Source organism: Sphingobacterium sp. UBA6320 (assembly GCF_002440335.1).
Taxonomy (GTDB): domain Bacteria; phylum Bacteroidota; class Bacteroidia; order Sphingobacteriales; family Sphingobacteriaceae; genus Sphingobacterium.
Genome location: NZ_DJTA01000030.1, coordinates 1 through 101,700, shown reverse-complemented (window position 1 = coordinate 101,700; position 101,700 = coordinate 1). Strand labels below are relative to the sequence as shown.

Annotated in this window: 80 protein-coding genes, 2 tRNA genes and 1 pseudogene; 48 read left to right on the top strand and 35 right to left on the bottom strand. The window is 36.5% G+C overall.

Annotated features, from left to right (window positions below):
- Positions 1–14 precede the first annotated feature (14 nt).
- The 6 genes from gcvT to B3P23_RS19340 form a co-directional block, all read right to left on the bottom strand.
- Positions 15–1,094, bottom strand: coding sequence for a glycine cleavage system aminomethyltransferase GcvT (gene gcvT, locus B3P23_RS19365; protein WP_045755529.1), 1,080 nt, complete (start codon positions 1,092–1,094; stop codon positions 15–17).
- Positions 1,095–1,178: 84 nt separating this feature from the next.
- Entirely contained in the window at positions 1,179–1,997 is an 819-nt protein-coding gene (locus B3P23_RS19360) for a DUF6929 family protein (protein WP_293928862.1), read from the bottom strand.
- 2 nt (positions 1,998–1,999) lie between these two features.
- Complete coding sequence (locus tag B3P23_RS19355) at positions 2,000–2,683, bottom strand: pseudouridine synthase (protein WP_094771828.1); 684 nt, start codon at positions 2,681–2,683, stop codon at positions 2,000–2,002.
- 6 nt (positions 2,684–2,689) lie between these two features.
- Positions 2,690–3,058: a DUF4359 domain-containing protein gene (locus B3P23_RS19350; RefSeq protein ID WP_293928858.1), complete on the bottom strand. Its 369-nt coding sequence runs from the start codon at positions 3,056–3,058 to the stop codon at positions 2,690–2,692.
- 78 nt (positions 3,059–3,136) lie between these two features.
- Entirely contained in the window at positions 3,137–3,622 is a 486-nt protein-coding gene (locus B3P23_RS19345) for a DUF4112 domain-containing protein (RefSeq protein ID WP_094771830.1), read from the bottom strand.
- Entirely contained in the window at positions 3,622–4,329 is a 708-nt protein-coding gene (locus B3P23_RS19340) for an SIMPL domain-containing protein (RefSeq protein ID WP_248755101.1), read from the bottom strand. The genes B3P23_RS19345 and B3P23_RS19340 overlap by 1 nt, the downstream gene beginning before the upstream one ends.
- Positions 4,330–4,489: 160 nt before the next feature.
- On the opposite strand from B3P23_RS19340, the gene B3P23_RS19335 reads away from it, so the two are divergent.
- Positions 4,490–4,681, top strand: a complete 192-nt coding sequence (locus B3P23_RS19335; protein WP_038695072.1) for a cold-shock protein — start codon at positions 4,490–4,492, stop codon at positions 4,679–4,681.
- A gap of 165 nt (positions 4,682–4,846) precedes the next feature.
- Here the strand turns inward: B3P23_RS19335 and B3P23_RS19330 are convergent, their stop codons facing one another.
- Positions 4,847–5,026 carry a hypothetical protein gene (locus B3P23_RS19330; RefSeq protein ID WP_248755100.1) on the bottom strand — a complete coding sequence of 60 codons (180 nt, stop codon included), beginning with the start codon at positions 5,024–5,026 and terminating at the stop codon, positions 4,847–4,849.
- Positions 5,027–5,074: 48 nt separating this feature from the next.
- On the opposite strand from B3P23_RS19330, the gene B3P23_RS19325 reads away from it, so the two are divergent.
- A complete protein-coding gene (locus B3P23_RS19325) occupies positions 5,075–5,323 on the top strand; it encodes a hypothetical protein (RefSeq protein WP_045754223.1) in 249 nt (82 codons plus the stop codon).
- Positions 5,324–5,326: 3 nt separating this feature from the next.
- Here B3P23_RS19325 and recO read toward each other — a convergent pair whose 3' ends face one another.
- Both recO and B3P23_RS19315 read right to left on the bottom strand, forming a co-directional pair.
- The gene (gene recO, locus B3P23_RS19320) at positions 5,327–6,049 is read right to left on the bottom strand and encodes a DNA repair protein RecO (RefSeq protein WP_045754224.1); all 723 of its coding nucleotides are present in this window, start codon (positions 6,047–6,049) and stop codon (positions 5,327–5,329) included.
- Between the two features lie 2 nt (positions 6,050–6,051).
- Positions 6,052–6,276 (bottom strand): signal peptidase, encoded by a 225-nt coding sequence (locus B3P23_RS19315; protein ID WP_293928850.1) that lies wholly within the window; start codon positions 6,274–6,276, stop codon positions 6,052–6,054.
- Between the two features lie 216 nt (positions 6,277–6,492).
- Here B3P23_RS19315 and rpmB point away from each other — a divergent pair, with 216 nt between their 5' ends.
- The 9 genes from rpmB to B3P23_RS19270 all read left to right on the top strand — a co-directional run bounded on the left by rpmB (position 6,493) and on the right by B3P23_RS19270 (position 19,099).
- The gene (rpmB, locus tag B3P23_RS19310; protein WP_045754226.1) at positions 6,493–6,726 is read left to right on the top strand and encodes a 50S ribosomal protein L28; all 234 of its coding nucleotides are present in this window, start codon (positions 6,493–6,495) and stop codon (positions 6,724–6,726) included.
- 81 nt (positions 6,727–6,807) lie between these two features.
- Complete coding sequence (gene rpmG, locus B3P23_RS19305) at positions 6,808–6,990, top strand: 50S ribosomal protein L33 (RefSeq protein ID WP_002998409.1); 183 nt, start codon at positions 6,808–6,810, stop codon at positions 6,988–6,990.
- A 47-nt stretch (positions 6,991–7,037) separates the two neighbouring features.
- Positions 7,038–7,205 (top strand): DUF4295 domain-containing protein, encoded by a 168-nt coding sequence (locus B3P23_RS19300; RefSeq protein ID WP_084405346.1) that lies wholly within the window; start codon positions 7,038–7,040, stop codon positions 7,203–7,205.
- A gap of 167 nt (positions 7,206–7,372) precedes the next feature.
- Complete coding sequence (ftsY, locus tag B3P23_RS19295) at positions 7,373–8,335, top strand: signal recognition particle-docking protein FtsY (protein ID WP_045754227.1); 963 nt, start codon at positions 7,373–7,375, stop codon at positions 8,333–8,335.
- A gap of 14 nt (positions 8,336–8,349) precedes the next feature.
- The gene (gene rimO / locus B3P23_RS19290; RefSeq protein ID WP_094771833.1) at positions 8,350–9,684 is read left to right on the top strand and encodes a 30S ribosomal protein S12 methylthiotransferase RimO; all 1,335 of its coding nucleotides are present in this window, start codon (positions 8,350–8,352) and stop codon (positions 9,682–9,684) included.
- Between the two features lie 121 nt (positions 9,685–9,805).
- Positions 9,806–11,395, top strand: coding sequence for a bacillithiol biosynthesis cysteine-adding enzyme BshC (gene bshC / locus B3P23_RS19285; RefSeq protein ID WP_260947649.1), 1,590 nt, complete (start codon positions 9,806–9,808; stop codon positions 11,393–11,395).
- A gap of 110 nt (positions 11,396–11,505) precedes the next feature.
- On the top strand, positions 11,506–14,688 hold the full coding sequence (locus B3P23_RS19280) for a TonB-dependent receptor (RefSeq protein WP_293928845.1): 3,183 nt from the start codon (positions 11,506–11,508) through the stop codon (positions 14,686–14,688).
- A 402-nt stretch (positions 14,689–15,090) separates the two neighbouring features.
- Positions 15,091–17,964 carry an aminomethyl-transferring glycine dehydrogenase gene (gene gcvP, locus B3P23_RS19275; protein WP_045754231.1) on the top strand — a complete coding sequence of 958 codons (2,874 nt, stop codon included), beginning with the start codon at positions 15,091–15,093 and terminating at the stop codon, positions 17,962–17,964.
- 304 nt (positions 17,965–18,268) lie between these two features.
- Positions 18,269–19,099, top strand: a complete 831-nt coding sequence (locus tag B3P23_RS19270; protein WP_248755096.1) for an N-acetylmuramoyl-L-alanine amidase — start codon at positions 18,269–18,271, stop codon at positions 19,097–19,099.
- Between the two features lie 49 nt (positions 19,100–19,148).
- Here B3P23_RS19270 and B3P23_RS19265 read toward each other — a convergent pair whose 3' ends face one another.
- From B3P23_RS19265 to B3P23_RS19240, 6 genes are all read right to left on the bottom strand, one after another.
- Positions 19,149–20,462, bottom strand: coding sequence for a hypothetical protein (locus B3P23_RS19265; protein WP_045754233.1), 1,314 nt, complete (start codon positions 20,460–20,462; stop codon positions 19,149–19,151).
- 144 nt (positions 20,463–20,606) lie between these two features.
- Positions 20,607–21,149 carry an NUDIX hydrolase gene (locus B3P23_RS19260; protein WP_094771836.1) on the bottom strand — a complete coding sequence of 181 codons (543 nt, stop codon included), beginning with the start codon at positions 21,147–21,149 and terminating at the stop codon, positions 20,607–20,609.
- Positions 21,150–21,157: 8 nt separating this feature from the next.
- Positions 21,158–22,891: a phospho-sugar mutase gene (locus B3P23_RS19255; RefSeq protein WP_045754775.1), complete on the bottom strand. Its 1,734-nt coding sequence runs from the start codon at positions 22,889–22,891 to the stop codon at positions 21,158–21,160.
- A gap of 77 nt (positions 22,892–22,968) precedes the next feature.
- Positions 22,969–23,655, bottom strand: a complete 687-nt coding sequence (locus B3P23_RS19250; protein ID WP_293928841.1) for a hypothetical protein — start codon at positions 23,653–23,655, stop codon at positions 22,969–22,971.
- A 108-nt stretch (positions 23,656–23,763) separates the two neighbouring features.
- Positions 23,764–24,531, bottom strand: a complete 768-nt coding sequence (locus B3P23_RS19245) for an enoyl-CoA hydratase/isomerase family protein (RefSeq protein ID WP_293928839.1) — start codon at positions 24,529–24,531, stop codon at positions 23,764–23,766.
- Positions 24,532–24,553: 22 nt separating this feature from the next.
- Positions 24,554–27,220, bottom strand: coding sequence for a carboxypeptidase-like regulatory domain-containing protein (locus tag B3P23_RS19240; RefSeq protein WP_293928837.1), 2,667 nt, complete (start codon positions 27,218–27,220; stop codon positions 24,554–24,556).
- A 126-nt stretch (positions 27,221–27,346) separates the two neighbouring features.
- Between B3P23_RS19240 and purD the strand changes: the two genes are divergently transcribed.
- The 4 genes from purD (at position 27,347) to B3P23_RS19220 (ending at position 31,005) form a co-directional block, all read left to right on the top strand.
- Positions 27,347–28,621 carry a phosphoribosylamine--glycine ligase gene (gene purD / locus B3P23_RS19235; RefSeq protein WP_293928835.1) on the top strand — a complete coding sequence of 425 codons (1,275 nt, stop codon included), beginning with the start codon at positions 27,347–27,349 and terminating at the stop codon, positions 28,619–28,621.
- A gap of 89 nt (positions 28,622–28,710) precedes the next feature.
- Positions 28,711–28,782: transfer RNA gene (locus B3P23_RS19230), tRNA-Glu, on the top strand.
- A 569-nt stretch (positions 28,783–29,351) separates the two neighbouring features.
- Positions 29,352–30,092, top strand: a complete 741-nt coding sequence (locus tag B3P23_RS19225) for an aspartate/glutamate racemase family protein (RefSeq protein ID WP_293928833.1) — start codon at positions 29,352–29,354, stop codon at positions 30,090–30,092.
- 199 nt (positions 30,093–30,291) lie between these two features.
- A complete protein-coding gene (locus B3P23_RS19220) occupies positions 30,292–31,005 on the top strand; it encodes a pirin family protein (protein ID WP_293928831.1) in 714 nt (237 codons plus the stop codon).
- Between the two features lie 76 nt (positions 31,006–31,081).
- On the opposite strand, the gene B3P23_RS19215 is transcribed toward B3P23_RS19220, so the two are convergent.
- Genes B3P23_RS19215 through B3P23_RS19185 form a run of 7 tightly spaced genes read right to left on the bottom strand, consistent with a single transcriptional unit; the run spans position 31,082 to position 40,753 of the window.
- Positions 31,082–32,239: a sialidase family protein gene (locus B3P23_RS19215; protein WP_045754768.1), complete on the bottom strand. Its 1,158-nt coding sequence runs from the start codon at positions 32,237–32,239 to the stop codon at positions 31,082–31,084.
- A gap of 20 nt (positions 32,240–32,259) precedes the next feature.
- Positions 32,260–34,221, bottom strand: coding sequence for a family 20 glycosylhydrolase (locus tag B3P23_RS19210; RefSeq protein ID WP_293928828.1), 1,962 nt, complete (start codon positions 34,219–34,221; stop codon positions 32,260–32,262).
- Positions 34,211–35,404 carry an AGE family epimerase/isomerase gene (locus B3P23_RS19205; RefSeq protein ID WP_293928826.1) on the bottom strand — a complete coding sequence of 398 codons (1,194 nt, stop codon included), beginning with the start codon at positions 35,402–35,404 and terminating at the stop codon, positions 34,211–34,213. The genes B3P23_RS19210 and B3P23_RS19205 overlap by 11 nt, the downstream gene beginning before the upstream one ends.
- A gap of 3 nt (positions 35,405–35,407) precedes the next feature.
- Positions 35,408–37,441 (bottom strand): GDSL-type esterase/lipase family protein, encoded by a 2,034-nt coding sequence (locus B3P23_RS19200; protein ID WP_293928824.1) that lies wholly within the window; start codon positions 37,439–37,441, stop codon positions 35,408–35,410.
- 22 nt (positions 37,442–37,463) lie between these two features.
- Positions 37,464–38,693: an MFS transporter gene (locus B3P23_RS19195; RefSeq protein ID WP_293928822.1), complete on the bottom strand. Its 1,230-nt coding sequence runs from the start codon at positions 38,691–38,693 to the stop codon at positions 37,464–37,466.
- Between the two features lie 19 nt (positions 38,694–38,712).
- Entirely contained in the window at positions 38,713–39,825 is a 1,113-nt protein-coding gene (locus B3P23_RS19190) for a kelch repeat-containing protein (protein ID WP_293928820.1), read from the bottom strand.
- 4 nt (positions 39,826–39,829) lie between these two features.
- Positions 39,830–40,753: a dihydrodipicolinate synthase family protein gene (locus tag B3P23_RS19185; RefSeq protein WP_293928818.1), complete on the bottom strand. Its 924-nt coding sequence runs from the start codon at positions 40,751–40,753 to the stop codon at positions 39,830–39,832.
- 339 nt (positions 40,754–41,092) lie between these two features.
- Between B3P23_RS19185 and B3P23_RS19180 the strand changes: the two genes are divergently transcribed.
- On the top strand, positions 41,093–41,788 hold the full coding sequence (locus tag B3P23_RS19180) for a FadR/GntR family transcriptional regulator (protein ID WP_094771848.1): 696 nt from the start codon (positions 41,093–41,095) through the stop codon (positions 41,786–41,788).
- On the opposite strand, the gene xseB is transcribed toward B3P23_RS19180, so the two are convergent.
- Both xseB and xseA read right to left on the bottom strand, forming a co-directional pair.
- Complete coding sequence (gene xseB / locus B3P23_RS19175; protein ID WP_045754761.1) at positions 41,789–42,004, bottom strand: exodeoxyribonuclease VII small subunit; 216 nt, start codon at positions 42,002–42,004, stop codon at positions 41,789–41,791.
- Complete coding sequence (gene xseA / locus B3P23_RS19170) at positions 41,994–43,262, bottom strand: exodeoxyribonuclease VII large subunit (RefSeq protein ID WP_293928816.1); 1,269 nt, start codon at positions 43,260–43,262, stop codon at positions 41,994–41,996. Before xseA ends, xseB begins: the two co-directional genes overlap by 11 nt.
- Before the next feature lie 245 nt (positions 43,263–43,507).
- Here xseA and B3P23_RS19165 point away from each other — a divergent pair, with 245 nt between their 5' ends.
- Together B3P23_RS19165 and B3P23_RS19160 are read left to right on the top strand one after the other, a co-directional pair.
- A complete protein-coding gene (locus tag B3P23_RS19165) occupies positions 43,508–45,277 on the top strand; it encodes a serine hydrolase domain-containing protein (RefSeq protein ID WP_293928814.1) in 1,770 nt (589 codons plus the stop codon).
- Positions 45,278–45,282: 5 nt separating this feature from the next.
- The gene (locus B3P23_RS19160; RefSeq protein ID WP_293928812.1) at positions 45,283–46,440 is read left to right on the top strand and encodes a dipeptidase; all 1,158 of its coding nucleotides are present in this window, start codon (positions 45,283–45,285) and stop codon (positions 46,438–46,440) included.
- Here the strand turns inward: B3P23_RS19160 and B3P23_RS19155 are convergent.
- The 3 genes from B3P23_RS19155 to B3P23_RS19145 are packed head-to-tail and all read right to left on the bottom strand — an operon-like array spanning position 46,437 to position 47,870.
- Positions 46,437–46,715: a DUF1294 domain-containing protein gene (locus B3P23_RS19155; RefSeq protein ID WP_045754757.1), complete on the bottom strand. Its 279-nt coding sequence runs from the start codon at positions 46,713–46,715 to the stop codon at positions 46,437–46,439. The genes B3P23_RS19160 and B3P23_RS19155 overlap by 4 nt on opposite strands.
- Before the next feature lie 40 nt (positions 46,716–46,755).
- Positions 46,756–47,370 carry a hypothetical protein gene (locus B3P23_RS19150; protein WP_293928809.1) on the bottom strand — a complete coding sequence of 205 codons (615 nt, stop codon included), beginning with the start codon at positions 47,368–47,370 and terminating at the stop codon, positions 46,756–46,758.
- Positions 47,370–47,870 carry an RNA polymerase sigma factor gene (locus B3P23_RS19145; RefSeq protein WP_045754755.1) on the bottom strand — a complete coding sequence of 167 codons (501 nt, stop codon included), beginning with the start codon at positions 47,868–47,870 and terminating at the stop codon, positions 47,370–47,372. Before B3P23_RS19145 ends, B3P23_RS19150 begins: the two co-directional genes overlap by 1 nt.
- A gap of 97 nt (positions 47,871–47,967) precedes the next feature.
- Here B3P23_RS19145 and radA point away from each other — a divergent pair, with 97 nt between their 5' ends.
- Complete coding sequence (gene radA / locus B3P23_RS19140; protein WP_045754754.1) at positions 47,968–49,353, top strand: DNA repair protein RadA; 1,386 nt, start codon at positions 47,968–47,970, stop codon at positions 49,351–49,353.
- 71 nt (positions 49,354–49,424) lie between these two features.
- Here the strand turns inward: radA and B3P23_RS19135 are convergent, their stop codons facing one another.
- Positions 49,425–50,105: a peroxiredoxin family protein gene (locus B3P23_RS19135; protein ID WP_293928806.1), complete on the bottom strand. Its 681-nt coding sequence runs from the start codon at positions 50,103–50,105 to the stop codon at positions 49,425–49,427.
- Between the two features lie 137 nt (positions 50,106–50,242).
- Between B3P23_RS19135 and B3P23_RS19130 the strand changes: the two genes are divergently transcribed.
- Both B3P23_RS19130 and nagB read left to right on the top strand, forming a co-directional pair.
- Positions 50,243–51,391, top strand: coding sequence for a methionine aminotransferase (locus tag B3P23_RS19130; RefSeq protein WP_293928804.1), 1,149 nt, complete (start codon positions 50,243–50,245; stop codon positions 51,389–51,391).
- A gap of 141 nt (positions 51,392–51,532) precedes the next feature.
- Entirely contained in the window at positions 51,533–53,452 is a 1,920-nt protein-coding gene (gene nagB, locus B3P23_RS19125) for a glucosamine-6-phosphate deaminase (RefSeq protein WP_045754751.1), read from the top strand.
- 123 nt (positions 53,453–53,575) lie between these two features.
- On the opposite strand, the gene B3P23_RS19120 is transcribed toward nagB, so the two are convergent.
- Positions 53,576–54,421 (bottom strand): helix-turn-helix domain-containing protein, encoded by an 846-nt coding sequence (locus B3P23_RS19120; RefSeq protein WP_293928802.1) that lies wholly within the window; start codon positions 54,419–54,421, stop codon positions 53,576–53,578.
- Between the two features lie 218 nt (positions 54,422–54,639).
- On the opposite strand from B3P23_RS19120, the gene B3P23_RS19115 reads away from it, so the two are divergent.
- Positions 54,640–57,687: a SusC/RagA family TonB-linked outer membrane protein gene (locus B3P23_RS19115; protein ID WP_260947632.1), complete on the top strand. Its 3,048-nt coding sequence runs from the start codon at positions 54,640–54,642 to the stop codon at positions 57,685–57,687.
- A gap of 40 nt (positions 57,688–57,727) precedes the next feature.
- Positions 57,728–59,209: a SusD/RagB family nutrient-binding outer membrane lipoprotein gene (locus B3P23_RS19110; protein WP_260947631.1), complete on the top strand. Its 1,482-nt coding sequence runs from the start codon at positions 57,728–57,730 to the stop codon at positions 59,207–59,209.
- Between the two features lie 169 nt (positions 59,210–59,378).
- Here B3P23_RS19110 and B3P23_RS19105 read toward each other — a convergent pair whose 3' ends face one another.
- Entirely contained in the window at positions 59,379–59,729 is a 351-nt protein-coding gene (locus tag B3P23_RS19105; RefSeq protein WP_045754748.1) for a phage holin family protein, read from the bottom strand.
- A gap of 201 nt (positions 59,730–59,930) precedes the next feature.
- On the opposite strand from B3P23_RS19105, the gene B3P23_RS19100 reads away from it, so the two are divergent.
- The 11 genes from B3P23_RS19100 to B3P23_RS19050 all read left to right on the top strand — a co-directional run bounded on the left by B3P23_RS19100 (position 59,931) and on the right by B3P23_RS19050 (position 77,778).
- Complete coding sequence (locus B3P23_RS19100; RefSeq protein WP_045754747.1) at positions 59,931–60,359, top strand: DUF2147 domain-containing protein; 429 nt, start codon at positions 59,931–59,933, stop codon at positions 60,357–60,359.
- A 135-nt stretch (positions 60,360–60,494) separates the two neighbouring features.
- Entirely contained in the window at positions 60,495–61,742 is a 1,248-nt protein-coding gene (locus B3P23_RS19095) for an ABC transporter permease (protein WP_045754746.1), read from the top strand.
- A gap of 116 nt (positions 61,743–61,858) precedes the next feature.
- Positions 61,859–63,049, top strand: a complete 1,191-nt coding sequence (gene kbl / locus B3P23_RS19090) for a glycine C-acetyltransferase (RefSeq protein ID WP_293928796.1) — start codon at positions 61,859–61,861, stop codon at positions 63,047–63,049.
- 78 nt (positions 63,050–63,127) lie between these two features.
- Positions 63,128–64,927 (top strand): translational GTPase TypA, encoded by a 1,800-nt coding sequence (gene typA, locus B3P23_RS19085; RefSeq protein ID WP_045754744.1) that lies wholly within the window; start codon positions 63,128–63,130, stop codon positions 64,925–64,927.
- A gap of 297 nt (positions 64,928–65,224) precedes the next feature.
- Positions 65,225–66,829, top strand: a complete 1,605-nt coding sequence (locus B3P23_RS19080) for a M20/M25/M40 family metallo-hydrolase (RefSeq protein WP_281047700.1) — start codon at positions 65,225–65,227, stop codon at positions 66,827–66,829.
- 266 nt (positions 66,830–67,095) lie between these two features.
- Entirely contained in the window at positions 67,096–68,793 is a 1,698-nt protein-coding gene (locus tag B3P23_RS19075; protein ID WP_293928792.1) for a GMC oxidoreductase, read from the top strand.
- Between the two features lie 127 nt (positions 68,794–68,920).
- Positions 68,921–71,722, top strand: a complete 2,802-nt coding sequence (gene uvrA / locus B3P23_RS19070; RefSeq protein ID WP_293928790.1) for an excinuclease ABC subunit UvrA — start codon at positions 68,921–68,923, stop codon at positions 71,720–71,722.
- 54 nt (positions 71,723–71,776) lie between these two features.
- The gene (gene pafA, locus B3P23_RS19065) at positions 71,777–73,396 is read left to right on the top strand and encodes an alkaline phosphatase PafA (protein ID WP_293928788.1); all 1,620 of its coding nucleotides are present in this window, start codon (positions 71,777–71,779) and stop codon (positions 73,394–73,396) included.
- Between the two features lie 212 nt (positions 73,397–73,608).
- Entirely contained in the window at positions 73,609–74,058 is a 450-nt protein-coding gene (locus B3P23_RS19060) for an RrF2 family transcriptional regulator (RefSeq protein WP_045754669.1), read from the top strand.
- 143 nt (positions 74,059–74,201) lie between these two features.
- The gene (locus tag B3P23_RS19055) at positions 74,202–76,985 is read left to right on the top strand and encodes a TonB-dependent receptor (protein ID WP_293928786.1); all 2,784 of its coding nucleotides are present in this window, start codon (positions 74,202–74,204) and stop codon (positions 76,983–76,985) included.
- A 1-nt stretch (position 76,986) separates the two neighbouring features.
- On the top strand, positions 76,987–77,778 hold the full coding sequence (locus B3P23_RS19050) for a GLPGLI family protein (RefSeq protein WP_293928784.1): 792 nt from the start codon (positions 76,987–76,989) through the stop codon (positions 77,776–77,778).
- A 45-nt stretch (positions 77,779–77,823) separates the two neighbouring features.
- On the opposite strand, the gene metG is transcribed toward B3P23_RS19050, so the two are convergent.
- Positions 77,824–79,893 (bottom strand): methionine--tRNA ligase, encoded by a 2,070-nt coding sequence (gene metG, locus B3P23_RS19045; RefSeq protein ID WP_248755067.1) that lies wholly within the window; start codon positions 79,891–79,893, stop codon positions 77,824–77,826.
- Positions 79,894–79,992: 99 nt separating this feature from the next.
- On the opposite strand from metG, the gene B3P23_RS19040 reads away from it, so the two are divergent.
- Complete coding sequence (locus B3P23_RS19040) at positions 79,993–80,898, top strand: S66 peptidase family protein (RefSeq protein ID WP_248755066.1); 906 nt, start codon at positions 79,993–79,995, stop codon at positions 80,896–80,898.
- 5 nt (positions 80,899–80,903) lie between these two features.
- Positions 80,904–81,311 (top strand): DoxX family protein, encoded by a 408-nt coding sequence (locus B3P23_RS19035; RefSeq protein ID WP_248755065.1) that lies wholly within the window; start codon positions 80,904–80,906, stop codon positions 81,309–81,311.
- A 235-nt stretch (positions 81,312–81,546) separates the two neighbouring features.
- Here B3P23_RS19035 and B3P23_RS19030 read toward each other — a convergent pair whose 3' ends face one another.
- The gene (locus B3P23_RS19030; RefSeq protein WP_293928781.1) at positions 81,547–84,057 is read right to left on the bottom strand and encodes a family 20 glycosylhydrolase; all 2,511 of its coding nucleotides are present in this window, start codon (positions 84,055–84,057) and stop codon (positions 81,547–81,549) included.
- A 126-nt stretch (positions 84,058–84,183) separates the two neighbouring features.
- Here B3P23_RS19030 and B3P23_RS19025 point away from each other — a divergent pair.
- Positions 84,184–84,255 (top strand) — tRNA-Glu (locus B3P23_RS19025).
- A gap of 150 nt (positions 84,256–84,405) precedes the next feature.
- Here the strand turns inward: B3P23_RS19025 and B3P23_RS19020 are convergent.
- A complete protein-coding gene (locus tag B3P23_RS19020; protein WP_293928779.1) occupies positions 84,406–84,609 on the bottom strand; it encodes a helix-turn-helix transcriptional regulator in 204 nt (67 codons plus the stop codon).
- A 445-nt stretch (positions 84,610–85,054) separates the two neighbouring features.
- On the opposite strand from B3P23_RS19020, the gene B3P23_RS19015 reads away from it, so the two are divergent.
- The 9 genes from B3P23_RS19015 to B3P23_RS18975 all read left to right on the top strand — a co-directional run bounded on the left by B3P23_RS19015 (position 85,055) and on the right by B3P23_RS18975 (position 97,461).
- A complete protein-coding gene (locus B3P23_RS19015) occupies positions 85,055–87,025 on the top strand; it encodes a beta-N-acetylhexosaminidase family protein (protein ID WP_293928777.1) in 1,971 nt (656 codons plus the stop codon).
- Positions 87,026–88,035: 1,010 nt separating this feature from the next.
- Positions 88,036–89,580 (top strand): hypothetical protein, encoded by a 1,545-nt coding sequence (locus B3P23_RS19010; RefSeq protein WP_293928775.1) that lies wholly within the window; start codon positions 88,036–88,038, stop codon positions 89,578–89,580.
- Between the two features lie 4 nt (positions 89,581–89,584).
- Complete coding sequence (locus B3P23_RS19005) at positions 89,585–90,865, top strand: hypothetical protein (protein ID WP_293928773.1); 1,281 nt, start codon at positions 89,585–89,587, stop codon at positions 90,863–90,865.
- A 287-nt stretch (positions 90,866–91,152) separates the two neighbouring features.
- Entirely contained in the window at positions 91,153–91,869 is a 717-nt protein-coding gene (locus B3P23_RS19000; RefSeq protein ID WP_293928771.1) for a hypothetical protein, read from the top strand.
- A 139-nt stretch (positions 91,870–92,008) separates the two neighbouring features.
- Positions 92,009–93,673 (top strand): O-antigen ligase family protein, encoded by a 1,665-nt coding sequence (locus tag B3P23_RS18995; protein WP_349681572.1) that lies wholly within the window; start codon positions 92,009–92,011, stop codon positions 93,671–93,673.
- Positions 93,674–93,841: 168 nt separating this feature from the next.
- A complete protein-coding gene (locus B3P23_RS18990) occupies positions 93,842–94,105 on the top strand; it encodes a hypothetical protein (protein ID WP_293928769.1) in 264 nt (87 codons plus the stop codon).
- A 182-nt stretch (positions 94,106–94,287) separates the two neighbouring features.
- Positions 94,288–95,910 (top strand): hypothetical protein, encoded by a 1,623-nt coding sequence (locus B3P23_RS18985; RefSeq protein WP_293928767.1) that lies wholly within the window; start codon positions 94,288–94,290, stop codon positions 95,908–95,910.
- An 80-nt stretch (positions 95,911–95,990) separates the two neighbouring features.
- Positions 95,991–96,776: a PKD domain-containing protein gene (locus B3P23_RS18980; protein WP_293928765.1), complete on the top strand. Its 786-nt coding sequence runs from the start codon at positions 95,991–95,993 to the stop codon at positions 96,774–96,776.
- Positions 96,763–97,461 (top strand): hypothetical protein, encoded by a 699-nt coding sequence (locus tag B3P23_RS18975; RefSeq protein WP_293928763.1) that lies wholly within the window; start codon positions 96,763–96,765, stop codon positions 97,459–97,461. Before B3P23_RS18980 ends, B3P23_RS18975 begins: the two co-directional genes overlap by 14 nt.
- Here the strand turns inward: B3P23_RS18975 and B3P23_RS18970 are convergent.
- Positions 97,458–98,633, bottom strand: coding sequence for a S41 family peptidase (locus B3P23_RS18970; RefSeq protein WP_293928761.1), 1,176 nt, complete (start codon positions 98,631–98,633; stop codon positions 97,458–97,460). The genes B3P23_RS18975 and B3P23_RS18970 overlap by 4 nt on opposite strands.
- Positions 98,634–98,846: 213 nt before the next feature.
- Between B3P23_RS18970 and B3P23_RS18965 the strand changes: the two are divergent.
- Positions 98,847–99,617: pseudogene (locus tag B3P23_RS18965) on the top strand (beta-N-acetylglucosaminidase domain-containing protein); the annotation flags it as partial.
- A gap of 465 nt (positions 99,618–100,082) precedes the next feature.
- Here B3P23_RS18965 and B3P23_RS18960 read toward each other — a convergent pair.
- Complete coding sequence (locus B3P23_RS18960; protein WP_293928759.1) at positions 100,083–100,337, bottom strand: helix-turn-helix domain-containing protein; 255 nt, start codon at positions 100,335–100,337, stop codon at positions 100,083–100,085.
- A 625-nt stretch (positions 100,338–100,962) separates the two neighbouring features.
- On the opposite strand from B3P23_RS18960, the gene B3P23_RS18955 reads away from it, so the two are divergent.
- Positions 100,963–101,352 carry a hypothetical protein gene (locus B3P23_RS18955; protein WP_293928757.1) on the top strand — a complete coding sequence of 130 codons (390 nt, stop codon included), beginning with the start codon at positions 100,963–100,965 and terminating at the stop codon, positions 101,350–101,352.
- Positions 101,353–101,700 lie beyond the last annotated feature (348 nt).

Here is a 101,700-nt window from a genome sequence, read left to right as displayed (position 1 = left end):
CCTTTTTATTAATATTATTTTACAAATGGTGGTTTAACCACTTTTGCTTTTATACTTTGGTTGCGTATACTGACGAAGATTTCTGTACCTTCTTTAGCGAAAGCATTATCTACATAGCCTAAACCGATTGATTTTTTTAATGTAGGAGACTGTGTTCCAGAAGTAACACGGCCGATTTTATTTCCTTCGGCGTCTACGATTTCATAGTCATGACGGGCAATACCGCGATCAATCATTTCAAATCCAACTAATTTTTTCTTGATACCAGCTTCTTTTTCAGCTTTTAGATTAGCTGAGTTGACAAATTCTTTCGTGAATTTTGTTACCCATCCTAATCCACCTTCTAACGGAGAAGTTGTATCATCGATATCATTACCATATAGACAGAATCCCATTTCTAAGCGCAGGGTATCACGAGCACCTAAACCAATTGGTTTAATCCCGTAAGGAGCACCAGCTTCGAAAATCGCATCCCATACTTTTTGAGCATCTTCATTAGCAACGTAGATTTCAAAGCCACCTGCACCTGTATATCCCGTAGCAGATACCAATACATTCTCCACTCCAGCAAATTTGCCTTTAGCAAAAGAATAATACTCCATTGAAGCAAGTTCGATATCTGTTAAAGACTGTAATGCATCAGCTGCTTTTGGACCTTGTACAGCAAAAAGAGAAGTCTCATCAGAGATGTTTTTCATGTCAACACCAAAGCTGTTGTATTTTGTGATCCAATTCCAGTCTTTTTCAATATTGGAAGCGTTTACAACAAGAAAATATGTGTTTTGGTCGATGCGGTAAGTTAAAAAGTCATCTACTATACCACCAGTTTCATTAGGAAGATAGCCATATTGTACTTTACCATCATATAACTTGGAAGCATCATTAGAAGAAACTGCCTGAATGAGGTCTAGCGCTTTCTCTCCTTTTAGAATGAATTCGCCCATGTGACTCACGTCAAACACACCTACACCTGTACGAACAGTTTCGTGTTCATCATTGATGCCCGAATATTGAACGGGCATGTTGAAACCTGCAAAAGGTACCATTTTCGCTCCTAAAGCGATATGCGTATCCGTAAGGGCAGTATTTTTGATCATAATACGATAAGTTTTATTTATTTACAAATTTACAAATTAAACATTGATTTTAGCTTAAAGTTTAGTATTTGTGCAATCGATTTACTGATCTAATGTCAATGAATAAATCACAGTCTCTGCTTTATCATCATCTTTGTCCTCACAAAGTAAAAACGTCAATTTCCCATTTCCCTGTTCTTTTAAAGTTATCCCTTCAAATTTATGCTTACCTGGGATATGAATGGTATCGAGGCTCTTCAAATCGTTTCTTTTGAATTTGCCTAGTATGGTTCCTGCGATTTCTCCATCCAGATAGGTCGAATTTGAAGCCTCAGCTGCTGCGATAAAGTAAACGGTATCATCTACGAGTATGGCATCTGTAAAAGCGGTTTGAACTTGATCAATCAAGGGGAGAGACACGGCACTGAAACTGCTTTCGTGATGATTCAGCTTATTGATCTTGAAAATACCGTTTTGGGCCTTTTGACCATTTCCACGGTTAAAAAGCCAAATTTCATCATTCGTATGAATAACTCCCTCAATATTAAAATTATCTTGATCTACCTGAAATTTCTGCTGGAGATCATGGTATACTTTACTGAAGTCTTCTGTATGCACTTCTTTTTGATAAGTAAGGCGGATATTACGATTGAAAGTTGATCCTGATCCATAGATGTAAAATCGATTTTGATCGAATGCAATGGCTTCAAAATCTGGTTTTTTAGCTTTAGCAATATTTTCTAAATCGCCACAGGTTTTATCCAGTTGGATTTTGGATAATTGGCGGTTGTCTAATGAAAAATCATATAAATATTGGCTATTATCTGCAATTAAGTAAAGATGGTTATTTTGATAGATCAATCCCGAGGCAGCACTAATCCCAGTTATAGTTAAGAAAAAGTCTAAAATTAAATTTTTCATCGTCAGTTTTCAAGATTTAACAAGGTCAAAACTCGCTGAAATTCGGGTTGTAATCCTGCCTGTATAGTTATTATATTTTGCGTCTTCGGATGTTTAAATGTTATTTCCGAAGCATGTAACATCATGGTATCCATTTCAAAATTTTCCTTCCAAAATTTATTTTGTTTATTACATCCATGTGGACGGTCCCCAATAATCGGATGGAAGATGTGTGCAAAATGTTTTCTTAATTGATGCATTCTTCCTGTCGTCGGATTAGCTTCAACCAAACTATAGCGTGAGGTTGGAAATTTTCCTGACGAGAATGGCAGTTCTGCTTTAGCGATGGTTTTGAAATTGGTTTGTGCTTCCTGCATGACGCCATTATCTTTTTTTAGCGGATAGTCAATAAGCATTTCTTCGGGAGCATGACCTCTTAAGACAGCGATATATCTTTTATCTACGAGCTGGTTTTGAAAGAGTTGTTGGAGCTCTTTGTCCGTTTCTTTATTTAACGAAAATAAGAGTATGCCGGCAGTCTTTCGGTCTAGTCGATGCGCAGGGTACACGGGCTGACCAATTTGATCTCTTAGCAGTTGAAGCGCAAATTCGGATGCGTCCCGTGCAATAGAAGAACGGTGGACGAGCAGGCCATGTGGTTTATTAATCGCAATAATATCTTCGTCTTGGTATAGTATTTCTAACATATGGCATTATCTTGTTTTGATATGGGCGATTATTTCATCTGCTTTTTCATCAATTTTAGGGCTTAACCAAATATGATCAAAAGCACCGATACCGATGGTATTATCTTTGCCGTCCCATTTAATCTTTGTTAATGAGAACAGATAATAATTTGTTACGACCACATTTTTTGAAACGAAATCTTGTAAGACATCCCTCCCTAATAATTGCATTCCCAAATCAAATATTCCTTGTTCTTTTTTTCCTAATTGTTTTTTTAGTAAATATTCGGCTTTTTGTTTTACAACGATCTCATGTTGTTCTTTTTTTGGATTTGTCCAAATTGCGACAACAGCAACAATGAGGATTAACCATATAAAAATTCTTTTTTTATTCATATTTACGGAGTTGTAGGTACAAAAATAGCGTTTATACTTTCATATAAACGCTATTTTGTCATCTTAATATACAGGGTGTTAAAAAAATAAATTCCAAACCCATTCTCCGGCGATCCATAGGAAGTAAATAGTCCCTACAAAAAACACGAGTATAATTGTTAAAATTCCTAATAGTAGCCAAATGGCAGATCCTTGATGTTTGTTTTCGTAATAATGCTCTTTCATCAATTTAATGTTCTTGGTATTGGCTTTATTAAAAAAGTCAAACACATTCCCAAAAACGGGTATGGCTCCAAAAATTGCATCAACTGAAATATTGATGAGCATCTTGACGACCAGTTTTGAACTGGCACCATTTCTCCACATGACCATTACTAGAACAAATGAAGTTCCAAAGCTGGCAATTGTTCCTGCAAAAGGTACAAAGTTAAGAATCGGATCAAGACCAAAGCGGAATCCAGCTATCTGAAAGTTATTGTCCATCAGCCAAGATAGCCTTTCGACCCATCCGAAATCGTGGTCTCTTCTTTTTTCTTTGTCAGCTAAAGATAGATTTCTCTTCATTACAATATTTCAAAAGATGCATTCACTTCACTTGTAATTTTGATTGGTTTAATGTCTAAATCTAAGTTTTCAGCAGCTTGGTCAGATTCCATTGCTCCTGACTTGAATGATGCTGACATTACACGAGGTGAATTGAAATAGATCATCTGTGGACTTTCTGATAAAAGAATTGCTTTACCAACTTTTTGACCAGCAGCTTCGGCTAAGATTTTGGCATTGTCCATGGCATCTTTAACCGCTTTTACTTTTAATGTTTTCTCCAATTCTTTCTTTTTTGAATAATCAAGTTCGCTGATCACTGTACTTTGAATGCCTGCGGCATCAACTCCGTCGAATAAATCATTTAACTTATTTAATTGGGTTACTTTGATACGGTATTGGCGAGATAGCAAAATATCTGTTTCTTTTTTCTTTTTAGTCGTATAATTGGTGCTGTAAATGTTTTGGATCGTAAAATCTTTTTTCTCAACACCTATATTTGTTGCAGATTGAAATAATTGTTTTTCCAAATTTTCGATCGTTACTTTTTTCTTCATGTTGCCATCTTGATAAAATTCTTTCAAAGTGACATTTATATAAATAATATCTGGAGTAACTTCTTCTTCCGCTCTTCCGATGGTACTGACCATATCTTTATTCATCATTTGTTGTGCTTGTAAACTGTGTACAGATGCAAATAGCATTAATCCTAACAATAATTTTTTCATATCTTTTCTATTTTAATACTTGTTTTCAAAAATCGATCCATTGTTTGTTTCTATTGATGTAGACGCAGTTTGTGCGAAGTAGTTTAATGGAAAAAAAATTAAAAAGTTTAAGGATTTTGATTTTTTTTAAATATCTTTAAGAAATTTAATACAATAAACAATGCAAGAAGGAGTAGTAAAATTCTTTAATGAAACCAAAGGTTTCGGTTTCATCATTCCAAATTCAGGCGAGAGCGAAATTTTCGTTCACGTTTCTGGTTTAGTAGACAAAATTCGTGAAAATGACAACGTTTCTTACGAAGTTGAACAAGGTCGTAAAGGTCTTAATGCGGTAAATGTAAAAGTTATCTAATCAGATTTTAAGATATATTTATTGTAGAAAAGCCCGATTTCCGAACGAAATCGGGTTTTTTTATAACTCCATTTTGCCTGTTATGAAATCGAATGAGTATCGAAAAGCCCTGTATATTTCTTGGACCATCATTTCAATCTTTCTTATTCTTTTTTTAGTGCTGTTCTATCTGTTAGATAATTCGCTATTACTTGCTACTGCTCCGGTATGTCCTTCCAAGTTGAAAGGATCTACCTGTTTTCTTTGTGGTATGACTCGCGCCTTTCTGAGTATCAAGGAGGGACAGTTTGTCGTCGCACAACAATTTAATGGGGGTAGTGTGATTTTGTTTTCGTTGATTTTCATAAATTCTATTATCTTTATAATAGAAAAAATTATAAACCTAAAAAAAATATGAGAATTGCTGGATTAGTATTGGGTATCCTATCCTTAATCGGGATGTTGATTGCATTTATACCCTGTCTAGGGTGGTTAAATTGGCTTAATATACCTTTCGCCGTTGTTGGTCTTATCGTCAGTCTGATCGCTTATAATGATGTCACGATACAGCCGAATAACCAGCCAAAGACGGGTATCATTCTATGTGCGATAGCTATTGTGCTGGGTGGCTTTCGATTGCTTGTCGGTGGTGGTATTTTTTAGGGATCAATGAAATATCTCTTCTAAGATATAAAGCGATTTTATTTCTTTGAAATTGGTCAGATGCAGTCTGTAAAAATCAATTATTTTTTCTAAAAGTATTTGACGGTCTTTTGTGCTCATCTTGATTTTTTCAGAATAATTGAATTCTGTAGCCATCAATTTTCTAAACAGGGAAGTGTGCGGTTCTTGCAGTACATAAGGGTGCTCAGGTAGTTGATTGGAGAATGTGGCTGCTTCTAAATTAAAGTAAGGATAATCTTTTGTGGATTCAACAGGATAAAATCCTAAGAATCTACTCAAGTTAATTAAAAATACCAAATGAAAGTTAGCCAGATTTGTTTCGGATTCATCCAGCCATAGGATAGCTCTGAAAAGATATTCAAATAGATAAGGATCTCCTGCCTGTTCCCGTAATATTTTATAGAGCACCTCGTTGAGAAACATCGCTAGTGAGCTTTTAACGATATCATAGGGGATCGTTTTTAAAGGAGGTACTTGATGGGCTTCAGTGATGCGATGTAGGCTGTTGTTTTCTTTAAAAGTTACAACCATATCTAAGGGATGCAATGCTTGTAAAAAGCCGGATCTAATTTTTGCTTTTGGTTTGCGGGCACCATTGACCAGATACGACTGCAAACCAAAATGTTCTGTATAGATTTGTGCAACAACACTACTTTCAGAATAATTGGTCGATTTTAATACTATTCCTCTTGTTTTATGAAGCATATTTAATTGTTCTTTTTTCCTTTTCGCATTTCTAGTAGACTGGTTCTATCGATTTTTCGAATCAGTCGGTAGAAGATACGAAGGAATCCAATAGCAAATGAAATTACGCCTAGAATCATGACAGGTTTATACCAGTTGTTTTTTAACTGCATGAGGTAATAACCCAAAAGAATGAGTAAAATAGCAAGTATAATTTCTAATAGTCCTCGGCGTAGATATTTATTCATAATGTTTACAAATGTGAATTGTTGAAAACTATTTTCTTTGATTTAGCAAATATAATATAATTAAATGCATTATTTTTGCCATTACTAAGACCTGAATATTTATTTTTTTAAAAATAAATCCTTAAAATTGTTGCATTTAACAAAATAAATATAGATATTTGCACACTCTTTGCAAAAAGATATATTTAAATTAAGACAACAAAATAACATAATATCATGTCAAGAATTTGTGATTTAACAGGCAAAACAGCAATGAATGGATATAATGTATCTAATTCTAACGCTAAAACAAAACGTAAATTTTACCCAAATTTGCAAACAAAACGTTTCTTCATTCCAGAAGAAGATCGTTGGATTACATTAAAAGTTTCGACTTCGGCGATTAAAACGATTAACAAAATTGGTATCACTTCTGCTATCAGTAAGTTCATTAAAAAAGGATCAATCTAATTGATTTTTCGCCTGTTGCATAAAATATCATTCATGAATTTCAATCCTATCATTTTTTAGGATTCAAAATAAAGTAAAACAATGGCTAAAAAAGGAAATAGAGTACAAGTTATCTTAGAATGTACTGAACACAAAGAAAGTGGTCTTCCGGGAATGTCTCGTTACATCACTACTAAGAACAAGAAAAATACTACTGAGCGTTTAGAATTGAAAAAATTCAACCCAGTATTGAGAAAAGTTACTGTTCACAAAGAAATTAAGTAATTCACATCTTGGTTGCTGAGTAGGCGCTAAGTTAAAATATTAATACCATGGCAAAGAAATCTGTTGCATCGTTACAAAAAGGTGGCGGTAAAGAATATACAAAGGTTATTATTACAACTAAATCAGCTAAAACTGGAGCTTATACTTTCAAAGAGGCTATGATCCACAACGATAAAGTAAAAGATACTTTAGCACAGGCTGCAAAAAATAACTAGTAATTTTCCTTTTTTAAAGTTTTTCTTTAAAAAGAATTCAAAAATAGCCGTTTTGGTATCTACCGAAAGGGCTTTTTTTGTTGGTTTCAAATATCTATCTTTGACTCTCAGTATTTAAACTGATTCGAAGATAAATAATAACGTATTCATAAGCGGAACATATATAAATGGGATTATTCGATTTTTTCAAGAAGAAACAAGAAACTCCTGAAGCGCAAGAAGCTTTAGATAAAAGTTTGGAGAAGACTAAAGAAGGTTTCTTTTCTAAAATTACAAAAGCAGTTGTTGGTAAATCAACTATCGATGATGATGTTTTAGATAATTTGGAAGAAATATTGGTAACCTCAGACGTTGGTGTGACGACAACTTTAAAAATTGTCGATCGTATTCAATCCCGTGTCGCACGGGATAAATATGTATCTACATCAGAGCTTAATACGCTATTGAAAGAAGAGATTCAAGAATTATTAGCAGAAAATAATAGTTCAGATTTTGAAAATTTTGAATACGGAAATCATAAGCCTTACGTCATTATGGTGGTGGGAGTCAATGGTGTAGGTAAAACGACGACCATTGGAAAACTTGCTCATCAGCTAAAAGCGGCAGGAAATAAAGTTGTTTTGGGAGCTGCAGATACTTTTCGTGCTGCTGCCGTGGAGCAAATTAAACTTTGGGGTGAACGTGTAGGTGTTCGTGTTGTCGCGCAAGCTATGGGTTCAGATCCTGCTTCTGTGGCATATGATGCTGTTCAATCTGCAGTGTCTAATGGCGATGATGTATGTATCATCGATACTGCGGGTCGTCTTCATAATAAAGTAGGCTTGATGAATGAATTGGGGAAAATAAAAAATGTCATGCAGAAGGTCGTTCCTGGTGCACCGCATGAAATTCTACTGGTTTTGGATGCCTCGACGGGTCAAAATGCCATAGAACAATGTACCCAATTTACACAAGCGACAGATGTCAATGCGTTGGCATTGACGAAGCTGGATGGTACCGCAAAAGGTGGGGTAGTTATCGGCATTTCCGATCAATTTAAAATACCTGTAAAATATATTGGTGTCGGTGAGAAAATCGGCGATTTACAGTTATTCAACAAAAAAGAGTTTGTGGATTCGCTGTTCAAGTAATCCACATCCAGTGTATGAAAACAAAATATAGCAAGGCTGTAGAGCCAAAATCAAAACCTCGTGTAAATGTGGTTACATTAGGTTGTTCTAAGAATATTCACGATAGTGAAGTTTTAATGGGACAATTAAAAGGTAATCAAATTGAAGTCGTACACGAGGCGACTAATATTCAAGAAAACGATATCGTTGTCATCAATACCTGTGGTTTCATCGATAATGCCAAACAAGAGTCCATCGACACCATCTTGCAGTTCTCTGAATTGAAAGATGAAGGGAAAATAAATAAAGTGATCGTAACAGGATGCCTTTCGGAGCGTTATAAGCCTGAATTGCAGTCTGAGATCACAAATGTAGATGGATATTTTGGAACAAATGATTTGCCAGATCTGTTAAAATCTATTGGTGCAGATTATCGTCATGAATTGTTGGGTGAGCGTATGTTGACGACTCCCTCGCACTATTCGTACTTTAAAATCGCCGAAGGATGTAATCGTCCATGTTCATTCTGTGCCATTCCTTTGATGCGTGGCAAGCACGTCTCAAAATCTATTGATGACTTAGTAAAAGAGGCAAAGTTCTTAGCTTCTAATGGTACTAAAGAATTGATTTTGATCGCACAGGACTTAACCTATTATGGTTTGGATATCTATGGTAAACGTAATCTTTCTGATTTGATGCGCCATTTATCTGATGTGGATGGGATCGATTGGATTCGTTTGCAATATGCTTATCCTTCTGGTTTCCCAATGGATATACTTGATGCGATGAACGAGCGTTCTAATATCTGTAATTATTTGGATATGCCTCTTCAACATATTTCTGATCGTATGCTGACTTCGATGCGTCGTGGTACGAGTAAGCAGAAACAAATTGATCTGGTTAATAAAATCCGTGATAAAGTTCCTAATATCGCCTTACGTACGACATTGATCTGTGGTTATCCTGATGAAACGGAGCAAGATTTTCAAGAGATGTTGGAATGGGTTGAAGAAACACGTTTTGATCGCTTGGGATGTTTTACGTATTCACATGAAGAAAAAACACATGCGCACTCTTTGGAAGATAATGTTCCTGATGAAGTGAAACAAGAGCGTGTAGAAGCGATCATGGAAGTGCAACAAGGAATATCTTTTGAAATTAATCAAGAGAAAATCGGCAATACATATCAGGTATTGATTGACCGTGTTGATGGTGATTACTTTATCGGAAGAACGGAATATGACTCTCCTGAGGTCGATAACGAAGTTGTGCTTGATGCAAAAACAAATTATGCCCGTATCGGAGACTTTGTACAGGTAAAAGTTGACCGTGCAGAAGACTTTGATTTATATGGATCTATTGTCAAATAATAACGATCCAATTGTTGCTTTTATTCGTAAACAGTACATTTGTGCGCAGAGAAAATAAATTTGCTTACTTTGTATAGCAATTATGTATCTTAATCTGTGTTTAGTGCAAATGTAACTACGAATGAAAGCAACTTATATAGACTATAGTGAAACCAACAGCTTTTCTAAAACACTTCTTGCTTATTTAAATCAGGATCAGGCCTTAACTCCTTTTGTGGGAAATTGGCCTACAGTTGCTGGTTTTGAAAAGCAGATTAAAGAAAAAAAACCTTTTCTCTCGCGTACACTTTTAGTTGACCGACTAAAAGCGCAGTATGGAGATCTCTTAACAACGTCTCCTCAAGTTTCTGCTCATATTGATAAGTTACTGTTGGAAGATACGTATACTATCACGACAGGACATCAACTTAATATTTTTACTGGGCCTCTTTATTTTATATTTAAGATCATTACAGCCATTCGTCTGGCAGATGATCTAAAAGTAAAGTTTCCGGATAAGGAATTTGTTCCGGTCTATTGGATGGCTACCGAGGACCATGATTTTGCAGAAATCAATCATACAAAACTTTCAGGGAAGAAGATCGTATGGGATACCCCTGCGGTATCGGCTACAGGAAGGATGGATACGGCCTCTATCGTTGAGGCTGTTAAACAATATAATGGTGTTTTAGGACTTTCTGAGAATTCTTGTAAACTCACCCGTATTATTGAAGATGCTTATCTTAAACATGAGCATTTAGCGGATGCTACCCGATATATGGTCAATGAGCTTTTTAAGAAGTTTGGATTAGTGATCATTGATGCTGATGATGAGCAACTTAAAGCTGTTTTCAAACCAATTATTGCCGATGATATTTTAAATGAAAAAAGCTTTAAGGCCATTGAAAAGACGTCTCAGGAATTGGAGGAAGCAGGATTTGCGACACAGGTGCATGCTCGAGAAATCAATTTCTTTTATTTGACAGATGATTATCGAGAGCGTATCGTGCTGAATGACGATGGTCGATATGAGGTGCTCCATCAGGATCTATATTTTACAAGAGCTGAATTGGAGCAAGAGATCGATCTTCATCCAGAGCGCTTTAGCCCCAATGTGGTGATGCGTCCAATGTATCAAGAGATCATATTGCCCAACCTAGCTTATATTGGTGGTGGTGCCGAGATGGTCTATTGGATGCAGTTAAAAGCTAATTTCGATCAATATGGTATTGATTTTCCAATTCTGATCCCTCGCAATTCGGCGATGATCACAGAGGACAATGTCGTTTCTAAGATATTTAGACAAGATCTTACGTTTAAAAGTATCTTTCGAGATAGTGAAATCCTTAAAAAAGAATTTGTGCGTAGACAGACCAAGCATCGTTTGAATTTAAATGATGAGTGGATGGAACTGAATGCGATCTTTGGTAAAATAAAACTCCGTACACATAAGATCGACCCAAGCCTTGCTCCAAGTACCGAAGCGATTAAAGCACGCTTAAAAAAGGCCATCAATAACTTGGAAAAAAAATTAATGCGTGCTGAAAAGCGTAATCATAAAGATGCATTGTCAAATATTGACCATATTAAAGAGCGTCTATTCCCAGGAGGGGGCCTGCAAGAGAGGTCCGAAAACTTTGGTTTACTTTATGTGAAATATGGTGATTCCCTATTTGATGAGTTATATAAACATTTTAATCCTCTGGATTTTAAATTCACTATATTATATTAAAAGCCAGCATTTAGCTGGCTTTTTTCATTTATAATTTGATAACATACAGTTCAGTTCTAGTTAACAGGTGGTCGTTAGTTTTGCCGTATAACAATGTAACGAAATACTAGATGAAAGAATTTTTACTAACCACATGTTTAGCCGTAATGGGATCGGGTTTATATGCACAGACAACACAGGCTGGCTTTGCAGGAAAAATTACGGACGAAAATTCAGTGGGGGTACAGGGAGCTTCGGTCGAGGCTCGCAATGAATCGACAGGTTTTACAACCAAAACATCTACCAATGCTCATGGTGATTATAATTTTAAAGAATTGCCTTTGGGCGGTCCTTATACAATTAAGGTAACCTATATCGGTTATGGCGAACAGATCAGAAAAGGCTATAACTTAAATCAAGGGGATCTAATCCGTGTTCATATTCCCATTCAAAATGCATCGAATGTTTTAGAGACTGTTGAATTGCGAGGTGTGAGCACCTTGAAAAATCAAATTGAAAATTTGGGTGCGGCAACTTCTGTAACGGCAAAGGATATCGCAAAGCTACCTGTCAATGGAAGGAACTTTACTTCTTTAATGGACTTGTCGCCTTTGAGTAAAGGTGATAATATCGGTGGGCAGCTTGGTTCATCAACCAACTTTACCATAGATGGGATGAATGCCAAAAATCCAACATCTGCGGGTTCTACAACAAGCCGAAGTGGTGCTCCGTTTTCGATATCCATTGAAGCGGTACGTGAATTTAAGGTGGTGACCAATCAATATGATGTCACCTATGGTCGAGCGGGAGGCGGTACTGTTAGTGCGGTGACGAAGCAGGGAACCAATAAAACACAAGGAAGTGCGTGGATCTATTCAAGGGCAGACTGGTTATCTAGTCCCTATACGATTGATGGAAAAAAAAGGACCAATGATTTTTCGACTTATCAGTATGGTTTTACCTTAGGTGGTCCAATTATTAAAGATAAACTCCATTATTTTGTTGCATGGGATCATCAAAAGGATGCTAGACCGTTGATTATAGCGGATATTACTTCTACTCTGGATGAGGAACGTTTTAAAATCTCACCTGAAAATTTAAATGAATTTGTTAATATCGGTAGACAAAAATACGGTGTGAGCAACGACCCTCAGTTTGGCTCTTTTGATAAAAAAAGAAATTCTGATGCCGTGTTTGGTCGAATTGACTGGCAGATCAATAATAGTAATTTACTGACCATCCGCAATAACTTCACTAGCGATATCAATAAATTGGGGTTACAGGACAATAAACCGATTACTCTTTATGAATCGTATGGTAATGACAAGAATATTGATAATAGCTTCTTAGCGACATTGAGAACTTCTGTTTCATCAAACATCACCAATGAGCTGAAGTTACAGCATCTATATACGTATCAAAATAGTAGTCCTGGTGATCAGTTGCCAAGTCAAAATATCCCAAGAGCGATCGTAGAAAATATCGTCAGTCGAGTGGGAACTAATGATTTAAGAACAACTGCTCAGTTAGGAGGACACCGTTTTGCTCAAGAGTCTTTTAAAAACAATGTCTTCCAATTAGTTAACAATCTATACTACAATACCGACAAGATCAATTATACATTTGGTGTTGATCTGATGTATACGCATGCTAGTTCTGTATATGGTAGCGAAGTCAACGGACGCTTTCACTTTGGAGCAAGTGATTCCAGAACTGCACTTCAAAATTTTCAAGATCAAAAAGCCTATAATTTTTATAGAGAAGTCCCTTTAGTTGCCGATCCAACAGTTATTGGTAAGATCTTTAATGCTGGAGCATACGGACAATTACAATCCAAATTAGCCACTGGTCTGGATTTGGTTGCGGGCTTGCGTTTTGATTATGGACATTATCCGACTTCCCCGTTAAATGAAGAGCTATTGAAAGAAGTTGGGGTTAGAACGGATCATAAATTGAAATCTCTGGTCATACAGCCTCGTTTTCAGATGACATGGGATGTGAATGAAAATCATAAAGACTTCTTCCGTATCGGTGCAGGAATATTTGCTTCGGACATAAATAATTACATGACGATCAATAATTTGACATTTGACGGTAAGCACTTTGCAACGGTTGATGTTCGTGGTACTGATGTACCTACACCAGATTTTGTGAAATATCGTCAAGATCCTTCTTCAACTCCGACTTTGGCACAATTTCAAGTTCCAACCATTAATACCTATGGTCCAGATGCTAAAATACCGGTAGTATATAAGGCAAATATGTCTTATTCACATTTCTTTACCGAAAAATTGAAAGTAGGAGTTTCTGCTTATATGAATTTGGGAAGAAACAATTACATGTATGTCGATCGCAACATGGTGAAGGATCCATTCTTTAGATTGCAGAATGAGGATAACCGTGGGGTCTTTGTACCCTTATCGGCTATCGTAAATGGAGAGTCTGATTGGAAACAAGGTCGTATATCTAATAAATTTGGTCGTGTACTGGAGTTAAATTCTGAAGGTAAGGTCAATCAATTTGCCGTTGTATTAGACGCCAGTTACCAATACTATAAGGATGGTTCAATTTCGGTGAGCTATACCTGGAATGATGCTAAAGATAATACTTCGTACAACGGAAATGTGGCCAATACCGCAACGTTATCTTTAGCTGTAAAAGATGATCCTAGGGATTTGAGCCATATGACTTACTCGAATAATCAATTCCGCAAAAAAGTTGTTATTTATGGTACATTGCCTACATTTTATGGGGTTAGCGTAGGGGTTCGTTATTCTGGTATCGGCGGTACACGTTATAGTTTACTGGCTGGTGGTAATATCAATGGTGATTTTGTTGCTGGAGATAATGATCTGGCCTATATCTTTGATCCAAATAGTAGCAAGACTCCAACCAACCTTGCTGATGGGCTGCAAGCATTGCTAAACAATCCAAATGCGAGTCAAAGTTTAAAGGAATATATTAAAAAATATGAGGGTGCTATGGCGCAGCGAAATGGAGGGATTAATGGTTTTTATGGGCTAATCGATTTGCGTATTGCGAAGAAGTTTAATCTATATCAATCTCATGCACTGGAAGTATCTGCGGATCTGTTTAACGTCGCCAATTTATTCAAGAAAACTTGGGGTGTCAATGAATCTTTAGGTAATCAAGCGCTATATTCATTGGGTGTAAAAGCTGCAAATGGAAATCCAGCTTTGCCTGCATTTGATAATGTCAAACAACAATTTAATTACAATTTGAACAATACAGGTGTGGTCAATCCATCTGGTAATCCTTACCAATTTCAGTTAGGCTTACGCTATTCGTTTTAATCTTTTTGAATAGAAAAAACGGGGTGTTTCTTCATTATGAAGAAACACCCCGTTTTTTGTAGTACAGATTTGAGGTTTTAAAGATAAATTTGAATCTGCTGATTGTGACAATTTTTTTGCAAGATTTTGGAGGCTTTTTCATGGATGACTATAGGTTGTTACGCACGGTGTTTTCAGGTGGGTTTATCTGTGCTAGATTGCCTTTAAATTTTGATTAAGAATGAGATCGCAAACGATTGTTTTGTATTGGTATTCTAATAATTATTTTTACGATCATAAACCGCTTTTTTTAGGACTTTAAAAAATGTATCTTTGCACATCCAAAAAGCAGCTGTTTTGCTATTATTTTTAAGAAAACCAAAAAAGTAAAAATCTAGCGAAAGGCATTAATTTTTTGCACACATGAGTAACATACATTTTCAAGAAAAATTTGAAGATCGTCACAACGGACCAAGATCGGTTGAAACGAAAGAAATGTTGGAATTTTTAGGCGTTGACTCGCTTGACCAACTTATTGAGCAAACTGTTCCTGCACAGATTCGTGCTAAACAAGCTTTACAATTGCCTGCTGCTTTAAGCGAAGTCGCTTATTTGAAAAGGGTAAAACAAATTGCAGAAAAAAATAAAGTGTTCAAGTCTTATATCGGACAAGGTTATTTTGATGTGATTTTACCAGGTGTTATTCAAAGAAATGTCTTTGAAAATCCAGGATGGTATACACAATACACGCCATACCAAGCAGAAATTGCTCAAGGCCGTCTACAGGCTTTGTTAAATTTTCAAACTGTTATTTGTGATTTAACAGGATTAGAGATCGCGAATGCGTCTTTATTAGATGAGGCTACTGCTGCTGCTGAAGGTATGTTTATGCTTTACTCAGCTCGTAAAAATAAAAATGCTCATGTTTTCTTAGTTTCTGAAAATGCTTATCCACAAACGATTGATGTATTAAGAACTCGTGCATTATCTTTTGGGATTGAACTTCGTATTGAAGCTATTTCTGAAGATAGTTTAACGGATGATGTATTTGCTGCATTTGTTCAGTATCCTGCTGGAGATGGTTCTATCATTGATTATAAAGCTTTCACTACTGCCGCTCACGCTAAAAACATTACTGTTTGTGCTGCTGCAGATTTGATGAGTTTAACTTTGTTGACTCCTCCGGGTGAATGGGGTGCTGATGTTGTTGTGGGTAATTCTCAACGTTTTGGTGTACCAATGGGTTTTGGTGGTCCTCATGCTGCATTTTTTGCAACTAAAGATGCTTTCAAACGTAATATTCCTGGTCGTATTATTGGTGTTACAACTGATTCTAACGGGAACTATGCATTGCGTATGGCACTTCAAACTCGTGAGCAACATATTCGTCGTGATAAGGCTTCTTCTAACATCTGTACTGCACAGGCTTTGTTAGCGATCATGGCATCATTCTATGCGGTGTATCATGGTCCTCAGGGAATCAAAGATATTGCAAGCCGTATTCATGATTTGACTCAATTGTTAGATCAAGCTGTTCAACAATTAGGTTATACACAATTAAATAAAAACTATTTTGATACTGTACGTTTCGAATTAGGAGGTGAAGTTGCTGGATTAAAATCTGAAGCTTTAAACAATGAAATGAACTTCCATTATGTTGGTTCGGTAGTTGGTATCTCTATTGACGAATCGACGACATATGAAGATATTTTAACGATCGTTAAAGTATTTGCGAAAGTTAAGGCAAAAAATATAGCAGATGTTGATTTCGAATCTATTGAATCATCATTGACATCAGCGTTGCCAGCTGACTTGGTTCGTACTTCTGAGTACTTAACGCACCCGATATTCAATAGCTACCATTCTGAGCATGAGATGTTACGCTACATCAAATCTTTGGAAGCTAAAGATTTATCATTATGTCACTCGATGATTCCATTGGGATCATGTACGATGAAATTGAATGCTACTGCTGAGATGACTCCAGTTACCTGGTCTAACTTCGGTGGTCTACATCCATTTGCTCCTGCAGACCAAACTTCGGGTTATATGCAGTTGATCGGAGAGTTGAACGAGTGGTTATCTGAAATCACGGGTTTTGCTAAAATGAGTTTCCAACCAAACTCTGGTGCTCAAGGTGAGTATGCCGGTTTAATGGTGATTCGTGCTTATCACGAAAGCCGCGGAGATCATAACCGTAATATCTGTTTAATTCCTGCTTCTGCGCACGGAACTAACCCTGCTTCAGCTTCTATGGCTGGACTGAAAGTTGTCGTTGTTAAATGTGATGATCGTGGTAACATTGATGTTGAAGATTTGAGAGCGAAAGCTGCAGAACATGCGGCTAATTTGAACTCATTCATGGTGACTTATCCGTCAACACATGGTGTGTTTGAAGAGCCTATCATTGAGATCTGTGAAATTATCCACGAAAATGGTGGACAGGTATATATGGATGGTGCTAATATGAATGCTCAGGTTGGTTTGACTAGCCCAGGTCGTATTGGTGCTGACGTATGTCACTTGAATTTACATAAAACATTCTGTATCCCTCACGGTGGTGGTGGTCCTGGTATGGGTCCAATTGGTGTGGCAGCACACTTAGTTCCTTTCTTACCAAACCACGAAGTAGTTGAAGTTTCTGGTGCTGAGGGTATCACTGCAGTATCTGCTGCTCCGTTTGGTTCTGCATCGATCTTGATTATTTCGCATGCTTATATTGCAATGATGGGTGCAGATGGATTGACTAATGCTACGAAAACAGCTATTTTGAATGCAAACTATATCAAAGCTCGTTTGGAAAACCACTACCCAGTATTGTATTCTGGAGTAAATGGCCGTTGTGCACACGAGATGATTTTAGATTGTCGTTCTTACAAAAATGTAGGTGTTGAGGTTGCGGATATTGCTAAACGTTTAATGGATTATGGTTTCCATGCTCCTACAGTTTCTTTCCCTGTGGCTGGTACTTTGATGGTAGAGCCTACGGAGTCTGAATCTAAGGCGGAATTAGATCGTTTCTGTGACGCTTTGATTGCTATTCGTCAAGAAGTTGCTGCGGTTGAATTGGGGGATGTTGATCAGGTAGATAACGTGTTGAAAAATGCACCTCATACTGCATCTGTTGTAACCGCTGACGAGTGGACGAAATCTTATTCTCGCCAAACGGCTGCATATCCTTTGACTTATTTGAAAGATCGTAAGTTTTGGCCTTCTGTTGGTCGTGTAAATGACTCACAGGGTGATAGAACATTAATTTGTTCATGTCCTTCTATTGAGGAGTACGCTGAAGCTTAATCCAGGCATATTCTTGTTAAAAGCCTTCATTTGATCAAATGAAGGCTTTTTTTTATAAAATGATCTGGAGATTAAGTATAAAATTTTACTGATGCAGCAGGCATATGGTAACAGTGGAGTATCTAAGGGGATATCGCTGTAAAATTTAAAAAGATATTTTCTGTTATTTAATAACTGTTTAAAACAAATTTATCTAAGTTTGTTTGTACTGAGGTAGGCGTTTGCTGATAAGGCGTAGCAAAAGCTGTCGGAGAATTAATTAGAGATAAACGAGTTAAGTGCACATCGAATAATCACATTGAAAATGAAAATAAAAGCAACAATAACCTTTCTAGTAATAACAGCACTATTTGCTTCCTGTTCGACAGGTAAATACGCGGCTACTGAAAAAGTCTATAAGAAAAAAGCAAAGATCCTTGCCAAAGAATATGCTACTACTCCAGTCACCAACCAAGCTATTGGTAAATTGCCGATATCCGTTGAAAAAGAATGGATCGCATCCATAAACTTTGGCATGCGCAAACCAAACTATGTGGTCATCCATCATACGGCTCAGGATTCATTGGGACAGACGATACGTACTTTTCACTCTGAGAAAGCGGGTGTTAGTGCGCACTATGTCGTTGGTCGTACTGGTAAAGTCGTGCAGATGGTCAATGATTATTACCGTGCGCATCATGCGGGTATAGGCAAGTGGGGAAATGATACGGATCTGAATTCTTCTTCTATTGGTATTGAATTAGATAATAATGGAACCACCGATCCCTGGACTGATGCCCAGATCAACGCACTGACGGAATTATTGTCATATCTGAAGGTGAAATACAATATTCCACAGGCAAATTTCATTGGCCATATGGATTTGGCGCCTACCCGAAAAAATGACCCTTCACGCTTTCCTTGGAAAACGTTAGCAGATAAAGGTTTTGGTTATTGGTACGATGAATATCTGGAGACTCCGCCGATAGATTTCAATCCAAAATTGGCATTAAGAATTATTGGTTATGATGTTAAAAATTTAGATGCAGCGATAAAAGCTTTTAAACAGCATTATATTCAGAGTAATGCCAATGTAGCCATCTTGAAGGATAACGATCTGAAGATCTTATATTCGATCTACAAAAAGTTCTTATAAACAATATAGGCTCCATTCGGAGCCTATATTGTTTAATATCTGATGTTGTTTACACCGTTTTCACATATTTAATGTCGTAATTTTCGATGTCTATGATGTAGCCATTTTTAATTAGGAAATCGAATAGGGGTTTTGCTTCTTCGGAAACAGACATATTTTGTGTCGTAATAATCTTGTTTTCCTTTTTCAATAAGTAAGGATATGCATACAATTTGATGTTCTTGTTAAACATACCTGAAATATAGGAAAGCAACTCATTCGTGTAATGCTCCTTATTGTAATTGTCCGAATTAAAGATATTTTTTAAATTGGAAACGTTGGTTGCAATACCAATATTTTTTGGTTTAAAATTATTGATAAACTCTGCAAGGTGATTATTCCTTCTAAAATTGCTGACAATAATATTGTTTCCTGTTGAGCACAGTTCTTCGGCACGATGTGCGAACTCTTCTAGATCTTTGTCGGTAATGATATGATCTTCTTCAAGCACATTGCCCATCAATACTTCAATCAGTACAACTGTATTTTCTGATGTTGCTCCTGTATTCTTTTTAAATTGATCAACTGCAAGGTTGAATAAGTCAAAGTTTGGCAGGGATTTTTGTCTATATTTTGTTCTTAAAAGAATGATATTCTTTTTGTAAAGGTAGTCTTTGATCTGTGCTGCTTTGCCATCTGGTTTGAAGATAGCTGCTTTAGCAAATCCTTTTGCAATGAGATATAGGTTAATAAGCCTTTCATTCACATTTTCAAATAAAGGACCACTTACTTTTACAAGATCTATTTCTACTGATCCAACAGATAAATTGTCAACTAATGACTCGATCATCGTTTGTACGTTATCAGTATAGTAATAGGCTGCAAAAAGTAAATTGACGCCAATGATGCCTAGTACTTTTTGTTGTAGCTGATTGTCACTATCAAGAAGTCTGACGTGTATAATGATATCATTGGTAGGGCCATCTACTTCATGTTGAAATCTAACACCGATCCAACCATGTGGTTCGTTTGTTTTTGTGAAGTTTAATGTGGTAACGGTATCGGCAAAAGCGAAGAATTTTTTATTGCAGTATTTTTCACCATGTAAGCGTTTTGTCAATAGATCAAATTCATGTTTTAACATTTTTGTTAAACGGGTGCGGCTTACATATCGACCATCTTCTTCTTCTCCGTAGATGGCATCGCTGAAGGCCATATCGTATGCAGACATTGTCTTGGCTATTGTTCCCGATGCAGCTCCTGCATTGAAAAAATTACGAGCGACTTCTTGACCGGCTCCAATTTCAGCAAAAGTGCCGTAAATCTCTGAGTTTAGATTTATTTTAAGTGCTTTTCTTTTGGTTTCAAATATTTCTCTTACCATCATGCAAAGGTACAAAAAATGATAGGGTGGAGAAAACGAATGGCTGAATCTCTGATATTTAATCAATTCATAATAATAGGGTTATTTTGATATCAAAATAACCCTATTTGTGTCAAGTTTATGTTAAATATGAATCTATTTTGCCTAAAATATTTTCAATTTGTGAAAGGCATAAAATAGGGCAGAACTTTGCAGTGCCTGTCCAAATTTATTCTGAAGAAGTAATTCTTTAGCCTCTTCCAGCGATACTAACATGACTTCAATATCTTCACTTTCATCTAAATCTTGTTCTTGAACTTTTTTACCTCCTTGCATCAGGTAAGTATGCGTAATATTTTTACTTGTTGCCGGATTAGCATATAGTTCAGCAATTTTCTCGATCTTGGAAAAAGCATATCCTGTTTCTTCTAGCATTTCTCGTTCCGCTGCGAATTGGGGTTCTTCACCTTCTTCCATTGTTCCAGCTGGAATCTCCAGAATAATTTCTTCCGCGGCATGGCGGTATTGTTTGATGACAAGAAGTTTATTGTCTTCTGTAATACCTACCATGTTGACCCAATTTGGATATTCGAGCACGTAATAATGATCGTTAATCGTACCATCAGGCAGTTTGCATGTATCTCGACGCAAGGTTGCCCAAGGTGCTTGACTGATATATTCTGATGAGAGTAGTTTCCACTTTTGCATAGCAACGATTAAATAATATCAGCCATCATTCGATCTACTTTTGCTGATAATTCTTTTTGAAGTTCAGCGTAATTGGATTGATCTGTTAATGCTGCTTTTACAGAACAATAAAACTTTATTTTAGGTTCTGTACCGGATGGTCTTGCTGAGATAACATCTCCGTCTATGGTGATAAATTGTAAAACATCTGATTTTGGTAATTCGATGGCTTTTTTATCTCCAGATGCCATATCAATCGCAACCGAATTTTCGTAATCGCGGACTTCTACGACGGCAATATGACCTAGTGATTTGGGTAGGTTTGCACGTAGATTGCTCATCATGGATTTGATTTCTTCTGCACCAGCCTTACCTTTTTTTGTTAATGACACCAATTTTTCTTGATAACATCCAAATTCTTGATAGATATCCAAAAGAACTTCATATAAGGATTTGCCTTTTGATTTATAATAAGCGGTCATCTCGGCCAAGAAGGCACAGGCATTTGGCGCATCCTTGTCACGTACAAGGCTTCCAACTAAATAGCCATAGCTTTCCTCTCCGCCGACAAGATAAGTTGCTGAGTCGCCTAATTTGGTCATCAGCTCGCCAATATATTTGAAACCAGTCAATGTTTCGTAATATGGAACTTGAAAATGGTTGGCAATTTCCGCTTGTAGGTTGGTCGTCACAATGGTTTTGACGACGTATGGATTATTGTGGAGTTGATTTTGTTCCTTTTTTGAACTTAATACGTAATAAACCAATAGGCTCCCGATCTGATTACCATTCAATAACTGGAAATTACCTTTATCGTTTTTAATGGCAATACCGACACGGTCGGCATCAGGGTCGGTAGCTAGTACAAGGTCTGCATCTACCTCTTCGCCTTTCTTTTTTGCCAAGGCCATCGCGTCTTCTTCCTCTGGATTAGGATAAATCACAGTTGGGAAATTGCCATCAGGGGTCGCTTGTTCATCCACAATGATGACATTTTCAAATCCCCATTCTTTTAAAAGTTGGGGAACAATGGTTATTCCTGTTCCGTGGATTGGGGAAAATACAATTTTAAGATCTTTCTGCTCTTGTACTGCTTCGGGATGTATGCTTAATTTTTTATTTTCTTGAATATAGATTTCATCTATTTCTGGTCCTACGGAAACGATATTTTCAGGATTAGACTGAAATCGTATTTCCGATACACTTTGAATCGTATTTACTTCTGTAATGACATTCTCATCGTGGGGAGCTGTTAATTGGCATCCATCGTTCCAATAGGCCTTATATCCATTATATTCTTTTGGGTTGTGAGAGGCTGTAAGCATGACACCACTTTGGCAACCAAAATGACGGATGGCAAAGGATAATACCGGTGTAGGTCTAAGTTCATCAAATAAATAAACCTGTATGCCATTAGCAGAAAACACATCAGCGACTAGCTGTCCAAATATTTGTGAATTATTGCGACTGTCATAAGAAACTGCAACCTTGATCGGTTGGTTTGAGAATTGTTTTTTTAAATAATTAGCTAAACCTTGAGTAGCTTTACCAATGGTATACTTATTCATTCTATTGGAACCTACACCCATGATTCCACGTAGACCTCCTGTACCAAATTCTAAATCTTTGTAGAAAGAATCTGTTAATTCAGTTGTTTCGTTGTTGTCGATTAATTTTTTTAAAGCTGTTTTCGTTGCTTCGTCGTATTCTGAGCCCAGCCATTGATTGACTTTTGCTTGTATTTCTTGATCCAGACTAATCATTTTTTTGTGAATTAAAACTGTCAAATTAAAAATTTTTTTAGGATTATGATGCTTTTCTCGTGAAATATAATTTCAGGTTAAGCATCACAGCTTCCATAGGCACGATCTATAACCGTTAATACCCATCGATTACTTTGCTTCGTGATATGAAAGATAAGTGGTGCATTTTTGTCTGTTAAGATGACTCGGTAGCTTTTGGCTTCGAGTGCTTTTAACTTTTGTATTTCTGCATCTGATATTTTTGCTTCCAAAATTTCATTCATAAATTTTGCCGTTTGGGACAATTCTGTTGGATGTTGCTTATTGTTACAGAATAATCCTTTTTTATTCCAGGTTTCTTTTCCACAGTCGTATACGGGCAGTATTCCAAAGGTTACTTTTCCTGAGAAATTGGGTTTTGGATAGGGATAATATTCTGGAATCGGATGATTAAAATCAATGGATGTGGCATGTACATATATGGCTTGAACTCCAGGTCTGTAAATGGTATAGAGACCTATTGTTTTGTCAATATAGCTGTTTAATGCTTTTGAATCTTGCATGCTATACGCACGTACTATATTTGATATTGCTCGATCAATAGATTCATCTTGTGCGATTTCTTGCTTCGGGACAGCGAGTGTATCCATCACTTTTGGTAATGAATCTGCTGTGGTTGTAGCGATGGAATCTTGTTGACTTTCTTTTTTATCAGCAGTTCTGTTGCAACTACCGAGCGCGATGATCGATATGAACAAGAGAACCATTATATTTTTTAACATCATTGTTATTATCTACTAAAAATGGATTAGAATTTCCCTGAGTTATTTACAAAAATAGAACATCGGAGGTCTTAAACAAATGTGTCATAAATTAATCGGGTTAATTTATTGTTATTTTTTCTTGTTTGTCAAGTTATCGATGATTGTTTTTAATATGCTACGTGTAGATGGTTTCCACCACTGTACCAATATTTTTTCAATCGTCTCCTCTTGCTTTACAGTTAACTGTTCAAAAAGTTCTGATCTAAAATTCAATTTGCAAGATTGCCATGTTTCTTTATCGAACTGTGTCACGGACTTAATTTTGCGTAATGCGGCTGTTTGGATGGCATTTGGTGAAACGACTTCGTCCACTAAGCCTACCGTAAGGGCTTCTTGTGGTGTCAACAATTTTCCTTCTAATAAGAAGCGATAGGCATTGGCTTTACCAAGCCAAAAGCTGTAGAGATGAAAGATGCTATCGGGTACGATGAGTCCAACAGGTATTTCGTTTAATCCAATGATAAAATTGCCTTTAGCCATAATGCGATAATCACAACAAAGTGCTATCACGCAGCCTCCAGCAGGACTATGTCCTGAAATCGCAGAAACGAGTGGTTTGGGAAAGGATGCTAGATCTTTGGTGTTTTTCAAGAATAGGGTCCAAAATGCTTTTATTTCGGCTTCACCATAGTCATATAGCGCAATCAAATCTAAACCAGCGCTAAAAAAACCTTCTTTGCCATGTATGATGACTCCCTCAATAGCAGGGTCTAGTTTTAGTTCTTGAATAGTTGTATTTAATTCTTGCAACAGAACCATGTCAATTGCATTGGATTTTCCACGGTCTAAAAATATATTTGCGATGCGATCTTCTGTTTTGATTACTATATGTTTCATAATATTTTTTGTTGTTGTCGATTTAATCTCTCACACTAATCTGTATTGCTTTTCTTCCTATTCTGCCGGTGAAGTCTATTCCTTCCAAAATAACGGTATAAGGGCCTTTTTCGTCCGATGTATAGAAATCAAAACTCGCTTCTCCTGATTGATTGGTAATGAGATTGGGCTCCCAATGTATCGTTGTTCTTAGGTCTGAACCTATTGTCGAAGCTTGTGTGGCGTCGTAGATTGGTTTATAGAATGTACGATTGAGGTAAAGCCCTTTAGGTATAAAGGTTCGGATGCCAGTGGGGGTAAAAGCACGTGCAGCACCATCACCTCTTTTGGTCGTGATTAAGATCAAACCATTACCTCCATAAGATCCATATATCGAGGTGTAATTAATATTGCGTAACACCTCAATGCTAGCGATATCTGGTGCGCTTAGCATTGAAATTTGATCGCTTTCAATATACATTCCATCAAGCACAATTTGCATGGGACCATTACTTCGGGTGCTATAGGGTATGCCATTTTGCCATCTAACCCCTGCTAGTCTTCCTGCAAGGCATTGTTCTAACGTAAAACAGTTTGCTAAATCTTCTTCTGTAAGCACTTGGTCTGCATTTCCTGATCCATTTAGATTACTTGAATTTTGAACAATTTTTTTCTTATTTGTACGTGTTATTTTTACTTCTTCGAGTTGAATGGACCTGGACATAAGTCCTGCTTTTTCGAGTTCGGAAAAGTAGGTTTGGGTACTGTTGATATTTTCCAAATATTTGGTGTTGATATGATTCATAATCTCTGGAAAATTTTTATTGGAATCATTTATTGGAATATCCATCTCGTCTAAATCGATATCAAGTCTATTTTTATCTTTTTTTGATGTAGCAGTAATAATAAATTTGGTACTGTCTGGAAATAAGAGTTCATCAAAAGAAAATCTTCCGTCTATGCCTGTTAATGTGTCAATGGCGGCAAGCATATTGGACGTTGGGATTAACGTAACAGTGGCTTGTGGTACAACTACTTTACGACTCAGTTTCTTCACTGTGCCTGATATGGATAAACTCTTTTCAACCGGATATTGTGGTTTATTGAGGGTATCGTCTAATGCGGACCAATCCAATTTCCTCCAGCCTTGTATGAGCATGAGGTCGTCTAAATCAACTTTTTTGATCTCTTCATTAGCTGGAAAATAATAGTTGGGATTTTCTATGAAGCCGTTGATTTCTGAACATAGTAATAAGGATGTATAGATACTTGATCGGTGATTAGAATCAATTTTTGTATTATTGGTATTGACCACAGATGCGGATAATGCGGAGATTCGAGTAGAATCTTGGCTATTTCCAGTTATAACTGTGATTGTTACTTTTTCTCTTAGCCCATATGTTGGTTTGTCTGTATTGGTGTTGATCGCTAATCGTTTATCAGACCGATAGTTGAAGATCATGCGTTCTAATATCGGTTTCAAATTGGCATCCAAGATGGACAATTGAATGACACCCAGCGGCAAGCTTGGTCTGGGAATGGAAAAAAGAATTTCTTTGGTATTTAATTTTTGCTTGGCTACATGGAAGATCGTGCCTTGGTAATGTGCGATCAAGTAAATCTGTTGTTGATCTATTTTATCTGGACTACCGCTTACCTGGACGAATACTCTATCGTCTATCAGGTTGGCAACATTCATATTTAATCCTGAAAGTTGTACGGCAGGAAAAGGAACTTCTTTTTGAGTGCCATCTGTAAAGGTGGCAATAGCTGTATATTTTTTTTGTGCGTCTAAATTTACCTGATAGCTTGCCATACCTAGCGGGTTGGTTTCGAATAGGGACATCACTTCATTGTTATTATCAACGATTTTGATTTCAGCTTTTTCTCCAAGTCCTCTACTATTAAGTGCTTTAAAGCCTATTTTTGTGAGTATGTTATGTGTAATGGTACCGGCTTCAGGTAGTATCTGTAAGCTATAATTTGATTTATCGGAAGGGACTGTCAGGAGTTTATGAACAGTGATTCCATCTATAGATTTGAAAGATAAATTAATCGTTTCACCAGCTGATATATCTTTCATATCAATCAAAATTTGACCTTTTTGATCTGTTTTTTGCCGTGCACTTTTTAATTTGCCATTTTTTAATTGTGTTTTATAATTGATATTAACCTCTGGTAAAGGATTTCCTGAAAGTGTTTTTAGATTTATAGCATAATATTTTTTATCTCTATCGACGATGATTTCCTCATCTGTCATGACGTGATCAGAACGGCCATTGTATATCGGTATTGTCTTATCAAAGAAATAGGCTGAGCTATCATTTCTCATCCACTGAGTATAGGCTCGGATGCGGTAAGAACCTTCTATGAGGGTGTCTGTGAGAGGAAAATCAGCAATTCCTAGACCAGCTATCAATGGTATTTTTAATGTATTGATCGTTTTATTTTCGGGTGAAAGCAGATCAATGTAGGCTATACGGCTTAATCCGGATAATTGATTTTCTGGAGCAAAAGTACAATATAGCTTCATCCAAATGGTTTCTCCAACAGAATAGCTTTCCTTATCCATGTGGATATGGATTTTTTCTTTTGGATTTTGTGAGGCGTGACGCTGTAATTTATCGAGGAGTGGATGGATATCTGTTTGCCCAAATGATACCAATGACATGATGCATAACAAACCGAAGAAAATTGCCTTAAGACGCATAAATTGAGGATCAATAATTTGGAATAAATTACGAAAAAATATTAAATAATTTGTTGTTTTTAAATGGATATCAACGCAATTTTAAATTTTCTCTTATAATTAAGCTAAAAAAAATATCTTTGTAATATGAATATCCTAATCATTGGTTCTGGCGGTCGTGAATCAGCCTTCGCCTATAAACTTTCGCAAAGTAAGCGTCTTCAAAATTTATTTATTGCTCCTGGAAATGCAGGTACGGGTGTATATGGTCAAAACGTTGCTTTAAAGGTAACCGATTTTGATGGTATCGCAAGTTTTGCCTTGGCGAATGATATCAATATGGTTTTGGTTGGTCCAGAAGAACCGCTTGTTAAAGGTATTCATGATTATTTCTTGAACCGTGCAGATTTGAAACATATTCCTGTTATTGGTCCACAACAGGAGGGAGCACAATTGGAGGGTTCTAAAGACTTTTCAAAACAATTTATGGATCGTCACGGTATCCCGACTGCTGCATCACGCTCTTTTGACAAGAGTAATTTGGAAGAAGGGCTTGCTTATCTAGAAACTCAAAAATTGCCCATCGTATTAAAAGCGGATGGACTGGCTGCCGGAAAAGGCGTATTGATCTGTGAAACTTTGGAAGATGCTAAGTTGGAATTGAAAGCGATGATCGCTGATTCTAAGTTTGGTGCTGCAAGTGACGTGGTTGTTGTTGAAGAGTTTTTAAAGGGAATTGAATTATCTGTTTTTGTACTGACAGATGGCAATTCATATAAAGTATTGCCTTCTGCAAAAGATTATAAACGTATCGGTGAAGGGGATACGGGCTTAAACACAGGAGGAATGGGATCGATCTCACCAGTTCCGTTTGCTGATGAAGTGTTTTTAAGTAAGGTTGAAGAGCGTATAATAAAACCTACTGTTGAGGGACTGAAGAAAGATCAAATTCCGTATAAGGGATTTATTTTTATAGGCTTGATGAATGTAGAAGGGGAGCCGCTAGTGATTGAATACAACGTGCGTATGGGTGATCCTGAGACAGAATCGGTTTTACCTCGTATTGAATCTGATTTAATTGATTTGTTAGAAGGTGTTGCGCAAGGCAACTTAGATACACGTTCTTATACTGTTTCTTCAAAAACTGCTGTAACGGTTATGTTAGTTGCGGGCGGATATCCTGGAAACTATGAATCTGGCAAAGTAATCTCAAATATAGAGAATGTAAAAGAATCTATTGTCTTTCATGCTGGAACAGCGACACAGGATGGCGATATCGTCAGTGCTGGTGGTCGCGTTATTGCTGTGACGACTTTACAAGATACCTTATTTGATGCTTTGCAACAGGCCACAGCTGATGCTGGAAGGATCTATTTTGAAGGTAAATATTTCCGTAGAGATATTGGTTTTGATTTGATCTAATAAATTTTTTAAATCTTTTTTGGAAGATTGATAAAAATATCTATATTTGCATCTCCAAACAGGGAAATATCCCGATGGAGATGCCAAATGGCCCGTTCGTCTAGGGGTTAGGACGTTAGATTTTCATTCTAGAAACAGGGGTTCGATTCCCCTACGGGCTACTAAAACGACTTAAGAAATTAAGTCGTTTTTTTTGTGACTAAATTTTCAGAATGACTATCCAAGATGCTTTTTCTTGATACAATAATATTTCAAATGTATTATTGTCGTCAATATCAAATCAATGAAATCACGTGACCAAATAAAAAATCCATATTATATATCGGTTTATTATTTGGTCCATTTTTTTATCTTCCTATTTTCATATGGTCAATGTTAGAATTTATTAGGAAATAGGGTCAGTGCGTAGGCTATTTATATATCTATTGATGATAAATCAAGCATAGCTGCTAATAATCGATCGAGATCTTTTAGCGAATGCTCGATATATGCCTTTGGCACCTCGTTTGCATATTTCTAAAGAAAAAATGAAAGCGGTATAGTGGATTGGCATACTGATTATGGGTTAAGAGTTTTTATATTCATAATTGAAAAATTGCTGTGACGTTTAATAATTCGGATATATGAATGGGGGTTATAAACATCTTTAATGGAATTATTTTTGGATAAAGGAGAGACCTTTTGGTCTTATGGATAACGAAGAGGTGCATTAAATTAGAAAACGAAGAATATGATTGGTATTATAGGAGGTGTTGGTCCTTTAGGGGGATTGGACATTTATAAAAAAATTATTGAAGAGACTATTGCTGTATCAGATCAGGAACATTTACCGGTCATGCTTTATTCATTTCCTAATTTGATTGGTGATCGAACGGCCTATTTAAATGGAAATTCAACCATAAATCCAGCTATAGCAATTGCCGAAATAACAAGGCAATTAGAGCATGCGGGAGTAACCGTGGTAGGTATTCCATGTAATACAGCGCATGCTGCTCCAATTTATTCTGTCTTTGAGCAGGAGCTTGCCCGAACGAATCAAAAGATTAAAGTATTGCACCTGATTAGCGAAACCGTTGCTTTTATGAAAGCTCTTTATCCACAGGCAAAAGTGGGTATTCTTTCTACTACGGGCACCCGTAATTCGGGTCTTTATCGGGATATGTTATTGGAGGAAGGGTTTGAAGTCGTGGAACCTAGTGATGAATGGCAAGGGCGTGTACATGATGCTATATATGATAAAGAGTATGGTATTAAAGCACAATCTACTCCTGTTACAAATAAGGTCCGTCTGGAACTGCATAGTGCTATGGACGAATTGAAAAAGGCAGGAGCGGAGATCATCGTTTTGGGATGTACAGAACTACCATTGGCGCTTCCAGAAAATGATCATAATGGCATGAATCTGATTGATCCAAATCGCATATTAGCGCGAGCACTTATTTATGCTTTTTCACCAGATAAGTTAAAATAGCCTGATGACGTGTATGTCTTACTGGGAATTCTTCTGCAATAGAAATGTTTCCAGTGTGATTTATAACCTTGTGAAGATGATGATATAGGTGTGTGAAATGATCAGTTGATTTGTCAATATGTCATGCTAAAAAGTCCATTATTTGCTGATTTATAGCTTGGTATTCTATTTGAGTGTTTGAACATATAAATATAAGAAAATGCAAAAGATAATACATAAATCAGAAAATCGTGGACATGTTGACTTTGGATGGTTGAAAAGTGCCCACTCATTTAGTTTTGGAAACTATTTTGATCAAGATAAGGTTAATTTTGGGGCATTACGTGTTTTAAATGATGATTTTGTCGAAGCAGGAAATGGTTTTGGTCGTCATCCGCATGACAATATGGAAATTGTTAGTATTCCCTTGGAAGGTGTTTTATCACATCAAGATAGTATGGGTACCAGTCGTGATATCCAAACAGGAGATGTGCAAATCATGTCGGCAGGTACTGGTGTAACGCATTCTGAATTTAATGGAAGTAAAGAGAATCCGGTTAAGTTTCTTCAAATTTGGGTCATCCCGAATGAAAGACAGTTGACCCCTAGTTATGACCAGAAGTCTTATGCAGATGTAGATCGTAAAAATAAATTTGCAACTGTTGTATCTCCAAATAAAGCAGATAGTCATGCTGTGTTTATTCATCAAGATGCTTATTTTAATTTGGCAGATCTAGATGCTGGTATAAGTACAAATTATACTTTACATGGACAAGGCAATGGTGTTTATATATTCGTACTAGAAGGTAGTCTTCAAATCGCAGGAGAGGTTATAAATCGTAGAGATGCGATCGGAATATGGGAAATAGAGGATATTGATGTACAAGCAACATCGGATGCTAAAGTATTGTTGATTGAGGTTCCGATGTTTTAATTGATTTTATTTAATATGACAATAAAGGGGTTTGCATCTAACACGATACAAACCCCTTTGTCTCATGATCTGTTTTCTATTTGACAGGGACGACGGTAAAAACAATCGTTTTATAATTGTCCTTTTCGTATAATACCCCAATTTTATTTTTCTCGACCAGTACAATATCCGAATATGCGGAATAAGATCCTTTATAATCTGCTGGTGCTTTTGCTACAACTTGATTGAAATACCAGGTTTTGCCTTGATCCTTGCTGATGCGCAATGTCAGGTTGTCACGATCTTTTTCTGAAGCAGCATTACAGACTGCTAGTATATAATTTTTCCCTTTTTTCCAAGATAAAGTTGCTCCTTGATTAACTGGATCGGGTAGATTTTTATCATAAAAAGTTGTATCCCATGTTACTCCGCCATCATTGGAATAGGAAATGATGCGGTTCCTTACATTTCCTTGCTGGTTTCTAGTATTCATGTAAAGTCCTGTTTTTGATATTTGAGCTGCCATAGTCTCATTTCCTCCTTCAAAAGTTATAGTATTGCCAATCTTGAAAGTTTTACCATTATCATCGGAATAGTAACTGTGTGCATAATAATCTTTTCCTGCAGGTTTTGGATTTCCTTCAGAATGGTTTGCTGGGATATAAATACGGCCTTTGTATTTTCCTGAATCAAACTGTAAAGCATGACCGGGAGTATTTGCATATGCTCTCCAATCTTCTTTAAACGTATAGTTAGAATTTAATAATGGTTGATTGGGGCGGTGTACTGCTGTTGTGATATTTGTAGGTGCTGCCCATGTTTTTCCTCCATCAGTGGATGTGACATACCAACATTCTCGTAATCCTTTTCCATTTCTTACTTCATGCTCATGACCATTCCCTGTGTTGTAAAACAGAAAGATACGACCATTGGGATATTGAGGATCCAATAAGTCTACTACAGGGGCAGCATTGCCTGCTTGCAACTGGTCGTAATCTGCAGCAACCTGAATAGTTCCCCAGGTTTTTCCATTGTCCTTACTGATTTTATAGACGATGTCTACGTTGCCATAATCTCCAGCATGATCTACACGTCCTTCTGAAAAGGCTAATAAATCACCGTTTTTATTTTTAATGATTGCGGGTATTCGATAGCTGGCATAGCCATCTTTTCCTGATTCAAAGACGGTCACTTCTTGAGCTTGCGCCATCGAAAAAAGTGCTCCTGCACAAATGGTTAAAAATGTTGTTTTCATATGATATTGGTTTTATTTTTTTAGTTGATAGGAATAAAAGTAAACATCCATTTGATTGGGTTTTGCCAATCTTCTCCTTTGAAATCACGTACGGGTAGTTTGATCAATACTTCATTCCATCCTTTTTTTAATGAAATTTTCATGGGTTCTCTATAGGTATATCCTTCATCTGTAAGTGGTATTTCTAAATGACCTTTTGCTCCGGCATGATTCCATAATGGAGGTGCGATGACTTGATGATTGACCCAAACTTTACTATCTAGATTGTCCCAAGTGTTGAGTTTAGGTGTATTACTGGCATAAGATCTGGAAAGATTGTTGAACCCGATCCAAAATAATTTAGGTTGGTTTGTATCGCTCCATATCTTAGTACGTGCATACCAGGTGGTATTTTGTTGTGGGTTGTTGATGGCTCCTGATATAATGTCTGACCACCAGTGTCTGAGTATGATGGTGCCGCCTTCTATTTTTTTTGCTACTGCTAACCCCTTTGCATAGGGCTGTTGCTCAATATCAAAAGATTGCGTCAGATTTCCGCCGTTTTGAAAAGGTCCGATCAGATCCCATTTTAGTCCAGTTTGCTTCACATAGGGAAAGGGCTTGTTCGAAAAATACTGATGCTTATGATGGAGTAATCTATTTTCAAAATTTTTGAACTCCTGATAGGCGTTTGTGTTTTCATCTACGATGTTACATATCCATCCCGATTGTCCTCCACCACGCCATATGCGCTCTGCAAATGTTAAGATGGAAGGGTAAACGGCATTTTGATAGAACATGTCCTCTGGTTTGGCAACTGCACGATCTGGCCATGCACACAAGGTCGCCCCAATCAGATTCTTGTTTGATTTATCTTGCTCCCCCAATTTGCGGTGAAAAAGAGTTGTGACGGTTTCCAATGGATCCATGTGATTAATGTAGAGGTGTTTAGAGTCAATATAGACAAACTCTCCTCCTTCTTGTATGGCTTTAGGTCCACCCATCCATAATTGTCTGATGGTTTGAGGCATCAAATTACTGCCTGGATCCCAACCGATCGTTTTATAACCTAAGCCCTCCACGTATCTGGTAATTTTGGGCATGAAATTTTGGTTGCTAATCTTTACCTCATCGCCACCAATATGAAGATATGGGAGGTCTTTATAAGTTTGTGAAAACTCTTTTAACAACTCTTTGATATAATATAGACCAGAATCAGATTGCATGCCTACTCCAAAATATCGTTTAAAAGCTTCACTATGTCCAGGCATATCAATCTCCGGCAACAGGAGGATATGTCTTGCTTTACAATAAGCGATTAATTCTCTGAAGTCCTGTTCTGAATAATGTGCTCCTGTTCCTCTTGTCATATTTGATGGATCGGTCAGGCCAGGATATTTTTTACTAGCTAAACGCCATGCAATATCTTCGGTAAAATGAAAATGTAAGACATTCAATTTATAACGAGCCATGATATCGATTTGCTCTTTTAGCATTTCAAGTGGTTGATAATTGCGTCCGACGTCAACCAAAAAGGATCTCCAGGAGAATGCAGGTGCATCATGAATGTCACAAAAGGTTAGCATTTTCTTTTGGACAGAAAACTGTCTTAATGTTTGAAGGCCATAAAAAATGCCTGCTCTGGAATGTGCCGTTATAAAAATACCTTTATCATCTATTTTTAAATGATAAGATTCGTCATGTGCAGTTGTTGGGGTATTGGATAAAAGTTCAAGTTTTAATACCGGAAGATATGGGTTCTTAATCCATGCTTTTTCTTCTATTTTCCAGTCCGCAAGAATATTTGCTGCAAGTTGATATTCTGATTGTAGGGACAGATTATTATTTTGTACAATAATACCCTTATGGAGCTTGAGCTTGCCCTTGCCTAATTCCATTTTTATGGGCAGAGGGATTAGGTTCTCTTGCGCATATGATCTTGGATACCAGCACATACCGGTAATGGTAATAAGGATACTTATGAAGAGGTGTTTACAGTCCATTATTGTCCTTTATAAAATTGTTTAAAATAGTCCAACAATACCATTCTTGACGTGGCAGGTGAAATGGACCCTTAAATAAATTTCCTTTTGCAGTTTGCGCAATAGATCCATCTCTATGGAGGTATCCAAACCATTCGCCATGTTGCTGATCATGAAATTTATCATAAGCATATTGATGAATTTTTTTATGCATCTCAGCATATTTTTGATTTCCTGTCATCAGATAAGCAAGGAGTGTAGCGATGATTGTTTCATTTTGTGGCCACCAAAACTTCATGTCTTGCCAATATTCCTGAACAGGTTTATCGTATAGATCTCTAAAATAAAGGATGCCACCAAACTCTTTGTCCCATCCTCTTTCCCACATATAGTCGAGCATTTTACAACCCAATTGGATGAGTGTTGGATCGTTGTTACGATATTTTGCTTCATGTAAGATAAACCAAGCGCCTTCTATGGCATGTCCCGGATTTAATGTTCTTCCATCAATATGATCAATGATTTCACCAGTAGGGGACACCTGTTCCATGACTACTTTTAAATCGTGTTTTACAAAATTTGATTCTATTTCTTCAATCCAATTTGCAATGGCTTGATCACAACGTGGATCACCAATTGTTTCTCGCAATTGTTGTGCTGTATTGATCATGATCATAGGTGTGCCAATGCCTTTTGCGGGTCTCGTGTCTGTGAATTTTGGGGTTAATTTGATTTCTCCGGAAGCATATTGGATGCATTTTCCAAAAATGGAACGTGCCAAATCTGCCGCTTCTTGCGATTTCGAAGCTTTTGCATAGGCTGCAAATGCAATAACAGCAAATGTTTCAGAAAAATAGTACCTTCTTTTTCGGATGGGCTGACCATCTTTGGTGACATGAAAAAACATTTGTCCATCATGATCAAAGCAATGCTTTCGGATAAAATCATAGCCTAATTTAGCTCCTTCTAACCATTCTTCTCGAGGTTCTACGGTATTGTATAGTGTTGCTAATAACCAAGTTGCCCGTCCTTGTATCCATACAGCTTTGTCGTCATCTATTAAACTTCCATCTTGATCACGCATCAATAAAAAGCCTCCTTCTTCATAGTCGAATGATTTGGGAAACCAAAAGGGTACAGTATCTTCTAGAAGCTGTGTTTTATAAAATTTTTCGAGTTGCTCGAGTTGTGTTAAAGTATACATAGGTTAGTCAATTTTGAGACTGCAGGTAGAAGCAGGTACTCCTGATTCATTTTCCAAGTTTGCAGTGGTGTAAGGTGAATATGCGTAACGAATTTCGGTGATGATAATATGCTCAGGTAAATCGATCGTAACTCGATTTTTCTGAATCGACAAACGTTCAGGTTGATGGGTAAATCCTTGGTTATCGATTAAAATAAATCCTTGTAGAGGTTGTTTATTTCTCGTGGTGAGTGTTTTACTATTGTTAAAATACACATCAATCGTTTTTTCTTTTTTCTTGTAGTACTTAAACGATGGATAATCCGCATTAATCTGATACTTATAGGTATGTGCTAGAGCCAAGTTAGCTAACCGCTTGCCGATGATCACCTTGTTTTTAGGATGTACATCCAAAGAATCTCCTACATCAGAGGAAATAGCCATATAGGTGTCTTCAATCTGCTGGTTCAACTTGCGCTGACTATCTCTGAATCTTGGCCAAGAAGGACGATTGATACTGGATAGTTGGACATAATAAAAAGGCAGGTGCTGCTGGAGCTGATGACGCCATGAGCTAACCAAGGTTTTAAATAATAGTTCATGGAGCTCAATATTGTGGGCATTGCTTTCTCCTTGATACCATAGAATAGCGGTGAATTGGGTTTTTAACCAATGGACTACTCCTGCTTCAAAGTTGAAAGACGGATCATACGGGTGTCTTTGGTATTTTTGGGTTGCAAGAGCCAGATTTTGATCGGATCGAGTGCGGCAGAAGTCTTGAATAAAATCTGATTTCCTCCAATTGTGTATGTATGTCGCCAATAGATTGTCTTGTTCGAGTGTTGTTCTGTCTATCCAAGACTCTGTATTGGATCCTGGTACATCTAACTCGACGATGCCAATTGGAATATTCGTCTTACTCGAGATTTCAAAGGCAAAAGCATACGCTATGGCTGAAAAATCTGCTTTGTTTTCTTTTGTCGGTAAGCTCCATCTGCCTGAGAAAAATTCTAAATTATTGATCTTTTCTAAAGTAGTTGCATCCCAAGTTGTTGAGTTTGTCTGAACTAAATTGGTATTTTTAAACAGCCTGACCTGAGGAGCATTGATCAGCATGAGGCTGTCTGCTGACAGCGCATGTTTCAATTCAAATGCCATGTTTGATTGTCCGGAAGCCAAGTATACATCGCCAAATAGAACGTCTTTGATTTTAACTTCTTGTTTTTGGGATTCTATTACAATTTCATAGGGACCTCCTGCAAGCATGGATGGTAAAAAAATTGACCAATGACCATTTTCATTCGCTTCTCCTTGGTATACTTTGTTGTTGAAATGGAGAGTTATGCTTTCATGTGAAGAAGCTTTTCCAGCAATTTGATTTTCACGGTTTCGCTGTAAAACCATATGATCCCCAAAATTAAGATCGATTGAAAGTGGCTGCACGACACCTGTCAATGCTCGATTCACTTGCTTGGCAATCAGGGTGGCACCTGCGGTATTTGGATGTATATTATCTTCGAATAAATCTATTCTACTTTTCAACTGACCATTGATATCGATCAGTTTTACTTGATTATTTTTAGCAATTTTTGGAATTAGAAGACTGATTTGTTGATACCAGTCTCTTGTTCCTGATAAGAAACGTGGGTGCCCGCTAAAAATAGGAGTGAGTGTACAGATATATATCGAAATATGTGGATTCGTTTTTATCAAATCGCTGATTAGTAAACTGTAATCGTGTTCAAATTGATCACCATAGTTAGGCCAGTTACGCGGATCGGTATCATTTATTCCGAGTGCTATAACTGCGATGTCTGGTTGAAATGCAAGTGCTTGCTTGTATTCCGGTGTTTCGACATAAGGTTTATGCCCTTTACGTAATAAAGTGGCACCGCTAAAACCAAAATTTTGAACATCATAGTTTGAGCCTAATAATTCTTGAAGTTGCTCAGGATAGGTTTTATCACCATTTTTTATACCTAATCCTTTGGTAATAGAATCGCCGATGCAGGCAACTTTTTTTTGCGGATACACCATGACTGTACACCATGTGACCATGGTGGTTAGTAGTATTATTTTTCTAATCCAAAGATGCATTTGATTTGGGTTTTAATACTACCAGTTGAACGATGACGACTATGAAAACAATGATGGCTAGTAGGGCAAAGTCTTTTCCTAATTTCCCTTCGTCGGCAGAGCTTCCTAGCACTTTTGTGATGAATGCACCGGCCATAACACCTAACATATTCATGATGCCGTATGCGGTTGCTCGGAATTTACTAGGTACAAATTGACAGAGAATCGGCATATTATTGGCATCAAACATCCCAAAGCCAAAACCGAACATCAATCCAGCTCCAACGACATGAACTATATTTTGTCCATAACCGATTAAGAACATAGCTGGTATGGTCAGTAATAGACCTATTGCAGAGGTATAAATACGGCCTTTTACATTTTTTTGAATCCAGCGATCGGATAATAGACCGCCAAAAATAACTCCCAAGAAGGATGAAATAGCGATAGTAACAGTAGATAGCGGTCCTGCTTGGGACATCGGTATATGGAGGTTATCGGAGAATAATGTTGGTAACCAGTTTTTTGTTGCCCAACCGGGTAAACTTGGTATGGCAAAATAGAATAATATAACCCAAAAGGAGATATTGCTTAATAGCATACCGATGGCTTTGAAACTATTGACCGGTTTTTCTTTTTCATTTGAACTTTTTGTTCTAGCAGGAGCTTCGGAGAGAAAGAACATGAGTACTAGAGCATATAATATGCCTATCAAACCAAAGAGTTTGAACGTACTATGCCAAGAGTATGAGCTTGCTAAGGTGGCTCCAAATCCTCCCAATGCCTGACCTGTATATAAACCAGTCATATGGATACCGATCGCTAATGAACGGGACTTATCACTGTGAAAATCCGAAATGAGAGACAGGCCTGCTGGAATGTAGATGGCTTCTGAAATACCCATGATGCCGCGTAAGATCATCAATTCGGGATACGTAGTGGCAAAGCCCATCAACGAAGTGACCAGTGACCAAACGAATAGAGAACCAACAATAAGCCATTTTCGATTAAGTCTGTCCGCTAATATTCCTGAAACAGGACTCATGAGGCCGTATATCCAAAGGAATATTGCCATTAATTGCCCGAATACGGTTGCTGATTGTAATTCGACGATATCAACCTGCATCGTTGGACGCATGGTTGACAGGATTTGCCGATCCATATAGTTTAATAGAGCGACTACCCATAGCAGGCCTACGACGACCCACGGGTAATATTTTTTATTTTTTATCATGATTTGGTTTATATAATAGTTATTGTATTGTACCTGTTAGTATTCCTGCAGATCTAATACCTGCTTTAATTTCCCCCGATGGAATATAAACTTGTTTTTGGTGAAAGACAGCTGTAGTGGTGACCGGCGAACCTACTGGCAAATTGCCAACTTCTTGCCATGTGTTTGATTGGTCATCATACTGCAATATCTTTTTGCTGAATCCTGGATGATTGGACTGTACTATTGCTTTATCGTGTATTAATTTTTCTTTTTTTACCGGATCTGTTTCTTTTGCAATCTCCAATAGGAGGTTTTCGACTTTGTGAAAAGTAATCCCATTATCTCCGCCAATTAAAAATAGGCGACCTTTATCATCTTTGAATCCTGTGCCTGCTGAAAGAGCTTCTGGTAAATCAGCAATTTGAATGCATTCTTTTGTTCTTAAATTTATTTTGTAGCATGTCTTGTATAGTGTACTGACAGCATTTACCTGTTTCGTTCGTCCCCCAAACAGGTAAAGAAAGTGATCTTTTGTAAGTGCTACTGTATGCGTTAGCGGATAAGGCAGATTCATGTATTCTTCCCATTGCTGGTCATAGCGATATATTTTATCTGATACCAGGTTTGCATTTTCTCCTCCTATCAGATAGCAATTGTGCTCATCTGAAACGAGGCTTGCATTGCTCAAGGGAAGGGGTAGATCGGCTAATGGTTGAGCGACAAAATTATTTTTTATCTTACTCCAGGTGTAGCGATGAAATTGGGAAGAGGCTCCCTCTTCATTTTCGCCTCCTGCTGTATAGATTCCCTCCTCTTGACTACTGTTTGCGGCATAAGCCGTTGATGTATGAAATGAAACGGTGTCTATCAATTGTAGCTTGTGATCGTGAAGAGAAAAGATGTATGCAGAATGCTGGTATTTTTTTACCCCTCCTTCCCAAGGCATTTTTTCTGGAAAATTAGCACCACCCGCAATCAATAAATGATTGTGGTGAATTCCAACAATGGGGCCAGCCACACCTATTTGAACTTGATCGTTAATAGTTTTGGGTAAAGAGTCTGCCATAGACCAATTGATCTCGGCAACTTTGTTTGTTGTATTGCATTGCATAAATAAGAAAGTGCTTAGGATAAGAGGAATAATTTTCATGATGTTATAACGTTGATTGGAAACTTTGAAAATCTAATGCTGCCACATCAGCTTTAAATTTTTCAAAATCAGTTGTCGTCATATTGCGTACAGGAAGTCTAAATTCGCCGCAATCCAAACCAATTAGTTTCATGTAAGATTTACCGACTGATATGCCACCATACTTTCCTAATAATGTGATCATATCGATTGATTTTTGTTGTAATGTGTTTGCTTTCTCAAAATCACCTTGATCATAAGCAGCAATTAATGCTAAATATAGTGGTGCGGCATAATTGTAAGTACTTCCAACTGCTCCTTTAGCTCCAAGGACAAGGGCAGATAGCATGTTTTCATCTCGGCCCCAAAGCATATCATATTTGCGGTCAGCAAAATTAAGACATGATAAGTAATCCATAAAGTCTTCATGGGTATATTTTATACCTGCAAAATTGGGGATTTTGCCGTCAACTGCTTTTAATAAATCGATCATCGCAAAATTTCCTCCAGTCAATACGGGTATATGATAATAATAAAAGGCTGTATGCGGTGCCGCTGAAGCGATTTCTGCGCAACACTTTGCTAACTGATCTATATTTGCCGGTTTGAAATAAAATGGCGAAGTGAAGGATATACCATATAGTCCAAATTCTTCGGCTTTAGCAGCAAGCAAACAGCATTCTTTAATATTTGTACCCCCAACAAGCGTGATCACCTTAAAATCTTTATCCTGCAGTGTTGTCTCTGCCCAAGTTTGCATAATAGCGACCCGCTCATCAAAAGTTAATGACACCCCTTCGCCTGTAGATCCACATATAAAGGCGCCCGCAACATGATTCTGTTTCAATAATTCATAATAAGCTGGAATAGCGCCAATGTTAATATCGCCATTGGACAATAATGGAGTAAAAGGTGCTGCAATTAAGCCTTGTAATTTGAGATTATTCATGGATGTAAATATTATATCTTTAGATTTTTTTAGTTAGCAGTATAAAAATGGTATCCTTATTTTTTTATAGCAGAGCAGTGTGCTTAAATGGTGAATGATTAAATTGTCACATACCGACGATATATCATACATATTCTTGCCTCTGTTTTGAATACAAGCAATGTCTCTACAAAATTGTTTACATGCATACTTTTTATTATTATTCGCCAAAAGCATTATGTCGTACATTTAAAACATTAAAATTATTCTTTTATCTCTATTATAGCAAGTAAATGAGAAAAAAAAGTGTAACATTTGTAATGACTTTGATTCAAGTGAAAAATCATAATAAAAAATCCCATGTTAGAGAAATTTGAAAATGTTGATACATCAAGTTTAGTAGACAAAGTAGAAAATCATATTATTGATTTGATTAGGGCTCGTAATATCCAAATTGGAGAATCTCTTCCAAAGGAACTAGAGCTTTCTGAAAGTTTTGGGGTTTCCAGAACTGTTATTAGAGAGGCTTTATTACGGTTGCGTATGGTTGGTTTAATAGAATCTCGCAAGCACAGGGGAGCTGTTTTAACAAATCCAAAGCTGCTATCGCCTTTAAAGAAGATTTTCCACCCAGCGATGTTAGATGATGATACGCTCAAAGATATATTTGAAATGCGACTTGCTCTTGAAGTGGGGATGGCAGAATTGATTTTCGATCGCACATCGGAAGAAGATATAGCTGAATTGGAGGCAATCGTGCGAGTTGAATCAATTAATAGCGATACGCGATCTTTTAAGATTGAAGAAGAGGTTGCTTTTCATGGTAAATTGTATAAGATCTCCGGTAATAAAATGTTAATGGATTTTCAAGAACTCTTGTTACCTATTTTCCAATATGTCCATGACAGCGGTTTATTAAATAGCGATAATGCTTCAAAAGAATTTATTTCTCATAAAGATCTGATAAAATTATTAAAAAATGGTGATGTAACTTCCTTTAAAGAAGGCATGCGTAAACATTTGGATAATCATTATTACCGTTTATTGAAGCATTAACTATTCATCTTCATCTTCATTGGGGGTCAAGTTTTTTAATAAAAGATTGACCTCCTCTTCTGTGGAGGTGAGCTGTGCTCTGCAAACTTGAATTAATAGAGATGCTCTTTTTATTTTTTCAGATAGGACATCAATATTGGTATTCCCAGTTTCAATTTCCTGTACGATTTGTTCTAACTCCGAAAATGCGTCGGTATAGGTATAATTATTTTCCATTTTTATTGATTTTTTGTGTGATGCTGCTCACCTCACCATCCCAGACTTGAGTTGTGAGTACATCTTTCTCATTGATTTGATCTACAGATACCAACAGTTCTCCATTGACTTTGGTGATTGAAAATCCTTTTTGGAGCAGTCGAATAGGATCTGCGAGCTGGATAATTTTTTCAAGATGATCGAGCGTCGTATATTTCTGACGGAAGATGTAGGTTAAATTTGTTTTAATATCTTTTTCAAAGGCAGTCAAATCAATTTTTGATTGTCTTATAGATTGCTGGACAGACCATTTAATGGTTGAGGCAAAGGCTTTTAATTTTTCATTTTCATCTTTAAATATCGCAGTTGTATTTTGCAATATTCGTGCTGTCAATTGATCTAAGGGAATGGCGAAATTATGAAATTTTTGGATTAGGAAATCTGCGAGTTCACTTGGTGTGATCGCATTTTTATATGCGACCATTTCACTTACTGTAAGGTTGGTGGAGTGTCCAATACCAGTTAATACAGGTAGTGGGAAAATGGCAATAGCTTTTGCCAATAGGTAGTTGTTGTAACTTGATAAGCCTACTTCTCCGCCACCACCGCGGATAATTGCTACTGCATCGTAAGCTTCTGAGCGTTCTGCAATGATGGACAGCTGCCGGATGATTGAAGGAACTGATTTATCTCCTTGCAATAATGCCGGATAAAGTGTTTGCTCAATTTTATATCCCCAAGGATTTTGATTAATAATTTTGTAAAAATCGGATAATCCTTTGCTGGTTTCTACCGAAATAATAGCTAATCGCTTGGGTAGTGTAGGAAAAGGAAGGTTTTTATTTGCATCAAAAATACCTTCTTGCTTCAGTTTATTGATACTGTTTAATTTTTCTTTTTCCAGCTCTCCTAAAGTAAAGGTCGGATCAATATCTACAATTCTAAGACTCAAACCGTACATAGGATCGTAGGAGATACTCGCTTGGAATAACATGGTAATTCCTTCACGCAAAGGTTCTTGAGCTATCTTAAGAAAATGGTTGTTGATTCTTTGATAATCTGCTTTCCATAGGATGGAACGAATCTCAGCTACGATCTTTCCTTCGGTTTTTTCGACTAATTCGGGATAACAGTGCCCAGAATGGGAGTAATGATTCAATTTGTTCATCTCCGCTTTGATCCAATACAAACTCTTATAGCGTTCAGCAATAGTTTTTTGAATGCTTCGAGTTACTTCCAATAAGGAAAAAATGGTTCTGTTTTCTACGACCTCTGGCATAAATCAAACTTAGATAAATTTGCATTTGTATCCAATTATAATCGTGTGAAATATCATAGATTTCATTTTCCGACCATTTTAATAGCTTTAAAATATACTATGCTGCTTATAAAGCTCTTTTCTATCTTTAATGATCGAAGTGGATCAAAATCGGTCATAATTGAATATTATGATTACTTGTGCGTTTTTGTGCATGATTGTATAGCTTTTATTTGTACATTTACATATAAACCCTTATTAAACACATGATGATAAATAGAATAAAACTCCTAATTACTGGACTTTTTGCTATTGGCTGTCTCCATACTAATCACTTAAAAGCCCAATACAGATCTTCTATTAAAAATGAAACCGTCCTTTTTAATAATATGGATGCGGTACTTCCTTTAGGTAAATTGGATCAATATAACATGACTATTTGTGCACCTGATTCGAGCTTGTTTAATCAGTTTCAGGAGCAATTATCTCGTTATGCAGGAGTTAATTATGTCGGTTATAAAAATTTTGATGAGCATGTGAAATATAGCAATGTGGTGATCGTCGCAATTAAATCGGAAGAGTTAACGACTTCTTTTGTCGATCAGCTCATGCAGGCGGAACGAAATAATAAAAAAATCATTCTCGCTGTTTTTGGAAAGGGTGACGTATTAGCTATGCTTGATGATTTTAAAAGTCCAATTTTGTGGAATGCACATTTTTCTGATGAAACGCAAAGAAATGCAGCTATGACCATTTTTGGAGGCTTGTCAGCTACTAATAAACTTCAGAAAACATATTCTGCTATTTTTTTAAAGGGTATGGGGGAAGCGACAAGTCAGACGCGTATCCAGTACAGTTTGGCCAAGAATGATGTGCTTAATATTGAGAGGTTAAGTAAGAAAATAGATGCTATCGCTGAAGAGGCAATTGCTCAAAAAGCTACTCCTGGGGCTGTTGTTATGGTGGTCAAGAATGGACAGGTTATTTTTGAAAAAGGTTATGGCTACCATACTTATAGTAAAGAAGTACCAACAACGATACATAACATCTTCGATTTGGCATCTGTGAGTAAAATTGCAGGGACTACACCGGTCATTATGCGCTTGACGGAGCAAGGAATTATTGATTTAAACAAACCTATAGGAGATTATCTTTGGCAGGCTAAATCAACGAATAAAAAAGATATTCTTTTAAAAAGTGTAATGCTCCATGAGGCTGGGTTTACACCTTTTATTCCCTTTTATAGAAATTTAAAGCCTGGCGACGTACAACGCAATTATTCGTTTACACATAACGTCAAGGTTGCTGATAGTTGTTACTTGCTCAACAATTATTATCGAGATGTGATGTGGCCTGAAATGCTCAACTCTGAAGTGAAGCCAGTAGGCAGTTATGTCTATAGCGATATCAGTATGTATGTCATGAAAGAAGTGGCAGAACATCAAACTGCTATACCGATGCAAGATTATGTACAGGATAATTTCTATCGACCATTAGGGATGCAGACTGCTGGATATAATCCTAGAGAGCGTTTTTCAAAGTCTCAAATTATACCTACTGAACAGGATACATCTTTTAGAAAGGTACTATTACAAGGTTATGTTCATGATCAGGGAGCTGCTATGGCAGGGGGTGTAGCTGGTCATGCTGGATTATTTGCAACAGCTAATGACTTGGCAATTTATGGACAACTTTTACTAAATAAAGGGGAATATGGTGGAGAGCGATATTTTAAATCAGAGACAGTCGAATTGTTTACGTCAAAGCAGTCTGAATCTAGCCGCCGAGGATTGGGTTTTGATCGTTGGGATCCCAATATCAAAAATGAATACCCTTCAAAATTATCAAATTCAAGTGTCTATGGACATACGGGATACACGGGTACTTGCATTTGGATTGATCCAGCAAATCAGCTGGTCTATATATTTCTGTCCAATCGCGTTCATCCACAAGTTTCTACAAAATTATTGAATCTCAATATTAGAAGTCGCATTCAAGATGCGATTTATGAAGCGATTCTAGAAGGGAAGAAATAATATTTATGAAAAATTACGTTTTACGATTGGCTTTGATATTATCAGTAATTGGAACTGCGAAAGCGCAAGATTACGGATCGATTCATCAGCAGATGATTGTGGTTGATGGCCATAATGATGTGATCATTACCTCGATTTTAAAAGGGCATGATATCAGTCAGCAATTGATGGTAAATCATACAGATATTCCCAGGTTGATTGTGGGCGGAGTGGATGTTCAAGTTTTTGCGGTTTGGTCTGATGATAAAAAATGGAAATCGGGAGCTTTTAAGCATGCCAATGATCAAATTGATGCTCTGGAGAAGGTATTAGATCAAAACCCAGATCAGATCGAAATGGCTAAAAATAGCGATGAAATCGAACGCATTCTAAAATCTGGAAAGATTGCTGCGCTCATTGGTATTGAAGGAGGTAATATGATCGAGGCTGATCTGGAAAATCTAGAAGCTTTGTATAAACGAGGCGCACGATATATGACATTGACTTGGAACTACGATTTGTCTTGGGCAACTGCTGCTGCTCAAGAATCTAAAACAAAGTCAAGGGAAGGAAAAGGATTGTCTGCATTGGGCAAAGAGATTATCAGGAGAATGAATAAACTGGGGATGATGGTGGATTTATCCCACGCTGGAGAGCAAACGTTTTATGATGTATTGGAAATCTCCACAAAACCGGTCTTAGTCTCGCATAGTAATTCTTATTCATTGACCCCGCATTTTCGAAATTTGAAGGATGCCCAATTAGAGGCTTTGAAGAAAAATAGGGGAGTCGTTGGCGTTAATTTCTATTCTGGTTTTCTGGATAAAAATTACGAAAAGCGAGTGAAGAAATTATATAAAAAACAATTTGGAAAGCAAGGTAATTATAGTCTTTCTGCTTCAAGTCAGTATGAGCAATTAACAAGTGAGCATAAGCATGTAGCTAATGTATCCATGTCCTTATTATTGGACCATATTGACTATCTAGTAAAAAAGATAGGCATTGATCACGTAGCTATTGGTTCCGATTACGATGGTATTGAATCGACTCCGCAGGGTTTGGAAGATGTCAGCAAATTTCCGAATTTAACTCACGCTCTTTTGAAGAGGGGGTATGACTCATCTGATATTGCAAAGATCATGGGATTAAACTTTTTAAGAATATTAAAAGAGAATGAAAATTAAACTGAGCCATGGTAGCGGGCATAACCGTAGATTAATCCAATATGTAGCACAGCGATAAAATAAAAGGGAAGCAAAAAGCTTCTCTTTTTTGTTTTATGCCTGAATAATTGCATGGCTGCAAATCCACCTAAGCTTCCGCCAATGATGCAATAGGTGAGTAATGTTTTTTCTGAGATTCTGTTGCTTTTATTTTTAGCTTTTTCCTTGTCTATATAAAAGCTTAAAAAGCTGATGAAATTAATAAATAAAAAATAATAGACTGCAATCTTTTCCATGGTCTGTAAAGGTAGGAAATATAAAATCTTATATTTTATTTTACTCCTGTTCTAAACGTGTCAGTTCTTCATAATTATTATTCAGTTTTTTAAGTAATCTTCGATAAACGATTTTGTAATAAAATTTAAAAATAGAAATAAACAAACATGCTACTAAGGTGATCAATACAGCAATAGCAATAACCTTTAAAAAATTTGTTCCCCATTGATTAGCTAGATTGATCTTGCGTATGGCCAATTCTACAAATGATATGAAAAAGGAATACATAATGAAATAGATGTTGAATTTAATGTAATTTTCAACATGTTTTCGTGTTTCTAATATCCTACTTAATAGATTTTTTGTGCTACTGGTGCTCGAGATACTGGTATATGATTTAAAGAAGTTATAGATAAAATATGCTATTGCGCAATAAAAAACTACTTCCGAAGCATAATCTACAAAATGAAAAAACGGTAACTCATCTCTATTTGAACTGGGTAATAGCAAAGATAAAATAATGCCTAAGCTCAGTTCTATGAGACTGATCATAAAGATCCATTTGACGATCGATGTAGAGCTTTTGTGAAGCATGGTTTTAATATCAGTCTGATCTACTTTAATGAAGTTTTCATCCTCCTGCCATTGTTTTTTAAATTGATCCAACTCATCCATTATAAAGCTCCTTTCTTTTTTAAAATCTCTTTTAACTTTGTTTTTGTCCTATTCATTTTTACACGTGCATTTACTTCACTAATTCCTAAGGTCTCAGCAATTTCAGTATAATCTTTATCTTCTAGATAGAGGTATACGAGTGCTTTTTCAATATCATTTAAATGATGTATGGCTTCATATAAATAGCGAAGCTGATCGTCTTTTTGGGGGTCGTATTCTTCATAGGATATCTTTTCTAATGCTTGATCCCAAGGTATGATACTGATCGCTTTTTTCTTGTTTCTAAATAGGGAGATGGCTGTATTCAATCCAATTCTATAGGCCCATGTGCTAAATTTGGCTTCTCCTCTGAATTTGGGATAAGAGTGCCATAGCTGTATCGTTATTTCTTGGAAAAGATCTTTATGTACATCTTCTTGATCTGTGTATATTTTACAGATTTTATGTATAATATTTTGATTTTTTTCTAAAAGGATAACAAACTCTTGTTCCAAATTCATACTTAATGAGTCGATAATTCGCGGTGCTTGTTACAAAATATGGTAAGAATTTTTAATAACCTAAATGTAGAAGTTTAAAAAATGGTAAATTCGTACAATGGCTAAAACAAAATCAGCATATTTCTGTCAAAGTTGTGGATTTGAATCTGCAAAATGGCTGGGACAATGTCCTTCATGTAAACAATGGAATTCTTTAGTGGAGGAAGTTGTCGAGAAATCAGGTTCAAAAGTTCCAGAATGGCGGAGTACTTCGGTGACATCCTCACCTAAACGCGCAAATAAAGCTGCCGTTATCCACGAGATCGTGTATCAAGATGAATCCCGTATCTTAACACCTGATCAAGAATTTAACCGTGTGCTTGGAGGAGGGATTGTTCCGGGGTCTTTGGTCTTGATCGGAGGGGAGCCGGGTATCGGTAAATCGACTTTAATGTTGCAACTCGCGTTATCTATTCCACAGGTGAAGACCTTATATATTTCTGGAGAGGAAAGTGAGCAACAGATCAAAATGCGGGCTGAACGGTTGTCACAATCATCAAATGCAAATTGCTATATCTTAACGGAAACTTCTACTCAAAATATCTTTAAACAGATTGAGGTAGTACAGCCCGATGTGATTGTGATCGACTCCATTCAGACGCTACATTCTTCTCAAATTGAATCTGCCCCCGGGTCGGTATCTCAAGTGCGAGAATGTACTGCTGAGTTGCTGCGTTTTGCAAAAGAAACAAGTACGCCTGTTTTGATTGTTGGTCATATTACTAAAGATGGTTCTATCGCAGGTCCCAAAGTATTGGAACATATGGTCGATACGGTATTGCAATTTGAAGGTGATCGACATCATGTATACCGGATTTTGCGAGCCGTGAAAAATCGTTTTGGTTCTGCCTCCGAACTAGGGATATATGAAATGCAAGGATCGGGACTGCGAGAGGTTTCTAATCCTTCTGAAATCATGATTTCGCAACGAGATGCTCCGGTTAGTGGGGTTTCTATTGCGGCCATGTTAGAGGGTGCACGCCCTATGATGATCGAAGTGCAAGCATTGGTCAGTAATTCTGCATTTGGAAACCCACAGCGTACCTCTACTGGATTTGATACCAAAAGATTGAGTATGTTGCTTGCTGTACTGGAAAAGCGCTTTGGTTTTAGGTTGAGCGCGCAAGACGTTTTCTTAAATATTGCTGGCGGATTGCGTGTGGAAGACCCTGCCATAGATTTGGCTGTGATCGTTGCTATTATTTCATCACAACAGGATATTGCTGTAAAAACGAATATCACATTTGCGGGAGAAGTGGGGCTTTCAGGAGAAATTCGTGCCGTAAATCGCATCGAGCAACGCATTGCTGAGGCTGAGAAACTGGGATTTGAAGGTATTTTTATATCGAAGTTTAATACCAAAGGATTGGATCCTAAAAAGTATAATATCGCGATTCGCCCTGTGGCAACATTAGAAGATGTATTTAGAGCCTTGTTTGGATAAGAACAGGAGATATGGTTATAACATACAAAGGAGCACTTCATAAGCGCTCCTTTGTATGTTATAGATCAAAATTACTTTAGTACTTGTTTCAATTTGTTGTTTAAGTCTTCTCCATGGAGATTTCGTGCAATAATTTTTCCTGTAGGGTCTATTAAAACATTTTGTGGAATAGATTTGACCCCATACAATGTCCCTACATTATTTTGCCAACGTTGTAAGTCGGAGACATGCTTCCAATGTAATTGATCGGTATGGATAGCTTTGATCCACGAGTTTCGATCTCTATCAAAGGATATTCCTAAAATCTCAAAATTTTTGTCTTTAAAGGCCGCATACGTTTTAACTAGATCAGGACTTTCTACTCGACAATCAGGACACCAAGATGCCCAAAAGTCCAACAGCACATATTGACCTTTAAAGTCAGATAAGCTCACGGGATTGCCTGTGGTATCATTTTGCGTGAATGCTGGCGCTTGTTTGCCTATTTCTACCGTAGACAGCGCTTTTAGATATGCTTTAAACTCTTTGCCATCCTTGGAGTTTTTTACCTTTTTACCTAGTGTATTATACAGATTCTGTAATTCTGCATACTCGGGAGTATAACCACCAACTCTTCTCAAATCAATTAATGAGGAAACGGAATCAGGATTTGCTTTAACGCGGGCAATGTAATCCGCTTTCGTGAGTTCCTTTTTTTGAGCGACAACCAATAATGGTAAGCAGAAAAGGAAATATAAAAATATTTTTTTCATTGTTATTTACGAATTTAGATTACAAATATAATATAATCTATTAATTAGGTAGATTATATTATATTTTTATACATTTATTTTACAATTGTCTATTAACTGTTGCAAAATACTATTTTAGCATTTTATTCTAACTAGCTATGAATTCAAAATTTCAATCTAAGCTTCCTGAGGTGGGTACGACCATATTTAGTAAAATGTCTGCATTAGCACAACAATATGGGGCATTAAATTTGGCACAAGGATTTCCTGATTACGATACTGACCCTGATTTGATTGATTTGGTACACACGTATATGCATACAGGATTTAATCAATATGCGCTAATGCCTGGCGTTTTACCGTTACGTGAAAAAATAGCAGAAAAAGTTTGGAATACACATCAGGTGCATGTCGATGTTAATGATGAGATAACAGTCACATCAGGGGGGACACAAGCTATTTTTACGGCTATTGCTACAGTTGTGAACATAGGTGATGAAGTACTGATTTTTGAACCTGCCTACGACTGCTATGCTCCAACGGTTAAATTATTTGGAGGGAAGGTAATTCCCATAACCCTGTTAGCGCCAGATTTTGCGATCGACTGGGATTATGTGAAGAGTTTAGTCAATGGCAAAACGAAATTGATCATTATTAATAATCCGAATAATCCGACTGGTAGGCAGCTACAACGAGCTGATATTGATGCTTTGACAGCTATTGTTACTTCATCTAATGCATTTATTTTAAGTGATGAGGTATATGAACATCTTGTATTTGACGGTAGAGCGCCAATTTCTTTAGTGGCTTATCCAGTATTGCGGGAAAGAAGTTTTGTGATCGCGTCATTTGGGAAATTATTTCATGTTACGGGCTGGAAAGTAGGTTACTGCATTGCGCCTGTCGAGTTAACACGAGAATTCAGAAAAATTCATCAATATAATGTATTCAGTGTCAATGGGGCAGTGCAAATGGCACTTGCTAAGTATCTGGAAGAAACGAATCGCTATTTAAATTTGGGTCATTTTTTTGAAGAGAAGAGGAATTACTTGGTAAAGGGTATAGCAAATTCAAAATTTACTGTTTTACCGAGTGAAGGAACCTATTTTATAAATGTTGACTATGGTGCTATTTCATCTGAGCATGACTTAAGTTATGCCGAAAGATTGGTGGTTGAAAACAAAGTTGCACTGATCCCTATTTCTGCTTTTTATACATCGAATTTGGATCAATATATTTTGAGAATTTGTTTTGCTAAAAGAACAGAAACACTCACACAAGCAATTGACTTACTTAATAATATCTAGAGGAATGAAGATATAAACGTTTTAGCAATCGTGTGCATTTGCATTTTTGCTATAAACGTTTTAAAATCTTACAAAAAATGGTGGATAAGCTACAATATTTTATAAATTTGTAATTCACCCTATCAATACTATATTCTAATAATGGCTAGATTAAATTTATTGGAAGCAACACGCTTTGAAAAAGTTCCTGTAAGTGTGTATCCTGACCCAAGCACAGCTTCCAAAGTTGTTGCAAAGCGAATTGCGGATATTATCCGTAATAAGCAAAAAAATGGCGAAAATGCAATTTTAGGTCTTGCTACTGGTGCAACACCCGTTAAAGTTTATGCTGAATTAATCCGTTTACATCAAGAGGAAGGTCTAAGTTTTAAAAATGTGATCACATTTAACTTAGATGAGTACTACCCTATGCAACCGGATGCAGCACAAAGCTATGTGACCTTCATGAATAAAAATTTATTTGATCACGTTGACATTGAGCGATCAAATATTAATATTCCTGATGGAACATTAGCAACCGACCTCATCAATGCAGCATGCGAGGCATATGAGCAAAAGATTACTGATTTAGGTGGTTTAGATATTCAAATTTTAGGGATTGGTCGTACCGGTCACATTGGTTTCAATGAACCGGGATCTGCTCCTAACTCGGGTACACGTGTTGTTACTTTAGATGATTTAACACGTCGTGATGCTTCTCGTGATTTTGGAGGTAAAGAGAATGTACCACGTAAGGCAATTACGATGGGTGTTGGTACTATTTTCAAAGCTAGAGAAATTATTTTAATGGCTTGGAGTGGCAACAAGGCTGAAATCATCAAGAAAGCTGTGGAAGGTGAAATTTCATCAGAAATTCCCGCAACTTACTTGCAATTATCCGATCATGTTGAATTCATTTTAGATACAGATTCGGCTTCTTTGTTAACAAGATTTGATTTGCCTTGGTTAGCAGAAGATATTGAGTGGACTCCTGTTTTAGTAAAAAAAGCAGTCGTTTGGTTATCTTTAGAAGTGAAAAAGCCGATCCTGAAATTAACAGAAGAGGATTATAACAATCATGGTATGGCTAAGTTAGTGACTCAAACAGGTCCTGCTTATAATATCAATATTCGCATTTTCAATGAATTACAGCATACCATCACGGGCTGGCCAGGAGGAAAACCTAATGTTGATGATTCGCAAAGACCTGAACGTGCTAATCCTGCAAAGAAAACATCAATTGTTTTTTCACCCCATCCAGATGACGATGTGATCTCTATGGGTGGTACCTTTATCCGTCTAGCGGATCAAGGTCATGATGTACACGTTGCGTATCAAACATGTGGTAATACTGCTGTTTGGGATGATGATGTGATTCGTTATTTGGAGTTTGCAGAAGATTTTGCAAAAGAGATGGGTATTGATGCATCTAAAATTGCTGCTTTGTATAAAGAAAGCCGCGATATTTTTGCTACTAAAAAGCCTAATCAAATTGATACAGAGATTGTTCGCAAAATAAAAGCTTTAATTCGTAAAGGTGAGGCTATTGCTGGAGCTCGTTTTGTAGGTCTACCAGATGCCAATATTCATTTCCAAGATTTGCCATTCTACGATAGACAGAAGTTTTCTAAGGATGTTTCTTTTGAAGATGATATCCAACAAACCATGGAGTTGCTACGTCAAGTAAAACCACATCAAGTATTTGCTGCTGGTGACTTTGCAGACCCACATGGTACACATAAAGTTTGTTTTAACATTCTTTATGAAGCATTGAGACGCTTAAAAGCTACTGATGAGTGGACAAAAGATTGTTGGTTATGGTTATACCGCGGAGCTTGGCATGAATATCCTATCCATGAAATCGAAATGGCTGTACCTTTATCTCCACAAGAGGTGTACCGTAAACGTTTAGCGATTTTTAAACATCAGTCTCAAAAAGATCTTCCAGTTTTCCCTGGAGATGATCCTCGCGAATTTTGGGTACGTGCAGAAGACCGTACAAGTGAAACAGCAGAATTATATGATCAATTGGGACTTGCAAACTACGAAGCAATCGAGGCTTTCGTAAGATGGGAATTCTAATTAGATTTATATCTATAAGCACTCGATCCTTAAAAACTCAATTTTAAGGATCGACTGTTTTTTTTTGGTGCTATTAAGCAATAGAATTAAAATATCTTAATTTATTAATAGGACGATTTTGTGTTAAATTAAGATGCTGGCAATATCTTTAGTTGCCGCATAATTTTCTATGAAAACTACAAATAAATATCTTAATGCATTGGGTGTGTAGCCAAAGAATTTTTTAAAAGCTGTTGTAAAATGGGTGGCATGCTTGTAACCCAACTGCTGACTGATCGCACTAATCTTAAGATCTCTTTCTTTAATCATTTGTTTAGCCTTATGCATTTTGCATTCGACAATAAAATTGAATACAGTCTTACCATAAAATTGCTTAAAATGCTTTTTGAGATATTGTTCATTGGTGCCGACAGTTCTGGCCAATTGAGGAATCGTGAAGTTCTGATTCAAATTGGACTCAATCAATTCTTTGGCGACTTTTATTTTTTCCATATCGATCACTCTCAATCGAATATTTCCGGGTTCAGATAATAACTCTAAATATGCAACTAGTTTACAGAATATGTTCAGGGATTTGGCTTTGTAAAATGTCGGGATAAGAGCATCTGGAAATTGCGAGTTGATCAGGTCCATCGCGGTGCTATATAGCGATGGGGCATTAAACGTTCTTAATATAGATGAAGATCGAAAGCTTTGTTCTATCTTTTGTTGATGATCGAGCTCAATCTCACTGTGCTGCAGAAATCCAGTTTTAAAAGTCAATATAAAAACCTTAGCGTCTTTTTCTTGCGCGATCAGATAGAGATCTGCACCCTGCGAATAATAAAAACAAGAATGTTGTTCTTTAAGTTCGACCTCCTGTTGACCCAGGATAACAGTACTATTTTTAGCAATTGAAATGATAAGAATAGAACTGTTCTTCTCCGTTTTGATTCGTGAAAAATTATCGCTTAAAGCTAAAAAATTCACTTCATAATTTATATGACTGTATAAGAAGATTATTCCGTTCACTTGATTTATGGTGCGTTTATTAAAATTATGATCAGTTAATTTCGGATTGTTAAGCTTCTTTTTCGGATATCGTAACTCCACTATTTATAATTAATCTAATTTTACAATCTTTTATTTAGACTCGTTCTAAAGTCAAAGATATAAATTTTTACATGTATTAACTAAAAAAGTCAAGGATGATAAAATATTACTTTTCAATTTTACTGCTCCTAATAACTTATTCGTCGGAATTGTGTGCGCAGACTCATGTTACATTGGTCGGACGTGTTTTGGAGCAGCAAACTGACGAACCGATAAGAGGTGTATCTGTTTCGGTTAAAGGAAATGATCGATCAGGAGCTGTGATTACTGGTTCTCAAGGTACTTTTCGGATTCTTGCACATCAAGGACAAAAATTGATTGTATCGCATGTAGGATATTTGCCAACAGAAATTTTTATTGATAAAGATTGGTCAAATCGAGTTATTTACCTGATGAAGGATAATACATTGCTCTCGGAAGTGGTTGTTACAGGAGCACTTGGGATTAAAAGGCAATCAAGAGAGTTGGGTACATCTGCACAGACTGTCAATAATGAAGATCTTAATTTAGGAAAGGTTGTGAATCCATTGTTAGCATTGTCAAGTAAGGTTGCTGGATTGCGTATAAACGCTACAGATCTTACAACGGGCAAAACTGATCCGGGAATTCAGATCAGACTAAGAGGTACACGTTCTTTAAACCGGTCAAAAAATGACCCTTTATATGTGGTTGATGGTGTTCCACTACCGGATATAACTCGCATAAATCCTAATGATATACAGGATATCACTGTCCTTAAAGGAGCAAATGCTGCTGCACTTTATGGATCTGAAGGTGTTAATGGCGCTATTATGATCACAACAAAATCGGGAAAATCTGATAGAGGTCAAATTAATTTTAGCAATAGCACAACTTTCTCCAACGTGTTCTTATTGCCACCAGCTCAAGTGACATTTGGTCAAGGACAGAATGGAATTTATAGTCCTGTTGCTAATGAATCTTGGGGTGATAAATTTAATGGTGAAGTGCGGGATTTTGGTCTTCCGATTAATGGTGTACAACCGACTAAGCGATATGAAGTGCCTAGTAAAGATAATCGTTTAGGATTTTTTGATACCGGTATTACAATCCAAAATGATCTATCGTTTTCTGGTGGTGATACTGAAAGTTCATATTTTATGTCCTTACAGGATGTTCGTATAAAGGGAATTATTCCTGGGGATAAATCCAGTCGTACCGGAGCTCGATTTAATGGTTCTCGTCGTTTTAATAGACTGAATACATCGTTTAATGTAAATTATGTATTTTTCAAGAACAATACAACAAGTGACGGTCCTTGGCTTTCTGCTTATACTCAGCCTGCAAACATCGATTATAAAGACGCTAGAAATTGGGAAGATCCAAGTTCTCCAAATCACCCCTTAAATTGGTACAACCCAGTTGCAAGTACGAGAAACCCAATTTTCATGGCTGATAATAATAGAAATACATCGGATCAACATACTTTAAACTCAAAATTAGAATTTAATTATGAATTTGCAGATTGGTTTGATGCAACTTACAGAACAGGTCTCTATTTCCAGTCTGAGCCAGGACGTGTGACAAATCGGAAATTAACATCAAGCGTAGCAACAAGGAATATCAATGGATCTGTGAATGATACCCATTCTGGATTTACAAGATTCAATAATGATTTGATATTGAATTTCCATAAGGATTTTGGTGACTTCTCTACTAAATTATTGGTTGGTCAAAATGTCAGAATGGACGACAGAAAACAGATAAATGTAAGTGCATCCAACTTATTGTTTGAAGATATCTATAATCAGGGGTCTAGAACTGGAGAGTTAACTGGAGGTTCTACAATAACAAAATACCGTTCATTGGCAACATATGGAGAGTTTACCGCGGGTTATAAAAATTATTTGTTTTTGACTTTGACAGGAAGAAATGATAAAGTTTCTGTTCTCGATCCCAATAATAATAGTTACTTCTCACCAGGGATAAGTTCTTCTTTTGTGTTTACAGATGCAATCGAAAGTCTGAAGAATAACAGGGTATTAAATTATGGACGAGTTTATTCATCTTACAATAAGACGGGCAACGTTACATTGGATCCTTATAGATTAAATCTAACCTATAGTCAGACTGCAGGATTTCCCTATGGAAGTTTGGTTGGATTTACGCCTTCTCTTTCAGAACCTAATTTGTTAATTAAACCCGAGTTTGTAAAGTCTTATGAAGTCGGACTTCAACTTGGATTCTTTAATAATAGATTAAGTACTGATATTGCTTATGCACATTCCGATTCTGATGGACAGATTTTTAATGCGGGCATATCAAGTGCAACAGGTTTTAATTCTACCATAGTCAATGCAGGACAAATGATCAATAAAACTCTCGAAGTTATGATCAATGGAACTGTAATTAAAAATGATAAATTGAAGTTAGATTTAGGCTTTAATTTTAGTTACACAGATACTAAAGCCAAAAATCTATTTGCAGGGGATGAATTTAACATCTTTAGACAAGCATATGCTCTAAAGGATCATCAGTATCCAACACTTCGCATGACCGACTTTTTGAAAGAAGATGGTAAAATAGTGCTAGATAAGGATGGAAACGTTATTCCTTCAGATGAAGAGGTTGTATTGGGTACGATGGTTCCTCCATATCTTTTTGGTTTTTCCACAAAACTGTCTTATCAGTCATTTACTCTAGGTTTTCAAATAGATTCAAGATTAGGAAGCTGGATGTACTCAGAAGTATTTCCAAGAATGTATGCGGCTGGAACACATATAGAGACGGTGAAATATGATAGACAACCGTTTATCATGCCTAATTCGATGATTCGCCTTGCTGATGGAAGTATTGTGGACAATACCGATGTATATTCAAAAGGTGACAAAGCTTGGTGGACTGCTTATGGCAATATCCAGACAACTACTGCTGCAAAAGCTGACTATTTGAAATTAAGAGAGCTTTATGTTGGATATGATTTGCCAGCAAAGTTTTTAGCAGGACAAAAATTGTTTAAAAAAGCAAGTATAGGTTTTGTTGGTAACAACTTGTTCATCATTAGACATTCTTCCAATAAAATTGGTGATCCCGAAGCACTGTATAATCAAACGGACGGTTATTCTAGTTTTAGACAAATCCCAACTTCGCGATCAATGGGATTCAATATTAATATGACTTTTTAAAAATACGATAATGAAATACAACATGATAAAGATAGGGTTGATGAGTTTTTTATTATTCGCATCGACCTCTTGCAAAGATTTTTTAGATGTAAATGTTAATCCGAATTCACCAATTAAGGAAAACTTAAGTTTGAATGCCAAACTTCCTGCGGCATTGGTGACATCAGCTGCCTATGAAGCTACTCAATTAAACCTGATCGGTGGTCTTTGGGGAGGATATTGGGGTACTTCAAATGAAGGAATTAGTTCTTTCGGATCTCTTAAAATGTATAATGGTCCAGCCATTAGAGATACTCGTGATGGATTAGCCGTTTGGGAATCGACATATAATAATCTGTTTTATTATAAAGAAATATTAGAACAAGCGGAAATAGAAGATGCTCAATTTTATTCAGGAATAGCCAAGATTATGATGGGCTACCACTTCTTTATCCTTGTTGATTTCTATAATAATGTGCCTTATGAGGATGCCTTAAAAGGATCTGCGATTTTGCACCCAAGCTATGAATCTGGAAAAGATGTGTACAAAAAATCTATAGATCTGATTACTCAAGGTATAGAATCCATTAAAGTTGCGTCTTTGCTTCCGGCAAATGATGATGTATTATTCAAAGGGAATAAAACGAAATGGGCAAAATTTGGAAATACGCTGAAATTAAGAGCGTTGTTAAGACAGTCTGAAGTTGCTAGTCAAGCATCCTATATTACTGAGGAAATCGCTAAAATTGTACAGGAAGGTTCTGGTTTTTTAGAAGAAGATGCTAGTGTAAATCCAGGTTTCTTGAATACAGCTTCGAAGATAAATCCATTTTACGAAACCTACTATCGTAATAATTCTGGAGTGGCTGTAGCTAATTATGCGAATATACGTCCTAGTCAATATCTTATTGGAAAATATAAAGAGTTCAATGATCCGCGATTGGGGCAAAATTATGTGAGCATAAATGGAGATTTTAAAGGGGTTATTTTCGGTGAAAATATGATAAAAGATGAATATGCAGCAGTTAATACTTCAGCTTTAAAAGGACCAAATGAAAATGGAAATCAACCCGCTGGAATCATTAAATCTTTCAATCAGTCTATTGTTCTAATCTCTTTGGCAGAATCTAATTTCTTACGTGCAGAAGCGGTTGAAAGAGATTGGATAACAGGTATAGCAAGTCAGTTGTATCAAAGTGGTATACAAGCATCGTTTAATTATTTATTCAATGTTACTCATTATAATATACAATCTTATATCAATCAGACTAATGTGAATTATGCGTCTGCGACGAACAAGATCGAGCGTATTATCACACAGAAATGGTTATCCTTAAATAATATTAATAACATTCAATCATGGAATGATTTTAGAAGACTGGGATATCCTAACTTTCCTAACTCCGTGTCTTCTCCAGTACCTAATGGGTATCCATTGCGTTTTATGTATCCTGAAACAGAGATCAATACGAATAACCAAAATGTAGTGAGCCAGGGAGACAATGGAGTTTTGACCAATAGGGTATGGTGGGACGCGAATTAAGTATTTCTGATTAAAAAATATTTTCCTAATGAATAGCCGGAGAGATTGTGATCGGGTGATTTTACCTTCTAGATGGGGGAGATTAAATAAAAAATGAAATACTTCCTATATGAATACAAAAAGCCAATCGTAATCGATTGGCTTTTTGTATGTTGAAAACATTTAATTTCTAATCAGCTTTACTTGGGAAAATATTTCCAATGATCATTTCAAGTACAGCTACAACAATAGCAAAGAGTGCTGCTGTCCAAAAACCTGACACATCAAATTTGGAACCTAATAGGGAATCGGTTAATAAAATCATAAGAACAGTAATGATAAAAGAAACCAGACCCAAAGTCAACCAATTTAATGGAAAGGTGAACAATCTTAAAATAGAACCAACTGTTGCATTAACAAATCCAATAACAAGACCTGTAATGATAGCCCAAAGAAAGCTAGCAACATGTACTCCCGGTGAAATGTAGGCTGCTATTGCAATCACTACACCTGTAATAAGTAGGCTAATAATGAATTTCATGATAGTTATAATTTTAGTTAATTCCTGACAAATTTATAACAAATGCGGTGCCAAATAAGAAACAATAGGATATCATGATTATTGATTGTAGTTTATAAAAATGTTTTCCTAATATTAGGCTGATCATATTTAATTTCATTATGTTATGCAGGCATAATATATTTTTCGTAAATTCACATAAACAATTATAATATAGACAGTATGAAAAAAATAATTATGATGCTCATGATGGTCTTTACATCAGTAGCAATTTTTGCCCAATCTGATCCTATTATTGGTAAATGGCAAAACCCTAGTGGGGAAGGAAGAATCGAAATCTATAAAAAAGGTGATAAGTATTATGGTAAACTATATTGGTTGAAGGAACCTAATGATGCTCATGGAAATCTCAAAAAGGATGTGAAAAATCCTGAAAAAAGCTTACAAAGTAGACAGATTCAAGGATTGGAAATCTTAACTAATTTTTCGAAAGACGGAAATTCTTTTGTGGATGGTAAAATCTATGATCCAAAATCTGGAAAAACATATAGCTGTAAGATGACACTACAAGGAGCAGATAAGCTCGATATACGTGGTTATGTTGGGGTGAGCTTATTTGGGCGGACAGAAACTTGGAAAAAGATTAATTAATACTTTAGGTAAAAAAGAAAAGCGTCACTTTTTAAGGGCGCTTTTCTTTTTTGAGGTCTTAATTTTTTAAAAACATTGTATAATTAATTTAATAGCAGTAATTTCAGCAATCTAAATACTAACAATACAATTGCTATGGCTGTTAAGATGTCCTATTCAGAGAATATAAAGCTTGCTTTGCAATCTATTGTGAGCAATAAGCTGCGGACATTTTTGACGGCACTCATTATTGCGATCGGTATCACTGCTCTGATTGGCGTGCTTACATCCATAGACGCCATTAAGTCCTCGCTGACAGATTCTTTTTCTTCAATGGGCTCTAACTCCTTCAATATCCGAAACCGTGGTTTAAATGTACGGATCGGTAATAGTGGGGAGCAGTCAAAGGTATACTCTTCCATTACCTATCGTGAAGCTGCCAGTTTTAAAGAGGCATTTAAATTTGATGCGGTTACTTCGATTAGCGTCAATGTTTCTTGGGCTGCAACAGCAAAATATAAATCAGAAAAAACAAATCCTAATATTGGTGTGATCGGTTCAGATGAATCCTACCTAAAAACATCTGGATATAGTGTCGCATTAGGTCGTAATTTCACTAATCGTGAGGTTTATAATGGTAGCTCCGTCGTCATGATTGGTGACGAGATCTATCAAAAATTATTTAAAGGAACAATCAACCCCATCGGAGAATTTATGACGATCGGTGGCGTTCGCTACCAGGTGATCGGGGTATTGAAAAGTAAGGGGTCTAGTGCAGGCATGGGTGCCGATAAAGCCTGTCTTATTCCTTTGCTAAAAGCAAGGACAGTAATGGGTGGGCAGAACCCTTCTTATACCATTACGGTATCGGCCAATGATCCTATTCGGTTGGAAGCTGCTGTCGGAGAGGCGACCATTGCTTTTCGAAATATTAGAGGATTGACAGCCAAACAGGCATCCGATTTTGAGATCACGAAATCAGACGCAGTTGCCCAGATTTTATTGCAAAATATGGTGATTGTAACGATGGGAGCGGTAGTTATTGCATTGATTACATTAATAGGTGCCTCCATTGGTTTGATGAATATTATGTTGGTATCTGTTACTGAGCGCACACGTGAGATCGGTATACGTAAAGCAATTGGAGCTACACCCTCTGTGATACGAAAACAATTTTTAATCGAAGCGGTCGTCATCTGCCTGATCGGTGGAGCAGCAGGTATTCTGTTGGGTATCGTCATAGGGAATGTCTTGGCATTACAATTAGGGGCTTCTTTTATTGTTCCATGGAACTGGATTATATTAGGTTTTACTGTCTGTATCCTTGTTGGAATGCTCTCAGGTTATTATCCCGCTTCTAAAGCATCAAAATTAGATCCTGTGGAAGCTTTGCGTTATGAATAATGAAATTTGTGCAAACGGTTTCACATGCTATTGAGGCATTAATAACATAAACTTCATTTATACGTGGAGTAAATACTCTTTTAAAATCTTATTATTGTATAAAATTTTGAATTATTATGTATAAAACTCTTCAACCTGCGTTGCAGAAAGAATTAGCAGCTATCAAAGAAGCTGGTTTGTATAAAGAAGAACGCGTAATTACTACGCCCCAAGGTGCTGATATTAAAGTGAGCACTGGTGAAGATGTCATCAATTTTTGTGCAAATAACTATTTAGGATTATCATCACATCCCAAAGTGACAGAAGCTGCAAAAAGAGCAATTGATTCACATGGCTATGGTATGTCTTCAGTACGTTTCATTTGTGGAACACAGGATATTCACAAAGAGTTGGAGGCAAAAATTTCTCAATTTTTAGGAACAGAAGATACCATTTTATATGCAGCGGCATTTGATGCTAATGGCGGTGTTTTTGAGCCATTATTTGGAGCTGAAGATGCGATTATTTCTGATGAATTGAATCATGCTTCAATCATTGATGGTGTTCGTTTATGTAAAGCACAGCGTTTCCGTTATAAAAATGCAGATATGGCAGATTTGGAAGCGCAATTACAAGCTGCTTCTGGAGCACGTCATCGTATTATTGTGACTGATGGTGCCTTTTCTATGGATGGATCAGTAGCGCCCTTAGATCACATCTGTGATCTCGCAGATAAGTACGAAGCATTGGTGATGATCGATGAATCACATTGTACTGGTTTTGTTGGAAAAACAGGCCGTGGAACTCATGAATTATACCATGTAATTGATCGCGTTGATATCATTACTGGAACATTGGGTAAAGCATTGGGTGGAGCATCTGGTGGTTTTACATCTGGTCGTAAAGAAATCATTGATATGTTGCGTCAGCGTTCTCGTCCCTATTTATTTTCTAATACATTAGCACCAGCGATCGCGGGAGCTTCTGTCGCGGTATTGGATATGTTGAGCGAGACGACAGACTTACGTGATAAATTAGAATCAAATACGGTATATTTCCGTGAAAAAATGACAGCAGCAGGTTTTGATATTAAGCCTGGATTCCATCCTATTGTCCCTGTAATGTTGTATGATGCAAAATTGGCTCAAAAATTTGCAACAAGAATGCTGGCTGAAGGAATTTATGTAATTGGTTTCTATTACCCAGTGGTTCCACAAGGAAAAGCGCGCATTCGTGTCCAAATTTCAGCAGGTCATGAGCTTAGTCATTTGGATAAAGCAATAGCTGCATTCACGAAAGTTGGAAAAGATTTAGGTGTAATCAAATAAAATACACATAGTTATATGAATTTATGGTGCAAAATACTTATCTTTGCACCCTGAATTTAAAACAAATTTACTTGCTGGATGCAAAATATTAGAAATATAGCGATTATCGCTCACGTCGATCACGGTAAAACTACGTTGGTAGACAAAATCTTACACTTCACAAATCTTTTTAGAGATAATGATGGTACAGGTGATTTAATTCTAGATAACAATGATCTAGAGCGTGAACGCGGTATTACAATCGTTGCTAAAAACGTTTCTGTTCAATACAAAGGTGTAAAAATCAACGTTATTGACACTCCTGGTCACGCCGATTTCGGTGGTGAGGTTGAGCGTGTCTTGAAAATGGCTGATGGTGTTGTGTTATTAGTAGATGCTTTTGAAGGCCCTATGCCTCAAACACGTTTCGTTACACAAAAAGCTTTAGCATTGGGTTTGAAGCCTTTAGTTGTTGTCAATAAAGTTGATAAAGAAAACTGTCGTCCTGAAGAAGTATATGAGAATGTATTTGATTTATTCTTTAGCTTAGATGCTACTGAAGAGCAATTGGCATTTCCAGTATTATACGGTTCTTCTAAAAATGGTTGGATGTCAACAGATTGGAAAGAGCCAAAAGAAGATGTATCTGAATTATTAGATGCAATCATCTCTCACTTCCCACCATCTCCTTTTTACGAAGGAACGTTACAAATGCAAATCACATCGTTAGATTACTCTACTTTCGTAGGTCGTATTGCTATTGGTCGTGTTGCACGTGGAACAATCAAAGAAAATCAACCTATTTCACTGATGAAACGCGATGGTAAAATCGTAAAATCTCGTGTGAAAGAGTTACATACATTTGAAGGATTAGGTCGTCGTCGTGTTACTGAAGTTGCTTGTGGTGATATCTGTGCTGTAGTTGGTATCGAAGGTTTTGATATCGGTGATACAATTGCTGATTTTGAAAACCCAGAGCAATTAGAGGTTATCCATATCGATGAGCCTACGATGAACATGTTGTTCACGATTAATAACTCTCCTTTCTTTGGTAAAGAAGGTAAATTAGTTACTTCTCGTCACATCCATGATCGTTTACAAAAAGAATTAGAGAAAAACTTAGCGTTACGCGTAGTTCCTACTGATTCTCCTGATGCTTGGTTAGTATATGGACGTGGTATTCTCCATTTATCTGTATTGATCGAAACAATGCGTCGCGAAGGTTATGAATTGCAAGTAGGTCAACCACAAGTTATCTTGAAAGAAATTGACGGCAAGAAATGTGAGCCAATTGAAGTATTGGTCGTTGATGTTCCTGCTGAAGTTTCTGGTAAAGTAATTGAATTGGTAACACAACGTAAAGGTGAGTTATTGATTATGGAGACTAAAGGTGAAATGCAACACTTAGAGTTCGAGATCCCTTCTCGTGGTATCATCGGTTTACGTAACAACGTATTGACTGCTACTGCTGGTGAAGCTGTTATGGCGCACCGTTTGAAAGGTTACGAGCCTTGGAAAGGTACAATCCCTGGACGTCAACATGGTGTATTGATCTCTTTAGATAAAGGTACTACAACAGCTTACTCGATCGATAAATTGCAAGATCGTGGTAAATTCTTCGTTGATCCAGGAGTGGATATCTATGAAGGACAAATCTTAGGAGAGCATATCCGTGATAACGATTTAACAATCAATATCGTTAAAGCGAAACAATTGACTAACATGCGTGCATCTGGTACAGATGATAACACTCGTATTGCACCAGCGATCAAATTCTCTTTAGAAGAATCAATGGAGTATATCCAAGGTGACGAGTATATCGAGGTTACTCCTCAATCTATCCGTTTACGTAAGATTTACTTAACTGAAGGTGAACGTAAAGTGAACAAAAAATTCTAATAACATATTAGAATCTAAATATTAGGAAGCCTCCGATTTATCGGAGGCTTTTTTTTTGTAATTCCTCAGTCTGCTTAGGCATTTATCATGATGGGGGCAAGTATAATGGTAGTTTTTTATCCATAAAATATGGAGATCATGCTAAATCCGTTTCATCGTTGTTTCAACATTTTGGAAAATTGATGTATTGGGTATGGTTAATGCTTTTGTAATAATATGAATGCAAACTAGCTATTGTCAATATAAATTTCGATTTTTATTAAACCGTATTAAATAAAACCTACACAATAAATTTTTATGAAAAGAAGTAATTTCACATATATTTTATCAAAAAGAGTCTTATGTTGTGCCTTAGTTTTAAGCTTTGTACTGGTGGAAAATGGATTTTCCCAAGGCCGTTTTCAACAAGATAAGCAGGTGTTAGAGCCTATTGTACAAAAAATTGTTACCGAAGCCAATGATCATTCGCAATTAGAATCACTTGCTTTTGAACTGTTGGATGTGGTGGGGCCGCGATTAGTGGGTACACCTGGTATGACCCGTGCTAATGAATGGGCATTGGCAAAATTTGAAAGCTGGGGTATCTCCGCTAAGAATCAAAAGTTTGGAGAATGGAGGGGATGGGAACGAGGTATTTCGCACATTGATATGGTAACTCCAAGAGTGAAGTCACTAGCAGGGACACAGTTAGCGTGGAGCCCTAGTACAAAGGGTAAAACGGTACAAGGGGAAGTAATTGCTATACCAGATGTCAAGGATTCTATATCATTTCGAAATTGGTTGCCTGCTGTTAAGGGAAAGTTTGTGATGATTTCAATGCCCCAACCTACTGGTCGTCCAGATCATAATTGGGCTGAGTTTGGCACAAAGGAATCTATTGAAAAGATGAACAGATCTCGAGATTCTTTAACTGTACTGTGGAACAATCGTATTCAAGCTTCTGGTGTATCAGCTAATACTATTCCTTCCCTATTAGAAGAGGCAGGGGCAGCAGGAATACTGACCAGCAATTGGTCAAAAGAATTTGGTGCTAACAAAATATTTGGTGCCAGATCCTATAAAGTTCCTTCTTTGGATATCTCATTAGAAGATTATGGCATGTTATACCGTCTTGCTGAAAAGGGAATTAAACCCAAGATCAGTGTTGAAACAGCTTCAAAAGATTTGGGAAATGTGCCCTCCTTTAATACCATTGCTGAAATTAAAGGAACTGAGTTTCCAAATGAATATGTAATCCTTTCTGCGCATCTTGATTCTTGGGAGGGTGGCTCTGGTGCTACAGATAATGGAACTGGAACTATTGCTATGATGGAAGTGGCGCGTATTTTAAAAAAAATCTTACCTAATCCCAAGCGAACTATTTTAATCGGTTTATGGGGAAGTGAAGAACAAGGATTGAATGGTTCTCGTTCATTTGTATTGGACAATCCTGAAATCGTAGAAAATACGCAGGCAGTTTTCAATCTGGATAATGGTACCGGTCGTGTAGAGCGAATCAACGGCTCTGGTTTTGTGCACGCCTATGACTTTATGTCGCGTTGGATGGCAGCTGTACCAAACGCGGTTACCAAAGATATTAAAACTGAATTTCCTGGATCTCCAGGCGGAGGCGGATCTGATCACTCTTCATTTGTCGCTGCAGGAGTTCCTGCATTTATGTTGAGCTCTTTATCTTGGGGTTATTTCAGTAATACTTGGCATACCAATTTGGATACCTATGATAAGCTCGTGTTTGATGATTTGAAATATAATGTTATTCTGACTGCTGTGATGACTTATAAAGCCTCAGAAGAGCCTCAATTGGTCAATCGTGAACAACGTGTGCTTCCTGTAGGACGTGACGGCAAACCGGGTGTATGGCCGCCTATTAGGCAGCCAAGGAGAACTGGAGTTGGGTATTAGGTAATGCAACATATTAGGACCATATTAAATAAAAAAAAATTAAAACCTCTGATTTAAATTTTTTATAATATTACATTACAGAGCATGATCATACGATCTTCTCTTGAAATATAAACGGCGTATTACTTACAAGTTTTTATTGCGACAGAATTTTTTATAGATTATACTGATTTACAGATTTATATTTATTCATTAGATTTGGATTTGTTTAGGATATAGTGTAGAGATTATATACCTTTAAAATCAACCACTACCTAAATTTATAAATGAAAAAAAATAATTATTTTGATGCTATTGTAATTGGCTCTGGAATTTCTGGAGGATGGGCTGCAAAGGAATTCTGTGAAAAAGGGTTAAAAACATTAGTGTTGGAACGGGGGAGAGACGTCAAACATATTAAAGATTACCCTACCGCTTATATGGATCCTTGGCAATTAGAGCATATCAATCAATTGCCGTTAAAAGAAAGAGAAAAAAATCCAATCGCGTCAAAATGTTATGCTTACAAAGAAGATGCGAAGCATTTTTTCACTTCTGATGATGAACAGCCTTACATTCAGGAGAAGCCTTTTGATTGGATAAGAGGTTATCAAGTAGGTGGTAAATCGTTAACTTGGGCCAAGCAAACACAAAGATGGTCGGCATATGATTTTGAAGGTCCAGCGAGGGATGGTTTTGCTGTCGATTGGCCTATTCGCTATGCCGATATAGCACCTTGGTATAGTTATGTGGAGAAATTTGTCGGAATTTCAGGTAATTTAGATGGAATTGATGCGATGCCAGACGGTGATTTTTTGCCAGCATGGGAGATGAATCAAGTGGAATTAGAGATTCAGCGAAACATCCAAAATAAATATTCTGACCGTTACGTCATTGCCGGAAGATGTGCCCATCTCACCAAACCAAAACAGATACATATCGATCAAGGTCGAACATCATGTCAAGCTCGAAATCTCTGTCAGCGAGGTTGTCCTTTTGGTGGATATTTTAGTTCCAATGCATCAACCTTACCTTGGGCTCAGAAAACAGGTAATCTTACGCTAAGACCCCATTCTGTTGTTGATTCTGTAATTTATGATGATCAGTTAGGGAAAGCAGTGGGAGTTCGCGTCATCGATTCCGAAACCAATAAAAGTCTAGAATTTTATGCTAAAGTAATCTTTGTAAATGCTTCTACGATAGCAACAAACCAAATTTTGTTGAACTCTACTTCGAAAAGATTTCCTCAGGGAATTGGTAATGATAGTGGTATTTTGGGTAAATATATTGCTTTCCACAACTATTTAGGATCACTTAGTGCTACTTTTGAAGGTTTTGAGGACAGCTATTATTATGGAAGAAGACCAACACAACCGATCATACCTAATTTTAGAAATGTTGCAAGACAGGAGATGGATTTTTTACGAGGATATGCTTCATTTTTCGGTGCGCATCGAGGTCGATCCTCTGCCGTTGAATTAGAAGATCAAGTGGGAGGAGCTTTTAAAGATGAGTTATGCACTTTGGGAGGATGGAAAATTGGTATGATGATGCAGGGCGAGACTATTCCACAAGAAAAAAACCATATCCGATTAAGTCTTGATAAAACAGATAAATATGGCATCCCACAGGTTATTACGGCAATAGCATATGCTGAAAATGATTTTAAATCCCGGGATGATTTCTTTCAACAGGGAGCAGAAATGTTAGAGGCTTGCGGAGCAAAAGATATCTTGACTCATGACAGTGGCCAGAACCCTGGGTTGGATATCCATGAAATGGGAGGAGCGAGGATGGGTTTGAATCCTAAAACCTCCATTTTAAATAAATGGAACCAAATGCATCAATGTCCTAATGTTTTTGTGACCGACGGAGCCTCTATGGTGTCGACAGGTACCCAAAATCCATCATTGACTTACATGGCATTAACTGCAAGAGCAGTCAATTATGCGGTTGAACAAATGAAAAAAGGAATTATAGAATAACTTTTTTATTAAGAATTTGTAAAATATTGGGCTTTTCTTAGTCCATATTATTAATAAGGATTTTTAAATCCTTATTTTTGTTTTTATCTGTATGTCAGATTGAAACAAATTAGATTGGAATTTATAAATGGCGAAGACACAGGATAATAGTCCGAAAAATTATATTCAAATAAAAGGGGCAAAAGTCAATAATTTAAAGAATATTGATGTCGATATCCCCAAAAATAAGCTGGTTGTTATAACAGGTATGTCAGGCTCGGGAAAATCTTCTTTAGCTTTTGATACTTTGTATGCAGAGGGACAGCGTCGTTATGTCGAGAGTCTATCGTCTTATGCCCGCCAGTTTATGGGAAGGATGAACAAACCTGAAGTAGACAACATCAAAGGTATTGCTCCAGCGATTGCAATCGAACAACGGGTGATTACCAGCAATCCACGTTCTACCGTCGGTACCTCGACAGAAATCTACGATTATCTGAAACTATTATATGCACGTATCGGGAAGACCTATTCTCCCGTATCCGGACAACTCGTGACAAAAGATACGGTTTCGAGTATTGTTGATTTTGCTACTTCTTTAGAAGAAGGAACTTCCATTACGATTTATGCACCTTTAATACCGACCAATGATCGGAAATTGAAAGAAGAGCTCTCTTTATTATTGCAAAAGGGTTTTGTGAGGATCAAGTATCAAGGTGAATTGCAGAAAATAGAGAGTATTATCGACAATAAGAAGGTCGAAAATAAAAGTATTAAAGAAGGAGAGATCGAGATTGTTACAGACCGTGTTCGCATCGAATCGGATGATGATACGTTAAACCGCCTTTCAGATTCCATTCAGACGGCTTTATTTGAAGGAAAAGGAAATTGTTCAATTGATGTCGAAGGTGAATTGCATCATTTCTCCGATCGCTTTGAATTGGATGGTATTTTATTTGAAGAACCAACCGCCAATTTCTTTAGTTTCAATAACCCATATGGGGCCTGTCGTCGTTGTGAAGGTTACGGTAAGGTTATTGGTATTGATCCAGATCTCGTTATCCCTGATAAAAGCCGATCCGTATACGATGGTGCAATCGCACCTTGGAGAGGTGAGAAGATGGGAGAATGGCTGCAAGCATTGATCAAAGTTTCTTTAAAATTTGACTTCCCGATACATCGTTCCTATTCCGATCTAACAGCAGCACAAAAGAAAATTCTTTGGACAGGAAATAAATATTTTGCGGGTTTAAATCAATTTTTCAAAGAACTTGAAGAGCAGACTTATAAGATTCAATATCGCGTCATGTTATCACGGTATCGTGGTAAAACAGATTGTCCCGAGTGCCATGGTTCGCGTCTCCGTCATGATGCTACTTATGTTAAAGTTGGCGATCAGTCCATCACGGATATCGTTTTGATGCCTTTGGATAAAGCTTTGGAATTCTTTCAAAGATTAGAACTAAAAGGAAATGACCTTTTGATTGCGAAACGCTTGTTGTCAGAAATTGAAAGTAGGTTGCAGTTTTTATGTGATGTTGGTTTAAGTTATCTGACGCTCAACCGTCTTTCTAATTCGCTTTCCGGAGGTGAATCTCAACGGATCAACTTAGCCACTTCATTAGGGAGTTCATTAGTCGGCTCGATCTACGTATTGGATGAGCCAAGTATTGGTTTACATCCACGCGACACACAAAGGCTTATCGGGGTATTGAAATCACTACGTGATATTGGAAATACCGTTATTGTAGTGGAGCATGAGCAAGAAATGATGGAAGCAGCCGATTATTTGATTGATATCGGTCCGGAAGCGGGAGTGAATGGTGGAGAATTGGTTTTTGCGGGGCATTACAACGAGATCCTTAAAGATAAAAGAAGTTTAACCGGAAAGTATCTCAGTGGTCAGGAAAACATCACTATTCCTACCAAAAGACGGTCTTGGAATAATTCCATTACCGTTAAAGGTGCACATGAAAATAATCTACAAGGCATCGATGTTACTTTTCCTTTGAACAATTTTACTGTTGTTACTGGTGTTTCAGGTTCTGGAAAAACATCTTTAGTAAAAAGAATCTTATATCCGGCTTTACAGAAAGCGATCGGAAACTATTCTGGTGAGCAAACAGGTGTCTATGACGGTATTGAAGGTGATATCGAGCAGGTAGAACAAATAGAAATGGTCGATCAAAATCCGATCGGTCGTTCCTCTAGATCCAACCCGGTTACGTACGTGAAGGCATGGGATGAGGTCAGAGCCCTATATTCAAATTTACCAGCTGCCAAAGCCGAAGGTCTGAAACCTGCTGCATTTTCATTTAACGTAGAAGGTGGTCGTTGTGATGTCTGTCAAGGTGAAGGCGAGGTGAAGATCGAGATGCAGTTTATGGCAGACATTGTATTGCCATGTGAGGCTTGTGATGGAAAACGTTTTAAACAGCATGTACTTGATGTTCAATATAAAAGTAAATCTGTCTCGGACATTTTAGCATTAAGTGTCGATGAGGCTATTGTATTCTTCTCCGATCAACCTAAGATCTTATCCAAACTACAACCTCTACAAGATGTTGGTCTTGGCTATGTAAAATTGGGACAATCTTCCAGTACGTTATCTGGAGGTGAGGCACAGCGGATCAAATTAGCGTCGTTTTTGATTAAAGGAAACAACAGCAAGAAAACACTCTTCATATTTGATGAACCGACAACAGGTCTTCATTTTCATGATATCAAAAAACTATTGAAATCGTTTGAGGCATTGATTAATTTGGGGAATAGTATTTTGGTTATCGAACATAATATGGATATGATTAAATCCGCAGATTGGGTTATTGATATCGGTCCAGAAGGTGGTGATAAAGGAGGAAAATTAGTTTTTGCAGGACTACCAGAAGACTTAGTCAAATGTAAAGATTCTTATACAGGGCAATATTTGCAAACGCATTTAACGAATTAATTTTACATTTATAGCCTAAACAAAATAAAAGACATGATTAAAAAAATGTTAATAATGATGTGCGTAGGGTTGAGTAGTTTGACAACCTTTGCACAGTCGCCAGAACGTCCAAAATTAGTCGTTGGTCTTATGGTTGACCAAATGCGTTGGGATTATTTGTACCGATTTGCTGAACGTTATGGTGAAGGTGGTTTCAAAAGACTGTTGAATGAAGGATTTTCTTGTGAGAACACATTGATTAACTATATCCCTACTTATACCGCAATTGGGCATAGCTCGGTCTACACGGGATCGGTACCCGCGATTCACGGTATTGCTGGTAATGATTGGATTATGGAGCAGACGGGCAAACCAATGTATTGTACGCAAGATGACAATGTCATCGGTGTAGGGACTACGGAATCCGAAGGAAAACAATCGCCTCGTAATCTTCTTGCTTCTACCATCACAGATCAACTGAAATTAGCAACCAATTTTCAATCTAAAGTGATTGGTATTGCGATCAAAGATCGTGGAGGTATCTTGCCCGCAGGTCATTTTGCTGACGCTGCTTATTGGTTTGAGTCCAAATCTGGTAATTGGATTACCAGTAATTTTTACATGGACAAATTGCCAAATTGGGTAGCAGATTTTAATAAGAAAAAATTGGCTGAAAAATATTTAAAACAGGATTGGAAACCTTCTTATCCGTTATCAACCTATACGTCAAGTATTGCCGATGATAATATTTATGAAGGAAAATTTGCTGGTGAAGCGAGTCCAACATTACCACGGGCGACATCCAAATTGATGGAGACTGAAGGTTATGAATTGATCAAAACGACACCTATGGGCAATACATTGACTTTAGATTTAGCCAAAGCAGCGATTGAACATGAAAAACTGGGTAATAATCCTACCAAGAACACAGATTTTTTGTGTGTCAGTTTATCTGCAACTGATTACGTGGGACACCGCTATTCGCTTTCTTCTGTCGAGATTGAGGATATTTATTTAAAACTGGATCATGAGTTGGCTGATCTTTTCAATTATTTGGATAAGACAGTGGGTGCTGGCAATTATACATTCTTTCTAACGGCGGATCATGCTGCATCTTATAATTCGCGTTATTTTATGGATATGAAGGGAAATGGTGGATATTTCCCAAGCAGACAGATTATTACGGCATTGAATGAAAATCTGAAAGCTAAATTTGGTCAAGAAAAATTGGTTAAAAGTTTAATGAATTACCAAGTTCATTTGGACAATGAAAAAATTGAAACTTTAAAACTTGATGAAGAAGCGATCAAAACGGATATCATCAAGTATTTGAAAAAACAAGATGGTGTTGCATTTGTATTTGATATGTCAAAAGGAGATGCGTTGCAGGCGCCAATGGCTATTCGTGAAAAAGCTATAAATGGATACAATATAAAACGTAGTGGTGTTATTCAGATTGTGGTAGAACCGCAATGGTATGACGGTACACCTCGTTCTACAGGTACAACACATGGTACTTGGTCGAGTTTTGATTCTCATATACCACTAGTATTTATGGGATGGGGTATCAAGCATGGGGTGTCTAATAAAGCAGTTAACGTAACTGATATTGCACCTACACTCGCGGCATTATTGCATGTCATGGAGCCTAATGGTAGTATTGGTACACCTATTGTAGAAGTGCTAGGGCAGTAGTACTGCTTCTAGTGCTATATGGTAAATAACATTTATTAAAGTTCTGCTACACGATATTTATTAATAGCAAACCGTGTCTGATAATTGAAAAACAATCATCAGACACCGATAAAAAACACTCAAACGAATAAATTTGTTTTTATATACAATGCAATTAAAATTGTAAATAGAACAAATTTATCTAAGTTTGTAGATAAATTTGATTTAAGAGTATGCTTTCTAAAAAGACAAAATATGCAATTAAAGCCTTAATGGTTTTAGGTAGGAACTACGGAAAAGATCCGATGCAGATCGTAAAAATTGCGGAGGAAGAAAATATTCCGAAGAAATTTTTAGAACAGATATTGTTAGAAATGCGTAATGCAGGAATTTTATATAGCAAGAAAGGCGCAGGCGGTGGATACAGTCTGAATAAAGCACCTGAAGATGTTTATCTATCACAGGTGATGCGGTTGATTGATGGCCCTATTGCTTTATTACCTTGTGTGAGTCTTAATTTTTACCGTTCGTGTGATGAATGTACTACAGAACATGCTTGTGGTATACGGGATACTTTTGTCGAAGTCCGTAATGCGATGCTACAAATACTAAACGATACGAGTGTTGCGAGTTTAATTAATAAAGAAAAACAATTAAACTTGGACATAACAGAAGAGCGCTAGTTAAATTAAACATATGATAAAAAAGGTCGAATTAGTCAACTAATTCGACCTTTTTTATTTTTAACGAAAATTTAACAAAAATCATACGATTAAATCGTATTTAAACTATATCTTTAGTTTTTAATAATTATAAACCAAACCTAATGGCCAAACTCTATTGGAGCATAGTACTGCTGTGCTCATTTATGATGACCAATTCAGCGCAAGCACAAACAAAAATATCGGGAGAGATTGTTGATTCGAAGGATGGGGGAAAACTCGGAAAAGCTGCTGTTGTGTTATTAAATGCTAAGGACTCTGTACTAGTAAAGTTTGTGAGAACAAAAGAAAACGGAGATTTTAGCTTTCCAAAAATAGATACTGGATCGTATCGATTTATTGTATCTTTTCCTCAATATGTTGATTTTGTAAAGGACATTAAGGTAGGTCAAGAGACTATTGATTTTGGACCTATTAAATTGTCAAAAGCAGCTTTACTGTTAGAAGAAGCACAAGTAACTGGTCGCATTCCTATTGTTATTAAAGGAGATACAGTAGAATATGATGCCGGTAGCTTCAAAGTAGAGAAGGATGCAAAAGTGGAAGATCTTTTAAAGGTTCTGCCAGGTATGACCATTGACGCAAATGGAAAAATCACGGCCAATGGAAAAGAAGTGAAAAAAGTTTTATTGGATGGCGAAGAGTTTTTTGGTGATGATCCAACACTCATCACCAAAAATATCCGGTCGGATATGGTCAGTAAAGTGCAGGTATACGAAAAGAAATCAGATTTAGCTGACCGTACAGGTGTCGATGATGGTGAACGGACACAGACTATTGATATCAAACTAAAGGCTGATAGCAAAAAGGGAATGTTTGGACAGGCTACCGCAGGGGGTGGTACCGATAATTATTATGGTGGAAAAGTGATGGCCAATAGATTTAGTGGTAATCAAAAGATTGCTGTATTTGGTATTTCAGCCAATGACGGTATGGTGGGGTTGGGCTTTGAAGATGGTCAGAAATATGGTGTAGGTGGATCTGGTAATGTCGAGATGATGGATGGCGGAGGTATTATGATTTCGGGAGGCGATGGTTCAGATGGTGGATTTGATGGTAATTATTACGGAGGTGGAGTACCAAAAGCACTTAATTTTGGAGCTAGTTATTCCGATAAAACAGCCAATGATAAGCATAAGATCAATGTTAACTACAAACGCAATCAACTTAATGTCACGAATACGAGTACTTACCTTGCACAGAATAATCTTCCTGATCAAGCACGTATTGACAATTCCAAAACAAATTCTGATAATGAGAGCCGGGTAAATGCTGCTAATCTGCGCTATGATTATAAATTAGATTCCTTGACCGACATGACTGTGAAGATGGGGTTTAATAAATCACAACGCGATAATTTTTCTGAGACATTTGGTGGACAGCAGACGATAGAGGGGGATACAATCACTCAAACGAACGCTCGAAATAGAGTAAAAAGCGATCAAGAGAGATTCAATATAGATCTTTTGCTCACCCGTCGTTTTAAAAAAGAAAGAAGATCGTTGACTGTAGCTCTAAATACAAATACTAATCAAAGCGATGGTAAAACAAATTATTTTTCAGGAACCTATTTTAAGGTGAAAGATAGTACGGCTACAATTGATCAATTTAAGCGTGATAAAAATAAAAATACCAACTTTGGGGCATCGATGACGTTTACCGAACCTTTGTCTAAAAGGTTAACTGCTTCTCTCGGATATTCATTCCTTAACAATACATCAGAAACCTTAAATCAATCTTTTGATCAAGACCCCGTCACTGGTGAATATACGGTATTAGATGAGCGCATCCTTAATGATTTTGATTTTACGAGTATAAAAAATGGATTGAATACTTCTCTTAATTATAAGGATAGTAAGCTGACCGTTAATTTGAGTAATCAATTGGATTATGAGGATGTGAAGCGAGCATATAATAATTTGGGGACCACACTTCAACGTAATCAAACGTCTATTCGACCAAGTTTTTCTGGAAATTATAAAATAACCAAAAGCAAAAGCATTTATTTTAGGTATTCGGGTAGAACGGTACAACCCTCACTTACGCAGATTGAGCCATTAAAACAAAACTCACAGCAATTGGTACAGTATTTAGATAATTTTGATTTAAAAGCCGGCTTTAATAATAATTACTCTTTAGAATTTAATTCTTATAAGCAGCTTAAAGATCAAAGTATCTATGTGTATTTAAATGGTTCACAAGGGATCGACAATATATCGAGTCGGGTGACCTATTATGCAGATGGTAGGCAGGATATTAAATATGTTAATGTTGATAAGGCGAGCTGGAATATATACGGGGGTACAGGATATCGATTTGTACTGCATAAAAAATGGGGATTAAATTTGAATCTTGGGGCTAACATTGATTATTATAGTCAGTACAGCTATTTATCAATCGGTAGAACAGAGCCTCAGCTAAATCAAAATGAAAGTTTGAATCTCTCTCCTAGCATAGGGCTTAATCGTTCTAAAGCTAATAAAATGGATTTTTATATATCAATTAGTCCAGGGGTTGAAAATCTAAGCTCTTCTTTACAGCCGGAATTAAGTAGAACATCTTTCAAAATGAATACGTTTGGTAGAGCAACATATTATCTACCAAAGGATTTTAAAATATCATTGGAGGGGCGTCAAAATTATAAGAGCGCAACCCAAACCTTGGAATCGATCAATATTGTCAATATGAATGGTTATATATCTAAAAAGTTCTTTAAAGATAAATCATTAGAAGCACAACTTTTTGTCAACGATATCTTAAATAAGAATAGTGGTATCAATCGGTATCAAAGTGGAACATCCTTTATTCAGTCCAGCAATGAAGTGTTGCATCGCTATGGCATGTTGAAAGTGATTTATAATTTTACAACTATGAAAGGAGGAAAATAAGATGAGAAAATATATTGTAGTATTGCTGTTATTAGTCTGTTTTATGGCAAGTGCCTCTGCACAGTATGCCTTTTTCCCGAGCAGTGGAACGATTACATATGAGCGGAAATTTCACTTACAAAACTACCTGAAGCGCAATTATTTAAATAAGCCAGATTTGGGTACCTGGGATAAGATCAGTATAGAGCAGGCGGTCAAATCGGGACCTGTAGAGATGATTACGCACCATAGCTTGAAGTTCTTCGATGAAGAAACTCTTTTTGAAACGATACAAGAAGAGTATCCTGCCAATTATCGCAATGTGTCTTGGTATAGTCCATTTATTAGTGACTCGAAAACATACATCAACGTTAAGGAAAACAGTTTCCTCAAGTTGTTGCCTTTCGGTGATGAAGAGTTATTAATGAAAGATTCATTGCCCACAGTGAAGTGGAAATATACGGATGAGTATCGTAATATTGCAGGATATGATTGTCGCCGGGCAAACGGAATTATTCAAGATTCCATCTATGTCGTTGCATTCTTCGCTAATCAGATCCCTGTTCCTACAGGACCAGAACTTATCCATGGTCTACCAGGTATGATATTAGGAGTTTCTATACCTAGTATGAATATCAATATGTTTGCCACCAAGGTAGAGCTCAACAATACTCCAGTATCCAAGGTGCTGACCAAGAAAAAGAAAGTGGTAGCAGAGCCGAAAGCAGCAGTGATTGCCAAATTAAAAACTTCCGTTTACGATTGGCTTGGTGAAAAAGAGTTTAATAAAAAGCTGAATGCCATTTTATTTTAAACAAGAAAAGGGAACGCTAAGTTCCCTTTTCTTGTTTAAAAAGTATTATCTAATGGTACTGCCTGGTTTAATGGCTGTTGTTGGATTGACAAAATCCAAACGTCCATCCGCATCCTCTGCCATTAAGATCATCCCTTGTGAAGTGATTCCTTTGATGTCTCGAGGTTCAAGATTAACCAGTATCGATACCTGTTTACCAATGATATCTTCTGGAGCGAAGAATTCTGCAATTCCAGAGACTACTGTACGTTGATCTATACCTGTATCTATTTTTATTTTCAATAACTTTTTCGTTTTGGCTACTTTCTCTGCTTCCAAGATCGTACCCACACGGATATCAAGTTTTGTAAAGTCCTCAAAAGCAATATTTGCTTTAGCGGGTTCTGTTTTGACATTTGCAGCTGCATTTGCGATTTTCGCTTCAGCCAATTTGTTTAATTGAAACTCGACTTGCTCGTCAGTTATTTTTTCAAACAATAATTGTACTTCACTCAGTTGATGCCCATCTGCAATCAAATCAGCCCTACCTGCATCAGCCCAATTCACCTGAGAAAAATCAAGCATCTCGAACAGCTTAGTCGCTGTTTTAGGAAGAAACGGTTGCGCTAAAACAGCTAAATTGGCAACGATCTGAGTCGCTACATTTAAAACTGTTTTTACACGCTCTTCATCAGTTTTGATGACTTTCCACGGTTCCTCATCTGCCAGATATTTATTTCCTAGTCGAGCCACATTCATAAATTGTGCTAATGCTTCACGGAAACGATATTGTTGGATTGAACCTGTGATCGCATCCGGGAACTTTGCCAATTCAGCAAAAACATTTTGATCTACTTCATTTAAAGGAGATCCACTTAATACTTTTCCGTCAAAATATTTATGCGATAGCACCATGACACGGTTGACAAAGTTACCAAAGATGGCAACCAGTTCATTGTTCACCCGCGCTTGGAAATCTTTCCATGTAAATTCACTATCAGATGTCTCTGGAAGAATAGAAGTTAATACATAGCGTAATTCATCTTGTTTTCCAGGAAATTCTTCTAAATACTCGTGCAGCCATACCGCATGATTACGAGAAGTCGATAATTTATCACCTTCCAGATTTAAGAATTCGTTTGCTGGTACATTGTCTGGAAGAATATACTCCCCATGAGCATGTAAGATCGCAGGAAAGATAATACAGTGGAATACGATATTGTCTTTTCCAATAAAATGGATCAAGCAAGAATCATCTTCTGGATTTTCTTGTTTTTTCCAATAATTTTCCCAGTTTTTACCGTTGTCTATAGCCCATTGTTTTGTCGCTGAGATGTAGCCAATAGGAGCATCTAACCATACATATAGTTTTTTGCCCGCCGCTTCTTTCAGTGGAACATCTACTCCCCAGTCCAAGTCACGTGTCATAGAACGGGGTTGTAATCCTGATTTCAACCAAGATTGACACTGTCCAAAAACATTTGATTTTAAAACATCTTTTTTACCTTCGATCAACCATTTCTCTAACCAAGGTTGGTATTTATCCAATGGTAAGTACCAGTGCTTCGTTTTTCTTAATACTGGAGTTTTTCCACTCAAAGTCGATATTGGGTTTATCAAATCTGTCGGACTTAATGAAGTACCACATTTCTCGCACTGATCCCCATATGCTCCTTCGGACTTACAATTTGGACATGTCCCTACGATATAGCGATCTGCTAAAAATTGATTAAAATCTTCATCATAATATTGCTCTGAGAACTTCTCGATGAATTCCCCTTTTTCATATAAATTCAAAAAGAACTCTTGAGACAACGCATGGTGGATAGGCTCGGAAGTGCGGTGATAGATATCGAACGAAATACCAAATTCTTCAAAGCTTTCTTTGATCTGAGTATTGTATTTATCAATGATTTCTTGTGGTGTGATACCTTCTTTTTTTGCACGTATGGTAATGGCAGCTCCATGTTCATCAGAACCACAGACATATACGACGTCTTTATCGTTTAGGCGTAAATAACGCACGAAAATGTCGCCAGGGATATATGCGCCGGCCAAATGGCCAATATGCAAAGGACCATTAGCATAAGGCAATGCAGATGTAATGGTGTAACGTTTTTTGGATATATTACTCAATGCTATACAGTAAATTAATTGTTAGCGAAATAAAAAAACAAAGCAAATGTTTGTTTCTTTGACAAAGATAATTCAATTTGCGGTATTAAAATAAAGATTATGACGAAAATACCTGAATTTCTTAAAGCAGGCGATAAAGTCGCAATTGTCTGTCCTGCAAGTTTTATTCGAGGAAATATAGATGTAGCTGTTAAAATATTAGAATCTTGGGGTCTGGAGGTGCTTGTGGGCAAGACTGTCACCGCGGCGTACCATCAATTTGCTGGAGATGACCGTCAAAGGGCTGAAGATCTGCAATGGGCTTTAGATGATCAATCGATCAAAGCTGTTTTTGCAGCACGCGGTGGATATGGTAGTGTGCGCATTATCGATCGGCTTGACTTTTCGAGGTTTAAAAAACAGCCCAAATGGATTGTTGGGTTTAGTGATATCACGGTACTTCACAGTCATATCCAAGGTCAATTTTCTATTCCGACCATCCATGGACAGATGCCCAAATCCTTTGAAGCTGGTACTGCCGCTTCTTTGGAAACACTGAAAGCTGCACTTTTTGGAGATGCGGTCGACTATTCATATCAGCAAGAAGAATTCCCTAATCGAGCAGGAGAGGCTGAAGGTATCCTTATTGGAGGAAATTTAGCTATTCTTCTATCTGTGTTAGCATCTGAGTCAGATGTCAATTACGATGATAAGATCTTATTCATTGAAGATGTAGGTGAGACTTTCTATAGTGTAGATCGGATGTTATGGGCGCTGAAGCGTGCTGGTAAATTTAAAAAATTGAAGGGTTTGATCGTAGGTGGTTTTTCCGGGATGAAAGATGCTGATCCTTCATTTGGACAATCTGTATCTGAAATTGTGATGGATAAAGTAAGGGAAGCAGATTTTCCTATTGCATTTGCTTATCCTGCAGGTCATATTGATGACAATCATGCATTAGTTTTTGGGAAGAAAGTCAAATTAAAGACAACAAAAAACAAGGTTTCATTAACATATATCGATTAAATACTATGGCCATATTTCAAACTTTAGGAAAATACAAAGATTTCGGTTTATTGATCATGCGTGTTGGACTGGGCGTGATGATGATTGTTCATGGATTTCCAAAGATGATGGGGGGAGTAGAGACATGGACGAAGTTGGGCGGTTCTATGGGAGTTTTAGGCATCCATTTTTTACCTGTTTTCTGGGGATTTATGGCGGCCATCACTGAAGGAGTCGGTGGACTATTTCTATTGATAGGACTTTGGACGAGACCGACTTTACTTTTTCTCGCATTTACCATGATTGTTGCCGCGCTTTTTCATCTTGGTAAAGGAGATGGAATTAAAGGGGCATCCCATGCGATTGAATTATGCTGTGTGTTTTTAGGACTCTTATTTATCGGTCCAGGTAAATACTCTGTCGATAAAAAATAAAAATATCGCTCTATAAGCTGTTAATAGCGATGAACATAACAAATGCAGTATTATGAAAACGGAATAAAATTGGATAGGCATTTTGAAGTTATTCCTTTCAAAATAAAGAGACCAGAATTTTTTAACTTTCTGGTCTCTTTGTTTTACATTTAGCAATTCAGAGTTGTGTTTGGCATTATCCTACGTAAATGACCACCATCTTAATGCCTGTTTTTGCATCAGATCAACTCTACCCTTAGTAGGTGGATACAATACCCAGACCACCGTTTTGTGTGATTGTTCTGAACTTGTAGGTTGATTTATTGTTAAGAGGAATCGCGCCTTTGTATTCTTTTGATTTTAAAGTCGGCTCAGTATTATCTTCTGTATAATAAATTTTGAAACCGGGGTAATCGGTATTTGCTACCAATTTTCCATTTTCCAGTTTAACTCCAACAGCAGGAATTCGGTAATGATATCCCTTATTTAATTTGTCCAATTTCTTCAATTCATCGTTTCCTAACTTCTGCATAAAGGCAGCATAACCTTTTTGATAAGTCTGACTGTCAAAATTTTCGCCATTCTCCCAGCTTTGTTCAGGAGCCCATCCACGATCGGCAACAGCCAATAAACGTGGAAAGATCATTTCCTCAAGACGGATATCATTATTGATTTTTTCAGACCAAAGAGCAGCTTTGACACCTAAGAAATTTGCTTTACCTTTTTCAGTCAGATGCACTTTGTTTTTTGCAAAATCTTTCGGTAAATCATTTCCTGAATTGTCTTTAACAAGGTTGATGTAGTAATTTTCCGGAGCAAAAGAGTATGTTTTATTGATGTCAACCAAGCCTACCCAGCTGTGTCCAGGTTCAGCAAAGTTATGATCCCAGGTCATATCCATATAGTTGTTATAAGCAGAAGTAAAGACAACTTTGTAGCCCGCATTTGCCAAGCGATAAGCCAAATCTTCCTGTCCACCACCAATCAGGTTGTTCCAAACATTTAAGTTGATACTATGATCTGCAAGTGCAGGATTTACATCCATTCCTTTTCCGAAATTTTTCATCCCCATTTCTTCCCAACCCGACATAATCAAACCTTTGGAGTGGCACAATTCATTAATACGGTTGATGTAATATGGCCACACATCATGTACAGAAGAGATATTATTTTCTTTCATAAAAGCCTCGATTTTAGGAGACTTTTCCCATGCACCAGCAGGAGTTTCATCACCACCTAGATCGATCACTTTTAAAGGTACACCTGCTTGATCATGCATTTTTTTTATCTCATCGATGACTTTACTTAAAAAATGGTATGACGAAGGTAAGGCCGGATTTAATACATTGTCATTCCAGTTCTGTGCTGAGTTATAAATCGACTTGTCTTCTGGGTCATGTAATACATATTCTTCAGCAGCTTTTAAATCTCCAGCTTTCTTTAGTTTATGGTATCGCGCTTCCATTGATTTTATCGCAGCACGTGCATGCCCTGGAGTTTCAATTTCAGGGATCACATCAATATGTCTAGCGGCCGCATATTTCAAAATATCCATATAGTCTTGCGTGCTGAGGTATTGTTTCTCTTTAGTTGCAGCGCCCGATCCATAGGCAGGTTGTATCGCATTCCCGTCTTTATAGTTGGCAGATCGTACACTCCCTATCTCAGTCAATTCAGGTAGTCCCGGTATTTCTAAACGCCAGCCTTCATCATCGATAAAATGAAAGTGAAATTTATTGAGTTTGTATTGGGCCATCGCATCCAGGATACGGAGTACCTCCGCTTTGCTATGGAAATTACGGGCGATGTCCAGCATAAAACCACGGTATGGGAAACGAGGTTGATCTTTTACCTGGGCATACGGGAAATTTAATGTTTTGTTCTTGCTGTTCCAATCTGTAGCAGGAAGTAAAGACTTTAAGGATTGCAAGCCATAGAATACTCCTGTTGCAGTACTTGCTTTAATCTCAATTCCTTTGCTATCGATGTTCAAAGCATAAGCTTCATCAGCAAATCCTGTTTCCTTGACGATTTTAATTTGTGCTTCTCTGTTTGGAGACTTTTGACCTTTTACAGCCGTTTGTTCTTGCAGGAATTGAATGAATAATGCGGTTTCATTATTAAATTCGGGATCATTACTGATGGAAATCGTATTGGTCAGTTTTAAAGATTTTGTTCTGTCAACAGTAATTTTTGCAGGTAAGGGTAAGATATCTTGTTGTTTACCGTTTGCAAGGAGTGCATTACTGGCAAACTTCTGTTCTAAGTAAGTTCTTTGTTGTTCCTGTGTAAATGTGTTTTTTTGTGCATCATATTTTTTGATGTCCGCATAAGTCCCTTTGTCGTCATAGCTAATGTAAAGACCAATAGGACCATCCGTATAATTAATCAAGCCACCTAGTGTCGTGAAATTGATCTCGATGGTATCTTTCGGTTTTAATGTGAGGTTGCTTTTCGCAAACTCGATCTGGAAAAGATCTCCATTACGATGAGACAATTTAAATCGGGAGTCAACAGATTTGGCATCTATTCCACGGATAAAATTAAACCATAGCGACCAATCTTTGAGCGCCAGTTGCTGGCTGTCATTATTTTGTATGATCAATTTAGAGGTTGGATTCTTTTTTAGGCTTTTTCCTGTCGGAACTTCCCAGCGCACTGAAATTTTATTTTCAATATTTGATGGTGACTGTGCAAATAGATTTGCCGTCAGCAAAGCCATTGTGGTGGACAGCCAAATGGACTTTTTATATGGTTGAATGTTCATCAATGAATAAGTTGTTTGGTTTGTTGTGTATCTAAAGATACAATTTTTAGAGAAATAAATAATTTTATCATATTTATTTTGGTAAATTAAATATACTTTCTATATTTGCACACCGAAACACAAAAAGGCCCGTTCGTCTAGGGGTTAGGACGTTAGATTTTCATTCTAGAAACAGGGGTTCGATTCCCCTACGGGCTACTAAAAAGCGACTCCAAAAGAGTCGCTTTTTTTTATGCGCTGTGTTTGGGATATGTCCTTGCTTCTCATATTTGAACACATACCCTCCATCACCTTCAATAAGATAACCTGCTAATTGATCTTGATAATATATTTTAGCTTGACGTGCCATTATTCTCTACTTTTATCTTCAACCCCTACTTCCTTCCCAAATAGCGCAAGAACATCATTTACTTTATCTAAACGAAGTGTCTTCTTTCCTTGTTCCAAATCACGTACAAAACGTAGCCCTACTCCAGCATTCAGCGCTAAATCTTCTTGAGTAAGCTTTAACTCCTTACGCTTTTGTTTAACAAATAGTCTGATTGAATCCATAATTATACCTTTTCTGATATTAATATAAGAAAAATCTTGTTTTTATACCAAATCGGGTATAATATTTATGTATTACGTTTTTTTATACCCTAAAAGGTATAAAGTTTATAATTGCTTAAATTCCTTTGCATCTATATAAATTAATTAAACTCAGTTCTTCACCCCATTCTATATGATTGATTATATGTCCTATCTATTCACGTTGACCCATTAAAAAAGAAAGTTTGAACTGGCTAGATTCTTTTTTCTTTCTCAAAAGAAGCGCATGAAGCAACTTTTCATTCTCTATCTATGGTATCGTTGTCATACTAATCAATTTTAATTTAAGATGCACTTACGGTGAGTTTGATTATGTAATAAATCACATACAAGGAAGTTATATGGGTGAATTATATTATTTTTGAAATTTATGCTATTAATTAGCGTACAAATTAAACTTAATTTAATGATGAATAAAAGAATTATATATGGTTTATTAGGGGCAGTTATTTTAAGCGGAAGTTTAAAATTTGGGTATGCTCAGCAAAAGAATTTTGAAACCGCTACGGTATCAACCCTTCCCTCTATATTTCCCTCACCTGTGTTTATGGAACTTCAAGGCGAGAGCTTTCCTCTTGGACAGGCCGTTACTTTAGTCGCATTACCAGAGGTTAGTGAGTATACTAAAACTGCAGTAGTAAAGATGCTGAACAAGGCAGGAGTGAAGAATGTAAATACAACCCAAAAGATTCCAAAGTCAATTCGAGGTACAGTAGTAGTTTTAGGAGAGAGCAAAAATGGAGACGGAAAAGCTCTTATTAGCAATCACAAAGGAATTTTAGATTCGCATAAAGAAGGTTACGTAATTTCTAGTGGAAAAAAAGATCAAGGATTTTTAATTTCACTAATGGGGCATGATGCGCATGGTCTATTTCATGCCACACAAAGCTTTGCACAGTTAATTACAAACGCTTTCTTTCCATCATTATTGATTCAAGATTACCCAGCTCAGCCTATCCGAGGTTCTGTGGAAGGATTTTACGGGAAACCCTGGACTATGCTAGAGCGCGAGCAACATTTATTATTTTTATCCTCTGTTAAAGCCAATACCTACGTATATACGCCAAAAGATGATCCTTATGCTAGAGATAGATGGAGAGAGCCTTATCCAGCAGACACATTATCAGAACTTGGTCGTATAGCAAAGATTGCAACCGATAATCATATCAACTTTGTTTATGCAATATCACCTGGTCCAACGATTTGTTTTTCATGTAAAACAGATTTTGATCTATTAAAAGACAAGGTAAATGCCTTAAGAAGTGTGGGTGTGCGTAGTTTTTATTTGGCATTAGATGATATTGAATATCAAAAATGGAACTGTAATCAAGACTCGATCACTTTTGGGAAATCGGGCCCCGAAGCTGCCGCTGTGGCACAATCATCCTTATTAAATAAATTGCAGGACTATATCAAGGGAGTAGATCCTGAGGCGCCAAATTTAATTATGGTTCCCACCGAGTATTATGATGCTAAAGAAACCCCATATAAAGCCGCATTGCGTAAAAATTTAAATCAAGATATCGTTGTTCAATGGACAGGTACTGATGTCGTTCCGCCATCAATTTCTATAAATGATGCAAAAGCAGCTACTAAGGTTTTTGGAAAACCAACATTGCTCTGGGATAATTATCCTGTAAATGACTATGCAGAATCTAAAGGAAGACTTCTTTTAGCGCCATACGATAGAAGGGAAGCAGGATTATCAAAACAGCTTGCTGGCATTTTGTCCAATCCAATGAATCAGGAAGCTGCTAGTAGAGTGGCCATAACGGGAGTGGCTGCTTTTGCCTGGAATGATCAAGATTACGATGCTTCTCGTACTTGGACATTTGCTGCGCGTCAATTAGCTGGAAATAATCCAAAAACCACTCAAGCATTATTGCTGTTTTTTGATACCCAGCACTTAGCCCCAACATTTGGAACTCACCCTTGGCAAGTGCAAGCACCATCATTAAAGTTAATTCTAGATCAGTTTAGAGATGCCCTTTCGTATGGTAATAAAGAAGACCGTGCGCAGGCTATTAAAAGTCTAGTAAATCATGCTCAAGAATTTAGAAATGCTCCAGATATTATTCGTTCAGGAACAATCGATAAGGGTTTTGTCCGTGAAGCTGGGCCTTGGTTAGATGCGATGGCAATATGGGGAGAGGCTTTAGAATCTGTTGTCATAGGTTTGCAGGAGTTAGAAATGGGTAAAAGCAATAGTATCAGTTATTTTGAACAAGCTGAAGAACTCGCTAAAAAGGCAGCTGTTATTCCATCAACACCAGGCGCAACTCGCTTTGAAGGGCCAGTTAAAATTGCAGACGGAGTATTGGATGTATTTATTAAGGATGTGCCAAAATTACTTTATATAGCAAAAGGTAGTAAGTAGATCATACTTGTTGGTCAGATTAATCAAACGAGAAGATTTTTCATCTGCGCATTGAAAGACCAGCTAAAGGCAATTCCTTTAGCTGGTCTTTTTTAATGAAAGGTTTGATGATGTATAATTATATCACTGCTCCATTAGGAAGTTTACCAGAAGTGGCAATCACGACACATTCAACAGTTCATTACCAAATTACGGTTACAAAAAAAATGATCTTTTGAGGGAGAACCATTTAGAATTGTTTTTTGACTTTATGAATGCTCCCATCACAAAAGAAGACTTCATCAGACCAATATAGTGTTTAGGAGCTAAATTATTTGATGGTGATATCGTTCATACTTCTTAGATATTTAGGCGATATTTTAAGGATATTCGAAGGCTTTATATATAAGTCTTATGTTTTGGAAAAGTATTTCAAATTATAATGATCTGCGATTTGCCAATTGCAATATTAACATTTGTAGCACGGATATTTGATTGATATATAAAATATCGATCTTATGGAGCTAAGCTTTACGACGTGAAGATCGATATGTACAATGCTGTAGATCCGCAGGAAGAATAGATTTTAAATTACCCCCTTCTTATAATTTTACCTTAGAATTCAAATAGAATTTAACCAATCTCTAACGTTTAATTTACGGTTATATTTGTGATAAGTTTTGGTTATTTATTCATAATTAAGATATTTATTTTTTTTACTTAATTTGTGTTTTAAGTTATTCTTTATAATACTCCGCTAATTAATGTCTATCGCATACCGAATGTCCGTTATAATTAATTATTCCCCTAAATTAGAAGAATCTGCCCTCTCATAGTTGTTATGAATGAAGGGCTATATTTGATGGTGTCGACCATTTAAGCCCCTAAATTAGACGAATCCCCCCCCCCAGTTGTTATGAATGAATGGCTATATTTGGTGATGTAAACTATTTAAATACTGTATCAGTCAGTATGCACTACTAATTATAAATACGAACCAACTAAAAATGATTAAGATTCTCTATAAACTAATGAATAATTTATACTCTTCATTTCTCGTATTTTTGCTTATTAATCTCGCTTGTTTTAATTCATATGCTCAGCGTAATTCAACGGTTTCGGATGTCAATGCTGTGCTTCTTAATGCAGGTGAAAACAAATCAGAACTTGAGGAGGTTCTGAACTATTTTAAGAATAAGAATGATACAGTCGGTTTAAAGTCTGCGGAATTCTTGATTTCAAATATGGATATACATCAGGCAGTCAATTATTACTGGGTTGATTCTTCGGGCTGTAAAATTGATTTTAACGAATTTTCATATCAAAATTTTAAAGAATCAGTTGCTTCATTTAGGCAAATTGTTGAGAAAAAAGGTCAATTGACCCCTGTTCCATTTAATTCTGAAGACATTAAAACCATCGATGCGAAATATTTGATAAATAATATTGAAGTTGCGATAAAATCTTGGAAAAACTCGAAAATCAAGAATATACCCTTCCAAATATTTTGCGAATATATATTACCTTATCGGGTAACAATTGAACCTATTCAGAAATGGCGCGAAAATTACCAAGAAGAATATAAATGGATTACTGATAGCCTTTTTAGCTTAGACCTAAAAACAGTTATGGGATTAGCTCAAATTGATTATAAAACGTCTTTTCTTTTTACATGGAATAAGGAGTCTCGTGATGAACCCTTGCCTAGATTGGGGGCAAAACATTTAATTTTCAGGAAAAAGGGAGCATGTGAGGATGTCGCGGCTATGGTGGCGTTCATATTTAGATCTCAAGGTATTCCTACAGCTTACGATTACATCCCCTTGTGGGGTACTTCTTCCGGAAAACATTTTCTAAATACCGTATTTGATGCCGATATGAATGCGGTTAAGTTCGATATCACTTTGCCGGGCTCACCTGTCGATCATACGCTTCCCAGGGAACCCGCAAAAGTTATCCGTACTACTTATTCGAAACAGAAGTCATCACTTGCATTTCAAGATTCGATCGCTAATATCCCTCCTGGCTTTATGCAAACGCAAAATTATATTGACGTTACAGCTGAATATTGGGATACCAGAGATGCTTATAGTAAGCTTTATCAAACTGAAATGGACAATCAGGTCGTTTATGCATGCATGTTTAGTGATGCAAAGTGGCAACCAATTTGGTGGGGTAGATCAATTGGAAAAAATGTAGTGTTCAAGGATATGCCGAAAGGCACGGCGATTTTACCGGCCTTTTTTAAAGGTGGCAACCTAGAACCAGCCGGTGACGTCAGGATTAATGGATTTAATAATGAGTTAGAACTTAAACCAGACTATGGTAATTTAAGAAATATTATAATTGAGGAAAAACAGGGTTATTTGATATTTAGAAATGATAATATGTACTCGCTATATATTTGGGATAGGGAGTGGAAACTTGTCAATAAACAAATGTATAACGATGGCTCGAGAACTATGTCGTTTGAAAATGTACCAAGGAATGTGCTAATGGTGCTAGTTCCGGAGTACTCGCAAGGAAAAGAAAGACCATTTATAATAACAGAAGATAATGCACGACATTGGTTTTAATGCTATGATACATAAACTAGTTATTTTTTTAGTGGGATTTTTTATTTGTATTCCACTTTACGGGCAGGTTCTAGGTGATTTGCGTGGATTTGATAATAGTATTGTGATACAAGTTTACGAAATAGTAAATATTGTTCCAATATCCGAAGAAAAGCAAGTCTTTTTGGCAGATGAGCTTACGAAACTTGGGTTGTCTAAAAAAAGTGTTGAAGAGAAATCACAGATACATAACAAAAGTGGTAATTCTTTTGATGATAAATTGGCAATACTTAAAAGTTTATTGTCTCCTATTGAATTTTGTGACTATCTAGCCTCTACAGCTTTTGTGGGTGTAAAGCTATCCTCTGAGGTTTCCCAATTAAGATGGATTGTGAAGGATAGAAAAAATCTTAATTTAAGTGACCTACAAATAATGAAGTTACTGTCGGCCATTGATGAGGTAGAAAATTTGTACTTCTATCAAAAGAAATTGAGAGATAGTTTGGAAAACTTGACAATGTCCAAAAATCTTTCAGAAGATCAAGCTAAACGGTTTTTCAAAGGTAAGCTTCACCTGTTTGCACATAATAATACAGTGGACGCTCTTAACGTATCTAATTTAAGCTTATTGCTCGAGGAATTAGATTTGAAAATTGAGGATTTATATAATATTATATATAACTATGAGTTAGAGAAGGCGATTAACTTCGAATGGTTAAAGCTCAAAGAGAAAAATCTTGATGTCAATAAAGAGTATGCAAAACTGGCACTTGATAAACCTTCTGAATTGATTCAATTTGAAAGCTTTCAGAATTCATCATATAATCCAAGAATCAGCCATGTCCTATTCAAAAGAAAGGAATTAGGCCTAAATACAAATCAAATTAACAGTCTATCTTTATCGCTAAGGGAGTATTATGTATTAGAATATAAACAACGTTACGAAAAAAGTACTATTGATTTAGTGAAGTTTGAGTGGGGAGCCATCTCTAAAGTCTTACACGGCCAACAGTTCCAGCTTTATGTAGTCGTTCGAAATCATGAGAATGCTAAAAGCGATTCTGAAAAAAACCTCACTTCACTTGAAAAATTTAATCTTTTAGATCAAGCTAATCGCGATGCTGTGGCAAACCTTGTTTACGCTTATAATCTTAAGGTACGTAGTGCCGGCACTTGGACAACAATTGATCCATCACAAAAGAGACTTTATGATCAACAGATTGCAGTGGACCAGAAACCAGAGATACTTAAAAAGCTTGATGTCGCAGTACAGAAAGAGAAAGAATCAAAGATGATTAAATTTTAACTGAATGTTTGTAATGCTTGCATTTCTTCATTTTTATTCGATTAAGCCGCCTTAATATCAAATTATGTAGTTGAAAATTATTTTAATTAATAAAAATTATTATGAAAACAGTAATAACCATTCTTATTATCGCTCATGTATACTTAATAACAAGATACTGTGTGTCAAAATTGTTTCCTAAGGAAGATCTTGATGAGATAACAAAATTGAAGAGATTAATAATAGTCGCCTTTATTCCATTTTTTGGCTATTATTATGTGTCTAAGCTTGAAAAATAAATAAAAAATATGAAAATCAATTATTATTTCCTGTTTCTATTATTAATATTATCTTCCTGTGAGAAGAGAGAGAATATCGAAATGTCAACAAAAAATTCAGAAAATCATACCCTAAAAGGAAGGTTAAGTAGTTTAGGTTTCAATCAAATCAATCCAGGTAAGTTACAGAAAGGAATTTCTTACCATGAAATAGCTTCAGACGATGAATTAAATACATTACTAGACCAATTAGAAAATAAAAGTTTTCCGACATTGAAGAAAATAAGTGTTGAAGCAAATACTAAATCTAATCAATCTTATAAAATCTCCCCAAACAGTACACTTTCGCAAGCATTTTCGCTTTCTGAAGAATCTGGCGGCGGTGGAGGCTCTTTCGGTCCTGGCTTAGCATTTGGTGTTATTCCCATCCGAGTAAGCTTTTTTGCCAATTACTCCTATCCATGGTGCGACCTAGACGTAGAAGTGGCAATGACCAAAAATGCACATGGAAATGTAACCGGACATTTGGTTACCGTGAATGCAACTAGTGGAATAGGTGGTTTTAATTTAAATAGTTCGACGGCTTCCTCGCAACAGACCAATAGTGTTTTATTCTCGTTTAGTGGAATTCTTTATTGTGGAATACATTATCAGGGTAATTACTACGGCAGTTCTGGAACCATTACTGTAGAAGGGCATGCCACCACTGCTGGAGGAGGACGAGCAACATTCACTCCCATGAATTAAATGTAAATAGGGATCAAGTTAGCGAACGAATTGACGGTAACGAACTTAGTCTGATAATTTTTTTGTATAAACAAAATTGTACAAATAGTTATCAGACTAGCTTTAATATATTTTGTTTATCAATAATTAGTTATAAAAAATGCTCAATCCCAGCAGTGCATTTCGATTTTACTTCGATCGCTTCTATATATTTTCGATCTTTATAGTACTACCTTATTACGAGCGTTTTTTTTCTGAGGATGTCTTATCTGGTTTAGGATTAATATTCTGCGGTTTGAATACCGTGCCGTTCATTGCTATCGTTACCACAGAAGTCAAAATAAGCCGTCTCATTGGAGTTATTTGTATGGTTTTGCTCTCATTAAGTATTATGTTTTTCATAAGCTTCGACTTTTTTAGGTTGCTTTTATGTTCCAATTTCATCGTGCTAGTATTATATGTAAGCTCATCAAAATTAATAATTCAGGATTCCTCAAGTCTTGCCTTTCTTTCTTTTGCTAGTTTTGCAATTCTCCAAAACAATGATGGATATTTTCACAATAATGGGTTATCATTTATCTATCTCGCTCTATTGTTGCCCAACGTTGTTTATTTTTATTTCAACTCTCATAATGTTTTTAAGGTTCTATGTTTTTTTCTCTTCGTATATCTCTTAACAATTAATGAATCTCGGCTTTTTGTGTTAAGTTGTTTAATTTCAGTTTTCTATGTTTTTTTGATTGTGTATAGAGAACACGAGCATTTTAAAAGGCTCTTTGTATCATCGATAATCATAGTTTTCGTATTATTCTCTTTTATCATTACGAATTTAAAATTTAGTTCGACATTAGGACGTTTTGAAATCTACAAAATATCGCTAGATATGATTACTGATCATCCATTTAGCGGTATAGGTTTTGATAGTTTTAAACTTCATTATAACCTTTATCAAGCTAGCGCCGTATTGAATAAATCAGTGATGAATGATCAACTTTTAAACAATACTTTTTTTGCAATAAATGAATATCTCCAATTGATTGTTGAATTAGGGATTGTTGGGCTCATATTGGTAGGGATTTATTTTTGTTTTGTTCTAAGGATATTAAAGCGATTACCTGCTCAAGTTGACAACGAGGACTTTGTCTATAAATTGTTTTTTGCGATCTTAAGTGTTTTGTTTTTATTTTCTTATTGCTTACACTCTTTACCTTTGATTCTACTTATTTTGACACTTATATCGCTTAGTAGGCAAGAAAATGCTGTGTTTTTTTTAAAGATTTCTAAAAAATACTTATGGTTTATTATTTCATTTTTTCTAATTTTATTTGTTTTTCATGTGTTTTTATACTTTCAGTTGATAAATCTTCAAAACTCTAGATCCAAGAGTGTTAAAGTGGATGGATATTCTACTTTATATCCTTTTGTATTTCACAATCCTGTTTTTTTATACAATTACGGTGTTCAGCAATGGGAAAAAGGTGAGGAAGAGAAAGCTCTGAAAACTTTCTTAGAGTGCACAACTATGCTATCGCATGCAGATCTGTATATTTATATAGGTTTGTGTTATCAAAAGTCGAAATTGTATTCACAGGCCGAAAAATACCTTAATATTGCTAGGTATATGGTACCTCACAAATTGTATGCAAAATATTGTTTAATGAACTTATATATTGAAAAAAATGAGTGCCATAAACTTATTGAGATTGCTAAAATAATTGTCGAACAAGATTTAAAAGTTTATTCAATGTTAGGAATGCAGATAAAGGATAGTGCTGAATTTGTTCTCTCAAACAATAAATGTCTCGTTCAAACGTATGGTAAATAACTTTTGATCAATGAATTAATGTATCAAATGTTAGATTTTTTTTACTTTATTTATAAGAAGATATTATGGCATTGGATAAAGTGCAGAAGAGAAAGCTCTTAAGTAATCAAGATGAGAATAATAAGCAAGAAGCTAATTGAAGGCCGAAAACCTAATTAATATATTTCATTGCATGTCGCTCAGAAAGCGGGAGATAAAGCAGGCTATACAAAAAATAAGGCCTTTGATAATCAGTATTATCGTGACCTCATTTTAAAAGCGTTATCACAGCATACTACTATGTCCCGAAAAGATATTGATGAGTTGGTATGGAATAAATTGCCAGAATGGATGACGGATGAGCCTCGGAAAAGAAAAGTCAATAATTTAATAACCGAACTTAAAAACCTTTATAAAATTGTTAAAAAAGGATCTTTCAAATATTCTATTTAGGAACTAGTGAGTTGATGGTAGTAGAAAGATAAGTAGAAGAGCTAGTAGAAAGATTAGGGAAAGGATTATTTGTTGTTGTTTTTGAACGATCATTATTTAAAATTAATTCAAAAGAATATAGTTTTTCAATGTTATATTATTGTTAATATATTGTTATTATTTGGCATTCTGTGAGAAAAAATATGTTTATTTTTTATCTTTATCCGATAAAAAATATAAAAATTATGAATAAATGCATAAAGTCATTTTTATTTGCGACCTTAATATTAATTTCGGGGTGTAGCAAAAAAGGAATAGATGATCAGATTACCTCAAAGAAAGCAAGTTCAGCTGCAATACCTAGCGTGAACTTTAATTGGGAAGCTGAAGATTATATGCCCGGAATGGTAAATAATAATCGAGTTTTAGTCCCATGGGCTAGCGGTTCAAACAGATCTTATCCGGACCATTTTATCGGAGACCACAGAAAAATTGAAGGTTGGGAGTTGGTTTATAATACTTTTGGTTTACCCCAACATAGTGGTCCTTTTGTTTTTGCGCTTTATAATAAATATCGTGGAACGCTTAGAATATATTCCTATATTCCCCCAGGCCTCAGTATACCAAGTTTTTATGCTCAACACGCTCTGGAGTTGCCAATGGGCATAGACTCAAAGATGCTGAATTTCTCTACTAGAGGAAAGATAAATATAGATTCTTCGGATATTAGAAGTAACCAAATCCAACCATACAAAACGGCTGCGACAGGTAATTGGTATGGAGCTGAATTTGATATTGGTTATGATCCACAAATAGCAAACAAAGAAGCGACATTGAGTGCATTTAAATTTGAAACTAATTCGGTCAATATCCAAAATGTTGAATTAAATGGTGTATCTAGTTCTACAGTGAATGGTACTATTTCAAATTCTGCATCCTCAAGTTTAGGCTCTATGCTATTTAATAAAGTGCAAAGTGGGGTGATCTCAATAGGAAGTCTTGCAGCATTGAATTCGTTTGGATTTACAGGCGCTTTACAAACATCACTAAAAAACGCATTTACATCAGCTCAATCAGGTTCTTTAAATGGATTAATGAATGCAGTCTTAGGTTTAGGAGGAGGCAGTAGCGGTACGACTTACAGAGTTAAATTGAACATTAAATCTGATCATAAATTCACTGGTAGCATTCAGGAAACATTTAATATTCATAACATATCTTTGGCATTACCAGGGACAAAAAACATGCAGAATGTTCAAGGAGTAATACCATATTACAATAGTGTAATGGGTGTCTTTAATCTTTCGCAGAAACCATTAGTAAAAGGCGCCTACTCTGTTACTACTTTTAGAGGGAAAAATGGTACAAGCGAGGTAAGAGTTTATAGAGCGCCTTTTACTATAGACCAAAGCAAAATTTCTCCGGTCTGGAACCCCGCAATTATCAATGCAAGTTCAAGCGGGGCACATATTGCAAACTATAAAATGGAGGTCTTCACTTACGTAATTGCGGAAAATGATTTATGGCATAATGAAATTGAAGATGCGCTACCTGCCGGTTATCAGGTTTTTGAATTCGAAGGCCGAAAAGCAGCAATAATACCTCCTGGAACTCCTCTTCCGCAAGAAAATAGATATTATGCCGGCAGAGAAACAGGCGACGGCGAGTATTACTTGAGAAAAGGTTATGGTTACGGTACGTATGGTAAAGAAATGCAGAATGAATTTATTAGGGTATCTTTTGATGTAGTTCCAAATAACGGTGATCCATCTACAAAAGTTGTAAAGTCTTTTTCATTAATTTGGGATGGTATAGTTACACAATAAAATTAACACCCTTAAAAAGACAGAATCTAGAAGAACGAACAATTCAACTTAAATTACGGTTTATAAAAATACATATGATTATGACAAATTACCCCAAAGTATTTTTAGTATTTATACTGCTTCTTAGCGGGTGTTCGAAAGATGCTACTCTAGAGAAGTCCATAACTGATTTCGGATTTAAATCAGTAGATAACGTCTTATCTTTTGATGATGAAATTCGTGTTCCAACTTTCACATGGATAACATTTGTCAATAGATCGACAAGTTCTGGTGCTACAGCTAATTACACTTGGAACTTTGGGAACAATACAAGCTCTAGTGATAAATCACCTATAATACAATACTTCGATGCCGGCATTTATAATGTAACGCTATCTAATACCAATGAGATCCAAAATTTGACAAAACAAAAAAAAGTAATTGTAGTAGATCGATATGCTGAGTTTGTTACATTGCAGGCCAATAATATTAAAGATGATAAGACTTTAAAAGATTTTAACGGAAAAGAATTGGAAGTGTTCTTACGGATTTACCGTCCTTTGAATAACACCGACAAAAATTTAGATTCTTTGGATATGGTATACGAATCCAAAGCTCAGTCGGTTATTGGTTTGGGGCAAGAAATTAGGACCTTTGTTTTGCCGGCGAGAAAATTTACTATTGTACCATCAGATGCTCCAATTAATAAACATTTCATTTATGAGATTTTTATTAAAAGTGATACTCATCAAAAATCTTTGATACTAAATAACCCATTGATAGGAAGATATGGATCTTATGAAGAGAATATTAATGAGACTACAGAAATGAAAATATTTGGTAGTACAGCAAATATGACTGTTGTAGCAAAATATGATAGTAAGTAACTTTTTAAAACTATTTTTAATCTTAATTCAATTCTATTTAATTGGAGAATCCTATAGCCAGCTCCGAATCGGAATCGGAACTAGTTATGGGATTCCCATCTCCTATCCTACGACAAAAGATAATAATTTCTCTGAACATAACTCCATTGGATTTTCACCATCTATTGATGTAGAGTTGGAAATAAATTCCTCATGGCAAATACAAATTGCGCTTTCGCATTGGCAAAATGTAAATATGATTCAATCTAAGACAGACTCTCGTATAAATTACAAGAAAGAAGCAAGAAATATAACTTTGCCGATTCTTCTGAATAGAACACTATTAATAACTCCTGTAACAGTAGGATTTGGTTTAGGGATATGGTGTTCTAAATTATATAAAAGTGTTCAATATGGAACTACAGCTGACGTGTTTTCGAGTGCTATTTCCTTTGAAAACGGAGAATATATTGAGAAATTAACGATGATAAGATATTCAGACCGAGAACCTTTAAATAGAAATTATAAATTTGGAGCAATAGGAAATATATCTTTATCATCAGCAGTTCATAAAAAGTTAATTTTAGGTTTGTGTCTAAACTACATGCATAATATGTCAGGAAAACACAATTATAATTCCAATAATAATCTTTTTACTTTTCCAAATAGAATAAATCCATATCTAAAACTTTCATATGGTCTTTAGCGTTTTACTTCATGCAAAAATTTTATTGCTGCTTCCAAGTAAGGATCAGAATTGGAAACTGTGTCTGAAGTATCAATACGTATTAATGTTTTTGGTTGTAGCCCTACGCCTTCATAATTAGAATTGTCAGCTGATCTATAATCTAATGATGTCATATTTACAGTCATAAAATTAGGAATATCAAAAGATCCTGATAAGAAAATCTTAGGATCTCCTTGAATACCAGTGATACCAGCAGTTTTCTCACCAATAATATTAGTATTAGATAAGCCCGAAAGTGAAATGGCAAAAATTTCGGCAAGTGATGATGTATTTTTATTAACTAATACGGCTATATGCTCTGGCGCAGATTTCGTTCGAACTGGGCTTGGATTAATAGTTGTTTTAATCCATGGAGTATAAGAAAAGGGATCCTTGGAACTTTTACTTCTCGTAGAACCAATTACTAAAGATCTCTCAAGCAGTAATGGCATAATAACATTTAAATCTGCTAGATCACCGCCAGAATTATCGCGTAAATCCAAAATTAGCTTTTTTGTATTTACAGTACCACTTGTTAAATCATCAATGAGTTTCTTGCATGTTAACTTGAACTTAGAGTTGATATTGCTTGTCAGGGTACGTCCAATATTGAAATTATTGATCCCTACATAGTATAAATTATCATCAATACTCCCGATCAAGATCTGAGCTGATTGGTCAATATCTGATTCAATATTTTTAGCATAATAATAATTACCTGAGAAATACTGATAATTGAGTAAATGGGCATTAGTTCTTTTCAAATATGCTCTTTTAGGATATAACCTTAGACCAGACAATTCTTTTTCATGGAACTCCAGATAAAAATGACCATCAATAAGTGGCGAGATAATTTTCTGAAAGTAGTCAATCGCTAAAACACGGTCATTGCTATTGGAGTGGTCCAGTTTCGAGAACTTATTGCTGTATTCAAAATAAATTCGATTCCATTCCAAAGAATCTTTATACCAATACACATATTTGGAAGACATGCCACTCCAGAATTGATCAAATATGGTATGAAAAGAAATGTCGTTAATTTCTTTATCGTCATCATGTTTTCCACATGATACCAGAGCTATGCCAATGACTGATACAATGATAAAATTTTTTATTATCCTTTTTTTAATCAAAATATCTTTTGCAAACATTAGTTTTTTTTATGTAAAGATAATCGATTCGAACATATTTAATATCGACAAAATAGGATCAACATACTTAACCTTGTAAAGTATTATAAGTGGAATTATTATCATGCGGACGATAGAAGATAAATATTTATACCTCCAATATAGTATGCCCGAAGTCGAAAGTAGAACTGGATACCGGTCTGCTTTTTTTGCTTGTAGTCTAAGGTTTTTGGAAAACCAACATTGCTCTGGGATAATTATCCTGTAAATGACTATGCAGAATCTAAAGGAAGACTTCTTTTAGCGCCATACGATAGAAGGGAAGCGGGATTATCAAAACAGCTTGCTGGCATTTTGTCCAATCCCATGAATCAGGAAGCTGCTAGTAGAGTGTCCATAACGGGAGTGGCTGCTTTTGCCTGGAATGATCAAGATTACGATGCTTCTCGTACTTGGACATTTGCTGCTCGTCAATTAGCTGGAAATAATCCAAAAACTACTCAAGCATTATTGCTGTTTTTCGATACCCAGCACTTAGCCCCAACATTTGGAACTCCCCCTTGGCAAGTGCAAGCACCATCATTAAAGTTAATTCTAGATCAGTTTAGAGATGCCCTTTCGTATGGTAATAAAGATGACCGTGCGCAGGCTATTAAAAGTCTACTAAATCATGCTCAAGAATTTAGAAATGCTCCAAATATTATTCGTTCAGGAACAATTGATAAAGGTTTTGTCCGTGAGGCTGGGCCTTGGTTAGATGCGATGGCAATATGGGGAGAGGCTTTAGAAGCTGCTGTCACAGGTTTGCAGGAGCTAAAGATGGGTAAAAGCAATAGTATCGGTTATTTTGAACAAGCTCAAGAGCTCGCTAAAAAGGCAGCTATTATTCCATCAACTCCGGGCGCAACTCGCTTTGAGGGGCCAGTTAAAATTGCAGACGGAGTATTGGATGTATTTATTAAGGATGCACCAAAATTACTTTATATAGCAAAAGTTAGTAAGTAGATCATACTTTTTGGTCAGATTAATCAAACGAGAAGATTTTTCATCTTTCATTGAAAGAGCAGCTAAAGGTAATTCCTTTAGCTGCTCTTTTTTAATGAAAGGTTTGATGATGTATAATCATATTATAGCCATATAGGAAAGAGTGCGATAAAGTCATTGAGATTGCTAAAATAATTGTCGAACAAGATTTAAAATTTTATTCCATGTTAGGAATGCAGATAAAGGATAGTGCTGAATTTGTTCTCTCAAACAAGAAATGTCTCGTTTAAAATTGATTTAAAGAGCTTTTTATCAATAATTTAATGTATCAAATGTTGGATTTTTTTACTTTGGTTATATGTTCAAGTTTCATGAACGTTCATTGATTAATGAACATGCTTATCTAAAAATAAGTCGGGATAAAAGATCTGTACGAAAACCAGTACTTGATTGGATTTATCTGCAATCCAGTACCTTCCCCGATTTTTAATTAATCTTTTCAGGAAAATCAGATCCAAAATCATATTCTAATAAGCGAGACGGGTGTTCACCTAAACCCTTTGCTAATTCAATTATTGTTGAGAGCTGAATGTTAAATTTACCATTTTCAATTTTGGATATATTACTATCATCAATATTACATTTAGCGGCTAGCATCCGTAAAGAATATTTTTTACTATTTCTCAATTTGCGTACTTGAGCTCCAAAATCAGCTTTAATTTTACTATGATCCTTTTCCATTTAATCTTTTTTGGTAATAACAGAAATTAAATGAATAATTTTGCGGTAATATATAACCGCATTTCAAATTTATTTCATATATTAGCCTTATGTAATTAGAGAAATAGAAAAGTTATATACTTATTCTTTTTAGGCATCTGATAAGATACTTGTGTAAGGAAATGTAGGAAGTTTCAGAGCACGCAAGTAGCAAGAATTTGGTGCCCATTTAGTATCTTCGTAAAACCAAGACACGATGGGCCCTTCTTGTGCATGCGCTCAGCCCTCCTACAGGCTCCTTGTATGTAACTAGAAGGACCGCCCATCACCATATAGTGATAGGTTCTTTTTGTTCAATAAGCATTCAAATATTAAATCAATGAACAAAAAACAACGATCAAAAAACATTATCACTGCCCCCGAGTAGCTCGGCTGGTCTTGCCAAAAATGATTTGGCACTTACAACTACGGATTGCGTAATGCCGATATATAACCTTGTGATTTATTCTTTCAAACGCGATCTGAATCTTTTATTAACTATTTACTAGTCTTTGTGACCATTGAGTCATATTAGACCCTCAAGCATCTGATTTCTATCGGAAGGGGGATACTATGCCTATAGGTTGCAGTCTTAAAACGTTAAAATATGAAGAAATTCTTATCGCAACTGGTTGATTTTGACATGACGCTCTACGAAGTGCACGATGAAAATCATGATCCCGTAAAAAACATCACGGATTTTTGGACTAAGTATGATATCAAAAGCTTTCGAGAATATATGTTAGAGCTATTGACCGTCTATAATGGCAATCCTGATCATGCTAAACTGCTTTTCAATACCGATCAAATGGATGAGTTTATCATCGCACTGCTACGTATGTATATGGCTTACCATATGGTCTCTAATAGAAATATGGATCTGGCAGAAATAGACTACTCCGTATTGGCGAATAGCACCAATAATCAACAGGAACTCGCAATGGGGAAAAAAATATTTGATGTTTTTAAGCAGTTTCCAAAAACCAATAATAAATAAATTATGAAAGCAATAAAATTACTGACACAAGTCAACATATATTTACCCTCCATCTACCGGGCACTGACCAAGTATGCTTGCAACTTATACCGCAAGTGTACTGGTCGAGTGCTAAAAGATAACCGATTACTGTATTCAGACTTTTTCCTAATCAACTTCGCCCCATCTTCTGGGTCGCTTCGAGTGGGCTCCCAGTGGGCTTCGAGTGGGCTTCGACGTACGTGCAGGGAGAGTCGAAGCCCACTCGAAGGAGACTCAGGGGGAGGTAGAACAGCGCTAGAACAAAGATCGAAGAAAGGTCGAAGAAATGCAGTAAAACATCAAATTGTCTTATACTGAAATAGGTTT

Bases quoted from the DNA above. Each gene is read 5' to 3' on its own strand.
- B3P23_RS19360 (WP_293928862.1), bottom strand. From the start codon at position 1,997: ATGAAAAATTTAATTTTAGACTTTTTCTTAACTATAACTGGGATTAGT.
- B3P23_RS19355 (WP_094771828.1), bottom strand. From the start codon at position 2,683: ATGTTAGAAATACTATACCAAGACGAAGATATTATTGCGATTAATAAA.
- B3P23_RS19350 (WP_293928858.1), bottom strand. From the start codon at position 3,058: ATGAATAAAAAAAGAATTTTTATATGGTTAATCCTCATTGTTGCTGTT.
- B3P23_RS19345 (WP_094771830.1), bottom strand. From the start codon at position 3,622: ATGAAGAGAAATCTATCTTTAGCTGACAAAGAAAAAAGAAGAGACCAC.
- B3P23_RS19340 (WP_248755101.1), bottom strand. From the start codon at position 4,329: ATGAAAAAATTATTGTTAGGATTAATGCTATTTGCATCTGTACACAGT.
- B3P23_RS19335 (WP_038695072.1), top strand. From the start codon at position 4,490: ATGCAAGAAGGAGTAGTAAAATTCTTTAATGAAACCAAAGGTTTCGGT.
- B3P23_RS19330 (WP_248755100.1), bottom strand. From the start codon at position 5,026: ATGAAAATCAACGAAAACAAAATCACACTACCCCCATTAAATTGTTGT.
- B3P23_RS19325 (WP_045754223.1), top strand. From the start codon at position 5,075: ATGAGAATTGCTGGATTAGTATTGGGTATCCTATCCTTAATCGGGATG.
- recO (WP_045754224.1), bottom strand. From the start codon at position 6,049: ATGCTTCATAAAACAAGAGGAATAGTATTAAAATCGACCAATTATTCT.
- B3P23_RS19315 (WP_293928850.1), bottom strand. From the start codon at position 6,276: ATGAATAAATATCTACGCCGAGGACTATTAGAAATTATACTTGCTATT.
- rpmB (WP_045754226.1), top strand. From the start codon at position 6,493: ATGTCAAGAATTTGTGATTTAACAGGCAAAACAGCAATGAATGGATAT.
- rpmG (WP_002998409.1), top strand. From the start codon at position 6,808: ATGGCTAAAAAAGGAAATAGAGTACAAGTTATCTTAGAATGTACTGAA.
- B3P23_RS19300 (WP_084405346.1), top strand. From the start codon at position 7,038: ATGGCAAAGAAATCTGTTGCATCGTTACAAAAAGGTGGCGGTAAAGAA.
- ftsY (WP_045754227.1), top strand. From the start codon at position 7,373: ATGGGATTATTCGATTTTTTCAAGAAGAAACAAGAAACTCCTGAAGCG.
- rimO (WP_094771833.1), top strand. From the start codon at position 8,350: ATGAAAACAAAATATAGCAAGGCTGTAGAGCCAAAATCAAAACCTCGT.
- bshC (WP_260947649.1), top strand. From the start codon at position 9,806: ATGAAAGCAACTTATATAGACTATAGTGAAACCAACAGCTTTTCTAAA.
- B3P23_RS19280 (WP_293928845.1), top strand. From the start codon at position 11,506: ATGAAAGAATTTTTACTAACCACATGTTTAGCCGTAATGGGATCGGGT.
- gcvP (WP_045754231.1), top strand. From the start codon at position 15,091: ATGAGTAACATACATTTTCAAGAAAAATTTGAAGATCGTCACAACGGA.
- B3P23_RS19270 (WP_248755096.1), top strand. From the start codon at position 18,269: ATGAAAATAAAAGCAACAATAACCTTTCTAGTAATAACAGCACTATTT.
- B3P23_RS19265 (WP_045754233.1), bottom strand. From the start codon at position 20,462: ATGGTAAGAGAAATATTTGAAACCAAAAGAAAAGCACTTAAAATAAAT.
- B3P23_RS19260 (WP_094771836.1), bottom strand. From the start codon at position 21,149: ATGCAAAAGTGGAAACTACTCTCATCAGAATATATCAGTCAAGCACCT.
- B3P23_RS19255 (WP_045754775.1), bottom strand. From the start codon at position 22,891: ATGATTAGTCTGGATCAAGAAATACAAGCAAAAGTCAATCAATGGCTG.
- B3P23_RS19250 (WP_293928841.1), bottom strand. From the start codon at position 23,655: ATGATGTTAAAAAATATAATGGTTCTCTTGTTCATATCGATCATCGCG.
- B3P23_RS19245 (WP_293928839.1), bottom strand. From the start codon at position 24,531: ATGAAACATATAGTAATCAAAACAGAAGATCGCATCGCAAATATATTT.
- B3P23_RS19240 (WP_293928837.1), bottom strand. From the start codon at position 27,220: ATGCGTCTTAAGGCAATTTTCTTCGGTTTGTTATGCATCATGTCATTG.
- purD (WP_293928835.1), top strand. From the start codon at position 27,347: ATGAATATCCTAATCATTGGTTCTGGCGGTCGTGAATCAGCCTTCGCC.
- B3P23_RS19225 (WP_293928833.1), top strand. From the start codon at position 29,352: ATGATTGGTATTATAGGAGGTGTTGGTCCTTTAGGGGGATTGGACATT.
- B3P23_RS19220 (WP_293928831.1), top strand. From the start codon at position 30,292: ATGCAAAAGATAATACATAAATCAGAAAATCGTGGACATGTTGACTTT.
- B3P23_RS19215 (WP_045754768.1), bottom strand. From the start codon at position 32,239: ATGAAAACAACATTTTTAACCATTTGTGCAGGAGCACTTTTTTCGATG.
- B3P23_RS19210 (WP_293928828.1), bottom strand. From the start codon at position 34,221: ATGGACTGTAAACACCTCTTCATAAGTATCCTTATTACCATTACCGGT.
- B3P23_RS19205 (WP_293928826.1), bottom strand. From the start codon at position 35,404: ATGTATACTTTAACACAACTCGAGCAACTCGAAAAATTTTATAAAACA.
- B3P23_RS19200 (WP_293928824.1), bottom strand. From the start codon at position 37,441: ATGGTCACATGGTGTACAGTCATGGTGTATCCGCAAAAAAAAGTTGCC.
- B3P23_RS19195 (WP_293928822.1), bottom strand. From the start codon at position 38,693: ATGATAAAAAATAAAAAATATTACCCGTGGGTCGTCGTAGGCCTGCTA.
- B3P23_RS19190 (WP_293928820.1), bottom strand. From the start codon at position 39,825: ATGAAAATTATTCCTCTTATCCTAAGCACTTTCTTATTTATGCAATGC.
- B3P23_RS19185 (WP_293928818.1), bottom strand. From the start codon at position 40,753: ATGAATAATCTCAAATTACAAGGCTTAATTGCAGCACCTTTTACTCCA.
- B3P23_RS19180 (WP_094771848.1), top strand. From the start codon at position 41,093: ATGTTAGAGAAATTTGAAAATGTTGATACATCAAGTTTAGTAGACAAA.
- xseB (WP_045754761.1), bottom strand. From the start codon at position 42,004: ATGGAAAATAATTATACCTATACCGACGCATTTTCGGAGTTAGAACAA.
- xseA (WP_293928816.1), bottom strand. From the start codon at position 43,262: ATGCCAGAGGTCGTAGAAAACAGAACCATTTTTTCCTTATTGGAAGTA.
- B3P23_RS19165 (WP_293928814.1), top strand. From the start codon at position 43,508: ATGATGATAAATAGAATAAAACTCCTAATTACTGGACTTTTTGCTATT.
- B3P23_RS19160 (WP_293928812.1), top strand. From the start codon at position 45,283: ATGAAAAATTACGTTTTACGATTGGCTTTGATATTATCAGTAATTGGA.
- B3P23_RS19155 (WP_045754757.1), bottom strand. From the start codon at position 46,715: ATGGAAAAGATTGCAGTCTATTATTTTTTATTTATTAATTTCATCAGC.
- B3P23_RS19150 (WP_293928809.1), bottom strand. From the start codon at position 47,370: ATGGATGAGTTGGATCAATTTAAAAAACAATGGCAGGAGGATGAAAAC.
- B3P23_RS19145 (WP_045754755.1), bottom strand. From the start codon at position 47,870: ATGAATTTGGAACAAGAGTTTGTTATCCTTTTAGAAAAAAATCAAAAT.
- radA (WP_045754754.1), top strand. From the start codon at position 47,968: ATGGCTAAAACAAAATCAGCATATTTCTGTCAAAGTTGTGGATTTGAA.
- B3P23_RS19135 (WP_293928806.1), bottom strand. From the start codon at position 50,105: ATGAAAAAAATATTTTTATATTTCCTTTTCTGCTTACCATTATTGGTT.
- B3P23_RS19130 (WP_293928804.1), top strand. From the start codon at position 50,243: ATGAATTCAAAATTTCAATCTAAGCTTCCTGAGGTGGGTACGACCATA.
- nagB (WP_045754751.1), top strand. From the start codon at position 51,533: ATGGCTAGATTAAATTTATTGGAAGCAACACGCTTTGAAAAAGTTCCT.
- B3P23_RS19115 (WP_260947632.1), top strand. From the start codon at position 54,640: ATGATAAAATATTACTTTTCAATTTTACTGCTCCTAATAACTTATTCG.
- B3P23_RS19110 (WP_260947631.1), top strand. From the start codon at position 57,728: ATGAGTTTTTTATTATTCGCATCGACCTCTTGCAAAGATTTTTTAGAT.
- B3P23_RS19105 (WP_045754748.1), bottom strand. From the start codon at position 59,729: ATGAAATTCATTATTAGCCTACTTATTACAGGTGTAGTGATTGCAATA.
- B3P23_RS19100 (WP_045754747.1), top strand. From the start codon at position 59,931: ATGAAAAAAATAATTATGATGCTCATGATGGTCTTTACATCAGTAGCA.
- B3P23_RS19095 (WP_045754746.1), top strand. From the start codon at position 60,495: ATGGCTGTTAAGATGTCCTATTCAGAGAATATAAAGCTTGCTTTGCAA.
- kbl (WP_293928796.1), top strand. From the start codon at position 61,859: ATGTATAAAACTCTTCAACCTGCGTTGCAGAAAGAATTAGCAGCTATC.
- typA (WP_045754744.1), top strand. From the start codon at position 63,128: ATGCAAAATATTAGAAATATAGCGATTATCGCTCACGTCGATCACGGT.
- B3P23_RS19080 (WP_281047700.1), top strand. From the start codon at position 65,225: ATGAAAAGAAGTAATTTCACATATATTTTATCAAAAAGAGTCTTATGT.
- B3P23_RS19075 (WP_293928792.1), top strand. From the start codon at position 67,096: ATGAAAAAAAATAATTATTTTGATGCTATTGTAATTGGCTCTGGAATT.
- uvrA (WP_293928790.1), top strand. From the start codon at position 68,921: ATGGCGAAGACACAGGATAATAGTCCGAAAAATTATATTCAAATAAAA.
- pafA (WP_293928788.1), top strand. From the start codon at position 71,777: ATGATGTGCGTAGGGTTGAGTAGTTTGACAACCTTTGCACAGTCGCCA.
- B3P23_RS19060 (WP_045754669.1), top strand. From the start codon at position 73,609: ATGCTTTCTAAAAAGACAAAATATGCAATTAAAGCCTTAATGGTTTTA.
- B3P23_RS19055 (WP_293928786.1), top strand. From the start codon at position 74,202: ATGGCCAAACTCTATTGGAGCATAGTACTGCTGTGCTCATTTATGATG.
- B3P23_RS19050 (WP_293928784.1), top strand. From the start codon at position 76,987: ATGAGAAAATATATTGTAGTATTGCTGTTATTAGTCTGTTTTATGGCA.
- B3P23_RS19040 (WP_248755066.1), top strand. From the start codon at position 79,993: ATGACGAAAATACCTGAATTTCTTAAAGCAGGCGATAAAGTCGCAATT.
- B3P23_RS19035 (WP_248755065.1), top strand. From the start codon at position 80,904: ATGGCCATATTTCAAACTTTAGGAAAATACAAAGATTTCGGTTTATTG.
- B3P23_RS19030 (WP_293928781.1), bottom strand. From the start codon at position 84,057: ATGAACATTCAACCATATAAAAAGTCCATTTGGCTGTCCACCACAATG.
- B3P23_RS19020 (WP_293928779.1), bottom strand. From the start codon at position 84,609: ATGGATTCAATCAGACTATTTGTTAAACAAAAGCGTAAGGAGTTAAAG.
- B3P23_RS19015 (WP_293928777.1), top strand. From the start codon at position 85,055: ATGATGAATAAAAGAATTATATATGGTTTATTAGGGGCAGTTATTTTA.
- B3P23_RS19010 (WP_293928775.1), top strand. From the start codon at position 88,036: ATGAATAATTTATACTCTTCATTTCTCGTATTTTTGCTTATTAATCTC.
- B3P23_RS19005 (WP_293928773.1), top strand. From the start codon at position 89,585: ATGATACATAAACTAGTTATTTTTTTAGTGGGATTTTTTATTTGTATT.
- B3P23_RS19000 (WP_293928771.1), top strand. From the start codon at position 91,153: ATGAAAATCAATTATTATTTCCTGTTTCTATTATTAATATTATCTTCC.
- B3P23_RS18995 (WP_349681572.1), top strand. From the start codon at position 92,009: ATGCTCAATCCCAGCAGTGCATTTCGATTTTACTTCGATCGCTTCTAT.
- B3P23_RS18985 (WP_293928767.1), top strand. From the start codon at position 94,288: ATGTTTATTTTTTATCTTTATCCGATAAAAAATATAAAAATTATGAAT.
- B3P23_RS18980 (WP_293928765.1), top strand. From the start codon at position 95,991: ATGACAAATTACCCCAAAGTATTTTTAGTATTTATACTGCTTCTTAGC.
- B3P23_RS18975 (WP_293928763.1), top strand. From the start codon at position 96,763: ATGATAGTAAGTAACTTTTTAAAACTATTTTTAATCTTAATTCAATTC.
- B3P23_RS18970 (WP_293928761.1), bottom strand. From the start codon at position 98,633: ATGTTTGCAAAAGATATTTTGATTAAAAAAAGGATAATAAAAAATTTT.
- B3P23_RS18960 (WP_293928759.1), bottom strand. From the start codon at position 100,337: ATGGAAAAGGATCATAGTAAAATTAAAGCTGATTTTGGAGCTCAAGTA.
- B3P23_RS18955 (WP_293928757.1), top strand. From the start codon at position 100,963: ATGAAGAAATTCTTATCGCAACTGGTTGATTTTGACATGACGCTCTAC.